Origin of the sequence: Sediminibacterium salmoneum NBRC 103935, from assembly GCF_000511175.1 — a bacterium.
GTDB classification, from domain to species: Bacteria; Bacteroidota; Bacteroidia; order Chitinophagales; family Chitinophagaceae; genus Sediminibacterium; species Sediminibacterium salmoneum.
This window is the reverse complement of the sequence record NZ_KI866530.1, coordinates 4,895-87,046: the sequence shown is the minus strand read 5'-3', so window position 1 is coordinate 87,046 and position 82,152 is coordinate 4,895. Positions and strand designations below refer to the sequence as shown.

Genomic DNA, 82,152 nt, shown 5'->3' with positions numbered 1-82,152 from the left:
AGTAGTTATTACTTCAGGCTTGCCACGTAAACCAGGAATGACCCGTGAAGAATTAATTGGTACCAACGCAGGTATTGTAAAAGGGGTTTGCGAAAATATTTTAAAGTACTCTCCTGATGCTATCATCATTGTGATCAGCAACCCAATGGACACCATGACTTACCTGGCGCTAACTGCAACAGGTCTTCCAAAGAACAGAATCATTGGTATGGGTGGAACTTTAGACAGCAGCCGTTTCAAGTATCAGTTAAGCCAGCATTTAGGCTGCAGCCCATCCGACCTGAATGCGCTTGTTGTGGGCGGTCATGGAGACACTACCATGATTCCATTAATTCGTTATGCAACCTGGAACAGTGCACCTGTAACTGATTTCCTAAGTGCAGAACAACAACATCAGATCATCAACGATACTATGGTGGGGGGTGCTACTTTAACCAAACTAATTGGTACTTCTGCATGGTATGCACCAGGTGCTGCCGGAGCTGCATTGGTAGAAAGCATTGTACGCGACGAGAAGAAATTGTTTACCTGCTGCGTTAGCCTGGAAGGCGAATACGGTCAGAAAGATATCTGCTTGGGGGTTCCTGTAACCATTGGCAGAAATGGCTGGGAAAAAATCATCGACTTGAAATTGAATGCAGAAGAGCAAGCCGCATTCAACAAAAGTGCTGATGCCGTTAGAAGCATGAACGACGTGTTGAAAACATTATAAAGACTGAACCCATTGCATGGCCATACCAGCTATGCGATGGGTATCTTGTAGTAACATACATTTAAAATGCCCTCTGGGGCATTTTTTTGTGCCGTAATTGCTGCAGGGTTGACAAGACAAATCAGGCACCAGAAAATTATGATAGGCAATACCATTGGGATGCTGTAGCAATTGATCAGCACCATAATAGGGTTCTACCGCTAATTTTGGAGATGTACCTCCCCAGATAGCCAGTACTTTTTTATTGAAGGCGCAGGCAATGTATTGCAAGCCTGTATCGTGCGAAATCACCAATTTGGATTGTCTAACGATGTCTGCTGACTCATGTAAACTAAATTTTCCGCAGGCATTATAGATTTTAATAGCATCTGTAAGGGCTATTGCTTCTCCTTCTTGCTGATCATCTTTCCCTCCTACCAACACAATCGGATAATCAATTAACTTACAAAGCTCCTGCAATTTTTGAACAGGCAACTTTTTGGTAGCATAAGATGCTCCAATAACAATAGCTATGTATCCAAAACGGTGGGAGACTGGTAAATCCTCTAATGAAATCCCTTTGCCCTCAGGAATAAAATAATCCAACCCTTTTTCATCATTTACAACACCCAATGGAGCAACTGCGGCTAAACTGCGCAGTGTAATATGATTAGCAGGCATGCGATTAATTCCCGTTTTAGTGAGCAACCATTTTTGCCAGCTTAGTTTCTGAAAAGCATATACCGGCACTTTCAACTGGTATTGCACCATCCAGGATCGGAAGTTCTTATGCAGATCTATAATGTAATCAAACTGTTGACTCATCAGTTTAGGAATCAGGTCCTGCAAACTTTTATCGAGATAATGAAACTGATCTATATAAGGATTGGCTTCTGTAACCGCTTTCATGGAGCGCTTGGTTAAGAAGTGAATTTCAACATTGGGAAGCTGCTGCTTTAAGCACCTGAATACAGGAGATGCCAGCACAATATCACCGATAGAAGAAAAACGAATGACCAATATTTTTTTACCCTTTCTTCCATGCAGCAATTCGGAATAGGTTATGAATGTCTTTCCACAAAGTCCAGGTCTTTATGAAAAGTTTCTTCGGTAAAATAAAACGCAACAAACGTAATGACCATGATTACTATTCCGGTAATGATTCCACTTTGAATAAGAGACCATCCCCAGGATTTCTGGAATAAATTCAGGAACATTAGATTAATCAGCGGTAATGCTCCCCTTACCATATTGGGAATAGTAGTAGCTGCAGTAGCTCTTAAGTTAGTACCAAATTGTTCTGCTCCCATAGTAATAAAAATGGCCCAGAACCCAGTACTGAATCCCAGCATCCCACAGATAAAATACATGGTTGAATCATTGTTATTGATGCTGCTGAAAAACAAAACCAGAAATAACATGCATAAAACATAAAAACTCAACAGCGCTTTTTTACGACTTTTAAAATACTGACTCACCAATCCAATTAATATATCTCCAATGGCAATGCCAACATAGGCGTACATAATTGCTCTTCCGCTTTCAATAGCATTCTCTCCGTATAAGGCACCCGCAAAACGATTGCTGAGATTTACCAGAATACCTATCACATACCAGGTAGGCAATCCAATTAAAATGGCCAGGATATATTTTTTAAATCGCTTGCCATTATTAAAGAACATAAAAAAGTTTCCCTTCTGTATGCCTACCTGTTCTTTCAGGCTATGAAACATACCGCTCTCTGTTACAGAGATGCGTAGCAATAACAACCCAATCCCCAGACCACCACCAATCATATAACACAATCTCCAGTCGTTGGTAAACTTATAAACGAAGTAAGCAAATACGGCACCGAACAATCCTACTCCAGCTACCAGTGAAGTACCCACACCTCTTTTGTCTTTGGGTAATAATTCACTAACCAAGGTAATGCCAGCTCCCAGCTCTCCAGCCAAACCAATTCCGGCAATGAAACGAGCCCATGCATATTGATCTACTGTTTGCACAAATCCGGTAGCAAAATTAGCAACAGAATACAAAGCGATAGAACCAAACAAAACACTGAGTCTTCCTTTTTTATCTCCGATGGTTCCCCAAAGCACACCTCCTATCAGGAGTCCGACCATTTGCCAATTGATGATTTTGGTACTGGCAGCAATTACCTGTGGGGTATCAGACAATACTACACCAATGCCGGCCAAACTGGGTTCGCGTACAATAGTGAACAACAGTAAATCGTAGATGTCTACAAAATATCCTAATGCGGCAACAATGACTGGTACAGAGAATATGCCATATTTTTTAGCCGTCATAGTATTACTTCTTTTTATTGAATACCAGTTTCATAATAACCGGTGCAGTAGTTACTGCTACAATGCCTAACACAATTACTTCCAGGTGATCTTTTAAATCGAACCCAAACTGTGCCAATATCCATTTCTGCAGAAAATGACCCGCAAACAACATGCTACCTACCCAGGCAAAACAACCCACGACATTGAAGAAACCGAATTTCTTTTTATCCATCTGCACAATACCTGCAACAATGGGAGCAAAGGTTCTTACAATAGGAATAAAACGGGCAACAATGATAGCACCACCTCCATGCTTTTCATAAAACTCATGTGCCTGCTGTAAATAACGTTGTTTAAAAAACATATTCTCCTTCCAGGAATACATGGCGGGGCCTACTTTTTTTCCAAACCAGTATCCGGTAGTATTACCCAGAATACCCGCCATAGAAATCAGTAACATAATTAAAAGCAAATCAAAAACTTCATTACCAGTTGGAATAAATTCATTGGCCAGGTTGGTACTATAAATACCTGCTACAAACAAAAGACTGTCACCTGGTAAAAAGAAACCAGCAAACAATCCGGTCTCCGCAAATACTACAAATAAAATCAACCATAATCCACCGTGCTCAATATAAAACTGAGGCTGCAATAAATTTGTCCAATGAAACTCCAGCAAAATCTGCATTAACATGATTCAATATTAATTAGGTTTAAGACTCTAGTTCAACCACACCTTCTTCCTGTAATTCACCTTCCCATTTACTAACTACGGTAGTAGCCAGTGCATTTCCCAATACATTGGTACCAGTTCTGAACATATCGCAAAAATGGTCAATCGGCAAAATCAATGCAACCCCTTCCGGTGGTATTTTAAACATGGCACAGGTAGCCAATACAATAATCAAGGAAGCCCTTGGTACTCCTGCAATACCCTTACTGGTAAGCATCAGTACCAATAACATGGTTATCTGTTCTCCAACGGGCATATGAATTCCGTAAGCCTGTGCAATGGCTAAGCTGGCGAATGTCATATACATCATGCTTCCATCTAAATTGAAGGAATAACCCAATGGAAGAATAAAAGAAACAATACTTTTTTTACACCCGAATCTTTCCAGCTCTTCGGTTAGTTTTGGAAAAACGGCTTCACTACTGGTGGTGCTGAAAGCAACCAGTAAAGGATTGGCAATTGTTTTTAAAAGCCCCTTCATTCGTTTACCCAATATTAAAAACCCAACTGAACAAAGCAATACCCATAATACTGCAATACCCAATACGAAATAGCCAAAATAAATCAGATAAAAACTAAAAATACCTAGTCCCTTATCGGCTACAACTGCAGCCAGAGTACCAAATACTCCGAATGGGGCGAAGTTCATTACATAACCAACAATCTTTAAAATGATATGGGCAACAATATCCAATGCATTGATCACTGGTTTGGAATAAGGCCCCAGATTGGCAGCCGCTACTCCAAAGAAAATGGAGAAAACTACAATTTGTAATATTTCGTTAGTGGCCATGGCTTCGAAAACACTAGCTGGCACTACGTGCTCAATGAATTTCTGCAGAGAAAATTCAGAAGTTTTTCCCATCAGGTCTTTTAATCCTGCATTGTCTGCCTGAGACAAATCAATATAAGAACCCGGTTGAAAATAATTCACCAGTATCATCCCCACCAATAAACTAACCAGGGATGCAGAAATAAACCATAACATGGCTTTCCCACCCACACGACCTACGGTTTTTAAATCTCCCAGTTTGGCAATTCCAACTACGAGGGTAGAAAATACAAGCGGAGCAATAATGGTTTTTACCAGGCGAATAAATATGGTACCTAATAATTTGATGTTTTTAGAAAAGCCGCTGATGGTTTCTGGTGCAGCATTTTCATGTACAATATACCCTGTAATAATCCCCAGGACCATGGCAATCAGGATATAAATCGTTAGTTTATTCTTCATCCGGCAAAATTTGAGTTGGCAATATACCCGTAAATTGAATATAATGCCTATTTTGCCAGATAATTTAAAACCAGAACCCAATTAATAAAACTATGAGTTTATTTAGAAAGAAATCGCTTTCAGCGATGCTTGCCAATGCGGAGGACTCTACCAACGGTTTGCAAAGAACCCTTGGTGCCGGTAATCTAATTGCATTAGGTATCGGGGCCATTATTGGCGCCGGTTTGTTTGTAAGAACTGCTGCTGCTGCCGGACAATCTGCCGGACCAGCCGTTACTATTTCTTTCGTGATTGCAGCCATTGGATGTGCTTTCGCAGGATTGTGTTATGCTGAGTTTGCTGCCATGATTCCCATTGCAGGTAGTGCTTATGCATATTCTTATGTTACGTTAGGAGAATTGGTTGCTTGGATTATTGGATGGGCATTGATTATGGAATACGCATTGGGAGCTGCAACTGTTTCCATTGCATGGAGCGAATATTTAAACAAGCTGCTGGGAGGAAGCATTCCTTATGAATGGTGCCACTCGCCTTTTGAAAGCTTTACCGACTCTGCCGGTGTTTTACACCAGGGCATGATTAATGCACCAGCATTAATGATACTTTTCCTAATCACTTTATTGCTGATTAAAGGAACACAAGAATCTGCCATTGTAAATGCAATCATTGTATTCATTAAAGTGGGTATTGTTTTATTATTCATTGCCATTGGCTGGCAGTTTATCAAACCAGAAAATCATACTCCGTACATGATTCCGGAAGGAACTGCTGCAGTAGTAGACAATGCCGGTAAAGTAATTGCCGATTACTCTCCATTCAACAAGCACGGATGGGGTGGTGTATTAGGTGGTGCTGCTGTGGTATTCTTTGCTTTCATTGGATTTGATGCCGTATCAACTGCTGCGCAGGAAGCCAAGAACCCAAAAAGAGATATGCCAATTGGTATTCTAGGTTCATTGGTGGTATGTACCATTTTATACATCTTATTCGGACACGTATTAACAGGTGTAGCTAACTGGAAGGAATTCGTTGATCCTGAAAAAGGCCGTGAAGCTTCAGTTGCTTATGCTATTTCCGCATATATGACAGGTTATGGCTGGTTAGCGCAGGCGGTTACCATTGCTATCTTAGCTGGTTTCTCTTCTGTTATCCTGGTAATGTTGATGGGACAAAGCCGTATTTTCTATTCTATGAGTAACGACGGATTAATCCCTAAAGCTTTTGGTGATCTGCATCCTAAATACCGCACTCCTTACAAAGCCAATATCATTTTATTTGTATTCGTAGGTTTATTTGCGGCATTTGTTCCCGGACACGTAGCGGGCGACTTAACGTCGTTCGGAACCTTATTCGCTTTTGTTCTGGTTTGTATTGGCGTTTGGGTATTGAGAGTAAAATCACCTGAACTGGATCGTCCTTTTAAAACACCGATGGTTCCATTAGTGTCTACCTTAGGTGTAATCGTTTGTACTTCCATGATCTTTGTGTTAGATGCCACTACCCTTAAAGTAGCTTTTGGCTGGATGGCACTGGGATTGATTGTGTACTTTATTTACAGTAAGAAAAGAAGCAAACTGAACGGATAATCCCGTTATAGTTTCAATATATTTTTCCTTCAAAGCCCGGCTACCACAAATAGCCGGGCTTTTTTTGGGCATCTTTGGCTACTAGCAGGTTAAACGTTAAATTTGCTCTCCGAAAACGAATACTATGGGAAGGATTTTTGAAGTACGTAAAGCCAGCATGTTTGCTCGTTGGGATAAAATGGCTAAGAACTTTACCCGTATCGGTAAAGAGATTGTCATTGCAGTTAAAGCTGGTGGACCCGATATGGCCACCAACCCGGCACTTAGAAGGTGTTTTCAAAACGCCAAAAGTGTAGGCATGCCCAAAGATCGAGTGGAAGCTGCGATAAAGCGTGCAATGGGAAAAGACACCAGCAACTACGAAGAAATTTTATATGAAGGATATGCGCCACATGGGGTAGCATTATTGGTTGAAACAGCAACCGATAACCATGTAAGAACCGTTGCCAATGTTAAGAGTCATTTTAACAAAGGGAATGGTGCCATGGGTACCAATGGCAGCGTGAGTTTCCAGTTTAAAAAAATGGGGGTATTCAAATTAAAGGCAGAGGGACAGGATCTAGAAGAAATGGAATTGGAATTGATTGACCATGGTTTAGAAGAGCTGGGAGAGAGCGATGACGATAATGGCAACCCGATTATTGTTTTGCGTTGTGCATTCACCGATTTCGGTAAACTTCAGAAGGCATTGGAAGACAAAAATATCACACCCATCAGTGCAGAATTAGAATGGATTCCAACCAATACGGTTCCTGTAACAGATGAACAGGCAGAAGATGTTTCTAAACTCATTGAACGCCTAGAACAAGACGAAGACGTAAACAAGGTTTTTCATAATATGGGATAATCATACATTTATGGAATCAACGATACCTACAAACCCCGTTATTTTATTTGACGGGGTTTGTAATTTATGCAATGGCAGTGTGCAGAAAATTATTGCAGCAGATCCTCAACAACAGTTTCGATTTGCCTCGCTGCAAGGCAGTTTTGGCCAGCAGATTTTAAAGCAATTCCATTTACCACCCAGCGAACTCAGTTCCTTTATTTTACTGGAGAACAATCAGATTTTCACTAAATCGACTGGCGCATTAAAAGTAGCCAGAAAATTATCCGGCGCCTGGCCCCTGCTCTATGCATTGATCCTTGTACCCCGATTCATTAGGGATGGGGTGTACAGTATCATTGCTCGGAACCGATACAAATGGTTCGGGAAAAAAGAAAGCTGCATGGTACCCCACGCAGCTCTGCAAAATTTATTCTATCCTTAAAGCGAAAAGATTTTCATTCTGTTTACCCTGTAAATATTATTTGGCCAGGTATTCTACTTTTAAGGTAATGGATGCCGTTTTTTCTTTGGAACTGGTATTGAAGGAACCTCCGTAACTGTAATCTTCATTGTCATTTTTCCCGGTAATCTGAAATACACCCATATTGGCTTTCTTCAATGAGCCCAAGCCTACATCAGAACTCTTTGCAATGGTCTCTGCTCTTAATTTAGCATCTTCTGCCGCTTTGGCCAGTAAATCAATTTTCAATTCATTTAGTTTGCTGTAATAATAACTGGGCTTGTTAGAACTGAATTCAATTCCTTTCTGCAAGAGTTCGGTTACTTCTCTGGACACTTTTTCTACCAACTGAATCTGACGGGAATCTACTTTTACCCCACCCGTTAAAGTGTAACCGCTAAATACAGATTTGGATGTTCCGTTGGGGCCATTTTCATAATTAAAATTCTTAACCACATCAACGGCTAAAAAAACCATATTGGAATCGGGAATTCCTTTCTCCTTCAGATACGCTTTAATAACAGCCTCATCCGATTTTATCTGCGTATAGGCTTCTTTCAGGTCAAAGCCAGTTCTGCTATACTGACCTTTCCAAACAATCTGATCACTGGTAAAGTCCTTCTCGGCCAACCCTGTAACCACAATGGTTTCGGAGCTAATGAATTTATACTTATAGGCACTTCCAATTACGAATGCACCTACTACAATAGCGAGGGCTATTATAATAGCATTACTATATGATTTCATACAAAAAAATTACTCGCTAATCATTTCCCTTACCACCCTTATCACATCTTCTGCATTGGGCTTACTGAAATAATCTCCATCACTTCCGTAACTGGGACGGTGCGCCTGAGCCGTTAAAGTTCTCGGACTCACATCCAGCCACTGGAATGCTTTCTGTTCTTCAATAACCTGATTATACATATAAGCGGCTGCGCCACCTGGTACGTCTTCGTCTACAAACAAAATACGATTTGTCTTTTTTAATGATTCTAGAATCATATGGTTGATATCGAATGGAAGTAAAGTCTGAACGTCAATTACTTCACAACTGATTCCTTCAGCAGCAAGACGCTCAGTAGCGTCCTGAATAATCCGCAAGGTTGAACCATATGAAACAATGGTAATGTCCTCCCCGGTTCTGATCACTTCAGGGATACCCAATGGCACCGTATACTCCAGCAAGTTCGCAGGCAATTTTTCTTTCAGACGATAACCATTCAAACACTCAATCACCAATGCAGGGTCGTTTGATGACAATAAAGTATTGTACATACCAACTGCCTGTACCATATTTCTTGGCACACAAACATACATGCCTCTCAACGAATTAATGATCATACCCATGGGTGATCCGCTATGCCAGATACCTTCCAAACGATGACCCCTGGTTCTTACGATAACCGGACAACATTGCTGCCCCTTGGTTCTGAAATGAGTTGTAGCCACATCATCACTCAAAATTTGCAAGCCGTACAACAGATAATCTAAATATTGAATTTCCGCAATAGGTCTTAATCCGCGCAAAGCCATACCCACAGCCTGTCCCATGATGGTCAGCTCTCGTATACCTGTATCAAAAATGCGGTCTCTTCCGTGCTTTTCCTGCAAACCAGCAAAGCCTTGATTAACGTCTCCGATATATCCAACGTCTTCACCGAATGCATATACTTTCGGATTCTGTGTAAAGAGTGCATCAAAATATTTGTTCAGCACTTCAAATCCATTTACTGTAGGCGCATCAAAAGAAATCAGGGGTTTTATTTCGGGCACTTTTAAAGCACTCTTAATGGTTTGATTGTATAAATGGGTATTGTACAATCCTTTGTTAAGGTTAAGTAGTTCCTGATAATACAATTGCACATCCTGAATAGAGGGAGATTCCGGAGCCAGTTCAATGGCCAACGATAATGTCCTCAACACATCTCTGCGTAGAGGCTCTTTGCTCTGCAATAATTCATTGGCCATTTGCTGTAAACGATTGTACTTATCCATATCGCTTACCATCATTTCCTTTAATAAAGTACCCGCATTGGCCGCTTGATCTTTAATAGGATTGATGTATTTATCCCATGCACGCTGACGGCTTTCCCTTACATAATCCTTGGCCTGTGCTTCTATATCCGATAATTCAGATTCATTGCTTAGGTTATTGGCCAACATCCACTCTTTCATTTTCTTAATGCAATCCCATTCCTTTTCCCAGGCGAGTCTTTCGGGCGTCTTATACCTTTCATGGCTTCCGCTGGTAGAATGTCCCTGTGGTTGTGTTACTTCTTCCACATGAAACAACACTGGCACGTGGGTATCCCTGATTCGCTGGATTCCTTCTTCAAAAGCTTGACAAAGACCAGCATAATCCCATGCCTTTAATTTATAAATACGGATACCATTGGTATCTTCCATTTTCTCTAGTCCTCTTAGGGCTTCCGATATTGAACCCTTCGTGGTTTGGAAATTCTTGGGAACAGAAATGCCATATCCATCATCCCAAACAAAAACCGCTAATGGAACCTGTAATACAGCAGCCGCATTCATGGTTTCCCAGAAATGTCCTTCACTGGTACTGGCATCTCCAATGGTAGTAAAACAAACTTCATTTCCATTATGGCTCAGATGATCCATTTCTCTTAAATGGGCATTCTGTCTGAAGCATTTGGAAGCAAAGGCCAATCCTAATCCCCGGGGCATCTGAGAAGCAGTAGGTGCCATATCTGCCGACACATTTTTGCGGTTGGCAAGGTCTAACCAGTTTCCGTTCTCGTCTACCAGTTTGGTAGCAAAATGGGCATTCATCTGACGACCTGCACTAAAAGGATCATTCTTTACGTCCGGATCGGCATACAATTGAGCAAAATATTGCTCAACACTTGCCAGACCAGCTGCAAACATGAATGTCTGATCACGGTAGTAACCGCTTCTGAAATCACCTGGCTGAAAAAACTTGGCCATGGCCAGTTGAGGGACTTCTTTACCATCTCCGAAAATTCCGAATTTGGCTTTGCCGGTTAATACTTCTCTTCGGCCTAAGAGGCTTACTTCTCTACTGATTACGGCGGTTCTATAATCTTCCAGAACGGTTTGTCTAAAACCTTCGAAAGACAACATATCGTCTTTGTATTGTAATGAAGCGGTTGATTCCATACAACAAAAATAGGATTAGGAATGGAATAGACTAACAATAATTAGTTTAATTGGAAATTAACGGGTTAATAACTCAACCAATCAACAATAAGCGGTCAATTTTAGTACTTTTACCACCTAATTGCACAAGTATGAGAATTTGGATTGTATTATTAGGATTCCTGGGTTTTTCATTGGGCACCATGGCCCAGTCTTCGGACGCTAAAGTGTCTATTAAAAACGAAACCTACGAAATGGGTAAAGTTAAATTTGGTCAACCGGTATCTTACTGGTTAGAAGTAACCAATACCAGTAAAGAAGACCTGAAACTGGAAGGCGTTAGAGCGGGTTGCGGTTGCACCACACCGGATTTTACCCCCAACCAGGTATTTAAACCCGGAGAAACCATTAAAATCAAAATTGAATTCAATGGCTCAGTAATGGGCAAATTCACCAGATTCACTGACATCATTATTTCGGGTGGAATAATTAAACAAACCAAATTCAGCGGAGAAGGTATTCAGTAATTTAAAAATCTAACCAGCATATGAAGTCTTTATTTTTATCTGCATTATTATTTTGTTCTGTTGCAGTATTTGCACAAAACGATATCAAGTTCAGCAAGACCTTACACCAATTCGGTAAAATAAAAAAAGGTGTACCTGCAACTTATGTATTTACCTATACCAATAATGCAGCAAAACCCGTAGTGATTGAATTTGCCAATGCAGAATGCGGTTGCACCAAACCTGTATATAGCCAGGCCCCAACCGTAAAAGGAAAATCAGGTACCATTAAGGTAACTTATAACGCAGAAGCAGTAGGCGTATTCAAGAAAAGAGTGGATGTAAAATTTGCACATTCCAATCAACCTTATATTTTAACCATCGAAGGAGAAGTAGTAGAAAACCTTAAATAGGAATATGTTAAGTATCAGTAATCGTGGTAATGCCATGCCGGCATCACCCATCAGAAAATTAGTACCCTACGCAGAAGCCGCTAAAAAAAGAGGCACGAAAGTATATCATCTGAATATCGGGCAACCCGATATTGAAACACCTAAAATGGTGCTGGATGCAGTAAGGAACAGTGACTTCAAAGTTTTGGAATACAGCCATAGTGCAGGAAATGAAAGTTATAGAAGAAAACTGGTTGATTACTATGCATCTGTTGGCATTCAGGTAAATCACCAGCAAATCATTATTACCACAGGTGGAAGCGAAGCCATTCAGTTTGGATTCATGGCCTGTCTGGATGCGGGAGATGAAGTAATTATACCGGAGCCTTTCTATGCCAACTACAATGGTTTTGCCGTAGCAGCCGGTGTAAAAGTAGTACCTGTTACCTCCTCTATCAGAAACGGATTTGCCCTACCACCCATTGCTGATTTTGAAAGCAAGATTACAGCCCGCACCAAAGCCATTGTAATCTGCAATCCTAATAATCCAACCGGATATTTATACAGCAAGGCAGAGATGGAACAGTTGAAAGAACTGATTCTGAAACATAACCTTTATTTGTTTTCTGATGAAGCATACAGAGAGTTCTGCTATGAGGGAGAACAAACCAGCGCCATGCATTTAACCGGTGTTGACGACCATGTTATTATTATGGATACCATCAGTAAAAGATACAGTGCCTGCGGAGGAAGAATCGGAGCACTGGTAACCAAAAACCAACAGGTGCTGGATGCGGTAATGAAATTTGCACAGGCCAGGTTAAGCCCGCCCAGTTTTGCGCAGATTGCAGGTGAAGCGGCCATAGATTTACCAGCTAATTATTTTGACACAACTAAGGCAGAGTATAAAAAAAGAAGGGATTTAATTATAGAACGACTCAATAAAATGGAAGGCGTTTTTTGCCCGAATCCAGGTGGGGCTTTCTATGCCATTGCCGAATTACCCATAGACGATGCCGACCAGTTTTGTCAATGGCTGCTTGAATCTTTCAGCCATGAACAGCAAACCGTGATGCTGGCCCCTGCTACCGGATTTTACGGCACTCCGGGATTAGGAAAAAAAGAAGTAAGACTGGCTTATGTGCTAAATCTGGAAGACATCAATAAAGCCATGGATTGCCTGGAAGTGGCACTGAAAGTGTATCCTGGCAGAACAATTTAATTATTAAAATAATTTGCAATATTAAATAATTGTAAATTATTACTATTTAAATAGCTTAAAAGGGCAAATATTAATTAAATATAATTTTTTACTATTTGTTATTTAAACAAGTTTTTGTATCTTAGCCGAAACATTAATACAAAGAGTCTCTATATTGGCAAGCAATCGAAAACCCTTCGTTTCTACGAGGGGTTTATTTTTGTAGGCTGCTAAGGGAATAATTAAACGCTCTATACGTTTATAACACATGCTACAAAGCAAGCTATTTCTTACCGTTTTTGTTTATCCATCACGGTTATCGGGGGGATTAAAAACGCCGCGACAGCACAGCAGTATCTGGCCAGGCATGGGTCATCCTATGCAGGTGTTAGCAGCATTTTCAATAACCCGGCCTCAATTGGTAATAGTGTGCACAGATGGGATCTTCAACTCTTCTCTGGCCCAGACCGCTTTTTATACAAATACCCTGTATGCAAGAACCCTGAATATTACCAATCTGGGGGCAGACAAACAATATATGACCAATGGGTTTCAGGATAGAAGACTAGACCAGAACTCAGATCTGAGTTTACTATCCGCCATGTATCGCATCAACAAAAAACATGCAGTTGCTATTGCATTCAGAGGAAAATTTTATCAGCATATTCAAACCAATGCATTTCATTATCAGGACTCAGCATCCAGCTTACAAAGCTTTTTTAAGCTGAACAGGAATATCCCTTTTTTGCAGGGCAGAAGTGAACACAGCGGATGGGGTGAACTCAACCTGAGTTATGCAGGAGCCATTGCGGAAACAGAAAACAGCCGACTCACTGTGGGAGCCACCCTACAGATTTCCAAAAGCCTGGGGGGAGCATACATGCGAATGAACGGAGCAAAGTTCAGAGAAGATATCAATGGCATCGACACCAGTTATACGGCTTATTCAGGAGTTGGAGAGTATGCTTATTCTGCCAATATTGATGTGTTGCAGCAATTCGGCATAACCAGCAACAGTGTCCGTGATTTTGTAAAACAATCCAAAACGAGTATGGGCATTAGTGCAGGTTTGGAATACATAGTTTACAACGACGAATCCTATAAAGATAACCGGCTATCAGAAGGGAGACCCTATTCGTATAAAATAGGATTCAGCTTAATGGATATTGGAGCGCAGCGTTATACCAACAGTGAATATACAGGCAGATTTACCCGGGACAATGATGATGTTTCCGATAGCAGAATTGCCAATATCATGCGCAATGTAAATAACACAAGAGATTTTAAAGACTCAATGACGGCCTTGTTCGACTCAATACAAACCCTGCCTGCCAGTTTTAATATGGTTAATCCGGCAAGGGCCATTGTAAATGTAGACAAGTGGATGGGTGGTTCTTTTTTTATTAATGCACAGCTCATTATTCACCTGAACAGCAGAGCCAGTGCAACAAAGCTGAACACAAATGAAATGGGCTTTTTAGCCGTAACACCCAGATGGGAGACCCTGAACTGGGGTGTGTTTCTTCCCATGCAACTTACCAGAGATGGACAATTCTGGACAGGTCTTGCATTTAAAGCAGGCCCGTTGATTGCCGGCATTCATAATATTGGCATCGTGAAGCAGTGGGCCCTGTTAAACGGAGGCGGCTATATCATGCTGAACTTACATCCTTTCAGAAAAAAGATCAGCAAAACCAGAATGGACTGTTTTGAATAAGGAACAAAACCCTTAAAAGTATTACTGAGGCAAAGTCACCGTAAATCTGGTACCCTTCCCTTTTTCTGATTGAATATCCAGGGAACCATGTAATTCGTCTATCAATCTTTTTACCAGCGACAAACCAAAACCATATCCTTTTTCTCCGGTAGTACCACTGGAAGAGGTTTTCATTCCTTTTAAAATGGCATCCATTTCTTCATTGGTTAACCCTACCCCACTGTCTGCTACAAGAATTTCAAGTGTTTGACCCGATCCTGTAATGGAATGGATATTCAACTCAACTTTAATGGTTCCTTCCGGATCAGTAAACTTAATGGCATTGGTAATTAAATTACCAGCAATCTGCAACAATTTATTTTTGGGAATTGCTTTTTGCTCCTGTCCAACTTTAATTTGAAAACTTAAATTGATCTGCTTGTTGGCAGCCTGAGGGGTGTACAATTTTTCCAGTTTTTCCTTAAAGGCTTTTAAGGTAAACCCATCTGTTTTTACAACTCCCTTGGCTTGCTGATCTTCCGCATTTAAAATTTCGGTTGCCAGATCCAGCAGTGAATTTCCAGCACGCTGAATAAGCTTCATGATTTCCAGAATATCATCCAGTTTTTGTGATTGTCCATGCTCCGTAACCATTTGAGCCAAGCCAATAATACCAGACAATGGACCTCTGATATCGTGAGCTACTTTCTTATTGTTCTCATTTACCTCAACCACTTTAGACTTCAGGTTCTGAATATACTTGATAGTAGTCAGGCGGTTCACCACTTCTTTGGCTACAATTTTTAATAGTTCTACTTTTTCCGGACTAAGGGTTTTTACTGAAGTATCCAACACACACAAAGCGCCTAGATTCAGGCCATCCTGAGTTGCCAGCGGAATACCGAAATAATATTCCAGATTCGGATCGTCTACAACGTAAAACTTATCCTTGAATCTTTCATCTGCAGAAAGGCTTTTTACTTCAAAACTACCATCCTGTGTAATGGTATATTGACACACTGAATCTTCGCGCTTAATCTGATCAATGGGTAATCCAAAATTGGCAACTGTCCATTGAGTATAGGTATCAATTAAATTAATCAGAGAAATTTTGGTGCCAGCAATTTTTGCAGCCAGTTCAACCAGGTCTTTTAACAAATCAGAAGTATCTGAATAATCAATATCGAATTCAGTTAAAGCCCAGACACGTTCGTCTTCATTATGTGGGATAGGAGCCTGCATATACAATAAAATAATTTATTGCAAAAATACGTCATGGCCACTAGGAATCTGTAGTGATAGTTCTATATTAACAGGCTTTAAGGTCTTATTAACCGATTTAAAAGAAAACTTACGGTTTTGTGACAATCCATGAGGCATCTTCTATGATTTCACTTCAAAAGCAAGCTGACGTCCGGCTAGTTTTGCTTTATTGTCTAAACTGGAGCCAACCCCTATACCAATCGCCATCCCAATTGGAAGGCCTATCCCCAGCATACCCAAATTGCCAATGGACATACCAAAAGCTACTCCAATAGGTAAACCAAAAGCGGACATACCAACTACCATCCAAAGTTTTCTATAATGATGTACAGAAACTATTTTTCTTCTTTCTCCAATATTTTCAATATCTGTGCTTGCGCCTTTTTAATAGTCTTTTGAAGATTATCATGGTTATCTGGAAATATATTAACAAGAGATAATTCCTCAGCAATTTTTACTGCTGTTCTATCTGAGATGCTATGCAGTTCAATTGCCTTTGACAAGCTTTCTAATTGTTGAAAGTCTTTTTGTAACTTACTGGAGTCGGGCAGATTGGGTCTTGAAACTAATTTTATTAAATTCATATGATAAATATAAAATATTTCAACTTATCCTTATGCAAATATTCTTATTGTTATCCACCCTTTGGCTTGGAATAACAGATACAGCACCTGCACCCAAATTCAAATTGCTCCCAGCCCCAAAAGTGGTATTCAATTCTTTTGTGGATTGCAATATGGCCGAAGTATGGGTGGGAGATACCTTCCGTATTTTTCCGGGCAAGTATGGAGAAGATCCGCTCTGGGGTTATGCCAAAGATTTAAAATATTCAGACGGACCCAATGCAAGTGTGGTTTTCCAGAATCCTGCGGAGAAATTCATCAATCCTGTTATGCCTCCCAATGTTCCGATTGGTAAAAAAGGTTTACATGGTGCTGTTTGGTTCGAGACTGTTTATCAGGATAAAAAGGATGCTACCGGAAAAACATTGTATGCATTGTATCACAATGAAAATTATCCTATCACATTGCCCTATAATCCTAAAACCAAAGAGGGTTATACGAATAGCAAACTATGGCCGCAGGGATTAACAGGACCGGAAAGTCCGGCCGCAGTCTGCAGAATCGGAATTATGAAATCATTAGACGGAGGAAAATCCTGGGAAAACAAAGGCATTATTTTGGAGGATCTGGATGCAAGAATGATATTGAAACCCCACAATACCTCCAACACGTTTGCCGGAGGAGTAGGCGATCCTTCCGCTGTTGCCAGTGGGGATTACCTCTATGTGTTTTATGGAGAGTATGGATATCCCGGCGTGTATAATCCCTCTACCTATAACCCTTCAGTGGAAGCAGCAGGACAATGTATCAGCATCGCAAGGATAGCTTTAAAAGATTTAGACAATCCGGCAGGTAAAGCCAAACGCTGGGATGGCAAGGGATTCACGATTGCGCATAATAGTTTTGGGAAGCCCGTACAATCTTTACAAATACCATTGTTAGAAAAAGGAGGACCGGCCTCCTCTCCTTCCGGAGGATTTCACTGGGGCCCATCTGTAAGCTGGAACACTTATTTAAATTGCTGGGTTATGTTAATGGGAAGAGTAGAAGGCAAATCCTGGATTGGTGATAAAATTTATATTTCCTTCAATCCCAATAAGGATCTTGGTGTTGGCAACAACAGTCATCAATGGTCTAAACCTGAATTATTGTTTCAGAAACCTGGTTATATTTTATGGTATCCTTCTTTACAACCACTCGATACGGAAGAAGATATCAAAGAAAAATACACATCCACCCGTTTAGGAAAACGTGCCCGTTTCTTTGTAAAAAGAATTAAACCGGAAGATGACTCCTATGCGTCAGAGCATATTATTGAATTTGAGAAATAAAGCCAGGTAATTTGAGAACAACAACAATAGATTTAAAAACACTCCGATGTTTGATCATTTTCTTTCTGATAGTAATATCCGCTTGCAAAAAAGAAATATCGGTAGACGAAAATGCGCAGTCTGTTAATCAGATAAAAAGTATCGCAGACTCTATCATCCAAAATACAAAAGTACCAGGACTTGTTGCAATCATTATTGATAAGAAAAAAAACATCAATCTTTCCTATGCAGTTGGCCTATCAGATATTCCCAACAAAATTCCAATTACAAAAGAAAACACTTTCAGAATAGGGAGCAATACCAAAACATTCACCGGAACCATTTTATTGCAATTGGTAGAAGAGGGTAAAGTTTTACTGGAAGATCCTTTGTCTACATATTTTCCCAACTATCCCAAATCAAATAATATAACCATCCGGATGCTATGCAATATGACTACTGGAATTCCGGATTATACTTTAATCCAGGGCTGGATGGATGCTATGGAACAAAATCCGGCAAAGAAATGGGATCCAACAGAATTGGTTAACTGGGCTTTTACTGAAAATTTCTTATTTGAACCAGGGACCCAATTCAATTATTCCAATACGAATACCGTTTTATTAGGAATGATAATAGAGAAAGTGACTGGCAATACATTGGAAAAAGAAATCAACAATAGAATAGTGCAGCCACTTCAGCTAAGCCGGACTGGATTAATAACCAGTGGTATAAGTTTTCCCGGACCTTTTAGCAAAGGCTATTATCTTGGGTCTTATGTTGCCGGGGACGAGCAAACAGAAGTGTTTGACTACTCTTATATCTGGGCCGCCGGTTCTGTTTATTCAACACCAAAAGAATTACAGCACTATGCGGAAGCATTGGTTGAGGGCTCATTGTTATCTCCGAAAATGCAACTAAAAAGATTAACCGAAGTCAATGTAATTGCACCCAATGCTGCTTATGGTTATTGCTTACTAAAAAGGGGCAGTTTTTATGGTCATAATGGAACTGTGTTTGGGTATACCTCCTCTATGTACCATAGCAAAGAAAGGGCATCTACCATAATCATCTATTTCAATGGTATGCTGGAAATTCATCCTGATTATTTGTTTAACAGGATTGTGAACCTATTATATGGAAAAGACTATTAATGGTTTTTATTTATAGTTAAGGGTTCCGAGTAACATATTATTGGGGTCAACCACCAACTTTTCAACCGGCGTCTTTATATCAAATTCGAAAGTCTGTTGTTGTTTGTTGAATGTTACTTTCAGTATGTTGGCTTTTGCATTATCTTTTGTGTAATAAGCAATCTCTAAAGGAAGGTCAAAAATGATATCGCCCGATTGGGTTTGACTCAATACAACTTTCAATTTCTTTTGATTGGCATCATACTGCCAGCCAGCCTGAATAACAGGGTTTGTGGGCTGATACAACCATTGCTTAAAAAAGGGTTCCAGATTTTTACCAGATGCTTTTTCCATTTCAATTCTAAAAAGTTGGGTTGTTGCATTTGCGTTGTAATACTTTTTATAATAAGACTGAATTCCTTTTTGAAAAGCGGCGTCACCTATCAGCATCCTTAGCATATGCAAGATCCAGGCTCCTTTCTGATAGGTTAAATTATTGGTTACGGGTTCTTTTTCGGCAGTTCTGTCCGCCACAATACTATATTTAGGCCATTTGGGTGATATATCCAATACCGTCTTCTTTGCCTTCTGTAATCCTTTCAGAAATTCTTCCTTTCCATATGCATGTTCAATAAAGAGCAAGGTAAAATAAGTGGCAAAGCCTTCACTTAGCCAGGCGTCGTCCCAGGTAGACTCTGTAACTGCATTGCCAAACCATTGATGCGCTATTTCATGAATTACCACATTCCTGGTTCGTTCATCTCTTTTGCCATTTACCAAATCCTCTCCGTAAAAAATGGCAGATGAGGTTTCCATACCACCATTCACACTTGGCGTTTGAATATTAGCCAGCTTTTCATACGCGAACGGGCCTACGTAATTGGTATAGTATTCCAACACTTGTTTGGTAGGTGCGGCAAAATCATAAAATCCTGCTTCCCTGTTTTTTGAATAGACCCAGGTCTGAATAGACTTACCTTCAAACTGATCCACATACTGAACAGCAAATTCTGCCACTCCTAACACAAATAACCAGCTGGAAACAGGTATTGATTGCTTCCAATGTGTAAGCCTTTTATTGTTCCCTAAATCGGATTCTTCCAGCAACAATCCATTAGATACCACTTTATATTTAGCAGGTGCGGTAACTATAAATTCAGAAGTAGCTTTGTCGTAAGGATGATCAATGGTGGGCAACCAGTGTCTGGTTCGGTTGGGCCAGTTTTCATTAAAGAAACTACGGTCACCAAATTTAGTGGCCCCAATCCTGAGCCCATCAAAAGGAACTCCATGGTATTGTATGGTAAAAACCAACTCTTCCCCTTTCATAACAGGCTTAGCCAACTGAATCAGCAATTCATCTTTTTCATGGGTATAGGAAACAGAATTAGCGCCTACCCATATGGCGTCCACCTTCATTCCTTTATCTTGTCGGTGAACAGTAGCGTTAACAAGGTCTAAACGAAACTGTGTTATCCCCTCTTTGTCAAAACGAACTTTCACTTGAGTCTTACCCTTTAATTCATTGGTACTATCCGACAAGTGCAATTCAAAAGAATAATGCAATACATCAATATGCTTATTGATTGGATAATGGTCTGCCCACATGAAAAGTGGCAGGAACAATGCTACTATTAGAGAGCTAAACAGTTTATTCATATTAAGGAGTTGATATCAGGTAATTTACTGATTTTATATTTAACTTCAGAGCAATAATGATATGATGAAACAAGCATTTACGCTAGTATTTATGTTCTTTATGGCAAGTAGCTGGGCACAAAATGAAATACCATTATACAAAGGGAAAATACCCAAATCAAAAGAATGCAGTCTGGAAAATAAAACACAGATAAATCAATGGGGACAGGAAGTGTACACAAAAGTTAACAACCCTACCCTTACCATTTATAAAGCCCCTGAATTGAATACCAACCAAACTGCGGTTTTAATTTTACCGGGAGGTGGATATACTATTTTAGCAGCCAATCACGAAGGTCATGATGTGGCCAAAGCTTTCAATTTAATCGGGGTTACCGCTTTCGTGTTAAAATACAGATTGCCCAACGACACCTGCATGTTTAATAAAGAGTGGGTGCCATTTATTGATGCACAAGCTGCAATGAAATATATCAGAGACAATGCCGGCATGTATGGAATAAATCCCGATAAAATTGGGGTTATTGGATTTTCTGCAGGCGGACATTTAGCCAGTACACTTGCAACCCAATATCAACTCAACCTGAATGACCAGGGATCACGCACAAATGCAAGACCCAATTTTGCCATACTAGCTTACCCTGTTATCAGCATGGAGGATGGCATTGGCCATGAAGGTTCCAGAAATAAACTGATAGGGAAAGATGCTACTGCGGCAACAAGAGATCAATTTTCTTCGCAACTGCAGGTAAACAGATTTACTCCTCCAACCTTTCTATTTCATGCAAAGGACGATAAAACGGTTCCGGTAGAAAATAGTTTACAAATGAAGGCAGCACTCGATGCACTGAAAGTTCCTTCAGAATTATTACTAATGGAGAAAGGCGGTCACGGATTTGGACTGAACAACAAACAGGAGCCTACCGACTGGTTCAAGTCTTTACAGGTTTGGATGAAAGCGCAGGGTGTTTTATAATATTTCATTTGCTCTGAACAGCACCATCTCTGTAATTAATGAAAGAGGAAGTGGCTGATCTAAGGGAAACTGAACGGCACCTTTTGACGTTTTATAGGAAGCCAGTTCTTTGGCAAAATGCAGAATGGGGTTGGGAGTTGGATAAAAGCCAATATGATTTTTATTCACCGCATAATAAGCCAGCGGCTTTTTTAATTTAAAGGCAGGCATACCATAACTGATTCCTTCAGTAGCCTGAGGAGCCGCTTTTTGAATTGCCATTCTGAGTTGCTGCAATTTTTTCTGAATGGCCGCATCAAAACATTGATGGTATTCATCAATGGTATGGTATTGTAATTGGCGTTTATTCATTCTTGTAAAGTTATTTAACCCAATAGTCTACAACCGTTACTTTATCTAAAATATTCGGCAATAATTTTGTGAACGCCTGATGTATGGGGTGAATTAAATACGCATCTCTGTCTTTCTCACAGGAGAATGTCAACAAAAAGCAATGTGTTAAACCCTGATTCAGATTTTCCGGACTATTGTTTACTCCCCATTCAAATTTTTTAATCAAATTAATTTGCCCGGGTAAAGCCTCAAATGCCCTGATGGCCGCCGCAACGGAATCCTTATTGGCATTTGCTTTCCATCCAAATAAAACCACATGACGCAATGCTTTTTCTACATTCAGTTCCTTCGCCATCTTGATAGAATTGCTTAAAGAATTAATATCCCGCCAGTCACTATGGGTAGTAATGATAAAATTAGGATTGGGATATTTCTTTTGAACTTTAAGAAGTGTATTTGCATATTCCTGTGTATTCCCGTCCCCGAGAAATCCCAGGTTATCATCCTTCGCCCCTTTGATTAAACAGCCTCCCAGTAAAATCCTTTCTTTGGGAAACCAGATAACTATATTATCCTGTGTATGCCCTTCGCCAGGATAATAAAGTTCGAATTTGTATTGATCAATGGTAAAACTGGTGTCTTTCTGCATTAGAAATTCTGCTCTTTTAGCATTGTTCTTTTTACTCAACAAATCAGTAAGTGCAGTTGTGTAGGTTGCAATACCAGCTTTGCGATAATATTCCAATCCAGCTGTTTTATCGCTATGCCAATGGGTAGCCAATGCCATCAATACTTTCTTTTGATGTCTTTTATAAATACTATCGAGCAAGGGCTGAAACTGAGTAGTATCCCAGGGCGTATCAAATAGCACTACTCCTTTTTTGGTAACCAGGTAAACACCGTTTGCCCTTACTTTACTATCCTGATAAGTATTGTAAGTTGTGTACACGTAAAAATCACCCTTCAGCTGTTCAATATGCAGCTTTTGATTAGACTGTGCGTTTGACGAAAAGGACTGACCCGCTAAAAAAAGAATCAAAGCAAAGCAGCTTTTCAGAACCTGGTTATTGAAGAACATAGATTTTTTTATTTTATCGAACTATTTAGACTTTATTGCCTTGATTAATTTTGCATTTCGCTTATCTGCTCTGGCATTCTGCAAAGAGATAACAGCCCAGATTGCCGCAGGTATCCATCCTATTAAAGTAATCTGAAGAATAAAACAGATAAAGGCTGTAAATATCCTCCCTCTCAGAAAAAAGGAAAGCGCGGGAAAGAAAATAGCAATGAGTGTCATAAACAGTATTCTTCCATTGTTAATGGATTGAATATACCGATAATTAACAAATCAACACACCCCTTTGCGAATCATTTAATATCATTTTATATCTAATTCAAACACACCATCTGTTATTTTTCTTATGCTCGTTGCATTGAAGGTCCCATCTGACTTTTTCAGAACTGCATCAAAATAGAAACTCCCTTTAATTTTAGTGCCTGTATTAGACTCAATAATGATTTTACCATTCTTTACATGATCCCAACTGGTAAACCATTGATCATAACCATTGCCATTCCATTTATTGTATTCGGCACTTGCCAGGTATTCCTTATTGGAAACATGTACAGGATCAAAATCATAAGTACCCGGTTTCCAATCTGCCGCAGTAAGAACTTTACCACTAAAGGGCATTAATGTCAATATAATTGTCTCTTTCCTGTCGGCAGGCTGGCCAACAACCTGTAACATCTTGGTAGAACTTATATACTTTACCATTGTATATTCTAATGCCGCTTTTGGAAATGCCTGGTTATCAATTTTAGCTGAAAACGGACTGGTTTCTGCATTGATATTGTTGGACGTGCCACTGTTGCTTTTTGTACATGCACCTAAAAAAATAAAAAAGCCAAAAGAAATCAGGCAAGCTTTAAGATAATTGTATTTCATTTGTAAACATTTAATATTCTGGCAAAATACCTTCATTAAAAAACGTCGGACAATGGGCTGTTCAGCCCATTTTTCATAAGACTGAAAATTGTATTTTGCAACTATCAAAAAGTCAACCTTTTCCCTTTATTCGGCAGTCAATTTTTTCTTTGCTGTCTTATTGCCAGGCTATAGTTTATTAATAGGCGACAGTACCATATTTTACCTGATTTACCTGTATTGGTGGCAAGAGCTATTAGCATCGGCCATTGAAGGGATTTATTATGCAAAAAACCGGGAAGCCTATCCGGAAATTTCAACCAATCCGTTTTGGGCCAGACTATTTCTGTTATTCGTGTACTTTGTATTCATCATTATATTCTTTGGCCTGGTAAGTGATTGGGGAAACGACCAGCGCATCAAAAAAAATCTGGAAATCTTTTTCTTCAGAGATATTTTTTTTATGATAAATCTGGTAGGATTGGTATTGAATGACTGGTTGCATAAAAAGACTGCTGCACAAAAACTTATCATCAGCAACGATCCGTTCAAGGGGAGAATGATGGTGATGCATATCTCCATTATTTTAGGAGGCTCTACCTTATTTATAGGTAATACTGCATGGGCGGGATTCCCTTTTCTTTTAATAAAAGCCTATCTGGACTACAAACAAAATAAAATGAATATACAGGAAGGAAGCAATTAAATCCACCCCTTGTGTTTGGCTTTTGACAATAGCTCGGTCCGGTTTTGAGCCTGTAATTTTCTGTAAATATTTTCAATATGTCTTTTTACCGTAAATGCAGAGATAAACAAGAGTTCAGCAATTTGTTTATTCGTTAGCCCGGTACTTAAATTTTCCAAAATTTCCTTTTCTCTCAAAGAAAGCACATCTTCTTCGGGTTTCAACTGATTTGCTGGCACCGCATTGCTGTATTCTTTAAGTACGCGCAAGGCTTTTGCCGCAATAGAAGGCGACATGACTGCTCCCCCGTTCATGGTATCAATAATTGTTTCGTAAACCTTATCGGCCTTGGTCTCTTTTAAAATATAACTATCCGCTCCTGCTTTAATGGCATTGAAAATTGAATCATCATCTTCGTAAATGGTAATCATCACAATCTTAATATGAGGATACTCGTTTTTTATCAGTCGTGTTGCTTCAATTCCATTCATGACTGGCATTTCAATGTCCATCAATATCATATTAACAGAAGCATCTGACTGAAGCAGCTGAAGCATTTCAAAACCATTAGCAGCAACGAATTGAATACCAATATCAGGGAAATCATTCAGTTTCTCCTTTAAAGCTCTTTGAGCCGACACATTATCTTCTACAATAGCTAATTTAATTATTTCCATGATACCTGTATTTGAAAGGAAGTCCCCTCCCCATTATTAGAAATCATTTTATAAGTGCCATTCAAGTTTTGAATTCTCTGTTTTACACCTGCAATACCATAGGATTCATTCCCTTCGGAATCATTATCAAAACCCTTTCCATTATCTTTTACCAAAAGGCACATACGCTTATCGTTGCACTCAATATCAATCCAGATATCAGTAGCTTCTGCATATTTTATTGCATTATTTATTAGTTCCTGTATTACCCGGAAAACATTAACGGCAATATTAGAATCAATCACTTCGTTGTTGCTGTAACGGCAATCAAAATGAAAACGGATCAAGTCTTTAGCTTCCCCGGCTGCGTTTATGAAATTCAATACCTTATTTCTGAAATCAGACAGTTGAATTTCATCCGTATGAAGCATCCAAAGGGCGTTCCTTAGTTCCAATAAAGCATTGTCTGTATATTCAGAAAGCGAATCTATCCTTAACTTTTTGTCCTCCTCCAAACCAGAAGCAGATGCTTTAAGCTGATCGGAAACAGAGGAAATTAAAGTGAGGTGTGCGCCAAGACTATCGTGCAGGTCTCTGGCAATGGAAAGTCGCTGCTCCTGCATCGTTTTTTGAATCCCGATTTTAGACAACACAAACTGGTGTTCAAATTCCTTGTACATCATGGCACTCCTAACGGCTACCAATCCATAAACAAAAATCATGAAAACAGGCATAACGATTAAATCCAAGGAAATTTGAGAAATATCAAAAAAGCTATGGGATATAATCAGGATCAATAAAAAAAGCAATACATTAATAAATATTAAAGCAACAAATTCTTTTGCCCAGGCTTTTTTAATCCGGGTTTGTTGATAAAAAGGATCGCCGGAATCTAACTGAAGCTTGCTGGCAAACAACCAGGCTTTTGTACAATAAATCAATGTATTGATTAAGGTAAAAAGGTTGATTAAATTAAAAATCAGAAAATTCCCCTGATTAATCTGCTTAATCACAACAGCATTATCATACTCACCTGAAAAAACATAATAAATACCAAATAAAAAGGAAAACAAAGCAGGAATCTGACTCAGGTATATCCCTTTTGTTACGTTATATCCCAATAAGTTTTTTACATAATAGTATACAAGGGGAGCAAACAAATGCGGTATAAAAAAAGTAAAAAAGATAACAGGAACCAGCTTTTCATTTTCCGGATAAAAAATAAACAGATTAATAAAAAAAGTGGCAATTACTGAAAAGAAAATCATGAAGTAAGCAAGTCTTACTTTAAACACTTCTCTTTTATTCAACAGCGTAGGTAATGCCAGTAAAAACAAGATAATGGCTGCTGAAATATTAAGATAATAAACAAAGGGATCCTGATAATGCATCTTGTAAAATACAAATAGTTTTATTGAAACAGGATTACGGCAGAACTACCATCCAGTAACAGTTGATTTCCTTTCAGGGAAGACCTATTGCGCATTGAGGCAATTTTCCACTCACCTGCAGGCAGTTCAATTGTTTTGGCGGTTACATTCCCATTGTAACCCACCCAGATTTTTTTCCAGCTATCCCCCACGGCTGCTCCGTTTATTGTATAGCCAATAACCCCTTCAGGCAAATATTCCTGAAATACCAGGTGCTGTGCAATTTGCTGAGCAGAAGTCATTCTGAATGCAGGATGCGCTTTTCTCAATTGAATCAAAGACTGAATGTATTGATAGCTTGCGTAGTTCCTGGTCTTAAGATTCCAGTTAATGGCATTAATACTATCTCCGCTATTAAATGAATTCTCAACCCCATATTTGGTTCTTAAAAACTCGGAACCTGCCGTTAAAAAAGGAGTACCCTGTGCAGTTAATACTATCGCATAGGCCAATCCGTGCATTTTTACCCTTTGCTGCTCTGAAGCTTCTTTATAAGATAGAGCAATTTTATCCCAGAGAATATGATTGTCGTGACAGTCAGCATAATTTATTAATCCTGCAGGACCGGAAGTATAGGGTCCTTTGGAATAATTCACCAGGTTATAATTTATTTGTGGGTGCTGACCCGCAGCAACTACCCCAAATTTTACAGATTCTGCATTGGTTAATTTTCCCGTTGCAAAACCCCTGTCGTCAATATTGAATACACTGCCTTTTATACCATCTCGCATATCGTCGCTAAAAACTGCTACGCCATTCAGCCTGGCTGCATTTTGCTTCAAGGCTTTTAAACTGTCGGGCAGTGGCGATCCCCCCGCTGTCCAACCTTCTCCATATAAAACAATAGAAGGTGTTAACTTTCTTAAGGTATCTGCAATCAGATTCATCGTTTCAATATCGTGAATACCCATAAGATCAAATCTAAAACCATCCACATGATATTCCTTTACCCAATACAATACACTTTCAAGCATAAATTTTCGAAACATGGCTCTATCACTGGCTGTTTCATTGCCACAGGCACTGGCATCCGAAAAACTTCCGTCGGGTCGTTTGCGGTAATAATAGTCAGGAACAAAGACATTAAAATGGGATTGCTGGGTTAAAGCTGTATGATTGTACACTACATCCATAATAACCCTTAATCCATTCAGGTGAATCGTTTGAATGGTATGCTTTAATTCTTTAATACGTTGCTTACCATCCGAAGCACTGGTACCATAAGAACCTTCCGGAATATTATAATTAACGGGATCATATCCCCAGTTGTATTGGTTGTTCTTTGTTTCGTCAACACTGTTGTAATCGTAAAAGGGCAACAAATGAATATGGGTTACGCCTAATTCTTTAATATGTGAAAGTCCGGTTGATAAACCTGCAGCATTTTTTGTTCCGGTTTCTGCCAGCCCCAGAAACTTGCCTTTGTTTTTGATGCCACTATTCGGATGAATGCTGGCATCGCGCACATGCAATTCATAAATAATGGCATCGGTCTGTGCATTTTTAGCAGAGAACCGGGGGGATTGATCCTTTGCCCAACCTACCGGGTTGGTTTCTTTTAAATCAACCACCTGTGCACGCAATCCATTGGTACCACAGGCTTTGGCATAGGGATCAAGGGCTTCTGCACTCCAGACTCCATTCATGTTTACCTGAAAAGTATAATAATGGTCTTTGATGTTTTCGGCGACGGTGATTTGCCAAACGCCGTTCAATTTTTTTTCCAGTGCTGCTGTGCGATAAGAGTCGCCGCCTGAATCCGTTTTATAAAAATTGATTCGGACCGCTGATGCTGTTGGGGACCACACTTTAAAAGTAGAAGCCTTAGCTGTATAAGTCAGGCCTAAATCGTTTCCGTTGTAAACAGGATAATTGGCAGTAGGGTACTGTGCCACTATTCGCGTAGCTATAATCAGTAGAAAGAAAAGCAAATGGTTTTTCATAAACGAAATTGAATAGATCAACTTTGACCCGATTGTTTGGTTTTACGGTAATTAGAAAAATTACCGTAGGTATAAATGATTGAGAAAAGCAATAACCATCCACGCATTAAAATATTCTGGTTATCATTTTTTTGATATGCATACACAATGCCAACAACAAAAGTTATTACTAAGATGCAGCCTAAGATAATTCCAATCAGAGGTTTGCGGGTATTGGTATTTGAGTTCATACTGAGTTATTTGGCTGTATTTGTACAAATGAAACTTTAAAATAGGCATTATTCATAAAAAATATTCGATTTAGGTGCAGCTTTCACTCTTGGTTTAGCTTGAATGGTTTTAGTGGCAGTCTCAATAAAAGCCAGCAAATCAGACGGATTGATTCCATTCACTTTATGGTAGGTTTTACAGTACTCGTCTATTTCAACCGTTATGGTTTTATGGCCGAATTGAAATTGCACGACTGTCATTAATTTGGGGATACCCGGACATTCATCTTTTATTACAAGATGATTCGGCAAACTGGTATCTGACAAGTAGCGGGTTAAATTAAGCATCTCCCACTTTTCATTTATATTCTGAATTTCAGATTTAGTTAGTTCAAACTGAATCTGCTGTTTTGTATTGTTCATAAAAAAAACCGTGTAGGTTTTATTACCAAGATCATATTTATAACTATCAGCATATTGAATGCTGATTAATGGGATTTTATTACTGGAATCCTGAGCATGAATATCAGGATAAAATAACAGACTAATCAGAATAACTATACGAGTATATATCATGCTCTAAATGCTATTGTTTTAAATCTTATTCTTTTTCCTGGGAATTGACAAAGACTCCCAATTAGCATCACATAGCATATTGCCAACCACATGCCACACAATCGTGGCAATGGAATTGCTTTCCTCATTGTACTTCCAATTCAATTGTTCATCGGAGAGTCTATCAAAAATTTTCTCCGCTAATTGTTTGTAATATTCAAACTGATGTTTGGCGCTATGAATAAAATCGTCATGCATGATAAATGACTTTTGAATTGAAATTATACTGCATCGGGCTTGGGTCCTTTAGCAAGTATTTTCCTTGTTAAACCAGGGAACCAGCGTTGCAAACCAACAATAATTCTGCCATGGGTTGTGAAAACATAATTGCGCTTTCGCTTCAGAATAGCCCATACCATTGCTTTGGCGGCTTTATTGGTTGGCCACATTAAATTAGAGGGACGCGGATCGGGCCGATCCGGATGCCAGACGCCTTCATTGTCAACACGTGCAATTTCAGATACTACGAACCCCGGATGTAAAACAGTACAACTCACCCCTGTTCCCATTAATTCCAATTGCAGAGTAAGACCAATAGAATTTACCGCTGCTTTAGACGCACCGTAAGCACCTATATGAGGATTGGGAAGAAACGCTCCTACGCTACCCACCAATCCGATTCTACCTTGTGTTTTCTTTAAATGAGGTAGTGCATATTTAACTGTTAAAGCCAATCCCGTAACATTCCCTTGTAATTGCCTGCTCCAATCGGCTGCAGTTAATTGTTCAATACTTCCAAATACACCAAAGCCCGCATTAGCAACTGCAATATCCATTCTGCCCCATTGTTCTATAATAGATGCAACAGCTTCTTCAATTGATTTTTCATCCATAATATCTACCGGAACTACGAGGGCTTCTCCGCCCTTTTGACGAATTTCCTGAGCAACGGCTTCCAGCAATTCTTTGCGTCTTGCAGATAAAACCACTTTAAATCCTTGTGCTACCCATTCAAATGCCATTGCTTTACCTATACCAGAAGATGCTCCGGTAATCCAGACTACTTTGTTTTGGGAATTAGTCATAATGATGACAATTTTTACTTTTTAGGTAAGGTTGGATAGGGTACAAATTCGGTTTCATCACCCTTTACTTTTTCAAATAACTGATCTTTCCATTTTTGTTTTGCTTCAGCTATCAGTTCCCGGCTGGTTGCAACAAAGTTCCAGTCGATGAATCTTTCTTCAGGAAAAGGCTCTCCTCCAAAAATATAAATAGTGCTATTGGCTTCTATTGTAAAAGTGCATAATTGACTGTCCTTCGTAACTAGCATTTGCCTGGGCCCATAGATATTGCCATCACTTTCAATAGCCCCTTCCAGTATATACAAACCAGACTCTCCATATAAATGTTTGCCAATGATCAGCTCCTGTTTTTGTGAGCTTTTAATTTCGATCATATACATTGGACTGTATACAGGCACCCCCGATTTTCTATTAAAAGCTTCACCAGCTATTAGCTTATACTGAATACCATCCGTTTCCCAAGAAGGAATTCCGCTTTCAGGAATATGATAAAACGATGGTTCCATTTGCTCCAGCTCTTTAGGAAGCGCTACCCAGATTTGCAGGCCATGCATATTCTTTTCAGAATGCCTTAAATAGGCTGGGGTTCGCTCACTGTGCACGATTCCTCTACCTGCTGTCATCCAGTTAACCGCACCAGGCTTTATTTCAACCTCCGTGCCAATTGAATCACGGTGCATGATGCTGCCTTCAAATAAGAATGTAAGCGTAGAAAGTCCAATATGTGGATGAGGTAATACATCAAAATTATTACGCTCATTTAATTTTACTGGCCCCATGTGGTCAATGTAAATAAAGGGGCCAACCATTCGCTTCTGACGAAAGGGAAGCAATCTGCCTACCAGGAATTTACCTATATCAGCTGCTCGTTCTTCTATGATTAAATTGATGTTGGACATAGTTATAAAGAATTGCCTTTGTAACGGGGATCAAAATCCACCATCCACTCAATTCCAAATTTATCCCTGAACATACCAAAGTAAGAACCCCAGGGGCTATCCCCAATGGGCATTTCAATTTGTCCACCAGTGGAAAGGCTATTAAACAAGTGATCTGCTTCTTCCTTTGATTCGGCCCCAATAGAAATTTTACTTCTGGTTTCGTTTAAATTGTGAACGCCCAATGCTTCCGGGGTATCACTTCCCATTAAAATATTGTTCTTACCAACAGGTAGTGCAATATGCATGATTTTGTTAGCTTCAGTTTCTTTGGCTATGCTTCCTTCAAATTCCATATCCTTGAAGCGCATAACCATTGCAAACTCACCTCCAAAAGCGGAACGGTAAAACTCAAAAGCTTCTTCTGCATTTCCATTAAAATGGATGTAAGGGTTTATTTGTGCCATGATATTGTTGTTTGTTCATGAGGGAGGGTTATTCAATTATTTCTTTCAACTTCGCCAATGCTCGTGGATAGTGATTATTAAAATAATCCAGGTATTCATCTATAACATCTATATCAACGGTTACAGTTGTAATGCCGTCTGTTTCATGGAAAGAATAATTTTCATGACCACCTGCCCACTTTTCAACCATCTCGCCAGATGTCACTTCTTTATCACCGTCTATAAATCCATAGTGTCGTATAGAAACAAATTCCGCCGGAAGGTGTTCCCTGATTTCCGAAACCATCCCACCTCGCTTTCCGTTTTCATCAACCCCTACAAAATAAATCTTACTTCCCTTTTCCCAGTTACCTTCAAAAGTAGAAGTTGGATTAAAAACAGAGGTCCATCCCTGATAGGTGGAAGCCTCTTTTAAGCCCAGCATTGTTTCGTACACTTTGTGTGCTGATGCATGAATCTGTTGTTTAAATTGTAGTTTTTGCATGGCAAAGGGAGTATTGAACTTAAATGTACAATTCAAATGGGAGAATGTCAATACAGAATACAGGAGCGGCTTCTATTTATTGGGTTTCAGAATAAGCCTGAGTGAACTGTTTTTGGTCAGGTAAGACCAGGCCCAGTTAATAAAGATGATCAGTTTGTTTCTGACCGTTAGAATTAACATAAGATGCAAAAACATCCATACCAGCCATGCAATATATCCTTTGAATTGCATGAAAGGTAAATCTACTACTGCTTTGTTTCGACCAATAGTAGCCATGGCACCTAAGTCTTTGTATTCATAATCCAAAAGGGGCTTATTCAGGTATTCGTTTTTAAGATTACGGCTCAGCAGTCTTGCCTGGTTGATGGCCACATTTGCTACCTGTGGATGTCCTTTGGGATAAACGGGGGTAGCCATTATTGAAATATCACCAACTGCATACAAATTTGTGTACCCGAGTATTTTATTTTGTCTGTTTACCTGTATTCTGGAATTGGCAATCCATACTTTTTCATCCAACCCTTCAATACGATTTCCTTTGATGCCAGCCGCCCAGATTAATGTTGATGCAGGAATGATATTTCCATCAGACAGCGTTACCATTGTTCCATCATATGATTTTACAAAAGTTTCTGTAATCAACCGAACACCTAATTGAGCTAAATATTTACCAGATGCCTCACTGGCCTTGGCGCTCATAGCTGTTAATGTTTTATTACTTCCTTCAATTAAATAAATACTGAATTGGGAAAAATCAATACCCGGATAATCTTTCGGCAAGATGTATTTTTTTATTTCAGCGAAAGCGCCGGCCAACTCTACACCAGTTGGCCCTGCACCTACGATGACCAGATTGAGCAAGGCTTTCCTACTCTCTGCATCTGCGCTAAGAATGCTTTCAAATACTGTTATGATATGATTTCTAATAGCAATGGCATCATAAGTAGACTTGAGCGTAAACGCATTTTGTTCAATAGAAGTATTGTTGAAAAAATTGGTAGTGCACCCTGTAGCAATCACCAGATAATCATAATGAAAGTCGCCAATTGTTGTAGCAATTTTATTATCTTCAGGATACAGCTTAGTTACTTCCGCCAACCTTATCTGAATGTTTGAATTACCCTTGAATACAAAGCGCAAGGGAAAGGAAATACTGGAAGGTTCAATTTGAGAAGTAGCTACCTGATAAAACAGGGGCTGAAACTGGTGATGATTTAGCTTGTCGATTAAGGTAATATCAAAATATTTTTTATCTGCTTTTTTAGCAAGTTCAAGACCAGCAAATCCAGCACCTAATATGACGAGTTTCTTTTTCAACTATGGAAAAGTTAATCATTTATTTTATAAACGTTAACCACAACCTGTTTTAATTATTAAATCCATTTACCCATGAGAAATCAATTTCGTTTTTTAGCTATAACTTTTTGTTTTACCCTATTGACTATTTCTCTTCAGGCACAGAACAAAGAACCCAACTTGAAATTTGGCAAGTATGGATGTACAGCCACCAAATACATTAATGGATTTTACCAGTACTCACCCAAGGGGTCTTTTATTATAAATAAAAATGGCAGTTACACGTATTTAGGATTTGAAAAACCTAGTACCGGCAAATTCACTGTTGATGAAAAAGGGAATCTTCAATTTAAGGGTGGTTATTTTGATGGCGGCAAAGCAGAAAAAATTGACACATCTAACCGATTCTTTTTAGTTTTTCCATCCAATCCTGACAATCGATGGACTTGTTCCTTAACAGATAAGCAATAAAAGATAATGTAATTTAATAAAGCTATTTATTAATCTTTTGGTATTGAGTTATACTATAATAAATACTCCCACCCGTTGCCAGAATTGCTATGGCAATACTCCCTTTAAAACCAAAAGCCTTTGCAAAAAGTATTAGCAGGTCTTGTTTTCCAGGCTGTGTGCTGGATGGACCAATAGCTATTCCCTGCTCAATATCATGAGCATAAACAACCAATAAGGCCGAAAAAATAATAATTGCAAGAGTGTATAAAACGGGCTTCCACATCATGCTAAACTTTGAGTGGTACTACTTATTCAAAATGTTCTTATACACCACCCCGTCTTTCATGATAATCAAAAAATTGGCATCCGGGTTCTCAACCAGCTTAATATTTTCTAATGGGCTGCCATTCACTAAAATTAAATCAGCATAAGCTCCCACTGAAATTTCACCCAACTTGCCTTTTTGATACGGGTCTCTTTTACCACTCATTCTTAACAATTCTGCATTGGAAGAGGTTGCCATTTTCAAAATTTCATACGGTGTGTACCAACGAGTTAATGCTGAAAGTTTCGAACCTTGCTTTGTTGCCTCTTTGGCATCAAATAAAATGTCGGTCCCCCATGCTGTTTTAATATTATACTTTTTAGCAAATGAATAAGCAATATCCGTTCCCTGACGCATTTCATCCTGCTTCAAGCGATTAGGGCTTCCTTCAGGAAATCTGGATTCCCCGTTATCTATAAAAGGCTGTAAGCTCCACCAGATTCCTTTTTCTGCCATTAATTTTGCCGTTTCTTCATCTGCCAATTGTCCATGATCAATGCACTTTACTCCAGCTTTTATTGCAGTCTTAATAGCATCAGGTGTATAGGCGTGAACTGTTACATATGTCCCCCAATTTTCAGCCGCCGAAACCGCTGCTTTAAATTCAGCTTCTGTATACTGTGTAACATCCAAAGGATCATAATTAGAAGACACTCCTCCACCTGCCATCAATTTAATTTGTGTTGCGCCCTGACGTAATTGCTCTCTTGTACGCATCAAAACATTATCGGCCCCATCTGCAACTGCCACCATCCCATTTCTTTCAGGATAGGAAAGCTCTCCTATTTTACGTGGCACATCGGTTGGCAAACCAAAATCTCCGTGGCCACCTGTCTGTGAAATAAATGCTCCACTTGAATAAACTCTTGGACCTGAAGCTAACCCCATATCAATCGCTTTGGCCAAGGTCAAAGATCCACCTCCTAAATCTCTTACGGTAGTGAATCCTCTTAATAACTGCTTCTCTGCGGCTTTAGCTGCAATTAAATTAAGCATTGCAAAATCGCTCATCATAGCCTGCATTTGCGGAATGCTTTCAAATAATAAATGGACATGTGCATCAATCATGCCAGGCATAAGAAATTTACCCTTTCCGTCAATTATCTGGGTGAACCCACTTCGGTCAGTTATAATCCCTTCGGTAGAAATCTTTGTAATAATATTATTCTCAATCAATACATTTCCTTTGATGGTCTTGGCATCCTTTCCGTTGAAAATTTCAACATTATTAATAAGAATTTTGGTTGGTTTGGAACTTTGCGCAACTATTATGTTGCTGAATAAAAGTAATAATGCTAAAACGGATTGGAATAATCTCATATCTCAAAAAAATTGATTTGGAATGACTAGTAAAATAATAAAAAATATTAATTTATTAACTTTTTGTTGAACCCGCTTAACGCAAATTTACTTTTGCTTTAAAATGGAAAGTTGTTGCACTTGAGTACCTGCTTTCCTTCCTTGTACGGCTAGATATATAATACCTGACAGGTATTTGATTTTAATCACTTCTCCGAACTTTAGAAAATTATCACTCCCCACCAGGGTTTGACTACCAGTAGAAATTTTATAAATAGAAATGCCTTGTTTATTAGCCCCATTGTTGGCATATCCTGTATAATACATGTTTCCATGCTCATCAAAGGCAATATCACTATCCGTTTCACTACCATACAAAAGACTGGCACCATCCAATACTTTCCGGAGTTCTTTAGTCTGGAAATTGTATACAAACGAAAAGTATTTTTTTGTGTCTTGATGATACACAAAAAGTCCCATTTGCTTACCGTCTTTGCTGTAATGACGATATGTTTTCGCAGTACCGGTAAAACTGGGATAATATGGAATATAGGGAACGGAAGCGACCACTGTAGCAGGGGTTTCTTTAAAGACAGGTACGGGCAAATCGGTAGGAACATATTCTGCAACAATCAAATTATTGTCTCTGGTAGTAGCAAACAAAGTACTCTTTCCTCGTTCTGCTTCCGTAAACAAGGGACGAATATTATTGCCATTGTTAAACATATATGAACCAATAGTATTAAAGCCCCCCCCAGAGCAAGTTTAACCCCGATAAGAGATAAGGATTAGGATTGGGGTTTAAACCAACAAATGAATAAACCATATTGGGATAAAGATAAATACTCAGATTGCGATACCCCATCTCCATAAAATACCCTTCAAACTCTCCCAGATGACCTTGACCAACTACACCTCCAAGTCCGTTATATCCAGCATCTCCAGACACATGCAGATAGGTACTCCCTCTAGGGCCAGCATAGGTCATCAGTGCCATTATATATTGGTTGGTATAGGGGCGAAATTCATGAACCTGTAATTGCTGACGCAAATCTCCACTTCCAGTTACGAAATTTTTAAAATCCGGAAATTGTTTTGCATCCTTCGGCAAGGGAATTACTTTTTTACTATTAAGGTCAACTGTATTTCTATAAAAGCTCTCATAGCCATTTACCCCTCCAATGGCATTTTGAATGTATACAAAATGAAACAAGTGATCGTTTTCTATTGTCATATCACTCATCCCATATTTTCCGAATGTCTGCATCAACATAGTGGTGTCCCATACATGTTCAAAGGCTGAATTGGCATTTAAAACAGAAATTGGTTCATAAGGATTTGAGGGATTACCGGTGTTATTGGTTTCTTTTTTGCAAGAGGTTGTTGCAAGCAGCGTAAACAATAAAATGGCCGCAATTATTTGTTTCATTTACTAATCTTAACGTGAAGAAAAAACGATTTGATTCTTCGCCGAAAGTATTTAATAAAAGATTTCTGCCTATGGGCCGCACAGCCCATTCTTATATTCCCAATTAAATAAAACCCGCCCCCAAAGCAAGGGAGAGTATAATCAACATAATAGCCACTGTTACCTGTAAAAACTTAAGAGTTACTTTCTTTAAAAGTTTGTTGCCAATATAAGCACCGATAATAGCTGAAAAAGTAGCAAAGACCACCAGATTCAGGTTATCCGTAAGACCCGCACTGTTAAACCTGGTAGCGTAAACACTCAATCTGGTAAAGTCCACAAAAGTAGAAACCACTACTGCTGTTGCTACAAATGCTTCTTTAGAGAGACCTGCTTTAATTAGAAAGGCACTTCGCAACGCTCCCTGGTTGCCGGAAAGCCCCCCGAAAAATCCACTTAATGCACCACCGACCGGAAGTTTATCCTTGCCGAATTGCAGATTGCTGAAATAAGGAATTAAATCGATGCTTGCAAAGAGAATGAGCAAAACAGAAATGATAAACTTTACCGGGAACACCTGAAAAGTTTTTCCAAATAGTTGATATGTAAAAAGCGGTTGCCAATTAGTGATGTTCAGCAACAACCAGGACCCTAGTAAAGCAGCCAACACTGCAGGAATTCCAAAACGCAATACCACTTGCCTGTCTGCTGCTCGTCCAACCAACACTAATTTGAAGATATTATTAAAAAAATGGACAACCCCTGTAAGAGCAATGGCTAAGTCTACAGGGAAGAAAATCATAAATACGGGTGTAAGAATAGTCCCTAAACCAAAACCGGAAAAGAATGTCAGGATGGCTACAAGAAAGGCAGTCAGAGATATGATTATGATTTCCATTTCTGTGGTATAATATTATTTTATGGCACTTCCTTTCGCTGCAATTTAGCAAGAACAGCTAACTCTTTACGATTGGCCTTGTAAATGAACCAGGCAAGTACCCCAAGGCTACCAAAACCTGAAAAAACCAGGTACAGGTAAATTCCGTTGGAAAATTCCTGCTTAAATACGGGAAGCAATAGTACAAACCCAATTATATACGTAGCGTAAAGCAAAGGAGTAAATATCAGATGCAATAAGCGACGTTTCCGATAAAATGCAGTTGACTGCTTCAGAAAAGTGTTAAAATCGGTTAATCGATCCAGCCGCTGAAATTGCAAAGTGCTTATCCACTCCAGTACAATACGAATCGTAAGCGAACCAATCATCAGCAATAAGCCATTAGAAAACGAAGTAAACCTGAAGTCAGCGTATGTTGCGAAGTACGCGATGAGGATGAATACCACAAAAGACAGTAAGCCAATTGTCCAGCGAAATTTAGCTTTCACTTGCTTTGTTTGTTCTACGGACAACTGCATCAGTTGTTCCGGCATTGGGCGTTGTAACCCCGGATTGGCTTGATGTTGCCATGCTTGTTCCAAATTGGCAAATGGTTTCATATCTGTACACAGTTTGATAATTGTTGTTTAATACGGTGAATGCGAACCCGGAGGGTTTCTTCCCTCAAGCCTACTACTTCAGCAATTGAGCTATATTCCAATCCCTCCAAAACCATCAGAATAATAATCTTACCTGTTTCATCCAGCTGCTGAATGCAGCCATACATTTTCTTAAGGCGTTCTTCCATCACAGGATTGTAAGCTTCGGCCGCCATTTCGGGTAACTGATCGGTTTTAATTTCTTTTTTCACAGAAGCTTTACGCAAATATGTAAGACAGGTATTCACGGCAATTCGATAGAGCCAGGTACTGATTTTTGCTTCGGCACGGAATTTAGACAGGTGTTGCCAAACTTTCATGAACACTTCCTGAGTGGCATCCGCAGCCAGGCTTTCTTCTCCACTGAAATACCCTATACACAGACGGAAAATAGCGGTATAATGCTCTTCATAAATGCGTGTAAACAATTGCTGATCGGCCACTTTACTGAATATTTTCTTTGATTTTATTGATATACCATTCTGGCTGATCATACATTACAAAATGAGCTGCTTTATCTGCATAATGAATGACTTTATTGCCCAATTTTGCATATTGTTCGTTATATGTTTTTTCAACCATGGCTTTATTGGGATGGGTGGCGGCCAATACCACAACTGGTAGCTGAATGCCGGCAATATCGTTTCTTAAATCCAATTTAAGCAAATCAACATAACCATATACATAGGTTTTACGATCTGCCTGCAACATCATGTCTACCACTTTGGCCTGTTTTTCCTTGTTCAACATCATAAATCCAACCTGTTGCAGCGCCTGTTTACGAAAACTTGCCGTATCCTGCTGCAACATTTGCTTGCTGTATGGACTTTCATACACAATGGTGGATGCATCATAATTTGGCATCATCACTGCACCATTACAGGGCAATGCATCCACAGCAATTACTTTTTTAAACAAGGATTGATCGGTAGCCGCCAACCATAAACCTAAGGTTCCACCCAAGCTATGACCAATGATTACAGGCTTATTTAATTTTTTACTTTTAACATAGGTCACAACCTGATCCTTAATCTTTGGTAACCAGGGCATTTCAATAGCAGGAACACCTCCAAAACCAGCAAATGTGAATACATGGCATTCATTATTGGTCGACAAAGCTTTTACGGTTTCTTCAAAGATTTCACCAGTGCAGCCAAAACCGGGGAAAAGCAGTACAGGATTTCCTTTACCAATTACTTTAACCTGAAAAGCTTCCTGTGCGTGTGCAGAAAACCAAATACTTACCATACTGAATACGAAAACCAATAGCTTCTTTTTCATTGTTATTGTTTTTTATTTTCAGTTTGGATGCATAGGCAAATGATTTGTTACAGGATATGGAATATTTTTTTAAAAAAAGGGGAAGGCTGTGTTAATGAAAAGAATTAAGGCTATTAAAGTTCAACAAAATCGCCTCCTCGTTCATTTTTAATTCAACCAATTTTTCTAAGTGGTAGGCCTCTTCCGCCTTTTCAACAAGCGTTGCCAAATCAAAAAAATGATCCCCCTCATCGTTTTTACCCTTGAACAGCAAAGCATGTAAGTCAGTAAAGCTTTCCGTTTGTTCAGTTTCTATATCATCAATTCGCGTTCTTAACAGAGCAATAAAGACCTCAAAGTTGTATTTTAGGTTGTCTCTCATTGCAGGAGACTTAATTTCATTATAAAGCTCTTTAAAAGTTATACCCAGGTTTTTAAGCCCCTGGTAAGCGAAGTGAATGGTCCCTGTTCCTGTAGAACCTGTTTCCCAACCCGGATCAAAAAGCACTTTCCTGAAATAGTCTCTCCCCGCATTTCCACAAAGAGAAAAACCATAAACAATTCCTGCATTACAATCGGTTGAAGCATATTCAGAACCTAATATATATAGATTCCGGAGAAGCTTATGATTATGGTGTACCTTGGAAACCAATGCGGGAATAAATTCCGGAAACAGATTTTTTCCATAACAGTTTTCAATTGCTGTCTTAATTTTCTCCTGGTATTCTGTACAATCAAAATGAAGCAAGCCGAGGATGGCGTACTTTGAAATATAATAATCCGATTCTTCCGGGGATTCAAAAATATAATCCACCAAAACCTGCTTAACAGGAGCATATTTCAGATAGCCGAGTAATTCTAATACTTCAGGACTATTGGCATCTAACAACCTATTATTACTTATTGCTACCTCAAAAATTTGTGCAGCCACCTTTTCATCTCCCCACTTTTTAAAAAGGGGAAATAGGTACGAGTAATGAAAATCGAAGGGATTATTCAGGAATTGAACAAAAATGGCATCCATATCCATCTTGTTCCCGCACTTCAATATAGCGTTAACCAGACACTGAATGATGGTTACATCTCTTTCTGATTTTTCAAGTTTCAAATAGGCAATTAGCTCGGTAGTTGTCCTTAACATTTAGAATATGTTTTTACAGGTGTAAGTTAACTTTCATCCCCACTTCTATATTCCAATATATCGGCTGGCTGACAATCCAGGGCTTTACAAATGGATTCTAAAGTACTAAAACGTATGGCTTTTGCTTTTCCAGTTTTTAAAATGGAAAGATTAGACAATGTAAGGTCAACTTTTTCTGATAACTCATTCAGTGACATTTTACGCTTTGCCATCATCACATCTAAGTTTACAATTATGGGCATAGCTTAAACAGTTAAATCGTTTTCGGTTTGAATTTCTACTCCCTTTTTAAAAATCGTTGCAATAATATAAACCACAGCCCCCATTAAAATGAATGCCTGACTATCTACCCAGAATTGGTCTAAGTGACTGGTTGTAAATCCATAATAGTTAAGACTAGCCGTAATCTTTTTCGCTATATACCCCAGCAAGCCGATGGACAGGGTAAGATAACTCACTCTTGATATCTGTTTTGAAACAAAGGAGCTAAATGGTTTTTTCATATCCATTTTATGCATCAGCACAATTATTATATAAAACAATATGGCTTTTAATAAACCAATCGCCAACAAAAAACCATAAAGCCCGAAGAAAGCCCATTTGCTCTCTTTATAGATTGGCATCAGATCTAATTTCTGATACAGATTCACCACCACTTCCGGTTTGTACAAACTGAAAAAGAAATTCACGATCAGGCCTCCGGTTTCAATGGACAAGCCAACAAAAATGAGCCAGGCAATGGTATATAGGCTCCAGTATACAAAATTGTTTGTTTTTGACATAATAGGATGTTTTAATTATGCCGCAAAATAGTAAATATTTATTGATAAACAATAAATATTTATTTTTTAATAAAAATTATTTTTTTACTCGCTTATAAGTCAAAAAATTACCCCGACCCATATAACTTAAAACCAGATTGTCTTTGTCTACTTCTTCTACAAACCAGCACAGGTTGGATTGTGCACAACTAATATAGTATCCCTTTTCAGTGGTCGCCTCAGCCCCTTTATCTGATTCATTAAGACATTTATCAGATAGAATAAATGCTTCAGAATCCCACTCTGACATACCCCCTGCTATTTCCTTTCGAAGATTTTTCTCGAAAACCAAATAATTAGTGGGGTCTTCTACATGTTGCCAGGTACCTTGTAGCAATTCCATTGTTGCTGTCTGAACTTGGTTGCAAGCCAAACTCAAAAGAGCAACTAACAAAAAATACAATCGCATTTAAAATAAATTTAGTCAACCGGTAAAGCCTCCTCTTCACCAAAAATATATTTATTAAACCATTGCCAGTTATGCCATATGGCAGCCAAGCGCTCTTTGGGTTTATTGATGCCATGGCCAAAACCTTTGTAAACAACCAACTTAGAAGGGATGCCCCTGTCTTGTAAGCCACGGTACAATTCATAGGCATTGGAAATAGGAACGCGCTTATCAAATTCACCATGTTGAATTAAGGTAGGCGTACTTGCCTTACTAATATTGGTCATAGGTGAGGTCTTAAGATAAATGTCCATATCACTCCAGGGCGTAGCTTTAAGGTATTGCTGGGTGAAAGGCGTGATATCAGTGCTCACATAATAAGTTACCCAATTGGAAATACCTGCACCTACAGAAATGGCTTTGAACATATTGGTATTGGTGGTAAGAAAAGCAGAGATATATCCTCCCTGACTCCATCCCATACTCCCCATTCTTGAGGTATCTATAAAGCCCTTGCTATTGAGAAATTCAACCCCACTAACTACATCCCACATATCACCTACTCCCAGGTTGCGAACATTTAAAGACCGGAATTTCTCGCCGTATCCTGCACTACCGCGGTAATTTACCCTTAGCACCACGGCCCCTTTTTCTATCCATTGCATCACCGGATATACATTCGTTGGAAGCGGTTCCGGAAAATCAATTGCAGTAGGCCCACCATGAATTACAACCAATAAGGGATACTTTTTTGCAGGATCAAAGTTTCTGGGTTTCAATAAAACGCCTTCGATGGAAGCACCATCTTTACTCTTCCATTGAATTACTTCATTAACCGGAGTATTCCAGCTGGAAATTTGAGCTGCATTATTACTAATCAACTTTACCGGTCCATTCATGCGCCATAGATACACATCGCTCAGTCCTTCATAGTTTCTACCCAATAATGCAATTGCATCACTATTCTTACTGAAAGACAATGCCGCAACCAAATCAAGTGGAAGTGACACTGGTTTGCTGGTGCCCGTTTTGGTATCTACTGTATACAACTTCTGTTTGGTTCTTTCCAGGGCCAAAATAAATAGCCCTTTGGCATTCCAGTCAATTACATTTTTATTCTCATCAATATCGGTAGCAATCTCCCGGCTCTTTCTACTTGCCATATCATAAATAAAAAGCCGGTTGTTCTTATAAAACTGAGAAACAGAATCAGTCACGGTACTGTTATAGACAAATTCGGTTCCCTCCGGGTTCCAACGAATAAATCCATCAGCAGCAGGATTGGCAACCAAGGAGGTGCTTTTTTTGTCGCTTGTATTGATCATAACAATATCTGCGCTGATGCCAGAATTAATCAGCGGATCTTTCTGGCGATTAAAAACAATGCTCTTCCCATCCGGGCTCCAATCAAACCCACTCACATTAAAATTGCCCTCAGTTAACCTTTTGGAAGCTTGAATTTTTACACTGTCCTGGTTAAAGTTTAGTATCCATAAATGTGTCTGCTTGTACTCTTCTCCTTCTACACCAAAACTACCATAGCGCTCTTTGATGGTTTTATCTCTCTTCGTATCTGCTTCGGTTTTAGTGATGGCAATTTGTAATCCATCCGGACTCCACTTATACGCACTTACCCCTTCCTCCTCTTTGCTGATTTGTATGGCTTCCCCTCCATTCACTTGAATAACATGCAATTGGGTTTTCTCTCCCCTGTCTGCGAGAAATGATACGAAGCGTCCATCCGGAGAAAATTGCACCGCTGTGCTGCTTGACTTATTGGTTCGGGTGAGTTGGAAAGGTTCTCCTCCCTCCTTATACATCCATATTTCTGAGTCGTAACTATTCGCTGCCCAATCGGTTGAAGTTACTGTATATACAATTGTTTTTCCGTCAGGGGAAATAACCGGGGAATTGGAGCTTTTTAAACTGACCCATTTTTCAAATGAGACGGATGCATTTTTTTGGGAAAAAACAAAATTAGCAAGGCATACCAGGATGCCGGTGTAAAGGATTCGCATATTGAAGGATTGTACTTAAATATACTTATTTACTAGTCTTTGTTTCTAAAGAATTTATAAAAGCCCTAATAGCTTTCAAATCAGCCGCGGTATTGTCATTCATGACCGAATGACCGGCATTATTAATTACCACAAATTGCGCATTGGGGGTAAGGCTTTGAAACTTCTTTACCGTTTCAGGCATAGCAATATCAAACTCTCCTGTTGTATATAATACCGGAACTTTAATGTTCTTTAGTTCTCCAATCAAATTCATGTCTTTTAGATTTCCACCTACCAAAAATTCATTAGCACCGTTCATTTGTAAACCGAGCAACTTTCCGCTATGTACTATGGATGAATCAAGGTATCTATTCATTTTCCGGTTATAAAACAAAGAATAATATTTATTCAAAGCCTTTGCGTAATTAGCTGTGTCCGTATACTTTCCTGCAATGAAATTCAATAAAGGAATACGATCAATGGAATCCATAGCATTAACTCTCTTGTAACTATCAGCCACCCAGGTTCTTGCGTCGAAGAAGGGACTCTCTAAAATCATAGCACTTGGCTTATATTCTCCTCGTAAATAATGGCTTACAGCCAGCATTGATCCATAAGAGTGGCCATATAGATAAAACTCTTTGAGATTTAACTCTTTTAAAAGTGTATTTAAGTGTTCCAGCTGAGTTTCAAGATTCATTAAACTGGTATCTACTGAATTGGATGAGCGTCCGGAACTTAATTGGTCGTAGACAATGATTTGACGGTCTTTGGCTAATTCGAAAAGCGGGGTTAAATAGTAACTCGGAAACCCTGGTCCACCGTGCAACATTACAATTGGAGTTTTTGTACCGGATCCAATTACTTTATACCATAGCTTCCCACCTTTTACTGCTAACTCGTATTCGCCTTCTTTGGGATTCTCTGACTTGCAGGAAAAGAGAAGACAAAAACAAAGTGTAAGAATCAGGAAGTTGTTGAATATTGATTTTAACTTATCCATTTACAGTAGGTTTTTACTTCAGTCCATTTACCTTTCTCATTTCTATATAATTTTAAATGACCTTCCCCGCATTCATAACCACAATGATTGTCTGAATAAAAAAGGCAATAGGTATCGTTTTTCAGAAAAATGGGTACTGAAAAAGAGTAATAGCCTTTTCTCCGCCTGTCTTTAAAAAATTCATTAGTAGCATTTTTACTCATAATTCTTACTGAGTTAAAAATATCACTAGTCCAAACAAAAGAAGTGGGTTTGATTTTGTCTTTGATGAATTCATAGTCTTCTTTTGTATAGAAGGAAGAATCACTAAACAATTCTTGCAGACAATAAATATTGTCAAGAATATATGGCTCTTGAATCAGGATAAAATTGGTGTCTGCCAATTCTGTCTGGTGTATTTGCTTGATGAAAGAAATAAATTTTTCCTTAAGAGGTACTGAAAGAGAATCCTTGGGTAGTATAAATCCTAATCTTGAATTTTTGGCTTCCAGAGAAGTAGCAAAAAATAAAAAAGCAAAAACAAAGAAATACCCCTTAACAATGATGAAAATCTCATGCGCTATTGAAGGTTAGAAATGTATCAAAACTGTTTATTCAAATTGTGGTATTCAACTTTGGCCATATAAGGATAGTAAGGCAGGATTTCAATTAGTTCCTTTGTTTTTGCCTCATCCACATTTTGAAAGATCAAGACTGCTTCTTTTTTGGAAACCGAAATAAAGAAGCTTTCCAATATTCCTTCCTGTTTCCATTGATTTACAAATTCCATTTCTCTTTTGGGCAAATCCGGAGTGGAAATAATGGTTTGAATTCCGCTATCGGATAAACTGATTAGAACGAGTATTCGGTTCATAAATATATATTTAATATTAAAGCTTCACGTTGTCATTTTCGTCAAGTTCCCAGAATGGATTAAAAGCAACTTCAAATAAATGACCATCCAGGTCTTTAAAGTACCCACTGTACCCACCCCAATAAACCTTCTGCGCTGGTTTTACAATAGTAGCACCAAGTGCTGCCACTTTTTCCAAAATTTCGTCTACTTCTTTCTCCGATCTTGTATTATGAGAGATTGTCAGACCAGAAAAGGAGCTTGATTGGTAGGGCAAGGTTGTGTCTTCCGCCAGGTCCTTTCTTGGATGCAATGCCAAAATAATTCCGCCCAGATCAAACAAAGCCAAGCCATCCAAACTTTTATCTGATTTTTTCCAACCCAGACCTTTTTCATAAAAGTTGAGTGATTTTTCAAATTCATCCGTTCCGAGTGTTATTAAGTTTAGTTTTTGTCTCATTTTCTATCTTTTATTTAGTTCCCATTTCCAGATAAGTCCATCTTCGGGATCATTGATTATTTCCATTTTCATAAATAAGCAAACAAATGATAGCAATCATGGCTGGCAAGGCCTGAACAAAGAAGATTTTCTTACTGGCAGTTATTGCCCCATAAACTCCGGCTACAGCCACACAAACCAGAAAGAAGAGCGCAATATTTTTTGACCAAACTGCATCAGTAATAAAAAATGTCCAAATTAATCCTGCTGCCAGAAAACCATTGTATAGTCCCTGGTTAGCGGCTAAAGCCTTGGTTGGCGTAAACAAGTGTGCTGGCAAAGATTTAAATGTCTTTTTACCAATTGTTTCCCAGGCAAACATTTCAAAATAAAGGAAATAAAGATGCTCAAGCGCAACAAGGGCAATTAGTATTTTGGCAAGAATGACCATAGTTTATGTATTTAATCTTTTTATTAACTTATCAATTCTCCTTTTATTTTGCTGCTGCAACAAAGAGGGATTTAAATTCATCCATATATTCACTACTAACATGATGCCTGCCCCCAGGTATTTCTGATTCATCAACTGAATAAGTACAAAAATCAGTACAAATACAAAGGCAAACAAATGATCAATTTCCGCCTTGGTCATTTCTTTTCGAATACGTTGCAAATCAGCTATATTCATTTTCCTGTCGCATTTCAGGGAAGGATTTAAATACCTAAATACTGTATTCTTTACCACCCACTTCACCAATTCAACTCCGAATAGCTTATTAACCCAATCGCTTTTGATAAAATTAAGTGAGGAAAGCTTTTCCGAATAAAGGTTTGAGTTTTTAATTATAGCGGTCGTAATCATCCCAACAATAAAAGAAATGAATACAATAGAGATGCTGAAGGTTATATATTTAAATATCATTCTTTACCAATTGTATTTTTTTGAATTTCAGCTCTATATTGGGATTTGATTCGGAACACTGTTCATTGCATTCAGTTTCAAGTGCCTTATTACAATATTGTAAACTTCATTTTCGTAAAGTCTATTACGATTATTTTGTCTTCGAAATAAGCATTACCGATAAGACCATATGCTCCCGCTTCCTTAAAAATATTTGTATGATAAAGTTCCGGATCAGGATGAACATAAATTTTAGGACTGCCAATCTTTAGATTACCCAGTTTAACTTTTTTCCTGATTTTTCCTCCGGGAACGTCATAGGATTTTCCCCAGGTAGTAATATTAAATAAGGTATCGGTGTAACTAACCATATTACTTAAATCAGGAAATGCGGCTGTTGTTTTCAAAGGAAATAAACTGGCGCCACTATCATAAAAGAAGGGAAAAAATGCATTACCAATTCTAATCGGTAATATGATTCTATTTTGATACAGTGTAAAGTCAATTGTGTTCATCTTGTTCGCATAAAATTGCGCCGACAATTGATCTGCGTATCCTATTTTATTCTTTTTGAAATCAATAATTAAAACTCCATTTCTAAACAGGTCAATTCCCATTGTACCAAGGGTTGTAGAGGAACCCAGGTTTTCCATAATTACCTCTTTGTCTATATTATTCCCATAATTGGGCAAAAAACCAATGATGTTTTTGGGGAGCTTATTTCCTGAAATTACAATACCGCCATTTTTAAGATTGATGAATCCATCTGCCTTTAGTGTATCAACTTTAAAGAATAATTTATCCAGATAAGGAAATGCCCTTGTAAAAGAGTTCCAAACATTGCCATATACAAATGTTCTGGGTGAACCGGTATCGAACTGCCAGCGCAAATTAAAATTAACTGTGTCAATGGTTGATCTTAACATCATGGCTTCTTTGGGATTAGCACTATCCCCAGCCCAATAGAAATTGAACCATCTTAGTTTTTCATTATCCAGATTCTGGCCAAAAACAAAAAAGCCATTGATTGACAGTAGAATTGCTATGAATACTGATCTCATTCTTTAATTTTTTCAAATTCAAAAGGAATCTCTAGTGAATCATTGGAAATCACCGCTTTGATCTTTCCCCTTTCTAACCAATATTTGATCTTTTTGGGGAATTCGTTCGCTTCATTTGTAAAAACAAATGCATTGGGTGTAAGCTCTGTCAACACAAACTCGGTAGCTTTTTCTTCATCGGGCATTTTTACGAATAAAGCCCCTTTGCCTCCGGATAGAAAAATGTCCATTTTCTCCTGAAATATGGTATCGCCTTTTTGAATGGTTAAACCAATACCAGAATAGCTACTGTCATTGGGTTTTCCCCAATTTTCATAGGTCTCTTTTCCCGCTTCTTCATTGGTTCTTTTCCAGTTACCCAGTAACCAATCCAGATTGGGATCTGTATTTTTAGTGGATTCAGAATGGGTACTACAGGATAGAATAAAAAATCCTAAAAAGACAATTATTATAGGCTTCATATAATCAAATTTAATAATGATTATATAATTACCTATAAAAAATGACTCTTATCTTTTATTTGTTCCGAGCGGTACAGGTTCATTGCCTGCCAATCCTCCCGCACAAGCTGTACAACGGCTCGTACGGGAAGTGGTAACTGGTGCGGTGGTGCTTTTGGTGGTCTTTTCCCAAACGATATAACCTGTGGGTCCTGTCTGATAGGTTTTCTCTGTTTTGGTTACCCCGGAAAAGACAGTATTGGTTGTAGGCTTTAGATAGCCGGTTCCATTGCAAATAAGGCAGGCTTTTGCCCGAAGAGAACGTTCACCGGTTAGCGTTAGATCAGCCTTGGTAGAAACCGAACTGCCATCATCGAGCAAAAACATTCCATTGCCTTTTTTCATGATCACATATTTTTTACCCCGGTAAAGCACTACCGCACCCGGATAGTACCTGTCGTCATAAATCTTATCGGTAATGCTATTGCCAGATACGAAGGATCCCTTTTCAAATATGCCAACCAACGACTTGTTGTTGTCATAAACACTTCCTGCACCGTGCAGTTGTCCATCCTTAAAACTACCCTCTGCTACGTCACCAACCCCATCGCTCCGTGACCAGATGCGAATGCCCGTCCCGTTTAGCTCACCCAATCTGAAATCGCCATGGGTAGCATATGAACCGTTACCATTTACTGCACTGGTATATTTAGTGCCATAAACCAATTGGTTTCCTACATGCAAACCTCTGCTGCTATAGATTTCTTCGGGCTTATCCAGCTTAAAATTGTTTCGTATACCTAAACCGTCGGGCATTCCATTGGTAAACTGTCCCAGAAAATATTCGTCGTCTGTGTTAGCGGCGTACATAATCCCCCAGCCATGCGGAACGCCCTCCTTATTATACGTGCCTTTGTAAATGTATTTGACAGGCTTACCAAAAACGGTCTTTCGGGTTTCATCAATCCATTCATATTCATCTAGCTTATTAAAATTGACAAAGAATTGCCCAAGCAGTTCTTTATTTTCTACAGGCTCTCTACCAAGTTTCTGATTAATTTCTTCCAGCAAATTAAGATCGGTTTTGAGATCGCGAATAGCAGCCGGCCATTTTTCTTTCACCCCTGCCGGAATGCCAAGCCCTCCTTTAAAATAAACTTTACCACTGTCCATGTACATCCCGATGATATCGTTAAAATTCACTTCCTTTAGTTTTCCATTTTCATCCAGCTTTTCCGTTCGGTACACAGGAAGGATCGCTCCACCCTCTTTAGTTATGTAATCGATGGTGCCAGATACCATGCCACTGGAATGATAATTCACCAGCTTGGCAGATTCAAAAGTTTTTTTGCGCAGCAGTTCGGGCTTATACTGAAATAACTTTCCAATAATGACTGGAGATTTGGTGGGATGAAAACTGTTTACATCATAGATATAAGTGGTAGTTCCAAAAGCCTTTTTTTTAGGGCCACTGTCTCCTTCATAATAAAGGTCTACTTCCACAAAAACATCAGGCTGGGTTTCTGCCAATACAATTGGATTGTTGTCAATATCGGCAACTATCTCCTTCTCATTAGCTGTCCTGGTATCATTTGCCCACCTTTGTTTTTCTCTGATATTATGATCTGAAAAAAACAACCTTAATTGCTCTTTTTTATTCCCACTGGCATCAGGGTCCATTTCTATATACGCCAAATAGAGATAGGTTTTTCTCTCAACAGTATACGATTTAATATAATCTCCAAAGAGATAAACTTTATTGTACTGCTTATTTCTGCTCCTTACTTCAATTCCAAATGAGCTTGTCTTAGCCCAACCGATATCCTGGGTATACAACCGGCTGTATATTAAATCGTACTGTGACCTGCCAATTGTATTCTTTTGAGGATCATAGGCGTTGCGGCTGGAGAATATGGGTGACTGTGCATAGGCCGCTACAACAACGTACAAAAAAGTTATAATAATTGAAAGAATCCTTAATGACTTCATGTTTGGCAATTTAGCAAAAAAGCAAAATGTAGGAAATACGGAGAAATACGTATTTAGCTATTGTTTTGATTTAAGAGGAAACTGGGGTTATTCAATTCTTTGAATTATCTGAAACTTCTCTTTTAATGGTAATAAAGGGACTTTTCATTAGATAGAGAAAGGACTGCTGCTTCTCCTCCTCAAATTCAACCAAGCCATACTTCATCTGATTCACAGGAATTAACTTAAATGTTCCAAAAAGCCTGTCCCAAATAATGAAAATATCGGCAAAATTGGAATCCGTGTACACCTGCTCCTGGTGATGGTGTACCCGATGATGGTCTGGCATCACAAAAAGCAGTCCTAATGTTCTGTTCAAACAATTAGGGTAATTCAGGTTAGAATGTTCTATAAAGAAGAAAATGTAAACAATGAAATAATATAGTGCCAATGATGTTACATCCAGTCCAAATATTCCTGCCGCAACTATATTACCAGCCTGATATACAATAGCCAATTCAATGGGATGAAATCTAAAGGTGGTAGAAGAATCCATTTGGGTATCGCTATGATGCACTCTATGCAATCTCCACAACAAAGGAATTTTATGCGAAGCCCTATGGAGCCAATAGGTTGCAAAATCAAAAAGCATCACACTCAAAATCAACCTTATCCAAAAGGGTAATTTTATAAGATAAAGCAGCCCTATTTTTTTAGTATTGAGCCACTCAATACAGTTGACCAGTATAGTAAAGAAAAATAAGTTTAAAGCAAGGAATACTATTTGAAAAAGAATGTTTTGAAACAAATGCTTCCCTCTTTGCTTGAAAGCGAATGGATTATCAAACACCTGCTCCAAGGTATAGAAAAATGCCAGTAACCCAATAATGATATAATTAGGATCAATACCAAGGATATAGTTTAATATTTCCATCATTTAAAATTAGGACATGTAAATAAACTACACTTTATTATACACTATTACTCCCTTCTTTCTATTTAGCAATGGCAATCATCATCATAATCGTTAAAAGCAATATAACAAAAAACAAAAGGGTGGTAAGCATTGCTTTAATAAATAAAACCAACTTTGATTTAATATAGGGTTGAAACGTCAGGTATAATACCCGAATAAAGCTCAATATTCCCAAATACACAAAAAAGGCACTGGTGTTTTCACTGATTTCAAAATTTAAAAAGGCCGATAGAAAGTAAATAATATTAGATACTAAGGCAAATAACAGGAAATAGAAAACATTGACGACTGCAATAATGCTAAACTCTGAAATATTGAAATTTAGTTTGCGGTATATCATTTTTAAACTAAAAACTATCATTGGAATAAAAAGTAAAAAAATAGCTTTTAAATTCTTCTGGGCGAAATTAATTCCATTCTGATATTCAGATTGAATAGGAGCAGAATCATCAATATAATTGCTTTTATACAATCCTTTAGTTGTCAAAATCAACCCTATCATAATCAGTATCAAATAAAAAAGTTGTAATAACTTATCCGTTTACCTTGAATATAATTTCTCGCAACTTTTCCTGGTCTTACAATTAATTCTTTTACAGTAAGTGGTAATCCTTTATCAAAATGAAATACTCCATGAATCAGATCATGACTTATGAAATGTATAAAATCTAACCTTTTAGTATCTGTTTTTTGACCGCAGTTATGGCAATATTTTCCTATGGTTTGAGATTCACAATTAAGACATTTTGTATTATTCTTTTTCATTCTTATCGCTAATTATATTGGCTTATTTAACTTTTTCATTGGGTCTTAATGGGTATCCAAATTTCTTCTTCTGAATCCGGGTCATTGTTTTTGTATTTCTCACCCAATACCTCAAAATGAGGTCTGTCGTCTAAAAGGTAACCAGAACTCGGCAACCAAGTTCCCAAAATAAATTGAAAAATGCCCGGATCGTTACTTGAACCTTTATAGTCAAAAACGGCATAAAGACCTCCTGCTAAGGTAAAGGTTTCCATTGCTGCTGGTACTTTTTCAAAATTGGCCACTTCAACAGATGCCCATTTTTCAAATTCATTGGAAGGTTTAAAATCTGAAAAATAGGTAGGTGCATACACTTGCATAGAAATTAAATCATTGTTTATATGATTTGAGATTTCTCTGCGTTTTGGTAAGAATTGCTGCCATAGTTCGCCTGTTTTATTATTGGCCAAACTCATAGCAAGGCGTTTACCAACCAGTTTTTTCTCCTTTAAATATTCAATTCTTGGTGTCATTTAGTTAGTTATTATCGGAATGTGAAGGCCAATTACTGAAATACTTCTTTCAATCTACGCATTAACAACCTTACCCCTTGTTGTGTATTGTTATTGAATGAATTGGTAAAAATTATGTATCCAATTCCTTTCTTACGATCAATCTGCACAGTAGTATAATAGGTTCCAACTGTACCAGAATGAGTAGAGTACTCATTTTCATTCTCGTAAACATTATACCAACCCATAGCATAATTCTTTAATCCATTATGCAGGAATGAATAAGTGCTTGCTTTCAAATAATTATTCTTCCCTTGTAACCCTTCCAGATTCAATTGAATAAACTTAGCAAAATCTTTAATTTTCATATTTAAATCACCGGCAGGTTCGGTATAATCCAACCGAAAGTCGGTATTTGAAGGAACAGGAATTAAAGTGCCTTTTTCAAAACTATGCCCCCAGGTATCTTTGCGTTTTTGGTTTTCAGGCCATGAAAATGCCACCTCCCATTTCAAATCTTCGTTAAATACTTTAATAACCAGCTCTTCCCAGGATTGATTAGCTACTTTCTCTAACATCAAAGTAGCCAAAGTATATCCTGCATTTGAATATATAAAGGGCCGCAGACTATCCGTCTTTAATGGCTCAATTGTTAACACGAACCTCCCAAATGCCTTTCGTTTTTCCACTTTGGTTCCATTAAAAGAAGGGACTTCCGGATCAGTACTATCCCCTTGCAGTGTATGAATCCCTGCTCTATGAGAAAGCAAATCCTTTAAAGTAATATTTGCGTATTCTGCCTTACTTTCCTTTTTCCATTCTGGAAACAAATCAAAGAACTTGCTTGACCAACTTAGTTTTCCACTTTCCACAAACTTTGCAATTATAAAAGCGGTCATAGCTTTTGTATTCGATGCAATATGGAAACGATCGTTTAAAGTAGCCGTGTCTGGGAGATGAACAGCATGCTTACCTAATGCACTCATTTCCAAAATCTTCTTCGAGTTTAAAACAGCATAAGACAATTCAGGAATCTGATAATGGTTTCTAATAGAATCTGCATATACAAGTACTCGCTGACTGTAACTTTTTACAGAAAAAAACTAAAGAAAATAGCTATCAAAAGTAATTTACCTCTTTTCATAATGATTAAATCTACTATTTAAAAGTACAATTAATCAAGACTGAAATATTTGACTAAAGTCAACTTTTATAACTTCGTCTAATCCTGCTTAAACGTTCTTTAGTAATACCTAAATAAGAAGCAATAAGACTTAATGGAATACTCTTGATTATTAAAGGGTTATTTTCTAATAAATAATTATACCGATCCTCGGCAGTGAGAGAAATAGCTTCTATAACCCTATTCTCCAGAATACGAATATAGTTAGCCATTATATTGTTGGTAATACTGTTGAATTTTTCTGGACTGCAAATATTTTTAAAATCCTTAAAATCACAAATAAGAACATCACTATCAGAAATGGCTTCAATTGAAAAATTATTTTTAATATTCTTTAAAAGCGAAGAAGGGCAACAATCAATATCTCCATTTAAGGTAAAACCAAGAATATAAGATTTATCATTTCTAACAATAGAAGTTTTAAACGCTCCAGATTTAATATAAAAAAAGAAAGTTGAACATTTGCCTTCTCGAATTAATACTTCACCCTTCTTGACAATCCTGGGCTTACCGATTCTTTCTATAACAGAAAGAAAATAAGCAGATTGTTTTTCAGAAATATTTACATACAGAAATTCTGGTGAAATCATAAAAGAAAAAGATAAGATATTAAATCAATTTATCAATAAATGTACCTGTTAGGTTTTGTATATTTCTGGTAATTTTATCGATATCCCAGTCCCACCATTTAATATCTAGTAGTTTAGATATTGTTTCATCATCAAAACGCTTTTTAATTTCTTTTGCTGGATTACCCCCTACAATGGAGTAAGGTTCAACATCCCTAATTACAGTAGAATTTGTTGCAATGATGGCGCCGTCACCAATAGTTACACCTGCCATAATTGTAGCGTTATAACCAATCCAGACATCATTACCTATAATAATGTCGCCCTTATTGGGGTAAGATTTATCCTCCATTGCATTTTCCCAACCATTTCCAAAAATGGCGAACGGATAAGACGAAATTGCATTTGACAAATGGTTAGCGCCGTTCATTATGAACTTTACATCAGATGCAATCATAGAAAATTTACCAATTATCAACTTGTCTCCAACAAAATCAAAATGATACTTTACATTTTTCTCAAAGTTCTCAACATTGTCAAAATCGTCATAATAGGTATAGTCACCAACAATGATATTAGGGTTCTTGACGGCATTCTTTAAAAAGCAAAGTCTGTTATAATTTGCAAGAGGAAACTGGATATCTTTATTCGGGCCTGTCATTTGCATTATTTAATACTTAATAGATTAAATAATATTATCAAAAAGTTTGAATACATCCAAAGTTTTCCATTTCCCATCATCCTCTTGTTCAATTAAACTTATTGACTGAAACGTCAATTTAGCAGGCAACAAATATTTTTGAATCTGATAAAAAATAGTGTCTGTGCACAAAGAATTTCTTGGATGCATTAAAGTTATGTGTGGAAAATGGATTCTTGGCGGGTTAAAAAGTCCATTTAATATGCTTGCCCGTAATCCATAAAATTCTGCATTATCTTTTAATGCTGGAATTAGAACACCTTTCCCTTCTTCAAAACGAACAACCTTGCCAAAATTTACAGTAAAAGACTTTTTACTGATATTATACAAATTTGCCAAAACTCTATCCTGATCAATAATTTCATCTTCTCTACAAAGGGTAACATGTGCCTTAATTAAATCGAATTGTACTAGATTATACATTCGTCTAATTTTTTCAATATTAATGGCATCATTAGGGTTAACAAATAATGTAAGTTGTCGCCTGACTTTTTTTTGCACTCTAGTTAATTATTGTATAGGATTAACATTTCGTATTTGGGGATCATCCGACCAATCTACCTGCCAAGTTTTACCAGTAATATGATCTAAAAGAATAAAAGTAAAGAAAAGCTGGGTAGGGATCAGTGTAAATCGATCATTTCCGTCTAAAGTATTCTTAACTAAAGGTTGTTCATTTAGGTTATTGATAAATCTTTGACTATTATCTTGTCCAAAATGTATTTGCCACATTTGTCCAGTACGGGTATCCAGCTTTATACAAACTTTTGCACTTTGAGTTTGAAAAATCCTATAGGGAACTGTCTTTTGATTTTGTCCTAGCTGAAATGTACTAGGTCTAATATCTGCTTGTGCATAGTTTGTAAGGGCAATTACAAATAAAAGAGAAAATGAAAGGAATGCTTTTTTCATAATGTTTTTTTTAATTGTCTTTAATCATTCTACTTATTAAACTAGGAGTTGGTATTAAACAAATAGTTTTACGCCTTCCTAAAAAAAACGATATTTTGAAAATAAATCATAAAACCAATCACGAATTGGCTTTGGTATAAATCTAAGCAATGACAGATATCTGGGAAATCCACTCAATCTTTTAGCAATTTCAATAATAGCCGAAGATTTTGTAAACACCTTACCGTTATGAATCAAGTATATAGTAGTAAGGGACTCATCTTTGTAATTATACTTACTTAATAAATTCTGTGCAACTTTACTTTGCTGTGATCCAAAATAAAACATTTCATCTCTATCATACTTTAAAATAAACATTAAAGTCCGATTGCAAAAATTACATTCACCATCAATCAAAACAATTGGATTAGCGTCTAAAGTGAAGGGTATCACCATCGTATTGTAATATAGTATTCAACAATTCTCAATAAAACAAAAAGCATTATAGAAACTAAAAGAATATAGAGCTTCTTCTTCAAATCATCATGATTTACATTGGCTTGTATCAATTTTTTCCAAACACCAATAACGATCTGTTTGTTAAGGATAAAAATTATGAAAATGGTAATTTGATATAAGATTGCAGCCCTAAGCGCACCAATATTTACATTATAAAAAATATCCTGTAAAATAACATTAATTAAAATTGTAGAGACCAATAAACAGCCAATTAATCTATAGCGCTTTACTAAAACCAGCAGGCCGCCAATAATCTCTAATACACCAAGCGTTAATACAAAAGGCCTGGAATATCCATAAAATGCCCACATTAATTGCATGCCAGACAATTCAGAAACAGGTGTAGATACATGCTGCGCATGCTTAAACTGAACCAGTTTACCAACCCCATAAGCCAACATTGCTAAAACTATTATATAGGCTAAAGCATTTTCTAAAATCTGCAACCAATCTCTTCTTGTTAAATACATTTTTGTCAGTTTGTATGCTCTTGTAAGCAGATTAATTACTAAATCCCAGTTTGATTTTATATCTATAAAATGTGCCATTAATCTCCTGTTCAAGCTTCAATACTTCTTTGGTCTTTTTACTTACCCAGAACACTTCTTTATTGCCAGGGCTTTGATGTACCAATAACCAACAATCAATCACCTGATCATTATATCCACTCAATGAAGCAGATCCATCTACTTTGTAATGTGCTTTAGTTAATCCGGCACCAGTTCCAGGGTCATAAAATGGAATCTCAAAAACCACCTTGTCTTTATATGGTAAAACCGGAAAAGTTTCAAGATCAGAATGCCAATTTAAATGGAACTGCTTCTCAGCAGATTTAAAGGCCATCCATATAGGCCTGATTCGCTTAGATGTATCTGTTTCTCCTAATTGCTTACCATCCATTTCAACTGTATTATTTATAAAATCAACAATGGTAGAACTAACTACTTTAATTGGATTGGCAGACCTTTGCACTTTCCACCAGGTATGATGATATAGAGGCTGCATTGTTTTAGCATCGGAAAGAGACTTGACAATATGCATAATACTATCTTTGTCTTCCCAAGATTGATTAATTTCTATGACATCTCTACCCTGATACTTAGAACGCTTAATATCTCTTGTCCAATATTGTGTTTGTGTTCTCACCGAGTCTTTTTTCATTTTCATGTACACTAAATAACGGTGAGTCCCTTCTTTCAATACACTGGTATTAATGCTAGAAGCACTAATCTTTATTGTATCTGCCATTTCAGCTTTTACATAAAAAATCAGACCACAAAAAAGCAGTAGAACTAAAGCAAATTTCTTTTTCATATAATTTTTAATTTCAGTCAGCAAGTAAATACTAAATGAAATAGAAGAAATTAACTTTAGTTAACTAATTATCAATTAGGTAGAAGCCAGCCTTTTTCTGATTCTACTCAGGGATTGAGGGGTAATGCCTAAAAAACTGGCTATTTGATGTTGAGGTGCTCTTTGAATTAAATCGGGTCTTTGTTCGAGCATGTGAAGATACCGCTGCTCCGGTGTATGAGTTTTAAAACTGTCCAAATTAAATTGCACTTTAACCAATAATTCTTCTGATAAAATTCTGCACATATTGGCAAAACGGGGAAACTCTGTAAACAATTTTTTCTCAGTATCCGGATTAGCAATTACCAAAATACTGTTCTCCAAACAATCTACATTGAATTCTGATGGCTCATTATTTTTACTGCACAAAGGAACACAAGTCTCCATTTCAGTAAAAAAAGCAGTTGTTTTTTCTTCTCCATCAATTAAATAATAAGATCTTATACAGCCTTGCAAAACAAAATAGCTATCTAAAGAATATTGTCCTTCTTTCAATAAAACATCTCCTTTTTTATAATACTTAAACACCTGCATATCAAGAATCGCTTCTTTCTCCTCCTCGGTTAAAACCATGTACTTTTCAATAAACTCGAATAATACCTTTTCCATAGAGTTACTTATTAATTAACCTTTTTCATTGAAATTAAGCGAGATTATTAAAAAAAGCATTTTATAGACTGTTAATTTATAGAAGAGGTAAAAATCCATCAAATGCAGTAAGCCTGTGTCCACCAATGGTAGAACTATAAAGTGTATCGACCCCTTAATTTTTGGACAAAAAGGGTTAAAAATTTGAGACAATTTCGGTTATTTCTTTTGTTTTTTGGGTTAAAGTGTTTTGGTTAAATAATTGCAGGAACTGTTCTGGTGATTTTCTACCCAATGAGCCGTGTTTCCGGTGATTATTGTACCAGTTGTAATAGCGTTCAAAAGTCATTTTAGCGTGATAAATGGATTCAAACTCAAAGCGTTCCACTACTTCTCGTTGGATATTGCTGTGAAGTGATTCTATGTAGGCATTTTCTTCTGGAGTGGCAACATGGGTAAATTCCTGGTTAACTCCTTTTTCTTTTAAAAACTGCCTAACTACTGTCGCAATAAATTGAGCTCCATTATCATTTCTGATTGTTACGTTTTCAATTTTGTAATCCATTAGCAGTAAAGAAAGCAGGATAATCACGTCCCCTTTTTTGATATTAAACCGAAGCATATGGGTCAATACTTTTCGGCTAAAAGCATCAATTACGGTAAGTAATAGTGCATTGCGCTGTGCTCCATGAATATGGATATACTTGATATCCATACAAAGGTGTTCTAGCGGCCTCGTTGCTATTATTTTCCGGAACCGAACAAACGATCTGGGTACACCTATCGAACCAATTTTACGGTTAAATAAAAGATGATTGACTTTCATTAGCCGGTATACTTTCTTGTGATTAATGATGTATCCCTTCACTTTTAATTCATCCCAGACATTTTTGTAACCGTAACAACAGAACTCTTGTTGAAGAATTTTCTCCACATGCTCAATAACCACCTTGTTTTCAACCAGTTCTCCGTCTTGGGTAATGGTCATTTGGCTTGGTTTACGACCACGTATACCATCTCCACGCTTGTAGTAAAAACTACTGCGAGGAACACCTGACCATGACAAAAGATCCTGTTTACTAACCATTGGATGTGATTGAAAACTTTGCATTACTTCGACCGACGCTGTTCGTGGAATTGACTTTTTTTTAAAAGCTCAGTCTTGAACTCCAGTTCAATCTGCTGCTTCGCAACAATATTCTTAAGTAAACGAATCTGCTCTTCCAGACCTTCTACTTCAGGATTGCGAACCTTGACATACGATTGAAGATTGGCAACACCCCCTTCATTAAAGTTGTCCTTCCAACGCCTAAATACAGTCGGTGAAAGATTGTGCTTACGTAGTGTTGCACTAACACCATACTGGTCTGCTTCATTAATAATTGACAGTTTCTCAGAAGCAGAGAAACTCCTTCTTGTTTTTGACATGTTTCCTAAATTTAGTGACTTAATTGTTTAGTACAATTCTGTCCAGCTATTTAGGGGGTCAATACACCAATTTTATATCAAACTCAATTTTAGGCTGCATTATTTCAACTGCTTTTTGAGCAGATAATACATTAATTACAACAAAAAATTGAATCAACGTAAATACAATATATTTGATATACATACTACGAAATTAGAAATCGCATTGTTGAACCAAATTAACTTATGTTAATTAACATCTAATCAGCCCATTGAACTCGAATCAATGGGCTATTAAATAGACTAAAAAACAACTTAACATTGATATGAAAACTGGATGACGCATTTGTAGTAAAAGCTTTGAGCTCCTCCAATTTTTTAGCATCATAATAAAGACCGTTAAATAATACACCAAAAACATTTTTTGTATTTTCTATATTATCTAAGGGATTCTTCGTCAAAATGATCATATCAGCTATTTTACCACTATTAATTGAACCATAAAGGCTATCATTACCGATAAACTTAGCAGGATTGATTGTTGCAGCCTGCAGGGCGCTCAAAGAACTCATTCCACAACTCCTCAGATCTTGTAATTCCTTATGTAAACTAAACCCTGGAAAAATATAGGAATCTGAAACATCTGTTCCTGACATAATTCTAACTCCAATTGAATCAGCAATTTTAATATGCTTTTTAGCAGTATTGTAAAATATAGTACTCAAACCCTTTCCATCTTTTGACAAATTCCGCTTCCGATTAGCATTAACATCAGGCGCCCACCACAATGCACGCTGAATCCAGGTAATATATCTTAAATTTGGATTGTTGGTAAAGGCAGGTATATGAGCACTTGCTTCAAACTTGAGTGTTTGTAAAGTAGGTACCCAATAAGTATTATTTGTATTCATAAGCTGCAAAAGACTAACAATAGTATCCTGAGATGATTCATTCAAAAAAAGTCGCCCATGCTCAAAACTCTTTTGGCCGAGAACAATAGCTTTTTTTAAACTTACTTCAGCAGGCTTATGACCTGCAATATGCATTCCATACTTCGGGGCTTTACTTAGGAGTTTCTCATAGGATTTAGCTGGTATACGATTGTAGACCTTAATAAAGTCTACTTTAGCTTGACTGTAAAATTGTAATAAGGAATCTACATCTTCAATTTGCTGAAGCTTGAAAAAGCTCGGATAACCATCAGGAACCGAAAATCTCCCATCAATCTGATAACTACTTTGTAATACATATCGTGGAGAGATTCGTTTATTCTCAAGAATCTCTGAATTCCAACCTAAACGTTCCTGACTACCAACCCAATAAGAGTCATCCCTTCCAAGCTGACCGGACATATCTCTAATCCCAGTTACTCCATTGGCAATATATAAGGGATGATGTAACCACTCAGAAAATTGATTAGAATGCGTATGCATGTCCCATAAACCGGGAATTAAAAACTTATTACTTCCATTAACAACTAAAGCATTTAAGGGTATTTTTAAATTTCCGCTTGTATCAATCTTACTAATCGTATTGCCCCTAATCAGTATATCTCTCTTATTCAAAGTTTTTCCAGATACTACATCAACTATATTAATAGATTTAATAAAAACGTATCGATATTTAACAGGAAGGGCCAGTTTCGGCATTGGCCAAAACAATGCGCAAGAAAGTACTAAAGCAATTGAAAATACAAAAGCACAAGCCATTAAAATAAACCTAGTAATATTTTTTTTCATCTTGATTTATAAGCATGCTAATTTTCAATCTAGCTGTCAGGTTGTTATAATTCGATAAATAATAATAAAAAGAAAAATTAAAATTCCCAGAAATGACCAAACTTTCAATTTTGAAAAAGACGTTGACTGATCAATATAAATACCAGGATTTGAAAGAAATATGAACTTCAACTTATTCCAATCCCATAGCAATAAACATATGTTAGCAAAAAGCATAGATGAAGTCAATATCCAAAAGAAAGATGCACCAAAAGAAGTTGTAAGAATGAAAATACTTAAAATAATAGGAAAATAAACAATAGCGCCGAGGGTACTAAAAATCTGAGACATCAATAAGAATCCTGCTATTAATTGTCCCCAGCCAATAAAATTCCAATAAAAACCAGAACGATAAATTGCTTCTAAAAGGTGTGATATACTATTAATAGGTGCAGTTTCTCCTGATTCCGGTTCAAATCGAATTCCCTTAATTTTTAAAATACTTGCCCATACAAATGCTGTACCCAATGCATATCGAATAAATATCACAAATAACTGAAATATTATTCTTGATTTTATCTTCGCCAAAATATTTTCCATTAGATAAATAATTTATAAATCTTTCATTAATAGTATTGCTCTCTCAAAACCAGGATCTTTTTGGATTATCTGTTGTAGCAAAGTTCTTGCCATTGCTTTGTTATTTAATTGCTTATATCCTTTTGCCATCTCGAACAAAAGAACTTTATTATATGTTAGACCACTGACCAATCCTGATAAAAAGAGGCCTTCTTTAATTTCATCAGCATTTCCCTTAGCATTCATGAGTTTAAAAATCCCGTATCCACCAATGATTTGTGTATCGAATAAAGCCGCATTTGTAGTTAATTCTTTTTTTGCCCAAACAGTATCACCACTCAAAGCTTTTTTTACAAGATAAATACTTCGTTCATCCGGGAATATATCTCTTTTCACTGGTTGAATACCTAATAAACTTACAACTTCTTCTGCCAGCAATGAAGTAGAAAAAGGATTCTGTCCCGTAACAATCCTTCTATCAACAGTTACTTGCGGGAGCATGGGTTCACTGCTTTCATATTCTACCCCTCTTAGTTTCAGTTTATCTTCAAGTAAAAAAGGAAATTCAGATTTCCACTTTTGACCAAAGTTAACTTCTTCCTCATTTGAAAATCCAGTCATTCTCTTCCCTGCCACCAAGAATGTTGAATCATTAAGCTTTACATTAACTAAAGCAGCAGGCCCATGACAAACAGCAGCAACAATACTATTTTGCTTCTTATACACCTCACTAAGTAGTTCAAGAAGAGATGGATCAAACGGTAAATCAAACATCGCTCCCTTACCCCCAACAATATATACTGCATCATAATCTTCTGGTTTAAGCTGAACTGTGGCTTTTGTATTTTTTAACAAAGACATTGCTTTCGTATCTTCTAAGACTAATTTATTATAAGGTTTAGCCGTATTAAATTTATCTGGTTCAACATTACCTCCTTTAGGACTAGCAACATCAATATCTAACCCATTGTCTTTAAAAATTATATATGCTTTAGAAAATTCCTCAAACTCGTATCCTGGTCTTTGAACACCTTCCTCTTTTCCATAACTACTTACTATAATCAGTACTTTCTTTTTCTCTGGACTAAAAGAACTAAACAAAAAGAAACCGGAAAAAAACATTTGCAAAACAATAATCTGGAAGTTCATATAGAATTAAATAGCTGAGTTCAACAGATAAGTGCAATTTTTAAACAAAAGGCAAAAAAGCTTTTGAGGGCTTTTTGCCTTTTGACCAAGTAGTGCGACCTTTTGGTTACTATGACAAAAAATTACACTCAACTTAGTTTGATACAAAGATATCAGATTGAATCGTTCATTACTTCTGGAATGAAACAAAATTGGATAGCGGAGCAACTTGGGGTAAATCCATCTACCATAAGTAGAGAGATCCGCAGGAATACTGCCCAACGCGGAAGGACAGCAGGAACGTATTTGGCGGCCAATGCACAACGCAGAACAGAACAAAGACATCAGCATAAACCCAAGCTGGTGAAGTTTGATTTGTCTATGAAAAAACAAGCTGTTCAATGGTTGTCTGTTGAAAAGTGGAGCCCTGAGTTGATTAGTGTTAAAGGCAAAGAGACAGGCAAATGTCCTTTGAGTATTGAATGGCTTTACCAATGGATTTGGCAATCGAAGCATGGTAATAAGGCGGCAGATAAACCCTACAAAAGAATATATCTGCACCTGAAACACGGTAGACGAAGAAGAAAGCGGGGCAATCAAAAAGATAGCCGTGGTATTATTCCTAACCGAGTGCCTATAGATAAGCGACCTAAAATCGTCAGCAAAAGAATTAGGCCAGGTGATATTGAAGTTGATTTTATGATGGGTAAGAACCATAAAGGTGCATTATTGGTTATGACAGATAGAGCTACTTTACATACTAGTCTTCACAAGCTTCGTAACAGGCGCAGTGAAACAGTGAGTAAAGTCATTATTAAAAAACTTGAGCAAGCAGCTTATCCAATGCATACAGTAACTTTTGATAATGATCTAGGATTTGCTAATCATACAGAAGTTGCAGAAGCGTTGAATGTTGACACCTATTTTACCAGACCTTATACCAGTCAAGATAAAGGAACGGTAGAAAATAGAATCGGACAGATCAGAAGGTTTTTCCCTAAAAAGCTGACCTTAGTATGGTATCAAATTATCAAATAAAACGTGTTGAACAATTATTGAATGATAGACCAGTTAGAAAATTTAATTACTTAACCCCTAATCAAGTGCTGCAACAAAAAATTGCACTTATTACTTGAACTTAGAATATTTATAAGTTTCAAGTAAAAATATTAAGCTTGAAAACATGAAATATGAACTTATGTTAAGAAAAGAAGTCAAAATACTGTAAGTCAATCTTTATAAAATACCAGGTAAAATCCAATGATTAGTTTCCAACTTACAATTCCAAAAGTGAAAGCAGCAAATCCTATAAGGCTCGTAAAATTAAAGTTCCACAAAATGGCAAAACCAATAACTGAAAAGATAAGCAGGCCATAATAACCAATCCAAATTGGCATTTTCTTATTACAAATAATAAGTAATGACCAAATCATAAAGCACATCTGACAAACCCCAAAATCCAAATGCAATAAAAGGCAAACAAAAAATAGCCATCCCATGTGAAAAATTAAATGCCGATTTCATATGAGCAATATCGCCTAAACTTCCACCAACAGGATGTATAAGCATTGTTAGTGTTGCCAATAATGACCCAAAAAACAAACATATTCCAGAAAGATTTTTAAAACTCAGCTCCATAAAGAATGAATTGTGAGCAAATGTCATAAGAACAGTTGGCATGATTGCTTGATATAAATCAATTTTTTCCTACTTATCGTACATTTCGTATTCTGCTTAAAGTTTCAGGAGATATCTTCAAATAAGAAGCTATCATTTTTAAAGGAAAAGATTGAAACAACTGTGGCTTTGATGAAAATAAATGATTATACCTTTCAAGCGCTGTAATCTTAGATTCAATAAAATCATTATTAAATTTAATAGCCAATAAACTACCTAATTGAAAAAAGGAAGGAGATTGTAATATCAATTCATGTAAACTAGCAACACTAATTTCCAAAATCACCAAATCTGAATATGCTTTAATAATTGTTTGTGATGGCTTTTTGGTTACAAAGCTCAAATAATCAAAGCACCAATCACCTTCTAAATATAATTCATGGATAACTTCATCAACATCTTTACATGAAAACTGATAAGAAAATCCAGAAACAACATAAAATAAACTATTACAGAATTCACCATACTTAAGAAGTATATCGTTCTTAGAAAAATGCTTTACAGAACATTTAGACTCAAATAATGAAATGTCATCACTTGAAAAATTACCGATTGATTCTAAAATTTTTTTTTCGATTTCATTTAAAGATATTTCTATAAACTTCTATAAATACTACTATTTAATAAAGCTTTCTCGAACTGGCCACTTCCAGGCACAACCAATAATTACAAAAAGAATAAAAACTTCAATGAATGCAGCAAACACCATATGAATCCAAACCATTCCTGACAAATTAAATAAAGTGAAAGGAATATAAAAGGTAGCAACTATTAAATTTACAATACGATTTAGCCTGGCAGGTAGTGCAACCGAAAAATAAATCATAAGAATAGGCAATGATAATAATAAAAGAGCAGAGACTATGAAAGTCTGATTAATGTCAAAAATATAGGCTTTACCTGCTAACAAATCCTTCACCATGCCTGGCATATATAAATGAAAATAATCAACATAGATATATAAAAACATGAAACTTGCCCAAAGAGCAGCAAGTTTCAGTTTAACATTTACCTTAGTATCAATAAAAGAAGTTGCGGACATTCCGAATTATTTTAAATTAACAATTTAGAAATTAAAACCAAAATGCAATCCTGGCTCAGGAGTATATTTTGCCCACTTATCGTCTTTTTGTTTAAAACCATCAGGCATTTTACTATGATAAGGACGACCAGCAATTCCAATAGACGGTTCAATAAAGAATTTATTGTTAAAGAACTTAAAGTGATAACCAATTCGATTGGTATTAAATATATGGAAACCATTATCCACTTTAACACCATTTTCATTTACGAAAGATTGAATCATTGGCATTACATGCACAGAAGCATAAAGACCTTTCCAGATAAATCTCTGGTAAACCAAACCAATCCCAAATTCGCGAATATAGCCAGGAAACTTCTCCTCTGTTTTTCCATATGACTTATTAAAAATGGGATTAATGCCTAGAGGCCATGCATACTTCCAAGTAATAAATTCTAATGAAACTACATCCTTACTTGTTATTCGATAACCAAAATTTAGCTGACCAAAATTAGGTGGATTAACTTGATCGAAATTACCCAAAAGAAACATTGTACTACCAAGAAACCACTTTTTGTGAACTGAATCCCGCATATCATTTTGCGCATTCAGATGTACACAAAATGAAAACATAAAGAATAAACCAATTAAAACTTTTTTCGTTTGCATATCTTATTTTTATTTTAGATACTGCAAATTTGAATAGTTGATATGAGCCTTTAATTCACTTAAGTGAAGAAATAAAACTTATATATTAGCGACATTACACTTTCAGTTTTGTAACTAAACATATTTTTAATCCAAGATTTGGGTTGTGTTAGTCTATCCAATATCAGAAAAAGTGCAAATCCCTCATCCTGAGACCACCAATTTCTTCCTCGTCTTACACCAACTATTGCTTTTGTCCTACTTATATTACCTCCTTGGGGATGCACTAACCATAAAAACATCGAGTATTGACCCAGCCCTTCCATTGTTAGAAATAATTCATCAATCTCAGCTAGTTGCTCAAATTCACCCTTGAAATAGTTTTCATGTCTTTGCTTAAATAAACTTAACCCCTTATGCAATAAGGTATTGTTTAATTGATTATTCTCTATAGATTGGAATAAAACACTATTCTCTTCGAAATATAATTTTGAATAAATTGAATCCTTGGAAAAATCTGCTGAATAATATCATCACTAAAATCAAAATTAAATTTATTGGCTTTGTCAAAATAAGTTATACGTTTCCCAAAATTCTGCATTTGCTGAGAATGAGTAAACTCATGTATAAAAATACTTGTAATCAAATTATCTAGACCTAAATCGTTGCTTGACACCCCAGCCTGTTGCCAAAAATCAGGCAAAGGCATTACAAAATATGATTTATCCTGATTAGGTATTTCAGCTGCAAAAGAGAGTAAGCTTATAGATATTATAGAATTATCTGGCAAAGTGATTGAATCATTATGCAATTTCCTTTTCCAATCGAAAGTCAAATTCAGAAAATTATTCCCATCGATTATTTCCCCCCATTTTATAGTAACATCTGAAGTTGAGTAAACATAATATTTATCAAAGAATATAAGTTCCACCGGTCTAATACTATCGATATTGTAAACTTCCTTACTTAGCAATTCCCATGCAGAAAACCACTTTTGTGTAGCTTTTAAAAATAAATTATAACTATTCTTCTCTTTATTATCAATTTGTCCATAAACTGAAGGATAAAAAAGCAACAAGATGAAAAATGAAATAACTTTTTTCATAAATGCTAATTAATGACAAATTACAACATTACCCCGCTTATGCCCTTGCTCTACGTATTCATGTGCTTCAACCATCTGAACAAAAGAATAGGTTCTATCAATTACTATTTTTAACTTTTGCTCGTCAATCATATTCAATAGTTCATTTAAATAACTAAGTCTCTCACTAACAAGTGAATTAACAGAACACGCTTTCCCCTTAGCGTGTAAAATTAAAGGAGTAAGCTGATGTGGCAATTTTCCAACAGCATCAAAAACCAAATCGAACTTTTCTCTACAAAGAATATCATGATTAACCGTATAGTCAATTACTTCATCTGCTCCCAATGACTTTACCAGAGATAAATTCCGCGTACTACAAACGGCAGTTACATGTGCACCATAATATTTCGCAATCTGAATAGCATAAGTACCAACACTACCTGATGCACCATAAATCAGCACCTTATGCTCTTTTTCAACTTTAGCCTTATTCAGTATACAAAAAGCTGTCATCCCACCAACTGGCAATGCAGCAGCTTCCTCCATAGTCAACCCCTCTGGAATTCTTGCAATTACATTTTGACGTCCCTTTTCGGGCACACATATATATTCTGCATACGTTCCATTATATAAGCCAGTAGTTGTTCCAAAGACTTTATCCCCTTTTTTAAAAGTATGCACACCAGTTCCAACAGATTCAACAACTCCAGCATACTCAATACCTAACATATTGACTCTAGGCTTAGAAATGCCGAAATATAATCTTAACATGAAAGAAATTAACCTAGAATTCGGATACTCGCCTTTTCTTAACCATATTACCCCAGCAGAAACTGTTGAAGCTTTTACTCTAATAAGCAATTCATTCTTTTTTGGAACAGGCTTTGAAACGTCCTCATATTCCAAAACATCTGGAGCACCATATTTTTTATACAAGAAAGCTTTCATTTATCATCAAATCTGGTTAAGATAATAATCCAGACCAACGCAGTCTGAATATTGACACTTCAAATTTGATAAAGCGTATATTAAATCTGCTTAACCTTTGTTAAGAAATTCAACCCAATCATTATTAATCAAGATTAATCTCTCGAATAATTTCACTCAGGGCTTTTTTAGACTCTGGCATAATGGGTAAAAAAGGCCATATATGCGGCATGCCATGTCCAATAAAAATCTTGTGTTCAACCTGTGCAAAAACAAGCTTGTTGGCAACTAATATCTGATCTGGAAATGTGATATCATGCTCGGCTAAAAACATAATAGTTTTGGGGAAATATCTAAATGATCCATTTACCGGAGAAATAATACTATTCTCCAATTTAGTGTGGCCTGCAGACATTTTTTTGGCACTTTTAACACCTTTCAAAGACAACATAATATCTTTTGATTCAAAAACTGGTATAGAAGGATTTGAAAATGTAGCATCACAAACCGGTGAAATCAGTATAATTTTCTTAGGAATTGGCATATTTTTAAATAATAATCTTTGAACAAGTGCCATAACCAAGGTTCCACCAACAGAATCACCTATCAAAGTAATATTCTCGGATTTATATTCTTTAAGGGCTTTTTCATATACCAAATCTATATTTCGGGAAATTTCATCAATCTTATATTCAGGAGATTTTGGATAATCACAAAGCCATATTGCATGTCTTGTTAAGCTGGATAACTTTTTAACAACATCCCAATGAAGCTTAGTTGGTCCGGATACAAAGGCCCCTCCGTGAATCAATACCACCAGCCTCCTTGCTTTCTCGTCTTTTTTACATTCAGTTATACGGGTATTGGCTACGGATATTACTTTTACCGATTTTGAACTAAAAAACTTGCTTTTGGGATGATGAATATCCGATTCCCTAATTCTGACAAAATCAATTGGATCACAATCAAAGCTTTCCTTGATTCCTTTGATAAGTATAATTACTTTAAGTAAATAATATTGCAAACTATTCTCCATACCGCTTTATAAAAAAGCGAAAAAAAATAATAAATCTGCGCAAGTACTTAACTTAAGGTAACTTATTACGCAGATTGTATTTTTTTAATGTAGACTCTTCTTCTTTTTCAATTACCAGTCACTGTAGATATACTTTTGCATTCTCTCTTTATCGTGGATTGACCGTGACAAGAAGAATACACTATTTTACTTCACCTCCTTCCCTGTTTTATCAATATAGAAAATTCTCTTATCCTTATACACTTTGGCCTTCCCATTCATAAACATCCACCCATCCGACATATTTGTATCAAAAACAAAAGGATACAAATGTGGAATAACCAGTTTTCCTGTCTTGTCGATAAACCCATAAAAAGCATCCCAGGTTTTACCAAGCGGTCTTGCCGCGGCCAGTCCCTCTGAAAAGGGAAGCGCATCTCCGTATATAAAAGCTGTAATCTCTTTTCCGCTTTCATTAATATATCCCCATTTCTCCGTCCCATCTTCCATTATACATACCGCAGCCATTCCTTCTGAAAAATCCTTTACTTTATGATATTTAGGGCTTACTATTTCTTCTCCTTTTGGGTCTTTAAATCCATATTTCCCATTTGTGCCTTTAAAGGATGTTAGGTTTTTACTCACCTTCTCTGCTTTTTCATCCTCTTCAATGATTCGCAAAGCTTCCTTTGCTTCTTTATACCCTTTATCAGCGGCTTTTTGAAACTGCAATTTACCTTTGGCATAATCCTTTTCTATTTCATAATAAATTGCTCCAAGAGAAAACGAACTGGCTAAATGCCCCTTTTGCTCTGCTGTCAGAAAAAACACTTTTGCTTTTTCATAATTCCCTGCTCTAAAGAAAGCGCTACCGTCAATGAATTCAGCATTACCGTTGCTCATTTGATTAACCATATCTTTATAAACCTGGTCTTTCGGATTTGCTTGTAATGCTTTTTGATACCAACTGAGGGCCGTAGTAAAGCTTTTTTCTACACCAGAACCTTCTAAATACAAAAGTCCAACACTTTCCATGCCGTTCGCATTCCCTTTTTCAGCTGATTTTATAAACCAATGCATTGCTTCTGCATATTTCTGAGCTTTATAAGCACTATATCCTTTATTAAATTCGTCTAAGCCACTGACAGTTACATTCACACTATTCTGCCAATTTCCCTTTACCCCTTTTCCTGGTGGTGGTACGTTTGAAGGATAGGCAGGTCCATTCATGGTATTGGCATATAAAGTCGTGTGCCTAGCCATTGCTTTGACAAGGGTTTGCTCATCTTTTGACAGGTATTTGTTCATAAACATTGTCATATCATCCTGGTTATTGACTCTCATTAAAAACTTATATGCAGCCAAAAAATCGTAATCCATTAACTGACGGAAGTACGGAACTGTTTCCAGTACAGCTTTTTCCTTACTGACTTCTGCTATACGACTGTCAAAGAACTTAGCAAGTGCTTTTCCTCTTTCATCAGATTTTGCTTTGCTTTCAGCCTGAGTTTCCAGTGTTTTTATAGCTGCCTGATAATTCTGTAATGCCTGTTGCGTCTGTGCAAATATTCCTGCCAGTAAAAAGCATAGGGTAATGGTGGCTTGTTTCATAAATCACAAATTCAAATACGTTTACAATTAGCGGAATTTTAGCCATATTAACAATACGGAATTTGTAGTATTAACTAATTTGGGGGATTGGAACTGTAGAGAGTTGGGATTGGGGAAAGCTTGGAATCTATCTGCAAATATTACTCCGCTTAGTTCTAAGATTCTCAAAAAAAAATTTCTATCCCTAAAAACACCATTCTATCCCAGAAATTTTAAGTTTAAAAACTACACGGGTTTCTTTGTCCCTTTTAAAGGTAGAAAACTGAAATCTGTATGAAAAAAATCAAAATCTTTTACTTAACCCTGGTATTTACGGCTGCGGGTATTACATCGTCGTATGCGCAATCTACTGTTAAGGATATTGACGGGAATGTTTACAATACCGTGAAAATTGGCAATCAACGATGGCTAAAGGAGAATCTGAAAGTAACTAAGCTGAATGACGGAACGCCCATTTCTAACTCGAAGGAGACACAAAAATTAGTGTACCCTGATTTTATAGATATAGAGGAACCACGAGGGTGGATCTACAAAGAGGATCCTAAAAACAATGAGAAATATGGTAAACTATACAACTGGTATGCGGTAAAAACCGGAAAGCTTTGTCCCAAAGGCTGGCGGATCCCCACGATAGAAGAGTGGCAAGACCTTCAGCAATTTCTGGGTTGGAAAAATGCAAGCAAAATGATGCGAACATCCGACTGGAAAAACGTTAAAACCATTGGTACCAACCAAAGCGGATTCAGCGCTTTACCCGCAGGATTAGCACAAAGCGGAGGAAATTATTATTCTCTAGGCGAACAAGCTTATTTCTGGTCAAGTTCACCGGGCTTAACAACGGAGAATTACCCCAAAGAGAGTGGCGCTGCTATCTATCTTTTTACAGACAATGAAGACGCCTGTCCTAAGTCGGGAAGCATTATGGCTGTAAACCGATTTCAACGCAGCGGACTTTCCTGTCGGTGTATAGAAGATGAACCCACCACTGCCAGCTGCGAAGCCAAGGAGGCTGTTATGAAATACACCGCCAGTATGATAGGCGGAGATCGTTTGTCAGCAAATGAAAAGTTACTATCAGTGAATGGTCGCTTTCAGTTGCGGGTTACAACCGATGGCAATTTTGTTATAGAAGAAATTCTGAATAACAACGATTGTGAGTTCGAGGAAATCTATCGTTTCCCATTAACCAATGGTGGTTCCAAGCCTAAAGAAAGCTTTTTCTCTTTTAATCCGGATGGAAATATTTGTATGGACAGCAAACAAGGCAAAACCTATTGTGCTACCACAGGCAGGGATACTAAAGCCGCAGCTATACTTTCTAAAGACCTGAAGTTATTAGAATTGACCAATGATGGACAACTGAGACTTGTAAACGGAAATGGAAAGCCAATATGGTCTGCTAATTAATCATTGTAAAAAACGAATACTAAATAAACAATACAACATGAGTGTAAAACAATTATTCCTTGCAGTCTTAATCTGCATTATGAGTGCAACAAGCAATTCAGCGATGGCACAGCAGGGTACCAATACCCTTTCAGCCGGACAAAAACTAACAGAAGGCCAACGCCTTATTTCTGCCAATAAAATGTATTACTTAGCCATGCAAGCCGATGGCAACCTTAGTCTAAAAAAAACAAATGGGGATGGGTTAGTATGGTCTAGTATGGTCGACTTAGGTAGTAGACATTCTCTTACTTTACAGTCAGACGGGAACCTGGTAATTTATAACAAGGACAATAAGTCTGTTTGGAATAGCATGACACAAGCATTCTATGATGCTAAATTCGCAACAGCCGACAACAAACCGGTGCGAGCCGTATTAGAAGATAACGGAACACTTACCCTCTATTCTGCCACGAATAAGAAGGTATGGGAAAGCAACTATAAAGGAGAGCAACCAACAGTTCCACCCACAGAAGGATATGTTGGCGTAACTACCAAAAAGCAAATCAAAGTAAAACTTCCCAACGCTAAATCTTCCAAAGATGCTGTGGTGCAAATAACCAATACAGGGCAGGTGTTTTATGATGGAGACATCAACTTAGGAACGCTGGACAAAGTAACGCAACAAGCTGCTGACCCTTCTGTGAATGATGCCAGATGGCCCAATTCTACCATACCGTATGTGCTTCCAAGAAACCACCCTCGTTATGACGTAATTAAAAAGGGTATTGAAGAAATGAATAAGAAAACAAATATTTGTTTAGTACCTCGTACTACTCAAACAGACTATGTTGAATTTGTGAGTAAAGTTGGAAACTGGTCTAATATGGGGAGAGTAGGCGGTCGTCAGGAAATTTCGATTGAAAATACGGTAGTTGGTACGGTATGTCATGAGATCATGCATGCTTTGGGCTTCTACCACACACAAAGCCGTGAAGACCGAGACAACTATGTGAGCATTGATGTAAGAAATGTACAGAAAGGATTCGAGAGTAACTTTCAAAAAGAATCAGATAAAGCATCTAATCTTGGTTCCTATGATTATGGTTCTTGCATGCACTATCATTCTAAATCCTTTGCGATAGATATTAATAAAAATACCATAAGCCCTAAAAATACAAATGGAGCAGGAGATGCCATTATGGGACAACGCGATAGTTTGAGCCACAGGGATATCCTTAATATAAACGAGATCTATCCGCCGTGTCAAGCTGATAAAAAGCCTTATGTAACTAAGACAACAGCCACAACTCCTGCCCCTTCTGCAGCATCCGCAACATCCCTATGTGATGCCAATACTGCCATAAAAAAATATCAAACCTCAATGAAACCAGGTGATCGTTTGGCAGAAAAAGAAAAATTAGTATCTGCCAATGGTCGTTATCACTTTCGGGTGACCACAGATGGTAATTTTGTGATAGAAGAAATTTTAACCAGTGGTGCCTGCCCATTCCAAGAAATCTATCGTTTCCCAATAAACAATAGTGGCAACAAACCTAGCGTCAGCATTTTCTCTTACAATCCGGACGGAAATATCTGTATGGATAGCAAACAAGGAAAATCCTATTGTATAACCACAGGAAGAGATGCTGCTGCGGCTTTAATTCTTCTAAAAAGCGTAAGATTAGAAATGACCAACGACGGACGACTCGTACTTATAAACAAAGATGGACAGGAAATATGGACAACGCCCAATGCTCCAAAGAAAAACAATGTTACTCAACCTGCTACTCAAACACCAGCACCGACTCAAACACCAACTAACAACACAGCTTGCGGACTTACTATAAAATATAAGGGCCATATGACACCAGGCAACAGTTTATTGGAAAATGAAATTCTGGTGTCAGCCGATGGTCGCTATCAGCTTAGACATAAAGAGGAGCAATATGTGGTAGAAGAAGTGCTAAACCGCAATAATTGTCAGTTTAAAACAATTGAAGTGGTATCAACAGCCATTCCACGCAGAATATTAACAAGCGGCATGAAAGACATGGAAATAGTGTTTAAATACGAATCGAATGGTGATATTGTAATGAATTCTAAGAGGTCTCAGGGTGATTTTAGTCGTTGGAATGCAATTAAAGCCCCCAAAGGTGATATGAGATGGAATATAGTCAATAAAAGCACAAAACTTGAACTTACCAATAATGGAATCTTAAGACTTGTGAATGGTAGTGGGCAAGTGATATGGGAACCAAGCATAACAAAACAGCTCGAAAAATAACCGTTGAACATCTGTTTATGTATTATTCTATTAATACATAAACAGATTGTTTCTCTACATTTGCGATTGCATCAAAGAAAGTTTGAACTAATGGAATATAAAAATGTAAAAAACACCATTTTACTAGTGTTTTTTTTACCGTATACACACCCCTCTTTGCTCAACAAGTGTATCTTTTCCAGGGAAGGATTGTAACGGTAGATAGTTTAATGTATCATTACGAAACAGAAGATGCCATTAAAAAGATAGAGCGTTTGGCAGAACAGCCAGATAAAAACCTATCGCAGAAAGAACAAAGCCAATATAAATTGGGGTTAGCGTTACTGAAAGCAAAGATATATGACAGGAATTTTGAGCAAGGCAAAGCACTGGTCGTTTTACTGGATATACTTGAAAAATCAACTGCGGAAGAATTTCATAAAATTACAGCAGAAACCTTTTTGCTGATGGCCCAAGTAAAACGCAACGGAAACGATTTAAAAGAAGACGAAAAATTCCTGAACCTTGCACAAAAGGCAATAGAAGAACATAAGTTCGATGAGCTTTACAGTAATTACTACTATCAAAAAGCTAGCTCGCTTAGAATGAAAAGTGATTTTACAGGTGTAATTGAGAACGCCGGAAAAGCATTAAAATACGGAGAGAAATACCAGAATGCGGAAGACATTGCCAATGCCTGTACGATGCTGGGTGGTGGGTATGCCGGTAAAGGAGACAAGCAGCAAGCAATCAGGAATTTTAAGCGGGTAATTCCTCATTACCAAAAAACAAACAATTACACCTTTGTGGCAATGATGTACCGCAATATTGCACGTGAATATTTTAAGCAAAGTGAATTTAAGGATGCCCATACTTACATTGATTCTGCTTATTTGTATTATGATAAAATGAGCTATTTCTACAAGGAATTTTTGCCTTTAATGCGCTTGGATTTATACGCTGAAGAGAAAAAATGGGATTCCGCTTTTGCCTACATGAAAGATTTTCACAACCTGAGTTTTCAAAACTTACAAATCCGCGAAGCAAGTAAGATTAAGGATGTTACTGAAAAATATGACAATGACACAAAAGCCACTGAAATAAAAGAGAAAAACCGCCAAATGATTTGGATTGGTACTTTGTTAGCAGTAATTGCCATTGCATCCGTATTACTATTCCGTAAAAACAGGGAAATAAGCCGTAAAAACAAAGTAATCAACAAACAATTAGCCGAACTTTCTAAAACTTTAGACCAGAAACAAATGCTCTTATCTGAGTTGCAACACCGTGTAAAAAATAACTTGCAGCACGTCATCAGCATCTTGGAAATTCAAAAAGAAAGTGTTGACTTTAATAATATTGATGAGCTGATCAGAGAAAACCAAAACCGTATTCATTCAATGGCTTTGCTTCATAAAAAGCTGAATGTATCGGACAATGTAAACGATGTAGATGTAAAAAGATACGTAACCGAACTTTCTGAATTAGTGAAAGAATCATATGACAATCACAAAAAGAAAATAAATCTGTATGTAAAATGTGAGTTGCAAACAATGTCTATTGAAAAAGCATTGCCGATCGGTTTAATTATTACAGAATTAGTTAGTAATAGTATGAAACACGCTTTCAAAAAAAGAAGTGTCGGTATTATTAATATTGAACTTACCAAGAACGAAGAAACAGGCAATAAAGAACTCTACTACGCTGATAACGGAGAAGGGTTTGATTTTAATGCAAAAAATGAAAAAGGGCTAGGACAGGAAATTATCAAAGGACTGATAGATCAATTAAACGGAAAAATAGAACTGAAAAGCCATAATGGATTTGAATTGAGGATGTATTTTATTTAGGCCGGAAAAAGAAGAATCATGGAAAAAACAATACTGCTTGTAGAAGACAATTTTCTGAACCGGAGACTCTGTAAAAAAGCATTGGCAGAAAATGGCTATACGGTTTTGGAAGCTAAAAATGCAAAAGAAGCATTAGAAATCCTGAGAAAAGAACCGGTAACCTTAGTAATTCTCGACATCAATCTCGGTGAAAACGAGCAAAATGGAATTTTGCTTGGACAGCAAATCAAAGAAAAATATTCGATTCCATTTATTTATCTTACCGCTTACGAAAATACCGAAATGATTGGGCAGGCTGTTTCAACTTCGCCATATTCGTATATCACCAAACCTTTCAAAAACAGCGACCTAATTGCATCCGTAGAAATTGCCATCCGGCAATCGCAAAACGATAAAAAATACAAACCGGAAATTCTGGTAAAGGACGGCGAATTCAATATACTCCTTCCGGTGGATGAGATTAATTATATTGAATCAGACGGCAATTATCTGCTCTTCCATACCGATAATAAAATCTATAAAACCCGCTCTACCATCAAAAAGATACTGGAAGATCTTTCCGAAAACGCTTTTGTGCAAACGCACAGAGCGTATATAGTCAATAGAAATAAGATTGTTAAATTCAGCAGTAAAAACATAATGATCGGCGAAACAGCTATTCCTGTTTCGGATCATTTTTTAGAGAATATTAGAAGATAAATCTTATCTGTCCTATTTGTTTGCTACCAATTTCAATGTATCCCCGTCAAATTTGATACTGTTTTTATCCTTAAAGCTACCTTTCGAATAATCGGAATTGTATTGATAGTTGCTTTCTAGAAAAATATCATTGGTCAAAATATAACTATCTCCTTTTTTTAGAAAAGCAATTTCACATTCAGACTCATTTCCCTCTTGCATAGATGTATACATAGCAAATAGCGTATCTCCTTTTATTTGCACATCTGCAAGTACCCCTATCCTACTATCTTTCTGAAATGGTAAAATGTCTAATTTACCTGAAGTGGGATTTCCAGCAATTTCTAATATTAAGCGCGTTGTGTCTCTATTTTGTGCATATAGATAAACTTGCTTGTTACCAACTGCTATATTTTCATTAGTGACAGTTTCATTTGTTGGATTTTCATTTGCTGTATTTTCTGTTGTTGGACTTTCTGTTTTTGTTTGTTGATTACAAGAGAACAGTATGGTTGTTGCCAATGCAAGTGCTGTGATTGTTAGTTTCATTGTCTGCAAATTTATACAATTCCCTACTATTTTAATCAATGAAAACGAATTGCTGTAATACTACCTTCTAACAAACCGCCTTGTACAATTCCAATGCCGCTGAATTTATCAAGTGGCCTTCCGGAAGCTTGTATAATTTGGGTAAACAAAGGTTTGTCATTAACAAAAATCGTTATTGCATCACCAGCTTTTGTCAGGCGTAGTTTATTCGTTGAAATGCCTGATGCAGCGAACCCATTTACGGCAGATGAGTGCACCCATCCCCCATTCGCATTTGGACTTGTTAGCGATGTCCATTCCCTTTTGGCATCATTATACATACCTAAATAGTAGGTTTGAACATCTGGCTGAATCATGTACAAAAGTTTGGAATAGTTTGGTGCATTCCCTTCATCTATTTCTATTAATATACCGCCCTGCCCATTTTTGAACCCCTCCTTTTTTATTTCATAAACCAGTTCGTATTCATAGTTTTCTGGCTTGGCTTTATCCAGGTCGGTCCATCCCCAGAAATAGTTGCCTGTTTTGGTTTTAAACTTTAGTTGCCCATCCTGTAAGCTGCGTTGAATATTGATATCGGTTTCCGGCACACGCAATGCAGTCCAGTTTTCTTTTGCCGCAGTTTCCCAGTTAGAAATGGAAACATTTTCTCGTATTTTCTTTCCATCTTTCCAAAACCCTTGCTCTACCCTGCCGTCGGCGTAGGTCTTTTTACCCAAGCCAGAAGGATTGTTTTTTATCCATTCTCCATTGTATATATCGCCATTCGACCAACGCATTATTCCTTTCCCCTCTTTTTGATTATCCTTCCATTCACCTTCATATACGCTTCCATCGGGCCACCGGTAAGTTCCTGTTCCGTTTCTTTTGTTCATTAAGTATGACCCTTCATATACTTCTCCATTATAGAATTTCATGATACCCTTCCCTTGAATGGCATCATAAAAAAAATCACCGGTGTAACTACCCCCTTTATCAAATTCAATGGTGCCCTTGCCATGCATATTGTAATTTCTAAACTCGCCTTTGTATACACCGCCGAGCCCAGGAATGCGTCCTTTACCTTGGCCTGACCGCCGACGGCCTTCTATTTCTTTTTTACTTAGGTCTTTCCCGGCTATATCAGAAGCAATTGGCGGCTCATCGCCGGTAAAAACACCGTCACTCCAAAAGCCCTCCTGTACTTTGCCATCAGCATTCACTAAACGCCCGAAACCGTGGTAAAGGCCACGTTCAAATTGTCCCTCATAAACATCTCCGTTTCTTCTTTTAAACTTACCATATCCATGATAGGCATCTTTTCTCCACTCTCCGCTATACATTTCCCCATCAGGCCAATGCATTATACCATATTCCCACTTATATGATATTCCATAGTGTTGTGCAAAACTACCCACATATACGCCACCATCCGTATGCGTCATTTTTCCGCTAACCAATGTCATAAATAAGGGATCTGTATCATTAAGTCTTTTTCCATAATAAAAGCCTTCGAAAATTCTACCATCTCGAAAGGTAAGTTTTCGTACCGCCGATAGGCCAATATTCCGCGCACGAGCTTCTTCAGCTGCATTATCCGCCTTAATTTTAGCATCGATTTTATCCATTTCCATTTGTTGACGAATGGCCTTTTTTTCCTCTTCTGTTTCAACTACTTTATTGCCCTGATTGCGCCTCCTGATCAATTCAAAAAAATCATCCGTCGCCTTCTTATCAAGTGAGTAATTAAAATTGGTTTTAATCGATCCTGCCATGCCCTTGCTACCGGTGGTTTCCATATATTTCTTAAACTGCTGATCGCGCTGATACTGGTAATAATCCGCAGTGGTAGTACCTTGTCCGAAGGCAGCGGCAGCCAAAAAGAAAATTGACAAACAGAATATTAAACGCATTGTATACAATTTCTGGTAAAGTAACAAATTAATTGGCAGGAGGCAATACCGTGAATTACGTATTTTTTTTGGGAGGGATAGGATCTGAGAAGGAATAAGAAAGCCGAGGCCAGATGGGAAGATGACTCCTGTACCTCAGATGAAGTACAATTTTAAGGCGGATTTATTGTTATTCTATCTATAGTAGGAAATTGAAACTCTAACATTATTCAAGAAATTAGTTATTCTTTATTTTGCTAGCTGCCCTGTTTTGTCAATATAAAGTTCAGTTGCATATTGTTTGCTATACACTTTTGCTTTTCCATTTTTGAAATTTTCTGCAGAGTCATACTTCAGGGCAATAACCTCTTTTCCAGTTTTATCTACGAAGCCCCACTTCTCGTTAAGTTTTACAGCTTTGAAGGGAATTAGCTCTTGTCCGTGAACAAAGCCACCTATCATCAGGATAAAAATTGCAATTAATGTTGTCTTCATATACATTTATTTTTTTAAATTATCCTAGTCGTTTGGCTTTTCGGTTTCGCCCCGTTTTTGAAATGGTTGCTAGTCTCCATTATTTTTACTGTAAAGGAAATAATTTTACACTCAGTGGTCAATACTATTTTTGTCTTAAAATTTTAGTTAGATTCTTGAGTCTGCGAATGTATTGCCCATAACGGCCGAGGCTTTACGCAGGGTGGGGAAAAAGAATTCCGTCCGCCGGAACTGCTGCCTTGCTTTTTGATAAAGTTAAATATTAAGAACTAAAGCTGGGCTTTATTCGTCTAGCCCCGAACCGCAGTACAGCAGAATTACTGGTGCTGATTGTTTCAATGTCAAGCCCCACTATTGGCAATACCAATGTTATGGGCTGGTGTTCTTGGTTTCAGAATTCACTTTTTATCCATTTAAACCCATGCATATTTCCTAAATTAATTCTCATAATGTATTCATCTTCGTGAAGCAAATACTGTGTTTGCAGAAACCATCATCAACAGAGCACATAGAATAAAAGTTCTTCCTCTAACATTATCATATTTATACTTAATTGTACTCATTTCTATTGGTGATTGGCAATTCTTAAAATTGATGCCTATAGTTAAATTTACGCCACTCCAAAAAGAGAACAAGGGAATAAGCTAATATAGATTCGGCTTGGGGATGAAATTAATGCGGTCATGAGTTTCTTTGGGGTGGATAACTGGGGTACTTTTGTTAGGTGGATTGGGGCTGTGGAGGAAGCGTTCTTATTGTTGGTTGGAATTGATGAAGGTGAAGGTGGAAATTCCTAGAAGAGTTGTTGCTTTTAAGCAGACACATTATTGGGAGAACTTCAAAAAATGATTAAACCCTACGAACTGACTGCTTGATTATTGGTCCTCTTACTCGTTTACTAAAATTGTACAAAACTGATGTTTGCGAAATCAATCATCATATTAAGAACAGTAGATTCCTAATAAGGCTGAGTCAAACTTTGACTCAGCCGTACTAATAGGATAAATTGCTAAAACCAATTTTTTATTAAAACAAAATCAAAAAAATATTTCCCGTAATCTTTTTTAATATAAAAAATGTCATACAATGCTATTAAACTATAAATCAGAAACAAAATTAAATAAGGAATATTTAATTTTCCTGTGAAATCACCCACATTTCTCCATTCATAAAAAATTGCAATAGAAATAAATACCTGAAATCGGTTCATTACTGATTTGTTCCTTAATATAGATAAGAAATACAAACTAATTACAGTAATCAACATAAATACGTTTAAAAGTCTTGCATCAATTATTGTTTCAAATAATAGTGGAAACAAATGGAGGAATT

At 37.3% G+C, this 82,152-nt stretch carries 93 protein-coding genes and 1 pseudogene; 18 read left to right on the top strand and 76 right to left on the bottom strand.

Annotated features, from left to right (window positions below; all coding sequences use genetic code 11):
• Positions 1–712 (top strand): malate dehydrogenase (locus tag P767_RS15115; protein WP_037352005.1); only part of this gene is annotated, 712 nt, incomplete at its 5' end.
• On the opposite strand, the gene P767_RS0100540 is transcribed toward P767_RS15115, so the two are convergent.
• The 4 genes from P767_RS0100540 to P767_RS0100525 are packed head-to-tail and all read right to left on the bottom strand — an operon-like array spanning position 707 to position 4,952.
• Positions 707–1,741, bottom strand: a complete 1,035-nt coding sequence (locus P767_RS0100540; RefSeq protein ID WP_026762978.1) for a glycosyltransferase family 9 protein — start codon at positions 1,739–1,741, stop codon at positions 707–709. The two genes, P767_RS15115 and P767_RS0100540, sit on opposite strands and share 6 nt — an antisense overlap.
• A gap of 11 nt (positions 1,742–1,752) precedes the next feature.
• Complete coding sequence (locus P767_RS0100535; RefSeq protein ID WP_026762977.1) at positions 1,753–3,003, bottom strand: MFS transporter; 1,251 nt, start codon at positions 3,001–3,003, stop codon at positions 1,753–1,755.
• 4 nt (positions 3,004–3,007) lie between these two features.
• Positions 3,008–3,679, bottom strand: coding sequence for a DedA family protein (locus tag P767_RS0100530; RefSeq protein WP_172637494.1), 672 nt, complete (start codon positions 3,677–3,679; stop codon positions 3,008–3,010).
• A 19-nt stretch (positions 3,680–3,698) separates the two neighbouring features.
• On the bottom strand, positions 3,699–4,952 hold the full coding sequence (locus P767_RS0100525) for a dicarboxylate/amino acid:cation symporter (RefSeq protein WP_037351454.1): 1,254 nt from the start codon (positions 4,950–4,952) through the stop codon (positions 3,699–3,701).
• Between the two features lie 92 nt (positions 4,953–5,044).
• Here P767_RS0100525 and P767_RS0100520 point away from each other — a divergent pair, with 92 nt between their 5' ends.
• The 3 genes from P767_RS0100520 to P767_RS0100510 all read left to right on the top strand — a co-directional run bounded on the left by P767_RS0100520 (position 5,045) and on the right by P767_RS0100510 (position 7,809).
• Positions 5,045–6,538 (top strand): amino acid permease, encoded by a 1,494-nt coding sequence (locus P767_RS0100520; RefSeq protein WP_026762974.1) that lies wholly within the window; start codon positions 5,045–5,047, stop codon positions 6,536–6,538.
• A 124-nt stretch (positions 6,539–6,662) separates the two neighbouring features.
• Positions 6,663–7,385, top strand: a complete 723-nt coding sequence (locus tag P767_RS0100515; protein ID WP_026762973.1) for a YebC/PmpR family DNA-binding transcriptional regulator — start codon at positions 6,663–6,665, stop codon at positions 7,383–7,385.
• Positions 7,386–7,395: 10 nt separating this feature from the next.
• The gene (locus tag P767_RS0100510) at positions 7,396–7,809 is read left to right on the top strand and encodes a thiol-disulfide oxidoreductase DCC family protein (protein WP_026762972.1); all 414 of its coding nucleotides are present in this window, start codon (positions 7,396–7,398) and stop codon (positions 7,807–7,809) included.
• A 36-nt stretch (positions 7,810–7,845) separates the two neighbouring features.
• Here the strand turns inward: P767_RS0100510 and P767_RS0100505 are convergent, their stop codons facing one another.
• Positions 7,846–8,574, bottom strand: a complete 729-nt coding sequence (locus tag P767_RS0100505; protein ID WP_026762971.1) for an SIMPL domain-containing protein — start codon at positions 8,572–8,574, stop codon at positions 7,846–7,848.
• A gap of 9 nt (positions 8,575–8,583) precedes the next feature.
• Positions 8,584–10,974, bottom strand: coding sequence for an alpha-ketoacid dehydrogenase subunit alpha/beta (locus P767_RS0100500; RefSeq protein ID WP_026762970.1), 2,391 nt, complete (start codon positions 10,972–10,974; stop codon positions 8,584–8,586).
• Positions 10,975–11,105: 131 nt separating this feature from the next.
• Between P767_RS0100500 and P767_RS0100495 the strand changes: the two genes are divergently transcribed.
• The 4 genes from P767_RS0100495 (at position 11,106) to P767_RS0100475 (ending at position 14,769) form a co-directional block, all read left to right on the top strand.
• The gene (locus P767_RS0100495) at positions 11,106–11,480 is read left to right on the top strand and encodes a DUF1573 domain-containing protein (RefSeq protein ID WP_026762969.1); all 375 of its coding nucleotides are present in this window, start codon (positions 11,106–11,108) and stop codon (positions 11,478–11,480) included.
• A gap of 20 nt (positions 11,481–11,500) precedes the next feature.
• Positions 11,501–11,872, top strand: a complete 372-nt coding sequence (locus P767_RS0100490; protein WP_026762968.1) for a DUF1573 domain-containing protein — start codon at positions 11,501–11,503, stop codon at positions 11,870–11,872.
• A 4-nt stretch (positions 11,873–11,876) separates the two neighbouring features.
• A complete protein-coding gene (locus P767_RS0100485) occupies positions 11,877–13,073 on the top strand; it encodes a pyridoxal phosphate-dependent aminotransferase (protein WP_026752453.1) in 1,197 nt (398 codons plus the stop codon).
• Positions 13,074–13,320: 247 nt separating this feature from the next.
• On the top strand, positions 13,321–14,769 hold the full coding sequence (locus tag P767_RS0100475) for a hypothetical protein (RefSeq protein ID WP_026762967.1): 1,449 nt from the start codon (positions 13,321–13,323) through the stop codon (positions 14,767–14,769).
• A gap of 21 nt (positions 14,770–14,790) precedes the next feature.
• Here the strand turns inward: P767_RS0100475 and P767_RS0100470 are convergent, their stop codons facing one another.
• The 3 genes from P767_RS0100470 to P767_RS18060 form a co-directional block, all read right to left on the bottom strand.
• Positions 14,791–15,990: a GAF domain-containing sensor histidine kinase gene (locus tag P767_RS0100470; RefSeq protein ID WP_026762966.1), complete on the bottom strand. Its 1,200-nt coding sequence runs from the start codon at positions 15,988–15,990 to the stop codon at positions 14,791–14,793.
• Between the two features lie 141 nt (positions 15,991–16,131).
• Positions 16,132–16,317: a hypothetical protein gene (locus tag P767_RS18065; protein ID WP_051416939.1), complete on the bottom strand. Its 186-nt coding sequence runs from the start codon at positions 16,315–16,317 to the stop codon at positions 16,132–16,134.
• Positions 16,318–16,346: 29 nt separating this feature from the next.
• Complete coding sequence (locus P767_RS18060) at positions 16,347–16,595, bottom strand: hypothetical protein (RefSeq protein WP_051416937.1); 249 nt, start codon at positions 16,593–16,595, stop codon at positions 16,347–16,349.
• Positions 16,596–16,627: 32 nt separating this feature from the next.
• Between P767_RS18060 and P767_RS0100460 the strand changes: the two genes are divergently transcribed.
• Together P767_RS0100460 and P767_RS0100455 are read left to right on the top strand one after the other, a co-directional pair.
• Complete coding sequence (locus tag P767_RS0100460; RefSeq protein WP_037351999.1) at positions 16,628–17,905, top strand: hypothetical protein; 1,278 nt, start codon at positions 16,628–16,630, stop codon at positions 17,903–17,905.
• Positions 17,906–17,955: 50 nt separating this feature from the next.
• Entirely contained in the window at positions 17,956–19,038 is a 1,083-nt protein-coding gene (locus P767_RS0100455) for a serine hydrolase domain-containing protein (RefSeq protein ID WP_026762964.1), read from the top strand.
• A 6-nt stretch (positions 19,039–19,044) separates the two neighbouring features.
• On the opposite strand, the gene P767_RS15105 is transcribed toward P767_RS0100455, so the two are convergent.
• On the bottom strand, positions 19,045–20,676 hold the full coding sequence (locus P767_RS15105) for a M1 family metallopeptidase (protein WP_084799794.1): 1,632 nt from the start codon (positions 20,674–20,676) through the stop codon (positions 19,045–19,047).
• A 61-nt stretch (positions 20,677–20,737) separates the two neighbouring features.
• Here P767_RS15105 and P767_RS0100445 point away from each other — a divergent pair, with 61 nt between their 5' ends.
• Entirely contained in the window at positions 20,738–21,649 is a 912-nt protein-coding gene (locus tag P767_RS0100445) for an alpha/beta hydrolase (protein ID WP_026762963.1), read from the top strand.
• Here P767_RS0100445 and P767_RS0100440 read toward each other — a convergent pair.
• The 4 genes from P767_RS0100440 to P767_RS0100425 all read right to left on the bottom strand — a co-directional run bounded on the left by P767_RS0100440 (position 21,644) and on the right by P767_RS0100425 (position 23,930).
• The gene (locus tag P767_RS0100440; RefSeq protein WP_026752464.1) at positions 21,644–22,000 is read right to left on the bottom strand and encodes an iron chaperone; all 357 of its coding nucleotides are present in this window, start codon (positions 21,998–22,000) and stop codon (positions 21,644–21,646) included. The two genes, P767_RS0100445 and P767_RS0100440, sit on opposite strands and share 6 nt — an antisense overlap.
• Before the next feature lie 10 nt (positions 22,001–22,010).
• Positions 22,011–23,060 carry a BlaB/IND/MUS family subclass B1 metallo-beta-lactamase gene (gene bla, locus P767_RS17840; RefSeq protein ID WP_071840010.1) on the bottom strand — a complete coding sequence of 350 codons (1,050 nt, stop codon included), beginning with the start codon at positions 23,058–23,060 and terminating at the stop codon, positions 22,011–22,013.
• A 21-nt stretch (positions 23,061–23,081) separates the two neighbouring features.
• A complete protein-coding gene (locus tag P767_RS0100430) occupies positions 23,082–23,279 on the bottom strand; it encodes a YqaE/Pmp3 family membrane protein (RefSeq protein WP_026762962.1) in 198 nt (65 codons plus the stop codon).
• An 81-nt stretch (positions 23,280–23,360) separates the two neighbouring features.
• Positions 23,361–23,930 (bottom strand): DUF6252 domain-containing protein, encoded by a 570-nt coding sequence (locus P767_RS0100425; protein WP_026762961.1) that lies wholly within the window; start codon positions 23,928–23,930, stop codon positions 23,361–23,363.
• An 88-nt stretch (positions 23,931–24,018) separates the two neighbouring features.
• Here P767_RS0100425 and P767_RS0100420 point away from each other — a divergent pair, with 88 nt between their 5' ends.
• Positions 24,019–24,615, top strand: coding sequence for a DUF6498-containing protein (locus P767_RS0100420; protein ID WP_026762960.1), 597 nt, complete (start codon positions 24,019–24,021; stop codon positions 24,613–24,615).
• Here the strand turns inward: P767_RS0100420 and P767_RS0100415 are convergent.
• The 10 genes from P767_RS0100415 to P767_RS0100365 form a co-directional block, all read right to left on the bottom strand.
• The gene (locus tag P767_RS0100415; protein WP_037351450.1) at positions 24,612–25,271 is read right to left on the bottom strand and encodes a response regulator transcription factor; all 660 of its coding nucleotides are present in this window, start codon (positions 25,269–25,271) and stop codon (positions 24,612–24,614) included. The genes P767_RS0100420 and P767_RS0100415 overlap by 4 nt on opposite strands.
• Positions 25,262–26,641, bottom strand: coding sequence for a sensor histidine kinase (locus P767_RS0100410; protein ID WP_026762958.1), 1,380 nt, complete (start codon positions 26,639–26,641; stop codon positions 25,262–25,264). The genes P767_RS0100415 and P767_RS0100410 overlap by 10 nt, the downstream gene beginning before the upstream one ends.
• 20 nt (positions 26,642–26,661) lie before the next feature.
• Positions 26,662–28,623 (bottom strand): type I pullulanase, encoded by a 1,962-nt coding sequence (pulA, locus tag P767_RS0100405; protein WP_026762957.1) that lies wholly within the window; start codon positions 28,621–28,623, stop codon positions 26,662–26,664.
• A 278-nt stretch (positions 28,624–28,901) separates the two neighbouring features.
• Positions 28,902–29,408, bottom strand: a complete 507-nt coding sequence (locus P767_RS0100395; RefSeq protein WP_026762956.1) for a hypothetical protein — start codon at positions 29,406–29,408, stop codon at positions 28,902–28,904.
• An 18-nt stretch (positions 29,409–29,426) separates the two neighbouring features.
• Positions 29,427–29,645 (bottom strand): DUF1572 family protein, encoded by a 219-nt coding sequence (locus P767_RS0100390; RefSeq protein ID WP_026762955.1) that lies wholly within the window; start codon positions 29,643–29,645, stop codon positions 29,427–29,429.
• Between the two features lie 23 nt (positions 29,646–29,668).
• Positions 29,669–30,472 carry an SDR family NAD(P)-dependent oxidoreductase gene (locus P767_RS0100385; protein ID WP_026762954.1) on the bottom strand — a complete coding sequence of 268 codons (804 nt, stop codon included), beginning with the start codon at positions 30,470–30,472 and terminating at the stop codon, positions 29,669–29,671.
• 14 nt (positions 30,473–30,486) lie between these two features.
• Positions 30,487–31,371: a pirin family protein gene (locus P767_RS0100380; RefSeq protein ID WP_026762953.1), complete on the bottom strand. Its 885-nt coding sequence runs from the start codon at positions 31,369–31,371 to the stop codon at positions 30,487–30,489.
• A 2-nt stretch (positions 31,372–31,373) separates the two neighbouring features.
• Positions 31,374–31,817 (bottom strand): VOC family protein, encoded by a 444-nt coding sequence (locus P767_RS0100375; RefSeq protein WP_026752476.1) that lies wholly within the window; start codon positions 31,815–31,817, stop codon positions 31,374–31,376.
• Positions 31,818–31,845: 28 nt separating this feature from the next.
• Positions 31,846–32,301 carry a tungsten formylmethanofuran dehydrogenase gene (locus P767_RS0100370; RefSeq protein WP_026762952.1) on the bottom strand — a complete coding sequence of 152 codons (456 nt, stop codon included), beginning with the start codon at positions 32,299–32,301 and terminating at the stop codon, positions 31,846–31,848.
• 72 nt (positions 32,302–32,373) lie between these two features.
• Positions 32,374–33,618, bottom strand: a complete 1,245-nt coding sequence (locus tag P767_RS0100365) for an NAD(P)/FAD-dependent oxidoreductase (RefSeq protein ID WP_026762951.1) — start codon at positions 33,616–33,618, stop codon at positions 32,374–32,376.
• Between the two features lie 72 nt (positions 33,619–33,690).
• On the opposite strand from P767_RS0100365, the gene P767_RS0100360 reads away from it, so the two are divergent.
• The gene (locus tag P767_RS0100360) at positions 33,691–34,068 is read left to right on the top strand and encodes a hypothetical protein (protein ID WP_026762950.1); all 378 of its coding nucleotides are present in this window, start codon (positions 33,691–33,693) and stop codon (positions 34,066–34,068) included.
• Positions 34,069–34,090: 22 nt separating this feature from the next.
• Here the strand turns inward: P767_RS0100360 and P767_RS0100355 are convergent, their stop codons facing one another.
• The 40 genes from P767_RS0100355 to P767_RS15075 form a co-directional block, all read right to left on the bottom strand.
• Entirely contained in the window at positions 34,091–34,336 is a 246-nt protein-coding gene (locus P767_RS0100355; RefSeq protein WP_157611290.1) for a hypothetical protein, read from the bottom strand.
• Between the two features lie 18 nt (positions 34,337–34,354).
• Positions 34,355–35,695 (bottom strand): metal-dependent hydrolase family protein, encoded by a 1,341-nt coding sequence (locus P767_RS0100350; protein ID WP_026762948.1) that lies wholly within the window; start codon positions 35,693–35,695, stop codon positions 34,355–34,357.
• Positions 35,696–35,782: 87 nt separating this feature from the next.
• The gene (locus tag P767_RS0100345) at positions 35,783–36,400 is read right to left on the bottom strand and encodes a hypothetical protein (protein WP_026762947.1); all 618 of its coding nucleotides are present in this window, start codon (positions 36,398–36,400) and stop codon (positions 35,783–35,785) included.
• Positions 36,401–36,416: 16 nt separating this feature from the next.
• Entirely contained in the window at positions 36,417–37,103 is a 687-nt protein-coding gene (locus tag P767_RS0100340) for a hypothetical protein (protein WP_026762946.1), read from the bottom strand.
• Positions 37,104–37,206: 103 nt separating this feature from the next.
• Entirely contained in the window at positions 37,207–37,980 is a 774-nt protein-coding gene (locus tag P767_RS0100335) for a sulfite exporter TauE/SafE family protein (RefSeq protein WP_026762945.1), read from the bottom strand.
• 20 nt (positions 37,981–38,000) lie between these two features.
• The gene (locus P767_RS0100330) at positions 38,001–38,579 is read right to left on the bottom strand and encodes a hypothetical protein (protein WP_026762944.1); all 579 of its coding nucleotides are present in this window, start codon (positions 38,577–38,579) and stop codon (positions 38,001–38,003) included.
• Entirely contained in the window at positions 38,576–39,112 is a 537-nt protein-coding gene (locus P767_RS0100325) for an RNA polymerase sigma factor (protein WP_051416933.1), read from the bottom strand. Before P767_RS0100325 ends, P767_RS0100330 begins: the two co-directional genes overlap by 4 nt.
• On the bottom strand, positions 39,063–39,899 hold the full coding sequence (locus tag P767_RS0100320; RefSeq protein WP_026762942.1) for an alpha/beta fold hydrolase: 837 nt from the start codon (positions 39,897–39,899) through the stop codon (positions 39,063–39,065). The genes P767_RS0100325 and P767_RS0100320 overlap by 50 nt, the downstream gene beginning before the upstream one ends.
• A gap of 91 nt (positions 39,900–39,990) precedes the next feature.
• Positions 39,991–41,019, bottom strand: a complete 1,029-nt coding sequence (locus P767_RS0100315) for a hypothetical protein (RefSeq protein WP_026762941.1) — start codon at positions 41,017–41,019, stop codon at positions 39,991–39,993.
• A gap of 26 nt (positions 41,020–41,045) precedes the next feature.
• Positions 41,046–41,261: a helix-turn-helix domain-containing protein gene (locus P767_RS0100310; protein ID WP_026752487.1), complete on the bottom strand. Its 216-nt coding sequence runs from the start codon at positions 41,259–41,261 to the stop codon at positions 41,046–41,048.
• A gap of 3 nt (positions 41,262–41,264) precedes the next feature.
• Entirely contained in the window at positions 41,265–41,801 is a 537-nt protein-coding gene (locus P767_RS0100305) for a DUF2975 domain-containing protein (RefSeq protein ID WP_026762940.1), read from the bottom strand.
• A 76-nt stretch (positions 41,802–41,877) separates the two neighbouring features.
• Positions 41,878–42,249 (bottom strand): hypothetical protein, encoded by a 372-nt coding sequence (locus P767_RS0100300; protein ID WP_026762939.1) that lies wholly within the window; start codon positions 42,247–42,249, stop codon positions 41,878–41,880.
• Between the two features lie 11 nt (positions 42,250–42,260).
• Positions 42,261–44,246 (bottom strand): alpha/beta hydrolase family protein, encoded by a 1,986-nt coding sequence (locus tag P767_RS0100295; RefSeq protein ID WP_026762938.1) that lies wholly within the window; start codon positions 44,244–44,246, stop codon positions 42,261–42,263.
• A gap of 25 nt (positions 44,247–44,271) precedes the next feature.
• A complete protein-coding gene (locus P767_RS0100290) occupies positions 44,272–45,231 on the bottom strand; it encodes a proline iminopeptidase-family hydrolase (protein WP_026752491.1) in 960 nt (319 codons plus the stop codon).
• Positions 45,219–45,614: a hypothetical protein gene (locus tag P767_RS0100285; RefSeq protein ID WP_026762937.1), complete on the bottom strand. Its 396-nt coding sequence runs from the start codon at positions 45,612–45,614 to the stop codon at positions 45,219–45,221. Before P767_RS0100285 ends, P767_RS0100290 begins: the two co-directional genes overlap by 13 nt.
• Before the next feature lie 197 nt (positions 45,615–45,811).
• Entirely contained in the window at positions 45,812–46,084 is a 273-nt protein-coding gene (locus P767_RS0100275; RefSeq protein WP_026762936.1) for a hypothetical protein, read from the bottom strand.
• Positions 46,085–46,100: 16 nt separating this feature from the next.
• Positions 46,101–46,523 carry a VOC family protein gene (locus tag P767_RS0100270; protein WP_026752494.1) on the bottom strand — a complete coding sequence of 141 codons (423 nt, stop codon included), beginning with the start codon at positions 46,521–46,523 and terminating at the stop codon, positions 46,101–46,103.
• A 49-nt stretch (positions 46,524–46,572) separates the two neighbouring features.
• The gene (locus P767_RS0100265; RefSeq protein WP_026762935.1) at positions 46,573–46,953 is read right to left on the bottom strand and encodes a DUF1304 domain-containing protein; all 381 of its coding nucleotides are present in this window, start codon (positions 46,951–46,953) and stop codon (positions 46,573–46,575) included.
• Positions 46,954–46,956: 3 nt separating this feature from the next.
• Positions 46,957–47,424, bottom strand: coding sequence for a glycosyl-4,4'-diaponeurosporenoate acyltransferase CrtO family protein (locus tag P767_RS0100260; RefSeq protein ID WP_026752496.1), 468 nt, complete (start codon positions 47,422–47,424; stop codon positions 46,957–46,959).
• An 89-nt stretch (positions 47,425–47,513) separates the two neighbouring features.
• Positions 47,514–48,464, bottom strand: coding sequence for a hypothetical protein (locus P767_RS0100255; protein WP_026762934.1), 951 nt, complete (start codon positions 48,462–48,464; stop codon positions 47,514–47,516).
• Entirely contained in the window at positions 48,461–48,925 is a 465-nt protein-coding gene (locus P767_RS0100250; RefSeq protein ID WP_037351445.1) for a DUF6265 family protein, read from the bottom strand. The genes P767_RS0100255 and P767_RS0100250 overlap by 4 nt, the downstream gene beginning before the upstream one ends.
• 48 nt (positions 48,926–48,973) lie before the next feature.
• A complete protein-coding gene (locus P767_RS0100245; protein ID WP_026762932.1) occupies positions 48,974–50,893 on the bottom strand; it encodes an MORN repeat-containing protein in 1,920 nt (639 codons plus the stop codon).
• Between the two features lie 91 nt (positions 50,894–50,984).
• Entirely contained in the window at positions 50,985–51,806 is an 822-nt protein-coding gene (locus tag P767_RS0100235; RefSeq protein WP_037351986.1) for a sterol desaturase family protein, read from the bottom strand.
• Between the two features lie 61 nt (positions 51,807–51,867).
• The gene (locus P767_RS0100230) at positions 51,868–52,350 is read right to left on the bottom strand and encodes a hypothetical protein (RefSeq protein ID WP_026762930.1); all 483 of its coding nucleotides are present in this window, start codon (positions 52,348–52,350) and stop codon (positions 51,868–51,870) included.
• 8 nt (positions 52,351–52,358) lie between these two features.
• Entirely contained in the window at positions 52,359–52,613 is a 255-nt protein-coding gene (locus P767_RS19105) for a DUF3667 domain-containing protein (RefSeq protein WP_071840008.1), read from the bottom strand.
• 35 nt (positions 52,614–52,648) lie between these two features.
• Complete coding sequence (locus tag P767_RS0100225) at positions 52,649–53,125, bottom strand: GyrI-like domain-containing protein (RefSeq protein ID WP_026762929.1); 477 nt, start codon at positions 53,123–53,125, stop codon at positions 52,649–52,651.
• Between the two features lie 32 nt (positions 53,126–53,157).
• On the bottom strand, positions 53,158–54,138 hold the full coding sequence (locus P767_RS15095) for a serine hydrolase domain-containing protein (protein ID WP_262506409.1): 981 nt from the start codon (positions 54,136–54,138) through the stop codon (positions 53,158–53,160).
• A 169-nt stretch (positions 54,139–54,307) separates the two neighbouring features.
• Positions 54,308–54,877, bottom strand: a complete 570-nt coding sequence (locus P767_RS0100215; RefSeq protein WP_026762928.1) for a Crp/Fnr family transcriptional regulator — start codon at positions 54,875–54,877, stop codon at positions 54,308–54,310.
• A gap of 19 nt (positions 54,878–54,896) precedes the next feature.
• Positions 54,897–55,517, bottom strand: a complete 621-nt coding sequence (locus P767_RS0100210) for a CatB-related O-acetyltransferase (RefSeq protein ID WP_026762927.1) — start codon at positions 55,515–55,517, stop codon at positions 54,897–54,899.
• Between the two features lie 24 nt (positions 55,518–55,541).
• Positions 55,542–56,057 (bottom strand): 2'-5' RNA ligase family protein, encoded by a 516-nt coding sequence (locus P767_RS0100205; protein ID WP_026762926.1) that lies wholly within the window; start codon positions 56,055–56,057, stop codon positions 55,542–55,544.
• Between the two features lie 9 nt (positions 56,058–56,066).
• Positions 56,067–56,468 carry a hypothetical protein gene (locus P767_RS15090; RefSeq protein WP_051416930.1) on the bottom strand — a complete coding sequence of 134 codons (402 nt, stop codon included), beginning with the start codon at positions 56,466–56,468 and terminating at the stop codon, positions 56,067–56,069.
• 78 nt (positions 56,469–56,546) lie between these two features.
• On the bottom strand, positions 56,547–56,903 hold the full coding sequence (locus P767_RS19100) for a thiol-disulfide oxidoreductase DCC family protein (protein WP_084799791.1): 357 nt from the start codon (positions 56,901–56,903) through the stop codon (positions 56,547–56,549).
• Positions 56,897–57,436 (bottom strand): hypothetical protein, encoded by a 540-nt coding sequence (locus tag P767_RS0100190; RefSeq protein ID WP_026762925.1) that lies wholly within the window; start codon positions 57,434–57,436, stop codon positions 56,897–56,899. The genes P767_RS19100 and P767_RS0100190 overlap by 7 nt, the downstream gene beginning before the upstream one ends.
• Positions 57,437–57,467: 31 nt before the next feature.
• Positions 57,468–58,280 carry a hypothetical protein gene (locus P767_RS0100185; RefSeq protein WP_026762924.1) on the bottom strand — a complete coding sequence of 271 codons (813 nt, stop codon included), beginning with the start codon at positions 58,278–58,280 and terminating at the stop codon, positions 57,468–57,470.
• Between the two features lie 75 nt (positions 58,281–58,355).
• On the bottom strand, positions 58,356–58,928 hold the full coding sequence (locus P767_RS0100180; RefSeq protein WP_026762923.1) for a Crp/Fnr family transcriptional regulator: 573 nt from the start codon (positions 58,926–58,928) through the stop codon (positions 58,356–58,358).
• Between the two features lie 175 nt (positions 58,929–59,103).
• Positions 59,104–60,018, bottom strand: coding sequence for an IS3 family transposase (locus P767_RS0100175; protein ID WP_157611286.1), 915 nt, complete (start codon positions 60,016–60,018; stop codon positions 59,104–59,106).
• A complete protein-coding gene (locus P767_RS0100170; protein WP_026762921.1) occupies positions 60,018–60,335 on the bottom strand; it encodes a transposase in 318 nt (105 codons plus the stop codon). Before P767_RS0100170 ends, P767_RS0100175 begins: the two co-directional genes overlap by 1 nt.
• A 239-nt stretch (positions 60,336–60,574) precedes the next feature.
• Positions 60,575–62,053 (bottom strand): amidohydrolase family protein, encoded by a 1,479-nt coding sequence (locus P767_RS0100160; RefSeq protein WP_026762920.1) that lies wholly within the window; start codon positions 62,051–62,053, stop codon positions 60,575–60,577.
• A 36-nt stretch (positions 62,054–62,089) separates the two neighbouring features.
• Positions 62,090–62,632, bottom strand: a complete 543-nt coding sequence (locus P767_RS15080; protein ID WP_051416923.1) for a hypothetical protein — start codon at positions 62,630–62,632, stop codon at positions 62,090–62,092.
• 12 nt (positions 62,633–62,644) lie between these two features.
• On the bottom strand, positions 62,645–63,760 hold the full coding sequence (locus tag P767_RS15075; RefSeq protein ID WP_051416921.1) for a type 1 glutamine amidotransferase domain-containing protein: 1,116 nt from the start codon (positions 63,758–63,760) through the stop codon (positions 62,645–62,647).
• Positions 63,761–63,871: 111 nt separating this feature from the next.
• On the opposite strand from P767_RS15075, the pseudogene P767_RS0100145 reads away from it, so the two are divergent.
• Positions 63,872–64,875 (top strand): annotated as a pseudogene (locus P767_RS0100145) (IS30 family transposase).
• Between the two features lie 268 nt (positions 64,876–65,143).
• Here the strand turns inward: P767_RS0100145 and P767_RS0100135 are convergent.
• From P767_RS0100135 to P767_RS17365, 8 genes are all read right to left on the bottom strand, one after another.
• Positions 65,144–65,377 carry a hypothetical protein gene (locus P767_RS0100135; RefSeq protein ID WP_026762918.1) on the bottom strand — a complete coding sequence of 78 codons (234 nt, stop codon included), beginning with the start codon at positions 65,375–65,377 and terminating at the stop codon, positions 65,144–65,146.
• A gap of 73 nt (positions 65,378–65,450) precedes the next feature.
• Entirely contained in the window at positions 65,451–65,945 is a 495-nt protein-coding gene (locus P767_RS19095) for a Crp/Fnr family transcriptional regulator (RefSeq protein ID WP_407636321.1), read from the bottom strand.
• Positions 65,946–66,032: 87 nt separating this feature from the next.
• Entirely contained in the window at positions 66,033–66,458 is a 426-nt protein-coding gene (locus P767_RS0100125; RefSeq protein ID WP_026762916.1) for a DUF6326 family protein, read from the bottom strand.
• 24 nt (positions 66,459–66,482) lie between these two features.
• Positions 66,483–67,106, bottom strand: a complete 624-nt coding sequence (locus tag P767_RS0100120) for a hypothetical protein (RefSeq protein WP_026762915.1) — start codon at positions 67,104–67,106, stop codon at positions 66,483–66,485.
• Positions 67,107–67,533: 427 nt separating this feature from the next.
• Positions 67,534–68,190: a hypothetical protein gene (locus P767_RS0100110; protein ID WP_026762913.1), complete on the bottom strand. Its 657-nt coding sequence runs from the start codon at positions 68,188–68,190 to the stop codon at positions 67,534–67,536.
• A gap of 9 nt (positions 68,191–68,199) precedes the next feature.
• Positions 68,200–69,120 (bottom strand): NAD(P)-dependent alcohol dehydrogenase, encoded by a 921-nt coding sequence (locus P767_RS0100105; RefSeq protein ID WP_026762912.1) that lies wholly within the window; start codon positions 69,118–69,120, stop codon positions 68,200–68,202.
• 124 nt (positions 69,121–69,244) lie between these two features.
• Positions 69,245–70,135: an alpha/beta hydrolase gene (locus P767_RS0100100; RefSeq protein WP_026762911.1), complete on the bottom strand. Its 891-nt coding sequence runs from the start codon at positions 70,133–70,135 to the stop codon at positions 69,245–69,247.
• 186 nt (positions 70,136–70,321) lie between these two features.
• Complete coding sequence (locus P767_RS17365) at positions 70,322–71,725, bottom strand: WG repeat-containing protein (RefSeq protein ID WP_026762910.1); 1,404 nt, start codon at positions 71,723–71,725, stop codon at positions 70,322–70,324.
• A gap of 273 nt (positions 71,726–71,998) precedes the next feature.
• Between P767_RS17365 and P767_RS17360 the strand changes: the two genes are divergently transcribed.
• The 4 genes from P767_RS17360 to P767_RS0100070 all read left to right on the top strand — a co-directional run bounded on the left by P767_RS17360 (position 71,999) and on the right by P767_RS0100070 (position 77,926).
• On the top strand, positions 71,999–73,132 hold the full coding sequence (locus P767_RS17360) for an FISUMP domain-containing protein (RefSeq protein ID WP_051416918.1): 1,134 nt from the start codon (positions 71,999–72,001) through the stop codon (positions 73,130–73,132).
• A gap of 37 nt (positions 73,133–73,169) precedes the next feature.
• On the top strand, positions 73,170–75,398 hold the full coding sequence (locus P767_RS17355; protein WP_051416916.1) for a M12 family metallopeptidase: 2,229 nt from the start codon (positions 73,170–73,172) through the stop codon (positions 75,396–75,398).
• 209 nt (positions 75,399–75,607) lie between these two features.
• Positions 75,608–77,227 (top strand): histidine kinase dimerization/phosphoacceptor domain -containing protein, encoded by a 1,620-nt coding sequence (locus tag P767_RS0100075; protein WP_026762908.1) that lies wholly within the window; start codon positions 75,608–75,610, stop codon positions 77,225–77,227.
• An 18-nt stretch (positions 77,228–77,245) separates the two neighbouring features.
• A complete protein-coding gene (locus P767_RS0100070; RefSeq protein WP_037351441.1) occupies positions 77,246–77,926 on the top strand; it encodes a LytR/AlgR family response regulator transcription factor in 681 nt (226 codons plus the stop codon).
• A 12-nt stretch (positions 77,927–77,938) separates the two neighbouring features.
• On the opposite strand, the gene P767_RS17350 is transcribed toward P767_RS0100070, so the two are convergent.
• The 4 genes from P767_RS17350 to P767_RS18545 form a co-directional block, all read right to left on the bottom strand.
• Positions 77,939–78,454, bottom strand: coding sequence for a hypothetical protein (locus tag P767_RS17350; protein WP_051416913.1), 516 nt, complete (start codon positions 78,452–78,454; stop codon positions 77,939–77,941).
• A gap of 35 nt (positions 78,455–78,489) precedes the next feature.
• The gene (locus tag P767_RS0100060; RefSeq protein ID WP_026762906.1) at positions 78,490–80,346 is read right to left on the bottom strand and encodes an MORN repeat-containing protein; all 1,857 of its coding nucleotides are present in this window, start codon (positions 80,344–80,346) and stop codon (positions 78,490–78,492) included.
• 228 nt (positions 80,347–80,574) lie between these two features.
• On the bottom strand, positions 80,575–80,820 hold the full coding sequence (locus P767_RS0100055) for a WG repeat-containing protein (RefSeq protein WP_026762905.1): 246 nt from the start codon (positions 80,818–80,820) through the stop codon (positions 80,575–80,577).
• 1,009 nt (positions 80,821–81,829) lie between these two features.
• Positions 81,830–82,152 (bottom strand): hypothetical protein (locus tag P767_RS18545; RefSeq protein WP_216593177.1); only part of this gene is annotated, 323 nt, incomplete at its 5' end.

Excerpts from the sequence above, each read along its gene's own strand:
- P767_RS0100535 (WP_026762977.1), bottom strand. The coding sequence starts at position 3,003 with ATGACGGCTAAAAAATATGGCATATTCTCTGTACCAGTCATTGTTGCC.
- P767_RS0100530 (WP_172637494.1), bottom strand. The coding sequence starts at position 3,679 with ATGTTAATGCAGATTTTGCTGGAGTTTCATTGGACAAATTTATTGCAG.
- P767_RS0100525 (WP_037351454.1), bottom strand. The coding sequence starts at position 4,952 with ATGAAGAATAAACTAACGATTTATATCCTGATTGCCATGGTCCTGGGG.
- P767_RS0100520 (WP_026762974.1), top strand. The coding sequence starts at position 5,045 with ATGAGTTTATTTAGAAAGAAATCGCTTTCAGCGATGCTTGCCAATGCG.
- P767_RS0100515 (WP_026762973.1), top strand. The coding sequence starts at position 6,663 with ATGGGAAGGATTTTTGAAGTACGTAAAGCCAGCATGTTTGCTCGTTGG.
- P767_RS0100510 (WP_026762972.1), top strand. The coding sequence starts at position 7,396 with ATGGAATCAACGATACCTACAAACCCCGTTATTTTATTTGACGGGGTT.
- P767_RS0100505 (WP_026762971.1), bottom strand. The coding sequence starts at position 8,574 with ATGAAATCATATAGTAATGCTATTATAATAGCCCTCGCTATTGTAGTA.
- P767_RS0100500 (WP_026762970.1), bottom strand. The coding sequence starts at position 10,974 with ATGGAATCAACCGCTTCATTACAATACAAAGACGATATGTTGTCTTTC.
- P767_RS0100495 (WP_026762969.1), top strand. The coding sequence starts at position 11,106 with ATGAGAATTTGGATTGTATTATTAGGATTCCTGGGTTTTTCATTGGGC.
- P767_RS0100490 (WP_026762968.1), top strand. The coding sequence starts at position 11,501 with ATGAAGTCTTTATTTTTATCTGCATTATTATTTTGTTCTGTTGCAGTA.
- P767_RS0100485 (WP_026752453.1), top strand. The coding sequence starts at position 11,877 with ATGTTAAGTATCAGTAATCGTGGTAATGCCATGCCGGCATCACCCATC.
- P767_RS0100475 (WP_026762967.1), top strand. The coding sequence starts at position 13,321 with ATGCTACAAAGCAAGCTATTTCTTACCGTTTTTGTTTATCCATCACGG.
- P767_RS0100470 (WP_026762966.1), bottom strand. The coding sequence starts at position 15,990 with ATGCAGGCTCCTATCCCACATAATGAAGACGAACGTGTCTGGGCTTTA.
- P767_RS18065 (WP_051416939.1), bottom strand. The coding sequence starts at position 16,317 with ATGGTAGTTGGTATGTCCGCTTTTGGTTTACCTATTGGAGTAGCTTTT.
- P767_RS18060 (WP_051416937.1), bottom strand. The coding sequence starts at position 16,595 with ATGAATTTAATAAAATTAGTTTCAAGACCCAATCTGCCCGACTCCAGT.
- P767_RS0100460 (WP_037351999.1), top strand. The coding sequence starts at position 16,628 with ATGCAAATATTCTTATTGTTATCCACCCTTTGGCTTGGAATAACAGAT.
- P767_RS15105 (WP_084799794.1), bottom strand. The coding sequence starts at position 20,676 with ATGAATAAACTGTTTAGCTCTCTAATAGTAGCATTGTTCCTGCCACTT.
- P767_RS0100445 (WP_026762963.1), top strand. The coding sequence starts at position 20,738 with ATGATGAAACAAGCATTTACGCTAGTATTTATGTTCTTTATGGCAAGT.
- P767_RS0100440 (WP_026752464.1), bottom strand. The coding sequence starts at position 22,000 with ATGAATAAACGCCAATTACAATACCATACCATTGATGAATACCATCAA.
- bla (WP_071840010.1), bottom strand. The coding sequence starts at position 23,060 with ATGTTCTTCAATAACCAGGTTCTGAAAAGCTGCTTTGCTTTGATTCTT.
- P767_RS0100430 (WP_026762962.1), bottom strand. The coding sequence starts at position 23,279 with ATGACACTCATTGCTATTTTCTTTCCCGCGCTTTCCTTTTTTCTGAGA.
- P767_RS0100425 (WP_026762961.1), bottom strand. The coding sequence starts at position 23,930 with ATGAAATACAATTATCTTAAAGCTTGCCTGATTTCTTTTGGCTTTTTT.
- P767_RS0100415 (WP_037351450.1), bottom strand. The coding sequence starts at position 25,271 with ATGGAAATAATTAAATTAGCTATTGTAGAAGATAATGTGTCGGCTCAA.
- P767_RS0100410 (WP_026762958.1), bottom strand. The coding sequence starts at position 26,641 with ATGCATTATCAGGATCCCTTTGTTTATTATCTTAATATTTCAGCAGCC.
- pulA (WP_026762957.1), bottom strand. The coding sequence starts at position 28,623 with ATGAAAAACCATTTGCTTTTCTTTCTACTGATTATAGCTACGCGAATA.
- P767_RS0100395 (WP_026762956.1), bottom strand. The coding sequence starts at position 29,408 with ATGATATATACTCGTATAGTTATTCTGATTAGTCTGTTATTTTATCCT.
- P767_RS0100390 (WP_026762955.1), bottom strand. The coding sequence starts at position 29,645 with ATGCATGACGATTTTATTCATAGCGCCAAACATCAGTTTGAATATTAC.
- P767_RS0100385 (WP_026762954.1), bottom strand. The coding sequence starts at position 30,472 with ATGACTAATTCCCAAAACAAAGTAGTCTGGATTACCGGAGCATCTTCT.
- P767_RS0100380 (WP_026762953.1), bottom strand. The coding sequence starts at position 31,371 with ATGTCCAACATCAATTTAATCATAGAAGAACGAGCAGCTGATATAGGT.
- P767_RS0100375 (WP_026752476.1), bottom strand. The coding sequence starts at position 31,817 with ATGGCACAAATAAACCCTTACATCCATTTTAATGGAAATGCAGAAGAA.
- P767_RS0100370 (WP_026762952.1), bottom strand. The coding sequence starts at position 32,301 with ATGCAAAAACTACAATTTAAACAACAGATTCATGCATCAGCACACAAA.
- P767_RS0100360 (WP_026762950.1), top strand. The coding sequence starts at position 33,691 with ATGAGAAATCAATTTCGTTTTTTAGCTATAACTTTTTGTTTTACCCTA.
- P767_RS0100355 (WP_157611290.1), bottom strand. The coding sequence starts at position 34,336 with ATGATGTGGAAGCCCGTTTTATACACTCTTGCAATTATTATTTTTTCG.
- P767_RS0100350 (WP_026762948.1), bottom strand. The coding sequence starts at position 35,695 with ATGAGATTATTCCAATCCGTTTTAGCATTATTACTTTTATTCAGCAAC.
- P767_RS0100345 (WP_026762947.1), bottom strand. The coding sequence starts at position 36,400 with ATGTTTAACAATGGCAATAATATTCGTCCCTTGTTTACGGAAGCAGAA.
- P767_RS0100340 (WP_026762946.1), bottom strand. The coding sequence starts at position 37,103 with ATGAAACAAATAATTGCGGCCATTTTATTGTTTACGCTGCTTGCAACA.
- P767_RS0100335 (WP_026762945.1), bottom strand. The coding sequence starts at position 37,980 with ATGGAAATCATAATCATATCTCTGACTGCCTTTCTTGTAGCCATCCTG.
- P767_RS0100330 (WP_026762944.1), bottom strand. The coding sequence starts at position 38,579 with ATGAAACCATTTGCCAATTTGGAACAAGCATGGCAACATCAAGCCAAT.
- P767_RS0100325 (WP_051416933.1), bottom strand. The coding sequence starts at position 39,112 with ATGATCAGCCAGAATGGTATATCAATAAAATCAAAGAAAATATTCAGT.
- P767_RS0100320 (WP_026762942.1), bottom strand. The coding sequence starts at position 39,899 with ATGAAAAAGAAGCTATTGGTTTTCGTATTCAGTATGGTAAGTATTTGG.
- P767_RS0100315 (WP_026762941.1), bottom strand. The coding sequence starts at position 41,019 with ATGTTAAGGACAACTACCGAGCTAATTGCCTATTTGAAACTTGAAAAA.
- P767_RS0100310 (WP_026752487.1), bottom strand. The coding sequence starts at position 41,261 with ATGCCCATAATTGTAAACTTAGATGTGATGATGGCAAAGCGTAAAATG.
- P767_RS0100305 (WP_026762940.1), bottom strand. The coding sequence starts at position 41,801 with ATGTCAAAAACAAACAATTTTGTATACTGGAGCCTATATACCATTGCC.
- P767_RS0100300 (WP_026762939.1), bottom strand. The coding sequence starts at position 42,249 with ATGCGATTGTATTTTTTGTTAGTTGCTCTTTTGAGTTTGGCTTGCAAC.
- P767_RS0100295 (WP_026762938.1), bottom strand. The coding sequence starts at position 44,246 with ATGCGAATCCTTTACACCGGCATCCTGGTATGCCTTGCTAATTTTGTT.
- P767_RS0100290 (WP_026752491.1), bottom strand. The coding sequence starts at position 45,231 with ATGGATAAGTTAAAATCAATATTCAACAACTTCCTGATTCTTACACTT.
- P767_RS0100275 (WP_026762936.1), bottom strand. The coding sequence starts at position 46,084 with ATGAACCGAATACTCGTTCTAATCAGTTTATCCGATAGCGGAATTCAA.
- P767_RS0100270 (WP_026752494.1), bottom strand. The coding sequence starts at position 46,523 with ATGAGACAAAAACTAAACTTAATAACACTCGGAACGGATGAATTTGAA.
- P767_RS0100265 (WP_026762935.1), bottom strand. The coding sequence starts at position 46,953 with ATGGTCATTCTTGCCAAAATACTAATTGCCCTTGTTGCGCTTGAGCAT.
- P767_RS0100260 (WP_026752496.1), bottom strand. The coding sequence starts at position 47,424 with ATGATATTTAAATATATAACCTTCAGCATCTCTATTGTATTCATTTCT.
- P767_RS0100255 (WP_026762934.1), bottom strand. The coding sequence starts at position 48,464 with ATGAGATCAGTATTCATAGCAATTCTACTGTCAATCAATGGCTTTTTT.
- P767_RS0100250 (WP_037351445.1), bottom strand. The coding sequence starts at position 48,925 with ATGAAGCCTATAATAATTGTCTTTTTAGGATTTTTTATTCTATCCTGT.
- P767_RS0100245 (WP_026762932.1), bottom strand. The coding sequence starts at position 50,893 with ATGAAGTCATTAAGGATTCTTTCAATTATTATAACTTTTTTGTACGTT.
- P767_RS0100235 (WP_037351986.1), bottom strand. The coding sequence starts at position 51,806 with ATGGAAATATTAAACTATATCCTTGGTATTGATCCTAATTATATCATT.
- P767_RS0100230 (WP_026762930.1), bottom strand. The coding sequence starts at position 52,350 with ATGATAGGGTTGATTTTGACAACTAAAGGATTGTATAAAAGCAATTAT.
- P767_RS19105 (WP_071840008.1), bottom strand. The coding sequence starts at position 52,613 with ATGAAAAAGAATAATACAAAATGTCTTAATTGTGAATCTCAAACCATA.
- P767_RS0100225 (WP_026762929.1), bottom strand. The coding sequence starts at position 53,125 with ATGACACCAAGAATTGAATATTTAAAGGAGAAAAAACTGGTTGGTAAA.
- P767_RS0100215 (WP_026762928.1), bottom strand. The coding sequence starts at position 54,877 with ATGATTTCACCAGAATTTCTGTATGTAAATATTTCTGAAAAACAATCT.
- P767_RS0100210 (WP_026762927.1), bottom strand. The coding sequence starts at position 55,517 with ATGACAGGCCCGAATAAAGATATCCAGTTTCCTCTTGCAAATTATAAC.
- P767_RS15090 (WP_051416930.1), bottom strand. The coding sequence starts at position 56,468 with ATGAAAAAAGCATTCCTTTCATTTTCTCTTTTATTTGTAATTGCCCTT.
- P767_RS19100 (WP_084799791.1), bottom strand. The coding sequence starts at position 56,903 with ATGGTGATACCCTTCACTTTAGACGCTAATCCAATTGTTTTGATTGAT.
- P767_RS0100190 (WP_026762925.1), bottom strand. The coding sequence starts at position 57,436 with ATGTATTTAACAAGAAGAGATTGGTTGCAGATTTTAGAAAATGCTTTA.
- P767_RS0100185 (WP_026762924.1), bottom strand. The coding sequence starts at position 58,280 with ATGAAAAAGAAATTTGCTTTAGTTCTACTGCTTTTTTGTGGTCTGATT.
- P767_RS0100180 (WP_026762923.1), bottom strand. The coding sequence starts at position 58,928 with ATGGAAAAGGTATTATTCGAGTTTATTGAAAAGTACATGGTTTTAACC.
- P767_RS0100175 (WP_157611286.1), bottom strand. The coding sequence starts at position 60,018 with ATGCAAAGTTTTCAATCACATCCAATGGTTAGTAAACAGGATCTTTTG.
- P767_RS0100170 (WP_026762921.1), bottom strand. The coding sequence starts at position 60,335 with ATGTCAAAAACAAGAAGGAGTTTCTCTGCTTCTGAGAAACTGTCAATT.
- P767_RS0100160 (WP_026762920.1), bottom strand. The coding sequence starts at position 62,053 with ATGAAAAAAAATATTACTAGGTTTATTTTAATGGCTTGTGCTTTTGTA.
- P767_RS15080 (WP_051416923.1), bottom strand. The coding sequence starts at position 62,632 with ATGGAAAATATTTTGGCGAAGATAAAATCAAGAATAATATTTCAGTTA.
- P767_RS15075 (WP_051416921.1), bottom strand. The coding sequence starts at position 63,760 with ATGAACTTCCAGATTATTGTTTTGCAAATGTTTTTTTCCGGTTTCTTT.
- P767_RS0100135 (WP_026762918.1), bottom strand. The coding sequence starts at position 65,377 with ATGGAGCTGAGTTTTAAAAATCTTTCTGGAATATGTTTGTTTTTTGGG.
- P767_RS0100125 (WP_026762916.1), bottom strand. The coding sequence starts at position 66,458 with ATGTCCGCAACTTCTTTTATTGATACTAAGGTAAATGTTAAACTGAAA.
- P767_RS0100120 (WP_026762915.1), bottom strand. The coding sequence starts at position 67,106 with ATGCAAACGAAAAAAGTTTTAATTGGTTTATTCTTTATGTTTTCATTT.
- P767_RS0100110 (WP_026762913.1), bottom strand. The coding sequence starts at position 68,190 with ATGAAAAAAGTTATTTCATTTTTCATCTTGTTGCTTTTTTATCCTTCA.
- P767_RS0100105 (WP_026762912.1), bottom strand. The coding sequence starts at position 69,120 with ATGAAAGCTTTCTTGTATAAAAAATATGGTGCTCCAGATGTTTTGGAA.
- P767_RS0100100 (WP_026762911.1), bottom strand. The coding sequence starts at position 70,135 with ATGGAGAATAGTTTGCAATATTATTTACTTAAAGTAATTATACTTATC.
- P767_RS17365 (WP_026762910.1), bottom strand. The coding sequence starts at position 71,725 with ATGAAACAAGCCACCATTACCCTATGCTTTTTACTGGCAGGAATATTT.
- P767_RS17360 (WP_051416918.1), top strand. The coding sequence starts at position 71,999 with ATGAAAAAAATCAAAATCTTTTACTTAACCCTGGTATTTACGGCTGCG.
- P767_RS17355 (WP_051416916.1), top strand. The coding sequence starts at position 73,170 with ATGAGTGTAAAACAATTATTCCTTGCAGTCTTAATCTGCATTATGAGT.
- P767_RS0100075 (WP_026762908.1), top strand. The coding sequence starts at position 75,608 with ATGTATCATTACGAAACAGAAGATGCCATTAAAAAGATAGAGCGTTTG.
- P767_RS0100070 (WP_037351441.1), top strand. The coding sequence starts at position 77,246 with ATGGAAAAAACAATACTGCTTGTAGAAGACAATTTTCTGAACCGGAGA.
- P767_RS17350 (WP_051416913.1), bottom strand. The coding sequence starts at position 78,454 with ATGAAACTAACAATCACAGCACTTGCATTGGCAACAACCATACTGTTC.
- P767_RS0100060 (WP_026762906.1), bottom strand. The coding sequence starts at position 80,346 with ATGCGTTTAATATTCTGTTTGTCAATTTTCTTTTTGGCTGCCGCTGCC.
- P767_RS0100055 (WP_026762905.1), bottom strand. The coding sequence starts at position 80,820 with ATGAAGACAACATTAATTGCAATTTTTATCCTGATGATAGGTGGCTTT.